Genomic DNA, 115,343 nt, shown 5'->3' with positions numbered 1-115,343 from the left:
AGAACGTATGCAACCGACTGGGGGTGCCTGCGTCAAGTGACCGAGGAGTGGCATGGCGTGCGCCGATCCGCCGGATGCCGCGCCTCGTCGCCGGGCGTGGACAGGGGCGGTGGCGTCAGTGCGCCACCGCCCCTGTCCGTCCGCCGAGCCGGTACCGGGTCAGACCCCGCCGCCGAGCCCCGCGTCGATCTTCTTGATGTCCACGACGGTGGCGGCGCTCTTCTTCGTCCGCCGGGCCCGGCCCTCCAGCCAGCTCGCGAAGCTGGTGAGCGCGAAGTTGAGCAGGATGTAGATCAGCGAGATCACCGCGAACGCGGCGATGGTGTTGGCCCCGTAGTTGGCGGTGATCGCCCGGTACTGGGAGAGCAGTTCCGGGAGGGCGAGCATCGCCCCGCCCAGGGCGGTGTCCTTCACGATGACCACCAGCTGGCTGACCAGCGCGGGCAGCATCGCCGTCACGGCCTGCGGCAGCAGGACGAAGGCCATGATCTGGCCCTTGCGCATACCGATCGCCTTCGCGGCGTCGCTCTGCCCGTTGGGGAGCGAGAGGATGCCGGCCCGCACGATCTCGGCGATCACCGAGGCGTTGTACAGGACCAGGCCGGTGACCACCGCGTACAGCGGCCGGATGTCCGACGAGATCGCGGTCATCGGCACGTACAGCGCGTGGGCGAAGAGCATCAGCAGCAGGACCGGGATGGCGCGGAAGAACTCGACCACGGTTCCGACGGGTACCCGTATCCACGCGTGGTCGGAGAGCCGGCCGATGCCGAGCGCGGCGCCGAGCGGCAGCGCGATCGCCACGGAGAGGGCCGCCGCCTTGGCGGTCTCCCAGAGCCCCGGCAGCAGGAAGGTGGTCCACACCTTGGAGTCCGTGACGAACGGGCTCCACTTCTTGGCATCCAGCTGGTCCTTGTCGGCCATGGTGCCGAGCACCCACCACGCGACCGCGCCGAGCACCGCGACGAACACGGCCGTGTAGAGCAGATTGCGCTGCTTGGCCCTGGGGCCGGGGGCGTCGTACAGAACGGACGTCATCGCTTCACCGCCATGCGCTTGGCCACCCAGCCGAGCAGCAGACCCATCGGCAGCGTCAGCACGATGAAGCCGAAGGCGAAGACCGAGAAGACGGCGTAGACCGCGTCGGCCTCGTTCTCGATCATTTCCTTCATCAGCAGCGATGCCTCCGCCACCCCGATCGCCGAGGCGACTGTGGTGTTCTTGGTCAGGGCGATCAGCACATTCGCCAGCGGGGCGACGACCGCGCGGAACGCCTGGGGGAGGACTATCAGGGTCAGCACCTGGAAGAAGCTGAGCCCCAGGGCCCGGGCCGCCTCGGCCTGGCCGACGGGCACGGTGTTGATACCGGAGCGGAGCGCCTCACAGACGAAGGTGCCGGTGTAGGCGGTGAGGCCGAGGACGGCCATCCGGAAGCCGATGTCGTCGAAGGTCTCGGCGCCGAACTTGACGCCCAGCGTGTGGGCGAGCCCCAGCGAACACGCGACGATGAACACCGTCAGCGGGGTGTTGCGGACCACATTGACGTAGCCGCCGGCGAAGGCCCGCATCACCGGGACGGGACCGACCCGCATACCGGCCAGCAGGGTTCCCCAGAGCAGGGAACCGATGGCCGAGTAGACGGCCAGCTTGGCCGTCATCCAGAACGCGTCGAGCAGGTCGTACTGCCCGGAATCGAGAAAGTCGAACACGTTGACCCGCGATCTCTCCTGGTTGGATCGTGGCACGTGCCACCGGCCGTGGCCGGTGGCACGTCACCGCTGGCCTCAGCTGGTCTCGCTGATCGGCGGGGCGGGCTCGTACTTGTAGCCCGCGGGGCCGAAGTGGGCCTTGGCGTACTTCTCCCAGGAGCCGTCCTTCTGCATCTTCTCAAGGGCCTTGTTGATCTTGCCCTGGAGTTCCGTGTCGCCCTTCTTGAGGCCGATGCCGTAGGGCTCGTCGGTCAGCTTCAGACCGATCAGCTTGAACTTGCCCTGGTGCTCCTTCTGCGCGGCGTAGCCGGCGAGGACGGAGTCATCGGTGGTCAGGGCGTCGATGGACTTGTTCTCCAGGCCCGTCAGGCACTCCGAGTAGCCGCCGACCTGCTGGAGGTCCGCGTCGGGCGCCAGCTTCTCCTTGACGTTCTGCGCCGGGGTGGAGCCGGTGACCGAACACAGCTTCTTGCTGTTGAGGTCCTTCGCCTCCTTGATCGAGTCGTCGTCGGTGCGCACCATCAGGTCCTGGTGGGCCATGAAGTACGGTCCGGCGAAGGAGACCTCGGCCTTGCGCTTCTCGTTGATCGTGTAGCTGCCGGAGATGAACTTGACATCGCCGTTGCGGATCATGGTCTCGCGCTGGCCGCTGGGGGCCTGCTTCCAGACGATCTTCTCGGGCCCGTACCCCAGCTCCTTGGCGATGTAGCGGGCGACATCGACGTCGAAGCCGGTGTACTTGCCGTCCGTGGTCTTCAGGCCGATGCCGGGCTGGTCGAACTTGATGCCGATGGTGATCTTGTCCCCATCGCCGCCCGAGCCGCTGTCACCGCCGCAGGCGGTGAGCGTCAGGGAGAGGGTCAGACCCGTGGCCACGGCCACCGATGCCTTGCGGAGCTTCATGGTGAACATCCCTTGCGTCGTGGTTCGTCGGTCGGCGTCAGTGGTGCAGGATCTTCGACAGGAAGTCCTTGGCCCGGTCACTGCGCGGATTGCTGAAGAACTCCTCGGGCTCGGCCTCTTCGACGATCCTGCCGTCGGCCATGAAGACCACCCGGTTGGCGGCGGAGCGGGCGAAGCCCATCTCATGCGTGACGACGACCATGGTCATTCCGTCCCGCGCCAGTTGCTGCATGACTTCGAGCACCTCGTTGATCATCTCCGGGTCGAGCGCCGATGTGGGCTCGTCGAAGAGGATCACCTTGGGGTCCATCGCCAACGCCCGTGCGATCGCGACGCGTTGCTGCTGCCCGCCGGAGAGCTGCGCCGGGTACTTGTCGCTCTGGGAGCCGACGCCGACCCGGTCGAGGAGCCGGCGTGCCTTCTCCTCGGCGGCCCGCTTCTCCGTGCGGCGGACCTTGACCTGGCCCAGCATCACGTTCTCCAGCACGGTTTTGTGCGCGAAGAGGTTGAAGGACTGGAAGACCATGCCGACATCGGCGCGGAGCCTGGCGAGCTCCCGGCCCTCCTGGGGCAGTGGCTTCCCGTCGATCGAGATCGCGCCGGAGTCGATTGTCTCCAGCCGGTTGATGGTGCGGCACAGGGTGGATTTCCCGGACCCGGAGGGTCCGATGACAACCACGACCTCGCCCCGGGCGATCGTGAGATCGATGTCCTGGAGCACATGCAGCGCGCCGAAGTGCTTGTTCACGCCGTTCAGCACGACCAGGTCGCCCGATACCGGGACAACGTCCCCTGGGGACTTGGTCTTTGCTACTCCGCTCATCGGCTTATCGCTCCGTCCTCCTCGGTTGGGAGGACATTAGTGACGCGGTGCGATCAGCGTCATTACATCTGAGCGGAAATTGAGCATAACGATATGGCTTCGGGTGGACACTATGGGTGAAGGAGGTGACGCGCGGCGTACCGGGTGGATAACGGAAACCGGCTGTCAGGGGAATGTCCCTTGACTCCCCGGCGGGGAATCGGCCTTGATTCCGTGGTGGGTGGTGACGCCGGCCACACCGCACACCGGCACCCGGAAGGGCGGGACGCACCGCACACTGGACCGTGGGCCGGACGCGTCCGCACCGGCGCCCACCGATGAACCGACCGATCACGCCGACCGATGACACCGACCGGTGACACCGACCGATCACGCCACCGAGGGGGGCCATGAGGCTGCTGCTTGTCGAGGACGACAACCATGTCGCCGCCGCGCTCTCCGCGGTGCTCGCCCGGCACGGTTTCGACGTGGTCCACGCCCGCAACGGCGAGGAGGCGCTGCACGCCGTGCTGCCCGCCTCCCACCCGGGCAAGCCGGCCTTCGGCGTGATCCTGCTGGACCTGGGCCTGCCCGATCAGGACGGCTACCAGGTCTGCGGCAAGCTCCGGAAGCTCACCTCCACCCCGGTGATCATGGTGACCGCGCGCTCCGATGTGCGCTCCCGGATTCACGGGCTCAACCTCGGCGCCGACGACTATGTCGTCAAGCCGTACGACACCGGGGAGCTGCTGGCCCGCATCCACGCCGTCAGCCGGCGCACCGTGAGCGGGGACGAACCCGCCGCGCCGGTGGCCGAGGACGGACTGCGGCTCGGCCCGGTCACCATCGAGCTGCCCACCCGCAGGGTCAGCGTCGACGGTACGGAGGTGCAGCTGACCCGCAAGGAGTTCGATCTGCTGGCGCTGCTCGCCCAGCGGCCGGGGGTCGTCTTCCGCCGGGAGCAGATCATCAGCGAGGTCTGGCGCACCAACTGGGAGGGGACCGGACGCACCCTTGAGGTGCATGTGGCCTCCCTGCGCTCCAAGCTCCATCTGCCGGCCCTGATCGAGACCGTCCGAGGCGTCGGCTACCGCCTCGTCGTGCCGGCGGTCTGACCTGTCCCGTGCGCACCCGACTCCTTCCCCTGCTGATCGTCCTCATGGCGGGCGTGCTGCTCGCGCTCGGCTTCCCGCTCGCCGTGAGCACCGCCGCCGCCCAGCAGCAGCGGGTCGTCGTGGACCGCATCGACGACACCGTGCGGTTCGCCGCCCTCGCGCAGTTCGTCACCGAGACGGACCGCAGGGGAGAGCGCCGCTCGACCCTCCAGGGGCAGCTCAACCGCTACAACACCACCTACGGCATCAACGCGGGTGTCTTCGACCGCGACGGCGGCACCATGGCCAGCGCCCCGGAGAACTGGCGCGTCCCGAAGACCGGCGAGGGCTTCAAGGCGTTCAACGAGGCACTGTCGGGACGGCGCAGCCAGGACCCGCCCCAGGTGTGGCCCTGGCAGACCGACGGCCGTCTGGTCGTCGCCTCGCCGGTGGTACGGGACGGGGACGTGGTCGCCGTCGTCTTCACCGATTCCCCCACCGGCCAACTGCGGGCACGCATCCTCCGCGGCTGGCTGCTGATCGCCGCGGGCGAGGCGGCGGCGATGCTGCTCGCCGTGGGCGCCGCCTTCCGCCTCACGGGCTGGGTGCTGCGGCCCGTGCGCATCCTGGACGCCGCCACCCACGACATCGCCACCGGACAGCTCAACTCCCGGGTCGCGGCGGCCGGCGGACCACCGGAGCTGCGCCGGCTGGCCCGCTCCTTCAACGAGATGGCCGACCATGTCGAGGAGGTGCTGGAACAGCAGCGCGCCTTTGTCGCCGACGCCTCCCACCAGCTCCGCAACCCCCTGGCCGCGCTCCTGCTCCGCATCGAACTGCTCGCACTCGAACTGCCCGAGGGCAATGAGGAGATCGCCTCGGTCCGCACCGAGGGCAAACGCCTGGCCCAGGTCCTGGACGATCTCCTCGACCTGGCGCTCGCGGAGCACACCTCGGCGGCCCTCCGGCTCACGGACATCGGCGCACTCGCCGCCGAGCGGGTCGCCTCCTGGCGTCCGGTCGCCGACGACAAGGGCGTCCGCCTCACGGAGCACCGTGCGGCGGTCACGGCCTGGGCCGATCCCATCGCGCTCTCCAGCGCCCTGGACGCGGTGATCGACAACGCCCTGAAGTTCACCCCGCGCGGAGCGGAGGTCGCCCTCTCGGTGGCCTCGCGGGGCACCGAATGCACGATCACCGTCGTGGACGGCGGCCCCGGCCTCACCGATGAGGAGCTCTCCCGCATCGGCGACCGCTTCTGGCGCAGCGGGCGCCACCAGAACATCAAGGGCTCCGGCCTGGGTCTCTCCATCTCCCGCGCCCTCCTCTCGGCCGGTGGCGGCCGGATCTCCTACGCCCATCACGAGCCGCGCGGCCTCCGGGTGACCGTCACCCTGCCCCGTACGGCTCCCTGAGAAAGGCAGACCCGGGGAGGCCGGAGCCCCGGGGAGCGGCCCCCCGTGAGCGCGGGCCCGCTCCTAGGGCTTCACCGAGGCGTAGTAGCGGCGTGCTCCCTCGTGCAGTGCCAGCGGGTCCGTGTAGACCGCGGTGCGCAGATCCACCAGCTGGGCGGGGTGGACCGTCTTGCCGATGCGGTCCCTGCTCTCGATCACCGTGCGGGTGAAGCCCTCGACCATCGCCGTGTCCATCCGGTCGGTGGTCACCAGCAGGTTCGGCACCGCCATCGTGGTCACCGGCAGCCCGCTCTGCGCCTCGACATAGGCGTCCGGCGGCATCACCGCCAGGCGGTAGTGGCTCGTCGCCGAGCCGCTGGTGGCATGCACCTTGTCGATCAGGTCCGCCTCCAGCGGCACCAGCTGTATCGGCAGCCGCTCGGAGAGCTTCTGTATCGCGCCGGTCGGCAGCCCGCCCGACCAGAAGAAGGCGTCCAGCTCGCCCCGTGCCAGCAGGTCCGGCACCTTGTCTATCCCGGCGGGCACCGCTTCCATGTCCTTGGCGGGGTCGATGCCGGCGGCCGTGAGCAGCCGGTTGGCGACCAGCTGCACCCCCGACCCCTCCGGCCCGATCCCCACCGACGAACCCCTCAGGTCCCCGATCTCCTTCACCGGCGAACCCTTGCGCACCACCAGCTGCACATAGTCGTCGTACAGCCGGGCGCAGCCGCGGAGCCGGTCCGCGCCCGGGCTGCCGTCCTGCCGGTACTTGGCGACGGCGTCGGCGGTGGCGACGGTGAAGTCCGCCTCGCCGGCCGCGACCCTCGCCAGGTTCTGCTGCGATCCCTCACTCGTCCTGAGGTCTATGTCCACCGCCGGCATGTCCCGGGCGAGGGCCTCCTTGAGCAGCACGCCGTACCGCTGGTAGACGCCGTTCTGGAGGCCGGTGCTGAAGGTGACGGAGCCGCTGGGGCCGGGGTCGCCCATGGGCAGCAGCCACCAGAGCAGCAGCCCGAGCAGCGTCAGCCCGGCCGCCGACACCTGAAGGGCGCGACGGCGGCTGGATCGGGACATGGCCTGGAACATGTTTGCGATCCTGCCAGGTCGTCTCCCGCCGTGGCCAGGATCTGTCCAGGGGACGCCAGAAGCGGGGGAGCGCCGTTCCGGGGCAGAGCTGTCCCCGGCACCGCCTACCCTTGTCACATGACCAGCAGTGACCGGAGCCAGGCAGTGGACGTTCAGCGCAGTTACGAGATCCGCACCTACGGGTGCCAGATGAACGTCCATGATTCCGAACGCCTGTCCGGACTGCTGGAGGGCGCGGGCTATGTCCGGGCCCCCAAGGACGCCGACGGTGACGCCGATGTCGTCGTCTTCAACACCTGCGCCGTCCGGGAGAACGCGGACAACAAGCTCTACGGCAACCTGGGCCGGCTCGCCCCCATGAAGACCAGGCGCCCCGGCATGCAGATCGCCGTCGGCGGCTGTCTCGCCCAGAAGGACCGCGACACCATCGTCACCCGGGCCCCCTGGGTCGATGTCGTCTTCGGCACCCACAACATCGGCAAGCTGCCCGTCCTGCTGGAGCGCGCCCGCGTCCAGGAGGAGGCCCAGGTCGAGATCGCCGAGTCCCTGGAGGCCTTCCCCTCCACGCTGCCGACCCGCCGCGAGTCCGCCTACGCCGCCTGGGTCTCCATCTCGGTCGGCTGCAACAACACCTGCACCTTCTGCATCGTGCCCGCGCTGCGCGGCAAGGAGAAGGACCGCCGTCCCGGCGACATCCTGGCGGAGATCGAGGCCCTGGTCGCCGAGGGTGTCTCCGAGATCACCCTCCTCGGCCAGAACGTCAACGCCTACGGCTCCGACATCGGCGACCGCGAGGCCTTCAGCAAGCTGCTGCGCGCCTGCGGGGCCGTCGAGGGGCTCGAACGCGTCCGCTTCACCTCGCCGCACCCCCGCGACTTCACCGACGACGTGATCGCGGCGATGGCGGAGACCCCCAATGTGATGCCGCAGCTCCACATGCCCCTCCAGTCCGGCTCGGACGCCGTGCTCAGGGCGATGCGCCGCTCGTACCGCCAGGAGCGTTTCCTCGGCATCATCGAGAAGGTGCGCGCCGCGATCCCGCACGCCGCCATCTCCACCGACATCATCGTGGGCTTCCCCGGCGAGACCGAGGAGGACTTCGAGCAGACCCTGCACACGGTCCGCGAGGCGCGCTTCGCCAACGCCTTCACCTTCCAGTACTCCAAGCGGCCCGGCACCCCCGCCGCGACCATGGACGGCCAGATCCCCAAGGAGGTCGTCCAGGCCCGCTACGAGCGCCTGGTGGCCCTCCAGGAGGAGATCTCCTGGGACGAGAACAAGAAGCAGGTCGGCCGGACCCTGGAGGTCATGGTCGCCGAGGGGGAGGGCCGCAAGGACGGCGCCACCCACCGCCTCTCGGGCCGCGCCCCCGACAACCGGCTGGTCCACTTCACCAAGCCGGACCAGGAGGTGCGCCCCGGTGACGTGGTGACCGTCGAGATCACCTACGCGGCGCCGCACCATCTGCTCGCCGAGGGACAGGTCTCCGCCGTGCGCCGCACCCGCGCCGGGGACGCCTGGCAGAAGCGCCAGGACGCCCCGGCCGCCCAGCCCGCCGGTGTGATGCTGGGCCTGCCGCGGATCGGCGTCCCCGAGCCCCTGCCGGCGGCCGCCGCCCCGGCCTGCGGCCTGGGCTGACGCGTCCGGCCCGACGGCTGACGGGCCTCCTCCGCGCCGCGCGGCGGCCACTGGCACCGCTCCCAGGGGCGCGGGCCCGCTCCCGTCCCGTCGGACGCGCCCCCCGGCGCGATACCCCCTCCGCGCCGCGCCCCGAACCCCCGGCCGGCGCGGGGTCCACGGGGCCGGCGGCTCCGGCCGGGCCGGGCCCTCCCGATACGGACTAGGCTGCCGATCATGCTTGTCGCCGCCGCCGTCTGCCCCTGTCCTCCGCTGCTCGTGCCCGAGGTCGCCGCAGGCGCCGCGCCCGAACTGGACGCGGCACGGGCCGCGTGCGCCGACGCCGTGGGCGTGCTCGCCGCCGCCCGCCCCGATCTGCTGTTCGTGGTCGGCCCCGCCGCCGACCCGGACCGGGGCACCCATCACGCGGGGGCGACGGGCTCCTTCCGGGGCTTCGGCGTGGACGTCGCGGTACGTCTCGGAACCGGCCGGCCCCAGGAGCGCGAGCTGCCGCCCTCCCTGGCCGTCGCCGCCTGGCTGCTGGGCCGGGCGCACTGGGCGCCCCCCGTCGAGGGGCTGGCGGTCGCCGAGGACATGGAACCGGCGCGGGCACTCGCGGCCGGGCGCCTGGCCGGGGCCCGGGCCGACCGGGTCGCCCTGCTGGCGATGGGGGACGGCAGCGCCTGCCGCACCCTGAAGGCCCCCGGCTACCTCGACGAGCGGGCCGAGGCCTTCGACGCGCTGGCGACCAGGGCGCTGGGGGACGCCGACACCGGGGCCCTGGCGGCGCTGGACGCCCCGCTGGCGTACGAACTCAAGGCGGCGGGCCGCTCCACCTGGCAGGTGCTCGCCGGTGCCGCCGAGGGCGCGGGACTCGCCGGGCGGCTCCTCTACGAGGACGCGCCCTACGGGGTCGGCTACTCCGTCGCCGCCTGGTCCTGAAGGCCCGCGCCGGACCGGCCCGCGCCGGACCGGCCCGCGCCGGACCGGCCCGCGCGACGGCGGACGGCCGCGGAGCATGCGCTCCGCGGCCGTCCGCCGTGACCGTGCCGAACCGCCTCAGGAAGCCGGAGGCGGCGGCGGAGTGGTACCGCCGTCGTTCTTGTGCGCGATGCGGTCCAGTGCCTCCTTGGCCTTGCCGGTGCCGGACTCGATCTTGTCGCTGTACTTGCCCTTGGTCCGGGCGTCGACCGCGTGAGCGGCCTTGTCGAGGCCCTGCTCGATCTTGCCCCCGTGCTGCTGCGCCAGGTCGGTGACCTTGTCCTTGGCCGGGGCGAGCTTGGCCTTCAGGTTGTCCAAGAAGCCCATGGGGCACCTTTCCTCGTGGGACTACTGACGGGCGCCCTCGCCGGCCTCGCGGTCCGCCGCCTCCCCGGCCGACTGCTGCCGGGGAATCTCCACGCCCTCGGTCGCCGCGGCTTCCGCCCCCTCGGCCCGCTCGGCCTCGGGTGCCTCGGCCGCCGGGGACTTCGCCCGCGCGTCCTCGGACGCCTCGGTCCTGCTTGCGCTCCCGGCCCCGGGCTCCACCGCCACACTGTCGGCGGTCTTCTCCTGTGCCGGGACGTCCTTGGCACCCGTGGCTTCCTTGGACCTACGAAGGAACCGTGCAAAAACGCCCATATTTACTCCATAGCTTACTCGTGGGAGGGATGTTCCGCGCCGCCCGGAGCGCTTTGCCGCGGTATCGCCGGGGGCACCGGTCGGGAAACCGGCGTTCGGAACCTCGCAACAGGCAACGACCCCCCAGCCGTGCCGTCACTTCGCTCGTTCGGGGAGATCCCCCGGGGTTTGCGAGACTGGGGCGGTGAGAAGTGCAGCTCCCGCCCCGCGGGTCATCGCCGTCGTCGGCCCCACGGCGGCCGGAAAGTCCGATCTCGGCGTCTTCCTCGCCCGGCAACTGGGTGGTGAGGTCGTCAACGCCGACTCCATGCAGCTCTACCGGGGGATGGACATCGGCACCGCCAAGCTGACGCCGGGCGAGCGCGGCGGGATTCCCCACCACCTGCTCGACATCTGGAACGTCACCGAGGCAGCGAGCGTCGCCGAGTACCAGCGGCTCGCCCGGGCGGAGATCGACCGGCTGCTCGCCGAGGGCCGGACACCGGTCCTCGTGGGCGGCTCCGGGCTCTATGTGCGCGGTGCCATCGACGCCCTGGAGTTCCCCGGCACCGACCCCGCGATCCGCGCCCGGCTGGAGGAGGAGCTCACCGAACGGGGCCCCGGAGTCCTGCACGCCCGGCTCGCCGCCGCCGATCCCGAGGCCGGCCGGGCGATCCTCCCGGGCAACGGGCGCCGCATCGTCCGCGCCCTCGAGGTGATCGAGATCACCGGGAAGCCCTTCACGGCCAATCTCCCCGGCCACGACAGCGTCTACGACACCGTCCAGATCGGCGTCGATGTCGGCCGTCCCGAGCTGGACGAGCGCATCGCGCTCCGGGTGGACCGGATGTGGGAGGCCGGTTTCGTCGAGGAGGTCCGCGCTCTGGAGGCGCGGGGGTTGCGCGAGGGGCTCACGGCGTCACGCGCCCTCGGCTACCAGCAGATCCTCAGGGCGCTGGCGGGCGAGTGCACCGACCAGGAGGCTCGCGAGGAGACCGTGCGCGCCACCAAACGCTTCGCGCGCCGCCAGGATTCATGGTTCAGAAAAGACCCGCGGGTGCATTGGCTCAGTGGAGCCGTCGCCGACCGCGGGGAACTTCCCGGACAGGCGCTGGCGTTGATCGAACGAGCGGTTACAGCCTGATCACGTGATGGCATCGGGACGCCCTGCCCGTCATACAGGGGCCCCCGGCCGTGCCATCATCGAGCATCGATCGACTGTGAAGTCCGAGTTGGGAGGGCGCGTGGCGATGGAGGCCGGCCCTCACGACACAGACCAGCAGTATCGCGGCACGGCGCGCGGCGCCCCCGGTCTGAGTCCCGACGGACCCGACGACGAGGGGCTCATCGCCGACGAGGTCGAGGTGGAGCTGCGCCCGCCGCGCAGACTGCGCATCTGGCAGCTCGCCCCCATCGTGATGCTCGGCGCGCTCGGCTCCCTGATGTTCGGCTTCCCCCTCGCCTTCGGCACGGGCGGCGGTGCGGTGGTCGCGATGCTCGGACTGCTGATCAGCTGCTGTGCGGCGGGCTGGGGTGTGATGGCCGCCCGCCGGGTGGGCCACACCTGGCCGGGGCTGCCGGCCCGCGGCTCCGGCGAGCGGCCGGACTGGCGGGTCATGGCGCTGTACGTCGGAGTGGCCGCGCTGCTGGTGGCGCTCGCCGTCTGGCGCGTCGCCCGCCTCCGCTGAGCCGCCCGCCGCCGTCACCCGGGCGGCCTCCTCGCCCCCTGAGCGCGCCGGCCGCACCCGAATCGTCCGGGGCCCCGGCGCATCCGGACCACCAGGGGTCCGGGCAGGCGCACCCGCACCGCCACGACATTCCCCGCGCACCCGGGCCACCCGGGCCCCCGCGCACCCGGGCCACCCGGGCCCCCGCGCACCCGGGCCACCCGGCCACCACCCGGGCCCCCGCGCACCCGGGCTGCCCCGGGCCCTGGCCCCCGGGCCATCACCCGGGCCCCGCCCCGAGCCCCCGGCGTACGCGAAACGCCCGCGGTTCCGTGCGTACGGCTCAACCCCGCCCCCATAGAGCTTCGCTCGAATGGGTGATCCGTTTCACGCTCGGCGAGAGGCGGACTGCTCCACGTGGTGGGCTCGGTAGCATCAAGCACCGGCCCGGAGGGCACCCCTGCTCTTCCCACCGCCGGTCGAATGCCGCCCGGAGGTGCCCCCCATGAGTGCAGAGGCCGTCAACCCTGGCGCCCACAGCCGCAGGCGCGGCCGTCCCCGAATCGACCTCCGAAGGCTGGGCCGCGCGGCCCTCCTCGGACCCGCGGGCCGGGACCGTCTGCCCGACGCGATCGGACATGTGGCGGAAGCCCACCGGGCGCACCATCCCGACGCCGATCTCGCCATCCTGCACCAGGCGTACGTCCTCGCGGAGTCGTCCCACCGGGGACAGTTCCGCAAGAGCGGCGAGCCGTACATCACCCATCCTCTCGCCGTCACCCTGATCCTCGCCGAACTGGGCGCCGAGACCACCACCCTGACGGCCTCCCTGCTCCACGACACCGTCGAGGACACCGAGGTGACCCTCGACCAGGTGACGGCCGAGTTCGGCGCCGAGGTCGCCTATCTGGTGGACGGGGTCACCAAACTGGAGAAGGTCGACTACGGGGCCGCCGCCGAACCCGAGACCTTCCGCAAGATGCTCGTCGCCACCGGCAACGACGTCCGGGTGATGTCGATCAAGCTCGCCGACCGGCTGCACAACATGCGCACCCTGGGGGTGATGCGGCCCGAGAAGCAGGTCCGTATCGCCAAGGTCACCCACGAGGTCCTCATCCCGCTCGCCGAGCGGCTCGGCGTCCAGGCGCTCAAGACCGAACTGGAGGACCTCGTCTTCGCGATCCTCCACCCCGAGGAGTACGACCGCACCCGTGAGCTGATCGCGGCGAACGCCTCCGCCGGCGCCGCGCTCGACACCATGGCCGAGGGCTTCCGGGCCGTGCTCCGCGACGCGGGCATCACCGCCGAAGTCCTGATCAGGCCGCGCCACTTCGTCTCCGTCCACCGGGTCCGCGCCAAACGCGGCGAGATGCGCGGCACCGACTTCGGGCGGCTGCTCGTCCTCGTCGCCGAGGACGCCGACTGCTACGCCGTCCTCGGCGAGCTGCACACCTGCTTCACGCCGGTGATCTCCGAGTTCAAGGACTTCATCGCCGCCCCCAAGTTCAACCTCTACCAGTCGCTGCACACCGCCGTCGCGGGCCCCGGGGGAGCCGTCGCCGAAGTCCTCATCCGCACCCAGCAGATGCACAAGGTGGCCGAGGCCGGGGTGATCGCCCTCGGCAACCCGTACGTACCCGTGGAAGGCGCCGAGCCGGCGGACGGCGAGCGCGCCGACCCCACCCGTCCCGGCTGGCTCTCCCGGCTCCTGGAGTGGCAGCAGTCCACACCGGACTCCGATGCCTTCTGGACATCGCTGCGGGCCGATCTCGCACAGGACCGGGAGATCACCGTCTTCCGCGCCGACGGCGGCACCCTGGGCCTGCCGGCGGGCGCGAGCTGCGTCGACGCGGCGTACGCCCAGTACGGCGAACGGGCCCACGCCTGCATCGGAGCCCATGTCAACGGGCGCCTGGCGACGCTGAGCACGGTGCTGAGCGACGGCGACACCGTCCAGCTCCTGCTCGCGCGCGACGCCGACGACGCACCCGACGCGCCCCACGCACCCGCCGCACCCGCCGAACCCGGAGCGGAGACCGCGCCCGGCGCGCACAGGACACCGGGGGCGCGGGACGCCCAGCGGCCCCCCGGCCCCCAGGACGCGGTCTCCGGTCCCGCGCCCGGCTGGCTCGACCACGCCCGCACCCCCGCCGCGCGCATCGCCATCACCGCCTGGCTCCAGGCCCACCCCGAGGAGACCCGGCCCGCCGCGACCGCGCCCCGCAGACCCGCGCCCGCGCCGCCCGACGCCGGCCTCCCCACCGCCGCCTGCGCCGTCGCCGGCCTGCCCGACGCGACCGTACGGCTCGCCGGATGCTGTACGCCGGTGCCGCCGGACGCGGTCACCGGCTTCGCCGTACGCGGCGGTGTGGTCACCGTCCACCGCGAGCAGTGCCCGGCCGTCTCCCGGATGAAAGCCCGGGAGCGGGCCCCCGTGGTGGTGCGCTGGGACGACGCGGCGGGCTGCCGGGTCACCCTCGTCGCCGAGTCCTTCGGCCGTCCCCGGCTGCTCGCCGACCTCACCGAGGTCATCGCGATCAAGGGCGCGGCCATTGTCTCGGCGACCGTGGAGCCCCCCAGCGAGCAGCGCGTACGCCACACCTACACCCTGCAACTCCCCGACGCGGCCGGGCTGCCCGCCCTGATGCGCGCCATGCGCGATGTGCCGGGGGTGTACGACGTGAGCCGCACCCAGCATCCGGCCGCCACCGGCTGATCTCGTTCGGGTGGTGCGACGCGCGCCGCCGCCACCGGCGCGGCGCGCACTGGTAGCGGTAGGGCATGCTGCCCGATTCCCCGCCCACCGGCACCCGGCGATCCCCGGCCGGGGCCACCCGGCGCCGGCTGCGCGCCGCGCTGCTGGCCGCCGCGTCCGCCACTCTGATCGCCGCCGCCCTGCCGCCGCCCGCCCCCGAGCCGCTCGGCATCGGGGACCCGCTCTTCCCGTACCTCGGCAACCCCGGATACGACGTGGTCGCCTACGACATCGCGTTCACCTACGGGGGCAGCAACACCACCCCGTTGCAGGCCGTCACCGCGATCGAGGCCCGCGCCACCGAACGGCTGGAGCGCATCAATCTCGACTTCAGCCACGGCACGGTCGGCGCCGTGCGGGTGAACGGCCTCCCCGCCGGGTTCGAGACCGTGGAGGAGGACCTCGTCGTCGAGCCCTTCCTGCCACTGGAGGCCGGCTCCCGGGTCAGGATCACCGTCGAGCACACCAGCGACCCGCGCGGCACCGGGGGCGGCTGGATCACCACCGGCGACGGACTCGCCATGGCGAACCAGGCCGACGCGGCCCACCGCGTCTTCCCCTCCAACGACCACCCGGCGGACAAGGCGTACTTCACCTTCCGGGTCACCGCCCCCAGCGAGCTGACGGCCGTCGCGAACGGCGTACGGATCGGCACCCGGCAGCAGGACTCCACCACCACCTGGACCTACCGCACCCGCCACCCCATGGCCACCGAACTCGCCCAGGTCTCCATCGGCACCTCCGCCGTCCCCACCCGCGAGGGCCCCGGCGGACTGCCCGTGCGCGATGTCGTCCCGGCGAAGGACGCCGCCCGGCTGGAGCCGTGGCTCAGGAAGACCCCGGACCAGCTCCGGTGGATGGAGGGCAAGGTCGGCCCCTATCCCTTCGAGAACTACGGGGTGCTGATCGCCGACGCCGCGACCGGCTACGAACTGGAGACGCAGACCCTCTCCCTCTTCGAGCGCCGCATCTTCACCAACAGCGCGTTCCCCGAGTGGTACGTCGACTCGATCATGGTCCATGAGCTGGCCCATCAGTGGTTCGGCAACAGCGTCTCCCCGCGCACCTGGTCCGATCTGTGGCTGAACGAGGGGCACGCCACCTGGTACGAGGCCCTGTACGCGGAGGAGAAGTCCGGGCACCTCATGGAGACCCGGCTGCGCGAGGCGTACCGCCGCTCCGACCAGTGGCGCGTCGACGGCGGCCCGCCGGCCGCGCCGAAGCCGCCGCGGCCCGGACAGAAGATCAGCCTCTTCCGGCCGGTGGTGTACGACGGCAGCGCACTGGTCCTGTACGCCCTCCGGCAGACGATCGGGACCGAGGCGTTCGAGCGCCTGGAGCGGGCCTGGGTCGCCGATCACCGGGACGGGACGGCGACCACCGCGGACTTCACCGCGCTCGCCGCCAGGATCGCCGAGCGCGACCTCACGGACTTCTTCGACGCGTGGCTGTACGGGACGCGCACACCGCCGATGCCCGGGCACCCGGAGTGGAGGAGCGCGGCGCCGGTCGAGCCCGAGCCGCAGAAGACCCCGGCGGCCGGGGAGCCCGCGGAGGAATCCCCGGCGGAGGCCGGAGCCGGGAAGGAGCCAGCCGCCGTCGGCGCGTCCCCCGCGGAGGCTGCCGCGGGGGACGCGCCGGCTCCCGGAGCGGACTCCGCCACGGAGACAGCGGCCCGCCGCCCGCCCAGGGTCCCGGCCGGCTGACACCCGGCGCGCCCGGGAAACCGGGGTGACGGCCCCACGGGCTCCGTGGGACCATCGAACGTGTCGGCGACGCCACCGGGGCCGGTTTTTCCCAGCCGTGTCGGCGCGGGAATCATCCGGGCTCGTCACGCGTTGTGACTGACGCGGGCCGCACCGGATTCCTCCGGCACGGCCAGGACTGTCCCATCGACGTAAGGACCCAATGACCTCCTCTTCTTCCCCTTCCCAGGACGAGCAGAGCTTCGACGAGCAGCGCACGCAGAGCTCCGCGGACAGCCGCGCCGAGAGCCTCCGGGCCGATGCCCTGATGGAAGAGGACGTCGCCTGGAGCCACGAGATCGACGGAGACCGGGACGGCCAGCAGCTCGACCGGGCCGAGCGGGCCGCGCTGCGGCGGGTCGCCGGCCTCTCCACCGAGCTCGAGGACGTCACCGAAGTCGAGTACCGGCAGCTGCGCCTGGAGCGTGTGGTGCTGGTCGGCGTATGGACCTCGGGGACCGCGCAGGACGCGGAGAACAGCCTCGCCGAGCTCGCCGCACTGGCCGAGACCGCGGGCGCCATGGTGCTCGACGGCGTGATCCAGCGCCGTGACAAGCCCGACCCGGCCACCTACATCGGTTCCGGCAAGGCCCAGGAGCTGCGGGACATCGTCCTCGAATCCGGCGCGGACACCGTCGTCTGCGACGGTGAGCTGAGCCCCGGCCAGCTGATCCACCTGGAGGATGTCGTCAAGGTCAAGGTGGTCGACCGGACCGCCCTGATCCTCGACATCTTCGCCCAGCACGCCAAGTCCCGGGAGGGCAAGGCGCAGGTCGCCCTGGCCCAGATGCAGTACATGCTGCCCCGGCTGCGCGGCTGGGGCCAGTCGCTCTCCCGTCAGATGGGTGGCGGCGGCGGTGGCGGCATGGCCACCCGCGGTCCCGGTGAGACCAAGATCGAGACGGACCGCCGGCGCATCCGCGAGAAGATGGCGAAGATGCGCCGGGAGATCGCGGAGATGAAGACCGGCCGGGAGATCAAGCGGCAGGAGCGGCGGCGCCACAAGGTGCCCTCGGTCGCCATCGCGGGCTACACCAACGCCGGGAAGTCCTCTCTGCTCAACCGCCTCACCGGCGCCGGAGTCCTGGTGGAGAACGCGCTGTTCGCCACCCTGGACCCCACGGTCCGCAGGGCCGAGACCCCGGGCGGCCGCCTCTACACCCTGGCCGACACCGTCGGATTCGTCCGGCACCTTCCGCACCACCTGGTGGAGGCCTTCCGCTCCACCATGGAGGAGGTCGGGGACGCCGATCTGATCCTGCACGTGGTGGACGGATCGCACCCGGCGCCCGAGGAGCAACTGGCCGCCGTGCGCGAGGTCATCCGTGATGTCGGCGCGGTCGACGTGCCCGAGGTCGTGGTGATCAACAAGGCGGACGCGGCCGATCCGCTGGTCCTCCAGCGGCTGCTGCGCATCGAGCGGCACGCCATCGCCGTGTCGGCGCGGACCGGCGAGGGCGTCGCCGAACTGCTCGCCCTCATCGACGCGGAACTGCCCAGGCCCGAGGTCGAGATCGAAGCCCTCGTGCCGTACACCCAGGGCGGTCTGGTCTCCCGGGTGCACGCCGACGGCGAGGTGCTCTCCGAGGAGCACACCTCCGAGGGCACGCTTCTCAAGGCTCGGGTCCATGAGGAACTGGCGGCGGTGCTCGCGCCGTACGTCCCGGTCCCGAACTGACCCGGTGGCCGGAGCCGCTGACCCGGCGTCCGGCCCCGCACAGTGAGAACAGCGGCGGTGGCCGCTCCCCGTGAGGGGAGCGGCCACCGCCGCTGTCGTGCGCGGGCGCGGCGGCTCTCCGGGCCGAAGTGGTCCGGAGAGCTACTGCCCCGCGTGCTTGCCGCTGACCGCCTCGTAGACCGCTTCAGCCTCGGCGCCGAGCCGGGGTCCGGCCAGCCAGCCCGCCGCCACCGGGCCGATCGAGGTGTTGGAGACCAGCGCGCGGCGGCCGTCGCTGCCCTCGGCCACCCAGCCGCCTCCCGAGGAACCACCGGTCATGGTGCAGCCGATGCGGTACATCGTGGGCTCGTCCGCCTTCACCGACAGCCGCCCCGGCCGGTCCGGGCACTGGAACATCCGCTCGCCGTCGAAGGGCGCCGCCGCCGGGTAGCCGGTCGCCGTGATCTCCTGGATGTCCGCCACGGACGGAGCGTCGAACTCCACCGGAAGCGCCGAGCCGACCGTCTCCTCCAGCGAGGTGCCGCTGCCCTTCTCCGGGGTCACATGGATCACCGCGAAGTCGAAGGGCGCGCCCTTGCCACCGGACTTGGCACCGCGGTCGATCCACTGCTCGGAGGTCTTCACCCAGTCCGCCCACCAGACACCGTGCGGAGCCACCTCGTCCTTCGAGACGCTCTCCAGTTCGGCGCTCGGCCTCGCGCTGTCGTTGTACGACGGCACGAAGGCGATGTTCCGGTACCAGCCGCCCTGCTTGCCGGCATGGACACAGTGCCCGGCCGTCCACACCATGTTGGACCTGCCGGGGTTCGCCGGGTCCTGCACCACCGTCGCCGAACAGACCATCGATCCCTCGGGCCCGTCGAAGAAGACCTTGCCGGCCTCCGGGGCGCTCGTGCGGTACGGGGCGCTGACGGACCGCGCCTCGACGGGCGCCGGCACCGGGTCGGTGACGCCCTCGTCCCCGGAGATGTTCCGGTCGACCGGCTGGGCCGGGGGAGTCTCCGCCTCGCGCATCCGGTCCGGGTCCCACAGATCCTCGATGATCGGATTGACATAGTCCTGGGCCTCGCGGAGCCACTTGTCCTTGTCCCAGTCCCGCCACTCGCCATTGCGCCACTTGTCCAGGTCGATCCCGTGTTCCCTGAGCCGGTTCTTGAGCTCCTCCAGGTCCTCCGGGATGTTGATCCTGTCCTTGATGCCCGCGTCGCCCCCGTCGGCGGAGGCGTTCGGCTTGTCGCCCGTGCCGCCGTCGGTCGAACCGCAGCCGGTGGCGGTCAGCGCGAGTACGGCGGCGAAGGATGCCGCCACAAGGGCCGGGCGCATGGGTCGCATGTCGTGTTCCCCCTGGAACTTCGGATTTTCTCTGCTCGTGACCGCGAGGATGACGGAGCCGGGCCGTACCCGGAACCGCCGCGAACCCTACAAGGCGGCGCCGCCGCCCGAACGCGGCCCCCTGCCGGCCGTCGCCGAAGGGGACGGAACCCGCCGGGCCCCGGTTCCGCCGGGGCAAGGATCTTCGGGCAGCCCGTGATCCGAGGCTCATGGCGTCGTTGGTACACACGGGGACCAGGAGGGAGCACGGGAGGTGAGCCGCCCGCGGTTCGGCCCCGCCGGGCGGCCGGGACCGCACTCCCCGCCCGATACGAGCCGCGCCGAAGGCGGCGCGACCTGACCGCTGGAGGACCGACAGCCGTGGCCGTGACCCCATCCGCTTCCGCGTCGTCGGCCCTGCACGAGGGCATCCTGCGCCGGCAGTCACTGCGCGAGTCATCGGCCCGCACCTACGCCCGCTCCCTGCCCATCGTCCCGGTCAGAGCCCGCGGACTGACCATCGAGGGCGCGGACGGCCGTCGCTATCTCGACTGTCTCTCCGGCGCGGGCACCCTGGCCCTCGGCCACAACCACCCGGTGGTCCTCGAAGCCATCAGGAAGGTCATCGACTCCGGGGCGCCCCTGCACGTCCTCGATCTCGCCACCCCGGTCAAGGACGCCTTCACGACCGAGCTGTACGCCACGCTGCCCCCCGCCCTCGCCGACGACGCGCGCATCCAGTTCTGCGGCCCCGCCGGCACCGACGCCGTCGAGGCGGCGCTCACCCTGGTCCGCACGGCGACCGGCCGGAGCGGCCTGCTCGCGTTCACCGGGGCGTACCACGGCATGACGGCCGGAGCCCTCGACACCTCCGGTGGAGCCACCGAGACCCGGGTCACCAGGCTGCCCTTCCCGCAGAGCTACCGCTGCCCCTTCGGGGTCGGCGGAGAGCGCGGCGAGGAACTGGGCGCCCGGTGGATCGAGAGCCTGCTCGACGACCCCAGGAGCGGAGTGCCCGACCCGGCGGCGATGCTCCTCGAACCCGTGCAGGGGGAGGGCGGGGTGCTTCCCGCTCCCGATCCCTGGATGCGCAGCATGCGGAGGATCACCGCGGACCGCTCCATCCCTCTGATCGCCGACGAGATCCAGACCGGCGTCGGGCGCACCGGCGCCTTCTGGGCCGTGGAGCACAGCGGGATCGTGCCCGATGTCATGGTCCTCTCCAAGGCCATCGGCGGTTCCCTCCCTCTCGCGGTGATCGTCTACCGTTCCGGACTCGACATCTGGCAGCCCGGAGCCCATGCCGGCACCTTCCGCGGCAACCAGCTGGCCATGGCCGCCGGGGCGGCCACCCTCGCCCATGTGCGGGAGAACCGGCTCGCCGACCGTGCCGGGACTCTCGGGGCCCGGATGCTGAGCAGCCTCCGGGACCTGGCCTCCGCCCACCCCTGCGTGGGGGATGTCCGGGGCCGGGGCCTGATGATCGGCGTCGAACTCGTCTCACCGGACCCGGACCGGGGCACGGACCCGGACCCGGCCCCTGGCACGGGCACCATCGCCGGCCGGGCGGCACCTCCCGCACCCGCGCTCGCCGCCGCCGTCCAGCGGGAGTGCCTGAGCCGAGGGCTCATCATCGAACTCGGGGGCCGCCACCGTGCCGTCGTACGTCTCCTGCCGCCGCTCACCCTCACCGACGAACAGGCCACGGCCGTCCTCGACCGCTTCGCCGACGCACTGGCGGCCGCGGAGCGCACCACCCGCCCGGGAGACCCCCGCAGCCGGTCCCACTGAACCGGCCCCAGCCAAGGAACCCCTCTCCGTGAACGCCAGCCCCGCACCCGAAGAGCCCGAAACCGTGGCACAGGACCCCCCGCCCGCCCCGGCGGTCCCCCGCCGGCGCGGCGGAATCGAGGATCACCACGCACCGGGCCCGGAGGCCCGGCACCCGGCCGCCGACCACCTCGACGACCCGGACCCCCACCGCGCCGCGGACCGGGCCACCGCCGAGAACCTGCTGCGCTGCTGGGTGCGGGAGAACGGCGTCCCGCGCCCGGACGGACCCGTGCTGCGCATCCCCCTCCACTCCGACGGCAGTGTGCTCCTCGCCCCCGTCCGCTACTGGTCGCCCACCGGATGGCACCGCTTCGCCCGGCCCGCCCTGGAGGAGAGCGCCGAGCCCCGCCGGGCGACCCCCGTCGACGCCGTCGCCCTCGCGGCCCTCCTCGCCCGGGAAGCGGGCCGAGCCGAGGCCCCCGACCTGGTGAACCGTGTCGCCGACTCCGTCAGCCGGACCGCCCTCTTCCTCACCGAGCGCCGGGCCCACCCCGCCCCCGCGTCCGGCGCTGACTCCTTCCTCGCCGCCGAACAGTCCCTGGTCCTCGGGCACCCGCTGCACCCCACACCCAAGAGCCGTGAAGGGCTCTCCGAGACCGAGACCCGGCTCTACTCACCCGAACTGCACGGCTCCTTCCCTCTGCACTGGATGGCCGTCGACCGGTCCGTCCTCGCCACCGACTCCGCCTGGACCGAACAGAACCGGCCACTGCCCGCCGAACGGCTCACCGCCCGTCTCTGCCCCGGCCTCCCCCTCCCCGACCACACCGTCGCCCTGCCCCTGCACCCCTGGCAGGCGGACGAACTCCGCCGCCGCCCCGCCGTCACCGACCTCCTCGGCGCCGGTCTCCTCCACGACCTCGGACCCCACGGCGAAGCCTGGCTCCCCACCTCCTCGGTCCGCACGGTGTACCGTCCCGGTGCCCCGGTCATGCTCAAGTTCTCCCTCGGACTCCACATCACCAACTCCCGCCGGGAGAACCTCCGCAAGGAACTCCACCGGGGTGTCGAGGTGCACCGGCTGCTGCGCTCCGGGCTCGCGCAGGAGTGGCACGCCGCCCATCCCCGCTTCGACATCGTCCGCGACCCCGCCTGGATCGCCGTCGACACCAGCCCCGCCGACACCATCCGCGGCCGGCCGGTCCCCGGACTCGATGTCGTCCTGCGCCACAACCCCTTCACCTCGGCCGACGACACCGTCTGTGTCGCGGGACTCGCCGCGCTCCGTCCCTGGCCCCGTGTGCCAGGGATGCGCTCACGGCTCGCCGCTCTGCTGACCCGGCTCACCGCCCGCACCGGCCGCCCGGCCGGTGCCGTGGCCACCGAGTGGTTCCGGCGCTACCTCGACCAGGTGATCCTCCCGGTGCTCTGGCTCGACGCCACCGCCGGGATCGCCCTCGAAGCGCACCAGCAGAACACCATGGTCGTCCTCGACTCGGAGGGCTGGCCCGCCGGAGGCCGGTACCGCGACAACCAGGGCTACTACTTCCGTGAGTCGCGCCGTGCGGAACTCGAACGCCGCCTCCCCGGTATCGGCTCCCACAGCGACACCTTCGTCCCCGACTCCGTCACCGATGAACGCTTCATCTACTACCTCGCCGTCAACAATGTCCTCGGGCTGATCGGTGCCCTCGGCTCACAGCACCTCGCGGATGAGGAGGCCCTCCTCGCGGCCTTCCGGCACTTCCTCGCCTCGGCCGCCGCTCTCGGCTCTTCCCTGCCCGCCCACCTCCTGGAGACGCCCACTCTCCGTGCCAAGGCCAATCTGCTCACCCGGGTCCACGGCCTCGACGAACTCGTCGGCCGCGTCGAGACCCAGTCCGTCTATGTCACGATCCCCAACCCCCTCCACTCCTGACCCCTTTTCCCGGCCGGCCGCCCCGCCACGTACCCCGGAGCCCGCCGCCCCCGGACGTGCCACCCCGACCCGACTGCGAGAGGAGCGCCCCTGTGCCTCCCACCGACGCGAGCTCCGGCGCCGCCGGACCAGGCCCCCGGCTCGCCGGGGCCGCCGGGGACCCGGCGGCCGAAGGAATCGATGACACCCTGGAGCTACGGCTCCCGGAGGAACTCCTCGCACTCTTCCGCACGGCGGAACACGACGACCGCACTCCCGGCCCCGATGCCGCCCCTCTGCTGGACAACCCCGGCACCTGGGGGCCGATCACCACATCCGAAGGGGTCTTCCAGCTCGTACCCGCTCGCGTCGACCGGGATCTGGCGCTGATCAGCCACTGGATGAACGACCCGGCCGTGGCCCCTTTCTGGGAGCTGTCGGGCCCCGAGGCGGTTGCCGAGGCACATCTGAGCGGTCTCCTCGGCGGCGACGGCCGCAGTGTTCCCTGTCTCGGCGTGCTCGATTCCGTCCCCATGAGCTACTTCGAGATCTACCGCGCCGATCTCGATCCCCTGGCGCGCCACTACCCCGCCCGCCCCCATGACACCGGCGTCCACGTCCTGATCGGCACGGTCGCCGACCGGGGCCGCGGAATCGGCTCCACCCTGCTCAGAGCCGTCGCCGATCTCGTGCTCGACCACCGGCCGCGGTGCTCCCGCGTGATCGCGGAGCCCGATCTGCGCAACACCCCCTCCGTCTCCGCCTTTCTCAGCGGAGGCTTCCGCTTCTCCTCGGAGACCGAGCTTCCCGGCAAGCGGGCCGCTCTGATGGTCCGCGACCGGGCCCTGCGGAACCTGCTGTGACCCGAGCCGCACTCTCTTCACGTACGGCGCCCGGGATTCGTTCCGGCGTGAGGGCCGCTCGGCCAGGGTTCCCCCGATCGGGTGAAGACGCCGGGGACGGGGCAGGCCGCGCCACCGCTCCGAGCTGATTCTGGCGGGATCGGATCGCAATGTCAGTGGCGAGCCGTAGGGTGGTCGGCCTATGACGAAGCCATCCCTCCCCGAACTCCTCCATGCCGCCGTCACCGCTGTCGGCGGCACGGAAAGGCCTGGTCAGATCGCCATGGCCGAAGCTGTCGCCTCGGCTGTCGACGACGGCTCGCACCTGCTGGTCCAGGCCGGCACCGGCACCGGAAAGTCCCTCGGCTATCTGGTGCCGTCGGTGGCGCACGGCGAGAGGGTCGTCATCGCCACGGCGACACTCGCGCTCCAGCGCCAGCTGGTCGAGCGCGATCTGCCCCGCACGGTCGACGCGCTGCACCCGCTGCTGCGCCGCCGCCCGGAGTTCGCGATGCTCAAGGGACGGTCCAACTACCTCTGTCTCCACCGGCTGCACGAAGGGGTGCCGCAGGAAGAGGAGGAGGGGCTCTTCGACCCCTTCGAGTCCGCCACACCGACCAGCAAGCTCGGCAAGGACCTGCTGCGCATGCGGGACTGGGCGGACGAGACGGAGACCGGCGACCGCGACGCGCTGACGCCGGGCGTCTCCGACCGTGCCTGGTCCCAGGTTTCCGTCTCCTCCCGGGAGTGCCTGGGGGCGTCGAAGTGCGCCTACGGCGCGGAGTGCTTCGCCGAGAGTGCCAGAGAGCGGGCCAAGCTCTCCGATGTGGTCGTCACCAACCACGCCCTGCTCGCCATCGACGCCATCGAGGGCGCCCCGGTCCTTCCGCCGCACGAGGTCCTGGTCATCGACGAGGCCCATGAGCTGGTCTCCCGGGTCACCGGAGCGGCCACGGGCGAGCTCACACCGGGCCAGGTCAACCGCGCTGTGCGCCGCGCCGCCCGGCTGATCAACGAGAAGGCGGCGGACTCCCTCCAGACGGCATCGGAGACCTTCGAGCGGCTGATGGAGCTGGCCCTCCCGGGTCGGCTGGAGGAGATCCCCGAAGATCTCGGCTACGCCCTGATGGCGCTGCGTGACGCGACGCGCACGGTGATCTCGGCCCTCGGTTCCACCTGTGACAAGTCGGTCCAGGACGAGGACGCCGTCCGGAAGCAGGCCCTGGCCTCGGTGGAGAGCATCCACGACGTGGCCGAGCGCATCACCCAGGGCTCGGAGTACGACGTGGTCTGGTACGAGCGCCACGACCGGTTCGGAGCCTCGCTGCGGGTCGCGCCGATGAATGTCTCGGGGCTGCTGCGCGAGAAGCTGTTCACCGAGCGCTCGGTGGTGCTGACCTCGGCGACCCTCAAGCTCGGCGGCGATTTCAATGGTGTGGGGGCTTCGCTGGGGCTGTCCCCCGAAGGGACCGCGGGGGACGATGTCCCGCAGTGGAAGGGCCTCGACGTGGGCTCGCCCTTCGACTATCCGAAGCAGGGCATTCTCTATGTCGCCCGCCATCTGGCGACGCCGGGCCGCGAGGGCTCCCGGGGCGACATGATGGATGAGCTGGCGGAACTGGTGGAGGCGGCCGGCGGGCGCACGCTCGGGCTGTTCTCGTCGATGCGGGCCGCCCAGGCCGCGGCCGAGGAGCTGCGGGGCCGGCTCGGCCATCGCATTCTCCTCCAGGGCGAGGAGACGCTCGGGGAGCTGATCAAATCCTTCGCCGCGGACCCCGAGACCTGTCTTTTCGGCACGCTCTCGCTGTGGCAGGGGGTGGATGTGCCGGGGCCCAGCTGCCAGCTGGTGGTCATGGACCGCATTCCGTTCCCCCGGCCGGACGATCCTCTGATGAGCGCTCGGCAGAAGGCGGTGGAGGAGAACGGCGGCAATGGCTTCATGGCGGTGGCCGCGACCCATGCCGCCCTGCTGATGGCCCAGGGCGCGGGCCGGCTGGTCCGCGCCACCGGAGACCGGGGAGTGGTCGCGGTTCTCGATCCCCGGCTGGCGAACGCGCGGTACGGCAGCTTTCTGCGGGCGTCGCTGCCGGACTTCTGGTACACCACGGACCGGAACCAGGTGCGGCGCTCGCTGGCGGCCATCGACGGCGCCGCGAAGGCCGCGGGCGCCTAGGGAGTTTCTTTCGGATCGGGCCGGATCGGTGCTCGGGGTCCGGTGCCGTGGATCGCGAGGCGGAGGAGGGAGCCCACGCGGAGCGTCGGCGACTGACGACAACGCGGCGGGGCGCGGTGCCGGGGCTCGCGAGCCCGGCACGATCCGAAAGAGACGACCTAGACGGGGCGGGGCTCTGGAGGACATGGCAGGGCCCCGGAACCGGCGCAGTGGGTCCCGGGGCCCGGTCAGGGGCGGCGGATGCTTCACACCCGCCGCAATACCGCCACCACCTTGCCGAGGATGGTCGCCTCGTCACCGGGGATCGGCTGGTAGGCGGCATTGTGCGGGAGGAGCCACACATGACCGTTCTCCCGCTTGAAGCGCTTGACCGTGGCTTCGCCGTCCAGCATGGCGGCGACGATGTCGCCGTTCTCCGCGACGGGCTGACGGCGCACGGTCACCCAGTCGCCATCGCAGATGGCGGCCTCGATCATGGAGTCGCCGACGACCTTCAGGACGAACAGTTCGCCGTCACCGACGAGCTGGCGGGGGAGGGGGAAGACATCCTCCACCGATTCCTCGGCGAGGATCGGACCACCGGCGGCGATTCGGCCGACGAGCGGTACATAGGAGGCGGCGGGCTTTCCGCTGGTGTCGGTGGGCTGGGCGCTGGGCTGGTCGGAGCCCCGCACCTCATAGGCGCGGGGGCGGTGGGGGTCACGGCGCAGGAAGCCCTTGCGCTCCAGGGCCATCAGCTGGTGGGCGACGGACGAGGTGCTGGAGAGGCCGACGGCCTGGCCGATCTCCCGCATCGACGGGGGGTAGCCCCTGCGCTGCACGGAGTCGCGGATCACCTCGATGACACGCCGCTGCCGATCGGTGAGTCCGGAGCTGTCCGCCCTGATTCCTGGAGGTCGGCCGGGAAGTGAGCGCGCGGCCCTGGAGGGGTCGGCCCCTTCAGGGCTCGTGGCTGCGTCGGTCATGGCATGCATCGGCTCGAATCGGTTCTGGGAGCGGTCCTGGGCAGTGATGGCGGCACTGTCAGCGGTGGTGGTCACGTCGGCCCCTCTCGAATGGTCTCCCTAGCTGGACAACGGTAGTTGGTTTCGAAAGGTTGCGCCAAACACACGTTCGAGTGAAAAATTGCGGATTGACTTACGCGTACTGGTGATTCGGTGTATGCGTGAGTGCTTCCGGCGATCGCCCATGTGACCGGTCAATCACCCGGAACTCCGCCGGCCAATCACCCGGAACGTACCGACCGGTAATGCGCGCGGGGTGACCGCGCGGCGATTCCGTCGATAACGGTAGCCCTCCGCCCCGATTCGGAACGGCCGGGGGTGCGCCAGTCTCGCATCGCGGGGACCGGAATCCTGGAAGCCGGACCCGGAATGCCGGATGCCGCGCCCTTCCCGTACGCTCGTGGCCGACCCCGGACGCCCCCGCGCGCCGTCCGGCCGCGCCCTCGCGCCGCCGCCCCGCGCCGGCCCGGCCCCGTGGTGTCACCACCCGTGAGCCCTCTGCGATCGTCGCTCGTCATGCGACACGCGCCAGGGGGGTGAAACGCGGCCCAACCCCAGATGTAGTGGTTGGATTGTGCGTGTCGCCCAGAAGTTGTGGTCCCTGGTCTCTCAAGGTCATGGGCATCGCCTATGCTGGGGACTGCTTCGAAGGGCTTCGACGAGCCCGTCGAGGTGATTCAGTCGTGCCGAGAAGGAGGGTTGGGATACATGCACTGCCCCTTCTGCAGGCACCCCGACAGCCGGGTCGTCGACAGCCGTACCACCGACGACGGGACGTCGATCCGGCGCCGTCGCCAGTGCCCCGACTGCTCCCGCCGTTTCACCACGGTGGAGACCGCTTCCTTGATGGTCATCAAGCGCAGTGGTGTGACCGAGCCCTTCAGCCGCACCAAGGTCATTTCCGGGGTGCGCAAAGCGTGCCAGGGGCGGCCGGTGACCGAGGACGCACTCGCTCAGCTCGGCCAGCGGGTCGAGGAGGCGGTGCGTGCCACCGGGAGTGCCGAGCTGACCACGCACGATGTGGGGCTGGCCATACTCGGCCCGCTGCAGGAGCTCGACCTCGTCGCCTACCTGCGCTTCGCGTCCGTCTACCGGGCGTTCAATTCCCTTGAGGACTTCGAGGCGGCCATCGCGGAACTCCGCGAGCAACGGTCGCCCGCAGAGAACAACGGGACCGGAGGGACCCCCGTGGTCCCCGTTCCCAGCGCCGCCGCAGGCTGAGAGACGCCGAGCGGAGCGGCTCGGCCCCACGCGACCGGACGACCGGTCGCCGGCGGGGCGGAAATCAGGATCTGCCGTGGGCGCCGACGCGCGCCCACGACACCACACCAGCACAGTGCTCCGGGAAGAACTCGGCACTTCACGATGTTTTTGCCCGTATATGGGAGGCGGCATGACAGAGACGACGAGCGGCCCGGCACGAGGGTCCCGCGCCAAGGGGACCAAGGCCACCAAGGGTCTGCGTATCGAGCGCATCCACACCACTCCCGGCGTGCATCCGTACGACGAGGTGGTCTGGGAGCGCCGTGACGTCGTCATGACCAATTGGCGCGACGGCTCGGTCAACTTCGAGCAGCGTGGCGTCGAGTTCCCCGACTTCTGGTCGGTGAACGCGGTCAACATCGTCACCAGCAAGTACTTCCGCGGGGCTGTCGGCACTCCCCAGCGCGAGACCGGTCTGCGGCAGCTGATCGACCGGATCGTGAAGACGTACCGGAAGGCCGGCGAGGACCACAAGTACTTCACCTCGCCCGCCGACGCCGAGATCTTCGAGCACGAGCTGGCGTACGCCCTCCTGCACCAGATCTTCAGCTTCAACTCGCCGGTCTGGTTCAACGTCGGCACCCCCCAGCCGCAGCAGGTCTCCGCCTGCTTCATCCTGGCCGTCGACGACTCCATGGAGTCGATCCTCGACTGGTACAAGGAAGAGGGGATGATCTTCAAGGGCGGCTCCGGCGCCGGCCTGAACCTCTCCCGCATCCGTTCCTCCAAGGAACTGCTCTCCTCCGGCGGCAACGCCTCCGGTCCGGTCTCCTTCATGCGCGGAGCCGACGCCTCCGCCGGAACCATCAAGTCCGGCGGTGCCACCCGGCGCGCGGCCAAGATGGTCATCCTCGATGTCGATCACCCCGACATCGAGAGCTTCATCGAGACCAAGGTGAAGGAGGAGGAGAAGATCCGCGCTCTGCGCGACGCGGGCTTCGACATGGATCTGGGCGGCGACGACATCACGTCCGTCCAGTACCAGAACGCCAACAACTCGGTCCGGGTGAACGACGAGTTCATGAAGGCCGTCGAGGCGGGCTCCTCCTTCGGGCTGCGGGCCCGGATGACCGGCGAGGTCATCGAAGAGGTCGACGCCAAGTCGCTCTTCCGCAAGATGGCCGAGGCGGCGTGGGCCTGTGCCGACCCGGGCATCCAGTACGACGACACCATCAACCACTGGCACACCTGCCCGGAGTCCGGCCGGATCAACGGCTCGAACCCGTGCAGCGAGTACATGCACCTGGACAACACGTCCTGCAACCTCGCCTCGCTGAACCTGATGAAGTTCCTCAAGGACGACGGCGAGGGCAACCAGTCCTTCGAGGCCGAGCGCTTCGCCAAGGTCGTCGAACTGGTCATCACGGCGATGGACATCTCCATCTGCTTCGCCGACTTCCCCACCCAGAAGATCGGTGAGAACACCCGGGCGTTCCGTCAGCTGGGCATCGGCTACGCCAACCTCGGCGCCCTGCTGATGGCGACCGGCCACGCCTACGACAGCGACGGCGGCCGCGCCCTCGCCGGGGCCATCACCTCCCTGATGACGGGTACGTCCTACCGGCGCTCCGCCGAGCTGGCCTCGGTCGTCGGCCCGTACGACGGTTACGCCCGCAACGCGGCCCCCCACAACCGCGTCATGCAGCAGCACGCCGACGCCAACACCAAGGCCGTCCGCGTGGACGACCTGGACACCTCGATCTGGGCCGCCGCCACGGAGGCCTGGCAGGACGTGATCCGGCTCGGCGAGAAGAACGGATTCCGCAACGCCCAGGCGTCCGTCATCGCGCCCACCGGCACCATCGGTCTCGCGATGTCCTGCGACACCACCGGCCTGGAGCCCGACCTCGCCCTGGTCAAGTTCAAGAAGCTGGTCGGCGGCGGCTCGATGCAGATCGTCAACGGCACGGTCCCGCAGGCGCTGCGCCGCCTCGGCTACCAGCCCGAGCAGATCGAGGCGATCGTCGCCCACATCGCCGAGAACGGCAACGTGGTCGACGCTCCCGCGCTGAGGACCGAGCACTACGAGATCTTCGACTGCGCCATGGGCGAGCGGTCCATCTCCGCGATGGGTCACGTCCGGATGATGGCGGCGATCCAGCCCTGGATCTCCGGCGCTCTCTCCAAGACGGTCAACATGCCGGAGACGGCGACCGTCGAAGAGGTCGAGGAGATCTACTTCGAGGCGTGGAAGATGGGCGTCAAGGCGCTCGCGATCTACCGTGACAACTGCAAGGTCGGCCAGCCCCTCTCCGCGAAGACCAAGGAGAAGGAGAAGGCCGAGATCACCGAGAAGACCGAGGACACCATCCGTGCCGCGGTCGAGAAGGTGGTCGAGTACCGCCCGGTCCGCAAGCGCCTGCCCAAGGGGCGTCCCGGCATCACCACCTCTTTCACGGTGGGCGGCGCCGAGGGTTATATGACCGCGAATTCCTACCCGGACGACGGTCTGGGCGAGGTCTTCCTGAAGATGTCCAAGCAGGGCTCGACCCTCGCGGGCATGATGGACGCCTTCTCGATCGCGGTCTCGGTCGGTCTGCAGTACGGCGTTCCCCTGGAGACCTATGTCTCCAAGTTCACCAATATGCGTTTCGAGCCGGCCGGTATGACGGACGACCCGGATGTGCGGATGGCGCAGTCGATCGTGGACTACATCTTCCGCCGCCTGGCGCTGGACTTCCTGCCCTTCGAGACCCGCTCGGCCCTCGGCATCCACTCGGCCGAGGAGCGTCAGCGCCACCTGGACACCGGTTCCTACGAGCAGTCCATCGACGACGAGATGGACGTCGAGGGTCTGGCCCAGTCGGCCCCGCTCCGGCAGGAGCCGACCCCGGTCGCCACCCCGCAGGCCGCGGTCGCGGCGCCCGCCCAGGCCCACACCTCGGCGGAGCTGGTGGAGATGCAGCTCGGCATCAGCGCCGACGCGCCGCTCTGCTTCTCCTGCGGTACGAAGATGCAGCGGGCGGGTTCCTGCTACATCTGCGAGGGCTGCGGGTCGACCAGCGGTTGCAGCTGATCACCGGCCGCCGGTGACGGCGGTGTCGTGAACGGGGAGGGCGCCGGCCTGTGGCCGGCGCCCTCCGCCGTGCCCGGCTACTCCTCGACGGCACCGCCCCCGGAGCGCAGATGTTCGCGGAAGGTCAGGGCGGGGTTCTCGCGGCGGTTCGCGAGATAGTCGGCGAACCGGAACTGCTCGCGGAGGCCGGTGCCCGCACGGAGCCGCTCGGCCTGGCGGCGCTCGCCGGCACGGATCTCCTCCGCGAGGGAGAACAGCTCTCCGGCGCGGTCGGCGGGGATGAAGACCACGCCGTCGTCGTCGCCGAGGACCAGATCGTCACGGCTGACGACCCACTCGCCGACCGTGGCCGACTCCAGCGCGTCCGGGATGCGGTCGCCGGGGCTCAGCGGGCCGGTGGGGATCGCGCCCAGACTGAAGACCGGCAGGCCGATCGCCCGGATGTCGGCCGTGTCGCGATGGAGCCCCCAGACGACGACTCCGGCCAGCCCCGCCGCCGCGGCCTCCAGCACCATGAGGTCGCCCACGCACGCCTCGTCCGAGCGGCCGTGGTTGTCGGCCACCAGGACATCGCCCGGCGCGGCGCTCTCGAAAGCCTCCAGGAAAATGTCCACGCTGCCGGAGTGACGTGCCGGGAGGGCCCGGCCCGCCAGCCGGCTTCCCGGTGTCACCGGACACAGCGGGGCGGGCGCGCAGCGCACCGGGACCTCCGCCCGGACGCAGGCGTCCGCGAGGTGCGCCGTGGTCAGTGGTGCGAACCGCTTCACGAGCTCGTGGTGATCCATGAGATCCTCTCTGCCCCGCCCGTCCGCCCCTGACGCGGCCACCGCTCAGGCGCCGCCCATCACGGAGACGAAAGCCTGGGGATCGGTGTCGAAGCCGCGGAGGGTCTGCCGGTACTCCCAGACGCCCGTCCCGTTCCGGACGAACTCCGCGACGACCGCGGCCGTGGACTCCGCGACGGCGGCGAAATCGCTCCGCCACAGCTCGGTGTGGCCCTCGGTGACCTGGACCAGGGTCTTGGCGACCTCGCCGAACACGCGCCGGCCGTTGCCCTGCTGGATGGCGACGCCCACCACCACCCGTCCGTGGACCGGTGCGAGCCGGTCCAGCTCCAGTGTCATGACCTCGTCGGAGCCGAACCCCTGGCCGGTCTTGCTGTCCCTGGTCAGGCTGATCGTGCCATCGGGCGACCGGCTGTCGAAGTGCACGATGTACGCGGGATCGCCCGTCGGGCCGGAGCCCGGATAGGTCGCGGCGACGATGTCGAGATCGTGGGCGGGGGCTCCCATGGGACTCGGGTCCCACCGGAGGCTCACCTCGACCTTGCTGACGCCCTTGCTCAGGCTGCTCACCAGATTCCCCTCCCCGTAACCGACAGGAACGCTCCGTACCCCGACCGTATCGGCTGGATGTGTGTCACGGCGAGTAGTTGGCTGCTCTGCGCCGTTTCCGGCGGTGGGGATTCCGGAACCGGCCGCGCACCGGCCCCGCGGGGATGGGGCCGGGGCGGCCTTCCGGAGGGTGACCCGGGCCTTGGAGCGGGCCGTACGATGGCGCGGTGCTGGTCAAGTGGATTCGCTGCACCGTGGTGGACCGTCGTCGGTTCGAGCGGGGACAGCGGAAGTGGGCGGGGCTGCCGGGGGAGCCGGGATTCCGGGGGCAGGGCGGCGGGTGGAGCAGGAGCCGGCCCGAGGTCGCCCATGTCTTCGCGTTCTGGGAGAGCCGGGCGTTCTACGACTCGTTCATGGCGCGCTCGCATGATCGTCTGGCGGCGGGTCAGTCGGGGGCGTACCGGGACATGCAGGTCAAGCTGTTCGATCACCGCTTCGATGTGAAGACCGGCTTCGAGCCGCGGTTCACCGGCGCCGATGTGGTGCGGGTGGCGCACTGCAGGGTCCACGAGGACCGCGTCGAGCACTATGCGCTGATGCAGGAGAAGGTGTGGAACCCGGCGATGGCCGGGTCGCCGGGGATGGTGCGCGGGCTGTTCGGCGAGGCCCCGGGGAACGAGTTCCTGGTGATGTCGATGTGGCAGTCCGAGGCGGAGCACGGCAAGTACCGCAGGGAGCGGGTCGAGCGGCTGCTGCTGCGCACCCGCACCGAGGCGGATGTGGCGGCGCTCGCGGGGGACGTGGTGCGGCTCGAACCGGCGTGGACGGTCTGAGAGGGCGACGCGGTGGCCGTCGCGGACGGCCGGGGCGGGTGCGCCGCCCCGGTGTGGCCCGCGTCACGGGCGGATACGCCGGATGGACTCGGCCCGACCTCCCGGGCGCGTCCCCGCCGATCTAGGGTCGTGGCATGGCAAGACCGCGACGTATCGTCCTCGTCCGGCACGGCGAGTCGGAAGGGAACACCGATGACACGGTGTACGAACGCGAGCCCGACCACGCGCTGCGGCTGACCGGCACCGGGCTGGTCCAGGCGCGGGCCACCGGGGTCCGCTTGCGCGAGCTGTTCGGGCAGGAGCCGGTCAGCGCCTATGTCTCGCCCTATCGGCGTACCCACGAGACCTTCCGCGCCTTCGCCCTCGATCCCGCTTCCGTGCGGGTGCGGGAGGAGCCCAGGCTGCGCGAGCAGGACTGGGGAAACTGGCAGGACACCGAGGACGTACGGCTTCAGAAGGCGTACCGGGACGCCTATGGGCACTTCTTCTACCGCTTCGCCCAGGGGGAGTCGGGGGCGGATGTCTATGACCGGGTCGGAGCGTTTCTGGAGAGTCTGTACCGCAGTTTCGACGCACCCGATCATCCGCCGAATGTGCTGCTGGTGACTCATGGGCTGACGATGCGGCTGTTCTGCATGCGGTGGTTCCACTGGACGGTCGCCGAGTTCGAGTCGCTCTCCAATCCGGGCAACGGCGAGACGCGGGTGCTGGAGCTCGGCGCGGACGGCCGCTACACGCTTGACCGGCCGTTCGAGCGCTGGCGCGCCCCTGAGCCGTACGGCATCACCGGATAGAGTGGCAGGAAGATGACCGCTGACTCCCGTGACAACCGGCGCTTCGCACGCGCCCTGGACAGCCTGCGCGGACTGTCCGTGGGGGACGCTCTGGGCTCCCAGTTCTTCGTCCCCGTGAACCTTCCTCTCCTCAAGCGGCGCGAGCTGCCATCCGGTGTCTGGCAGTGGACCGACGACACCGAGATGGCCTGCTCGGTGCTGGCCGTCCTCGCGGACCACGGCCGGGTGGACCAGGACGCGCTGGCCCTCTCCTTCGCGCATCACCACGACTTCGACCGCGGATACGGCCCCGCCGTCAACCGTATGCTCCGGCTGATCCGGGAGGGCGGCGACTGGCGTGAACTCGCCGCGGGTCTTTTCAACGGCCAGGGGTCGTGGGGTAATGGATCTGCCATGCGGATCGCCCCGCTCGGCGCGTGGTACGCGGAGGACCCGGAGCAGGCCATCCACCAGGCCGAGATCTCCTCGTACACCACACACCAGCACCGCGAGGCCGTCGTCGGTGCCATGGCGGTGGCCGCCGCCGCCGCGCTGGCCGCCGCGCCGGCCGGGCCTCCGGAGCCCGCGGAGCTGCTCGACGGGGTGATCGCGCTGGTCCCGCGCAGCGCGGTGGGCGCCGGTCTGCGCAGGGCGCGGGACATGCTCGACTACGACGATGCCTCGACCGTCGCGGCCGTCCTCGGCAGCGGCCGGCGGACGAGCGCCCATGACACCGTGCCGTTCGCCCTCTGGTCCGCCGCCCGTTCCCTGAGCGATTTCGAGCGGGCGTTCTGGACGACCGCGCAGGTCGGCGGAGATGTGGACACCACCTGTGCCATCGCCTGCGGTGTGGTCGCCGCGGGCGGGGCGGGGCGGCCTCCCGCCGACTGGCTGGAGCGCACCGAGGCACTGCCGGAGTGGACACCGAGGCAGTCGCGCGGGCGGGTGTAGGGCTCGACTGGCCGGCACCTTCCCGGGCGCGGGTACGGCGGGAGCGGATGTATCGGACCGGAGGGTTCGATTCCGTTCCGGTGTGCCGTGACGGCGGGTCCCTTCCTTCGATGGTTCACCTGTGCGATGTGTTGTCGCTATCCGCCCTCCAGGTGAGTCCCGTTCAACGGACCCCTCTGGAGCTCTCGCCCCTTGCGCGGCAGGGGAGTTGGGGTTCCATTCCACTCCGTCCGGGGCCGGTCCCGGCGGGTGAGGCATGGTCTGTCGAGTGTGTGCGGGTGTAAATTTTCAGGAAAGGTGTCCGGTGCCGCGACCGGGCGTGGTCAAGATGCGGAGATCCGGTGTGAAGAGTGAGGGGAATCCGGTTGTCACCGGTGGGGTCAGGCGGCGTACGCTTGCTGGCGCCATGCCGTATGAACCCCCCACCCACACAGTCGAGCGCTCGATCCGGGCCACCACCGGTGCCAAGATCATCGCCGGTGTCGACGAGGTCGGACGAGGTGCCTGGGCCGGACCCGTCACGGTGTGTGCCGCGATCACCGGACTGCGCAGACCGCCCGTCGGCCTCACCGACTCCAAGCTGCTCAGCCCCAAGCGCCGGCAGACGCTCGTCGTCGAACTGGAGAAGTGGGTCACGGCGTACGCCCTCGGTCATGCCTCGCCCGAGGAGATCGACACACACGGAATGACCGCCGCGCTGCGGCTCGCCGCCTGTCGCGCGCTCGACGGCCTGCCCGTGCGGCCGGAGGCCGTCATCCTCGACGGCAAGCATGACTATCTCGGGGCGCCCTGGGCCGTTCGCACGGTCATCAAGGGGGACCAGTCCTGTATCGCGGTCGCCGCCGCCTCGGTGATCGCCAAAGTGCGCCGGGACGCGATGATGGCCGAACTTCCGGGGGAGTACGAGGACTTCGCCTTCGCCGCCAACGCGGGCTACCCCTCGCCCGTGCACCAGGCCGCCCTGGCGGAACGGGGCCCCACGCCCTACCACCGGCTCTCCTGGGCCTATCTCGATGCCCTGCCCCGGTGGCAGCATCTCAAGAAGGTCCGTCTCCCCGCCCCGTCGGCGGAACTGGAGAACGGGGGCCAGCTCGGCTTCGATTTCTGAACCCGCCCTGCCCCTGGAGCAGTCGCACTCAGGTGCGCACCCGCCTATGCCATTCGAACCGGCATTTGATAGACATCCATCCATGCCTCTCATACCCGAGGAGCCTCAGATTCACGAGAGCGCCCAGGGTCCCCGCGTCACTCCGGCCACCGGCCGTACCGCGCCGACCCCACGCCCCGTACCCGGTCCGCGTTCCCTGGCCGCGCCGCGCCCCGGACGGCCGGTTCCCGGCCCGGTCCGGCCCGCGCCGCCGGCGCAGCGTACGCATCCTTCCGCGGGTCAGCCGCAGGCTTCCCCCGCGCAGGACCCCGCCCGGCCGCAGATCCAGCTCATCCCCGCTCCCGAGAGCGGCGTGCTCGACGCCGCCGACGAGGCGGTGGATCTGCTGCTCGACTCCGGTCGCGCGCCGGGCGACGTCCTGGTGCTCACCACCGGCGAGCAGCACCCGTGGGCGGCCCACGAGCTGTCCTTCGGCGAAGCCGCCTACTGGGCCCAGCACGACGCCCGTGACGACGTCTTCTACGCGGACGCCGCGGCGGCGGACCGGGCCTCGGCCCGGCCCGTCGTGATCGTCGCGCTGAGCGGCGGCACCGACGACGACGCCCGGGTCCTGCCCGCGGCGCTGTCGAAGGCGGGCGCGCTGCTGATCGTGTGCGGTGACCCCCAGCGGGCCAACACCGTGCTCGGCGCGGGCGTCTGAGCCGTACCCCCTTCGGGGTCGCACGGTGACGGGCCATGGCCCCAGGTGATCCGGCTGTCCGCTCGACGGGCAGCCGGACCATGGGCACAGCGGGCATTCCGCCCTGCCCCGAACCCGGGAGCGGGGTCGTCCGGTCCACTGTGGCGAGGGCGGTCCGGCCGAGGGGCGGAGGCCCGGGGAGGACGGCCGGCCGGAGCGGGGAGAGCGGTCTCCCCCGGGAGCCCCGGCGGGCCCGGTGCGGTCAGCGCGCGGCGGTACGGCGCAGGGCCTCGGGCGCCCCGCTGGCCGTGCGCAGCTCCAGCGGCTCGGCCGCGGCGGATGCCTCGGCCAGATCGCCGGGGTCCGAGGTCAGATTGGGCCGGCGGCCACCCCGCCCCTCGCCCAGCACCTGCCAACCACCCTGCGTCAGGGTGATGTACGCCCCGCACCGCAGACCGTGCAGGGTGCAGGCGTCCCGCAGGCCCCACATCCACGCGCCGTCCTCCGCCGTCCACCGTTCATCGCCCTCGCGGCAGTAGAGCAGGACGGCGGTGCGCACCGGGGTGCGTCGGCGCAGATCGTGCGGGATCACCCGGCGCAGATGCGCCAGGAGCGCGTTGCGGAACTCCCAGCCGTCCGCGAGTGCGGAGCGCCGGGTGAACGAGGCGCTCGCCGCGAGGCGTTCCTCCGGGTCGAGCACGGCGACGACCGCCGTGGTGGGAGTCGGCCGGTGCCGCGAGTGCAGCCCGCTGACCACCTCGCGCGGGTTGCGCAGCAGCGGGATGCCCGCGGACATCCACTCGGCGGGTTCGAGCATCCTGGCGAGGTGATTGGCGGCGTGCGCCGAGGTGTTCATCGAGGTGGCTGCGGACGAAGCGAATCCGAAGGTCACAGTCCTCCCTTCGCATACGCGCCCACAGTGCGGGCAGGGTCGGGTGAGGGCGCGCCGCGAACAGCCCTTCCGGACCGCGAACGGGCCGTGCGGGGAGCACTCCAATTCTCGCTGTCCTGTCGGCATGCGGCAACGAGCAATTTGACCTCAGCGGTGGAATCGGTGGGTATGACGCGGATATCCCTTCCCGCCGGCGCTCCCCGCGACCTCGTCAGTGCCTCCCCGCCCTCATGCCTGGACCGCGAGGACCAGCGGGAACACCCCCTGGGCACCCGCCCTGCGGAGCAACCGGGCCGTGACCGCCAGGGTCCAGCCACTGTCCGAAAGGTCGTCCACCAGCAGAACCGGACCTCCGGCCGCCGTCACGGCCTCCGCCAGCGCGGGCGGAACGGTCAGGGACTCGTACAGCGCGCGCACCCGCTGAGCGCTGTTGGTCCGTGAGATCCGGGCCTCCCGGGCCTCGGGGGTGTACTCCACCGAACCCAGCAGAGGCATCCGGCCCACCTCGGCGATCCTGGCGCCCAGCGACCCGACCAGCACCGGCCTGCTCCGGGAGGCGACGGTGACGACACCGACCGGGCGGGCGGGTGCGTCCGGTGCGCCACTGGCCCAGCCGCCGGGCCCCCTCGCCCAGTCGGCGAGCACGGTCACCACCGCGTCCACCACGTCGTCGGGGACGGGGATGTCGGGTGACTGCGGGGCCAGCATGGGCCGCAGCCGGTTGCCCCAGCCGATGTCGGAGAGCCGGCCGAGCGCCCGGCCCGTGAACGCCTGGTCCGACTCCGGGAGCCGGCCCTTGAGACCGACCCCGACCGCAGCCAGCCCCGTCGGCCACATCTTGCGCGGCTCGACCTCCACGCCCGGCCTGCTCAGCTCCCCGCGCGCGGCGTCCAGCGCCGTGTCGGAGACCTGGTCGCTGAACCGGCTCCCCGCGCAGTTGTCGCAGCGCCCGCAGGGAGCCGCCTCCTCGTCGTCGAGCTGGCGCCGGAGGAACTCCATCCGGCAGGCGGTCGAGCGTGCGTACTCCCGCATCGCCTGCTGCTCGGCCTCCCGCTGGCGGGCCACCCAGGCGTAGCGCTCGGAGTCGTACGACCAGGGACGGCCGGTGGAGGTCCAGCCGCCCTTCACGCGGTGCACCGCGCCGTCCACGTCCAGCACCTTGAGCATGGTCTCCAGGCGGGTGCGCCGCAGCTCCACCAGCGGTTCCAGCGCGGGCAGCGAGAGCGGGCGGTCCGCCCGGGCCAGCACATCGAGGGTGCGCCGCACCATCTCCTCGGGAGGGAAGGCCACCGAGGCGAAGTACTGCCAGATGGCCTCGTCCTCCCGGCCGGGGAGGAGCAGCACCTCCGCGTGCGCCACACCGCGGCCGGCCCGGCCCACCTGCTGGTAGTAGGCGATGGGGGACGAGGGGGAGCCGAGGTGGACGACGAACCCGAGGTCGGGCTTGTCGAAGCCCATGCCCAGCGCGGAGGTGGCGACCAGGGCCTTCACCCGGTTGGCGAGGAGGTCCTCCTCGGCCTGCTGGCGGTCGGCGTTCTCCGTGCGGCCGGTGTAGGAGGCGACGGTGTGGCCGCGCTGCCGCAGATGGGCGGTGACCTCCTCGGCCGCGGCGACCGTGAGGGTGTAGATGATTCCGGAGCCGGGCAGTTCGCCGAGGTGGTCGGCCAGCCAGGCGAGCCGGGTGGCGGCGTCGGGCAGCTGGAGCACTCCGAGGCTCAGGCTCTCGCGGTCGAGCGGACCGCGCAGCACCAGCGCGTCGGTCCCGGCACCGGTGCCCAGCTGTTCGGCGACATCGGCGGTCACCCGGGCGTTGGCCGTCGCGGTGGTCGCCAGCACGGGGACATCGGCGGGCAGCTCCGCCAGCATGGTGCGCAGCCTGCGGTAGTCGGGGCGGAAATCATGGCCCCAGTCGGAGATGCAGTGCGCCTCGTCGACCACGAGCAGACCGGTGGCGGCGGCCAGCCGGGGCAGCACCTGGTCGCGGAAGTCCGGGTTGTTCAGCCGCTCGGGGCTGACGAGCAGCACATCCACCTCGCCCGCGGCGACCTCGGCCTGGACCGTGTCCCACTCGTCGGTGTTGGAGGAATTGATGGTGCGCGCCCGGATGCCGGCGCGGGCCGCTGCCTCCACCTGGTTGCGCATCAGGGCCAGGAGCGGGGAGACGATCACGGTCGGGCCGCTGCCGCTCCGGCGCAGCAGCGAGGTGGCGACGAAGTAGACGGCGGACTTGCCCCAGCCGGTCCGCTGAACGACCAGCGCCCTGCGCTTGTCGGCGACGAGCGCCTCGATCGCCCGCCACTGGTCCTCCCGCAGCCGGGCGGTGCCGCCGCTGTCGGAGACGAGGCGGGCGAGCACGGCATCCGCCGCCGCCCTGAGAGCCGTGCGGTCCATGGAGTCCGCGAGGTCGTTGGTCATGCCCCCATGCAACCCGATGCCACCGACAACACGCGAACGGGACCCCGGGCCTGTGGACAACCTCACCGGGCCGAGCGCCCCGGCGGCCGGCCCGCCGGGGAGTTATCCACAGGGGGTCGCGGAGTCGGACGGACCGCGAGACCGTCGGGCCATGAGCAAGCACCAGGAACCCACCGGACGCACCGACGAACCCCAGATCACCCTGCGCGGCCCCGCCGAGCTGGCCGACGCCCTGCCGTACATGCTGGGCTACCACCCCACGGACTCCGTGGTGCTGGTCGCCCTGCACGGCAGCCGCGGCCGCTTCGGCGGGCGGGTGAGACTCGGCATTCCGCACTCACCGAAGGAGTGGCCTTCCGTGGCCGGACAGCTCGCGGAGTGTCTGATCGAGGGCAGCGAGCGGCGCGGCAAGCGCCCCGACGGCATGGTGCTCTTTCTCTGCCAGGACCCCGGCGAGGGGGAGAGCGGCCCGGCGGTCATGGAGCGGCTGAGGCCGCTGGCGCAGGGGCTGCGCACCGCGTGCGGCGCGCACGACGTGCCGGTCTACGAAGCGCTCTGCATTTCCGGCGGCCGCTTCTGGTCCTACTGCTGCCCCGATGAGCGCTGCTGCCCGCCGGAGGGGAACGCCATGGCCGTCCCCGGCACCTCGGTGATGGCCGCTGCCGCCGCCTACGCGGGCATCCAGGTGCGCGGATCGCTCCGCGAGCTGGAGGCCGGGCTCGAACCTCCGGCGACCCCGGCCGCGGCGGAGCAGCGCAGGGCGCTGGACCGGGCGGCCTTCGCGCTGGTGCCGAGGATTCTCGAAGGGGCGGGGCGGCGGGGGGTGGCGGAGGAGACGATCGCCCTGGCCCGGGCCGCGCTGGAGCGGTTCGCCGGGGCGCCCCGGCGCGCGGGCCGGGCGGAGACGGACCGGGCGGACGACCTTCTGATCACCCATGACGAGGCGGCCACGCTGATCATCGGCCTCCAGGACCGGGAAACACGGGACCGGGCCGCCGAGTGGATGGAGGGGCCGGAGGCCGAGCCCGCGCTCCGGCTCTGGCGGGTGCTCTGCCGCCGCTGCGTCGCCCCCTACGCCGAACACGCCGCCGCCCCGCTGACCCTCGCGGGGTGGGTGTCCTGGTCCACGGGCGACGAGCCGGCGGCGCGGGTCGCGCTGGGGCTCGCCCTGAACAGGGACCCGGAGTACGTCTTCGCCCGCCTTCTGCACCAGGCGTGCAACGAGGACCTGGACCCGGAGACCCTCCGGGACTGCCTCCGGGAGGAGCGGGGCAGGAGGGAGGCCGCCGCCGGCGGCACGGCATCCCCGGAGCCCTCCGGCTCCCACTCCCCGCCCCGCCGCGACTCCACCGCCGTCCGGCGCTCCGGCACCCGTGCGCGGGCGACCCGGCCCGCCGCCGGGAGGCCTCGCCGCGCCGCCGCGCCCCGGACCGGGCGGGCGGCCGGCATCCGCGCCCGCCGCGGCGGACCGGAGGAGAGGCGGGACGACCGCTGAGGGACGCCCTCCGCCACCCGGGAGGAGAGCGCCCCGGCCGGCCCCGGGGCCCTGGGGAGAGCCGGGCGAACCGTTGGATGCCGGAGCGCGGGGCCTGTGCGCGGACGGGCGCGCCGGGCGGCGGCGGGCAGGTGGCCGTTCCGCCGGTTCCGGAGCCCGGACGGGCCCGTCGTGGGCAGCCCCCGCGAGGAGCGGAAGGCCCGGCCCGGTGGCGGCGAAAGGAGTGTTTATCGTCAGGCAGACGACTATGATCACGGCATGTCTCCCTACGACCCGTCGGCCTTTCCCCCCTTCGCTGTCACCGTCGACCTGGTCGTGCTCACCGTGCGGCGCCACGCGCTCTGCGCACTGGTCGTCCGCCGCGGTGAGCCGCCGTTCCAGGGCCGGTGGGCGCTGCCCGGCGGCTTTGTGAGGGATGACGAGGACCTCGCGACCGCCGCTGCCCGGGAGCTGGCCGAGGAGACGGGTCTGTCGGCCCACGACCCGGTGTCCCCCGCGCCGGGGAACGGCGCACACCTCGAACAGCTCGCCACCTACGGCGATCCGCGCCGGGACCCGCGGATGAGGGTCGTCAGCGTCGCCCATCTGGTGCTCGCCCCCGATCTGCCCGCACCCCGCGCGGGCGGTGACGCGAACGGCGCCCGGTGGGCCTCCGTGGCGGATCTGCTCGGCCGGGAGAGCGGATTCGTCCACGAGGACGAGGACGCGACCCCGCTGGCCTTCGACCACGCCCTGATCCTCGCGGACGGGGTGGAGCGCGCCCGGTCGAAGATCGAGTACTCCTCCCTGGCCACCGCCTTCTGTCCGTCGGAGTTCACGGTCGGCGAGCTGCGGCGGGTGTACGAGGCGGTGTGGGGCGTGGCCCTGGACCCGCGCAACTTCCACCGCAAGGTGACCGGCACCCCCGGATTCCTGGTGCCGTCGGGCGGGACCACCACACGCCAGGGCGGCCGTCCCGCCCAGCTCTTCCGGGCGGGCGGCGCCACCGTCCTCAACCCTCCGATGCTGCGGCCCGAGGTCTGACACTCACGCATCCACATGCGCCAAAAGTCGTAAATGTCAGGTTATCTTGCTGCGGTATCCGCCCTGCCGCCGAGCGGTCCGCGCGCCGCCCTTCAGCGAGAGAATCGATGCTCCAGGCCATCGGACTGACCAGCAGCCGGCGGCGGGACCGCCCGCCCGCCGTCCAGGACCTGACCCTGGAGGCCGCGCCCGGCCGGGTCACCGCCCTGCTCGGCCCTCCCGGCTCCGGCAAGTCCACGGCGCTGCGGCTCATGCTGGGGCTGGAGCCCGGCCGCGGGGTGACCTACTTCCGGGGCAGCCCGCTCCACCGCGTCGCCCACCCCGCCCGCGAGGTGGGCGCGCTCCTGGGGGATGTGCCCGGCCACCCCGCCCGGACCGCCCGGGGGCAGCTCCGGATGGTCTGCGCCGCCATCGGGGTGCCCGCCGCCCGCGCCGACGAGGTGCTCGAAGCCGTCGGGCTCACGGGCTTCGCCGGTCACCGCCTCGACGCGCTCTCCGCCGGCGCGGACCGCCGGCTCGCCGTCGCCTGCGCCCTGCTGGGCGATCCGCAGACGCTCATCCTCGACCAGCCGGCCGAGGGCCTCCCGCCCCAGGAGCACCCCTGGTGGCACGGGCTGCTGCGGACCCACGCCGACCGCGGCGGAACGGTGCTGTGCACCAGCGGCGACCCCAGGGAGGCGGCCCGGTTCGCCGACCGGGTCGTGACCGTCGCCGCCGGCCTGGTCGTCGCCGACCAGGAGTGCGCCGACTTCTCCCGCACCCGGCTGCGCCCCCGTGTCACCGTCCGCACCCCGCACGCCGCCCGCCTCGCCGAGCTGGTGCGCCGGGAGGCGCGGGCCTCCCGGCGTTCGGTGGAGGCGGTCGCCGAGGCCGGGGGCGGCCTCCTCTCCGTGTACGGGAGCACCTGCGCGGAGGTGGGTGAGACCGCCTTCCGGCACGGGGTGCTCGTGCATCTGCTGACCGAGGAGACCGGCCCCGCCCCGGGGGCCCCGAGCCCTCCGGGGCGCGGTCCGGGCGCCCGACCCCCGGGCCTCTCCGCGACCCCTCCGGGCGCCCCGGCCCCGGAACCCGGGCCGTCCGCGCCACCCGCGCCCGCCCCTGCCGCACCGCCCGCCGCGGGACCCGGACCACCCGCGCCCGCCGCACCACCCGCCCTCGCGGTACCGCCCGGACCACCCGCGCCCGCCGCACCACCCGCCCTCGCCGCACCGCCCGCACCACCCCCGCCCGTCGCGGGACCCGCCCGTGCCGCCGGGCCGTTCCGTGCCGCCGCCCCCGTCCGGCCGCTGCGGTACGAGCTGCTGCGCATCCTCGGAGTGCGCACGGCCGCTCTCGTCGTGGCCGCGGCCGTCCTCGTCTCCCTCGCGCTCTGCGTGCTGCTCGCCCGCTCCGGCACCACCCCCCTGCCCCTCGCGCTCGCCGCCTGGCCCGACGCGCTGCCGCTGCCGCCCGCCGCCCTCGCCGCCGGGGTGATCGGGGCGCTCTCCTTCGGCGAGGAGTTCCGCCACCCCGCGCTCGTGACCGCCCGCGGCACCGTGCCCCGCCGTCTCGGGCTGCTGCTCGCCAAGCTCGCGGTGACCGCCGCCGCCGCGCTGCTGACGGCGCTGCTCGTGGCGGCGGCCGACGCCCAGGCGCTCCGGATCGTCTACGGGGCGGTGGACACCGGCGGCCCCGGGGCGGCGGGTCTTCCGGAGGGCCGGACCGCCCTGCTGGCCGCCTGGTGCGCCCTCGCGGTGGGCTGCGCCTGGGCCGGGCTCCTCGCGGCCGGGGTCTTCCGCGTCACGGCCGCCGGGGTGGCCGCCGTCCTCGCCGTGCCGGTCGTGGTGACCCCGCTGGTCCGGGAGGCGCTGACCGTCCCCTCGGCGCGCTCCGTCGCCGGGTTCCCCGGCAGGCTGCGGGAACTCACCGGGCTGCGGCTCCCGCGCGAGGCCGACGACTGGCTGCTGACGGGCGTACAGACGTTCGCCCAACCCGTGGGGGTGGCGCTCATGTTGTCGCTGTCTGTTCTGATCTGCGCGTACATGTTCGCGGACCTTCGTCGCGGGACACCTTGGTGATCATGAACGACCATGGATCGGTCATCTGCCCACAACTCCCTTGAGTGCGCCCGTTTCTTTCCGATAAGGCGTCAATTGTGGGGGAAGCGCCGATCACCCTTTCGTGTGCTTTTCACCAAAGACCTCAAGGGGTGCGGAGGGCGGGCCGACAAAGGATGCGTGAGTACCCTTGCGCACACCATGATGACCGCCGCCCGTCCCGCCGACTCCGGCCTGGCCGGCCCGGGCGAACTCGACCGATACCCCTACGCGGAGTCCCCCGGAACCGATCGCGTCGGACCGCCCGCGTGGGACAGCTCCGATGTGGAGCTCGGACGGGTCGGCCGCCGCACGGCAGGCAGCCGGGGCCGCGGACTGCACGGCCAACTCGTTCAGCAACTCGGCCAGATGATCGTCTCGGGCGATCTGGGCGCCGACCGCCCGCTCGTCCCCGAGGAGATCGGCCAGCGCTTCGAGGTCTCCCGCACCGTCGTGCGCGAGTCGCTGCGCGTCCTTGAGGCGAAGGGGCTGGTCAGCGCCCGCCCCAATGTCGGCACCCGGGTCCGTCCGGTCAGTGACTGGAATCTGCTCGACCCCGACATCATCGAGTGGCGGGCGTTCGGGCCGCAGCGCGACGACCAGCGCCGTGAGCTCTGCGAGCTGCGCTGGACCATCGAGCCCCTCGCGGCCCGGCTCGCCGCCGGCCACGGGCGCGAGGAGGTGCAGCAGCGGCTCGGTGACATGGTCGAGATCATGGGCCACGCCCTCACCCAGGGCGACGGAATCACCTTCTCCCGCGCCGATGCCGAGTTCCACACCCTGCTCATCCAGCTCGCCGGCAACCGGATGCTGGAGCACCTCTCCGGGATCGTCTCCTCGGCTCTCCAGGTCTCCGGCGGCCCGGTCACCGGCTGCGACCGCCCCACGGAGGTCTCCCTCTCCCATCACGCGCGGATCGTCGACGCCCTCGCGGCCGCCGACGCGCACGCCGCCGAATCCGCGATGCGGCAGCTGCTCACCGTGCACCCGGAGGTGGAGCGCGTCGTACCGGCGCCCCGCGAGCACTGACCCGCTGGTCAGGCGGCCAGGAGTACGGAGGCGTACACACCGAGTGTCGCCGGACGCCCCACAGGGTCCGGCGGCACGATTGCGTGCTGTATGTACCTTCTGGCCGTTTAGTCGTGCATGGGGTGTGACTCGGGCCACGCGGAATGGGCGTAACACTCCGCGAAACAGGGCGATGACCTAAGAGGTGACAGCCGAGGAGGGAATACAGCAGCCGTTCGTGGCGCTGTTCTGTTCCAGCTGAGGTTCCGCCCGCGCCACCGGCACATCCGTAGCCCGGTGGTCGTCGGCTCCGGCCCGATCATGGGCGGGGCCGGAAGCCGTATCCATCGTTCCGAGAGGTTGTTCGTGTCGGCCAGCACATCCCGTACCCTCCCGCCGGAGATCGCCGAGTCCGAGTCTGTGATGGCGCTCATCGAGCGGGGAAAGGCTGATGGGCAGATCGCCGGCGATGACGTGCGTCGCGCCTTCGAGGCCGACCAGATTCCGTCAACCCAGTGGAAGAACGTTCTGCGCAGCCTCAACCAGATCCTCGAGGAAGAGGGTGTGACGCTGATGGTCAGTGCCGCGGAGTCGCCCAAGCGCACCCGCAAGAGCGTGGCGGCGAAGAGCCCGGCGAAGCGCACCGCCACCAGGACCGTCGCGGCGAAGACCACGACGACGAAGACGGTCGCGGCCACCGCGGCGACCGCCGACTCCGTCGACGCCCAGGCCGGCGACGAGGGCGCGGCGACGCCCGCCAAGAAGGCCGCGGCCAAGAAGACCACGGCCAGGAAGACGGCGGTCAAGAAGACCGCCGCCAAGAAGACCGTGGCGAAGAAGTCCGCGTCCAAGAAGGACCTGGACGAGCCGGGCGACGGCGAGGAGCTGCTCGACGAGGTCCAGCCCGGCGCCAAGGGCGAAGAGGAAGAGGCCGAGGGCGAGAACAAGGGCTTCGTCCTCTCCGACGAGGACGAGGACGACGCTCCCGCGCAGCAGGTCGCGGTCGCCGGAGCCACCGCCGACCCGGTCAAGGACTATCTGAAGCAGATCGGCAAGGTCCCCCTCCTCAACGCCGAGCAGGAGGTCGAGCTGGCCAAGCGCATCGAGGCCGGTCTCTTCGCCGAGGACAAGCTCGCGAACTCCGACAAGCTGGCGCCGAAGCTCAAGCGCGAGCTGGAGATCATCGCCGAGGACGGCCGCCGCGCCAAGAACCACCTGCTGGAGGCCAACCTCCGGCTCGTCGTCTCCCTGGCCAAGCGCTACACCGGCCGCGGCATGCTCTTCCTGGACCTGATCCAGGAGGGCAACCTCGGTCTGATCCGCGCCGTCGAGAAGTTCGACTACACCAAGGGCTACAAGTTCTCCACGTACGCCACCTGGTGGATTCGTCAGGCGATCACCCGCGCCATGGCCGACCAGGCCCGCACCATCCGTATCCCGGTGCACATGGTCGAGGTCATCAACAAGCTCGCGCGCGTGCAGCGCCAGATGCTCCAGGACCTGGGCCGCGAGCCCACCCCGGAGGAGCTGGCCAAGGAACTCGACATGACCCCGGAGAAGGTCATCGAGGTCCAGAAGTACGGCCGTGAGCCGATCTCCCTCCACACCCCCCTCGGTGAGGACGGCGACAGCGAGTTCGGTGACCTGATCGAGGACTCCGAGGCCGTGGTCCCGGCCGACGCGGTCAGCTTCACCCTCCTCCAGGAGCAGCTCCACTCGGTGCTCGACACCCTGTCCGAGCGCGAGGCGGGCGTGGTCTCCATGCGCTTCGGTCTCACCGACGGCCAGCCCAAGACCCTGGACGAGATCGGCAAGGTCTACGGGGTGACGCGTGAGCGCATCCGTCAGATCGAGTCCAAGACGATGTCCAAGCTGCGCCACCCCTCGCGCTCGCAGGTGCTGCGCGACTACCTGGACTAGACCGGACTGGACCGGACTGGACCGGACTGGACCGGACTGGACCGGACTGGACCGGACTGGACCGGCCGCCCCGACCGGGCGGCCACCGTGCCCCACAGGCCGTTCGGAGGCCCGTCTCCCGCCGGGAGCCGGGCCTCCGCCGTGTCCGGGGTGCGGATGACGGCTCCCTGACTGACCCTGGGTGTGCTGTTATTCACACAGAGTCACCGATGTGCGGAGTTCCCGAGCCGCGGAGTCAGGAGAGCCCATGCGCCGCCCCCTCGTCCGAGCCCTGACCGGGGTACTGGCCCTGGCCCCTGTGGGGGCCGTGCTGCCGCTGGCCGCCTCCGCTCCCGCCGCCGCGGACAGTGTCGTCATCGGCGGTTACGCGGCCCGGGCCGCCGACAGCCCCTGGGTGGTCGCGCTCTCCAGCCGTGACCGGTTCGGGGGAACGCGCGGGGGCCAGTTCTGCGGCGGGGTGGTGGTGGCGCCGACCAAGGTGATGACCGCCGCGCACTGTCTGGGCCGCGCCGTGCTGGGCGGGGAGGTCGGCGACGTCCCCGATCTGAAGGTGATCAGCGGGCGCACCGAACTGGCGAGTGCGGAGGGCAGGGAGACGGCGGTCACCGGCAGCTGGGTCGCGCCGGAGTACGACGCGTCCACCAACGACTCCGATCTCGCGGTGCTCACCCTGGCCGAGGCGCTGCCCGCCTCACGGGTGATCCCGGTGGCCGGAGCGGGTGATCCGGCGTACGAGCCGGGGACCAGTGCCACGGTCTACGGCTGGGGTGACACCACCGGACAGGGCGACTACGCGAGGTCACTGCGGGCGGCGCCGGTGAGCGTGCTGTCCGACAGGAGCTGTGAACGGGCCTATCCGGGAGGGCTGCGCGGGCGGTACACGGCCGCCACGATGCTCTGCGCCGGTGACGCCCGGGGTGGCCACGACGCCTGTCAGGGGGACAGTGGAGGCCCCCTGGTCGCCGGGGGCCGGCTGATCGGCCTGGTGTCGTGGGGCAGCGGCTGCGGGCGGGCGGACAGCCCGGGGGTCTACACCCGGATCGCCGCGATCCCCGCGCCCCTGTCCTAGGGAGTTTCCGAGAGGCGACCCGGGCGGGGCGGCGGTGCGCCGGCGGGGCGCCGGGCCGGGGAACGCGGGTGTCCGCGTGCCGGGGCGGGCGGGTGCGCTGCGATGCCGCTCCAGAAGGGCTCCAGGCCCGCTGCGGCCCCCGGCGGGCGGTGTCCCGACATCCGTGGCCGCACGTCGCCCCGGAGGGCTCCAGCGGCGCTCCAGTGGCACGCGGGTGCCGGTCGGCTCCGGAGGGTCGCTCGCGGGACGGGCGTGGATACGAGAGCGGGCGGTCGCCCCTGACTGATCAGGGGCGACCGCCCGTCAGCCGGTCCGGGACCGGCCTTAGCTCGTCGTGGATGTGAGGTGTCAGTGATCCTCTTGACCGGCACCGGCCGGAACGGCCGTGAGCCGGTCGGTCTCATCCTGTATTTCCGCGGCGATCTTCTTGAGTTCCGGCTCGAACTTGCGTCCGTGGTGGGCGCAGAAGAGCAGTTCACCGCCGCTGGTCAGGACGACGCGCAGATACGCCTGGGCGCCGCACCGGTCGCAGCGGTCAGCGGCCGTCAGGGGGCTCGCGGGGGTCAGAACAGTAGTCACGTCGCCTCTTCTCTAGCTCGACGAGCTGTCGTACCAGGGTCAACATCCAACCAGTCCCAAAACGTTCCCGCTCGGGACTTTTCCCTGAAAACTTCTTGCCGGGGGCGGCTGGCTGCTGCCGGGTGGCGGCGAATGGGCCGTATTGCTGTGCTCTACGGGTTTCGCGTTGCTTGTCTCTTTTGATCCTCCCGGCTGGCTTGCCGGTGTTGTTGAGGACGTGCCCGGAGCCTAAATGGTTCATGCCTCGAAGGGAACGTGATGTTCGTGTCACTCCATCGAGGGATCGAACAGGTATACGAGACTGGACTAGCATAAGGAATCATGAGGGTGGCGTTACATCGGCTCTACCAGGCCTCGGTACGCTCTGACCGGCGACCGACGCCGTGCCCTCACTCCACGGGGCCAGATGTGAAATTCAGCGAGGAGCGAACCGCGTGACCGCCGAAACGTCCGTGCCGTCCACAGCGCTGCTGACCGCAGAGCGTGACGGCTCCAACTACACCGCGCGGCACCTGCTCGTCCTTGAAGGTCTCGAAGCGGTCCGCAAGCGCCCGGGTATGTACATCGGGTCCACCGACAGCCGCGGTCTGATGCACTGCCTCTGGGAGATCATCGACAACTCCGTCGACGAGGCCCTCGGCGGCTACTGCGATCACATCGAGGTCATCCTCCACGACGACGGCTCCGTCGAGGTCCGCGACAACGGCCGGGGCATCCCGGTCGACGTGGAGCCCAAGACCGGGCTCTCCGGGGTGGAGGTCGTCCTCACCAAGCTGCACGCCGGCGGCAAGTTCGGCGGCGGCTCCTACGCCGCCTCCGGCGGTCTGCACGGCGTCGGCGCCTCCGTGGTCAACGCCCTCTCCGCCCGGCTCGACGTCGAGGTGGACCGCAACAGCGCCACCCACTCGATCAGCTTCCGCCGGGGCGTCCCCGGCATGTTCACCGAGCCGGGCCCCGACGCGCCCTTCGACCCGGCCAACGGGCTGCTGAAGGGCAAGCGGGTCCCCAGGAACCGCACCGGCACCCGCGTGAGGTACTGGGCCGACCGCCAGATCTTCCTCAAGGAGGCCAAGCTCTCCCTGGAGACGCTGCACCAGCGCGCCCGCCAGACCGCCTTCCTCGTCCCCGGTCTGACCATCGTGGTGCGCGACGAGCGCGATCTGGAGGGTGAGGGCAAGAGCCAGGAGATCTTCCGCTTCGACGGCGGGATCAGCGAGTTCTGCGAGTACCTCGCCCAGGACCGGGCCGTCTGCGACGTGCTGCGCCTGACCGGCACGGGCACCTTCAAGGAGACTGTCCCCGTCCTCGACGACCGGGGCCACATGACCCCGACCGAGGTCACCCGGGAGCTGGGCGTCGACATCGCGCTGCGCTGGGGCACCGGCTACGACAGCCGGATCAGGTCGTTCGTGAACATCATCGCCACCCCGAAGGGCGGCACCCATGTCACCGGCTTCGAACGCGCGGTGACCCGGACGATGAACGAGGCGCTCCGCTCCGCGAAGCTGCTGCGCGTCGCCGAGGACGACATCGTCAAGGACGACGCCCTGGAGGGCCTCACCGCCGTGGTGACGGTCCGGCTGGCCGAGCCGCAGTTCGAGGGCCAGACCAAGGAGGTCCTGGGCACTTCGGCGGCCAACAGGATCGTCGCCAATGTCGTCGCCAAGGAGCTGAAGGCGTTTCTGACGTCGACCAAGCGCGACGCCAAGGCCCAGGCCCGGGCCGTGATGGAGAAGGCCGTCGCCGCGGCGCGCACCCGGATCGCGGCCCGTCAGCACAAGGAGGCGCAGCGCCGCAAGACGGCCCTGGAGTCCTCCTCGCTGCCCGCGAAGCTGGCCGACTGCCGCAGCGACGACGTGGAGCGCAGCGAGCTGTTCATCGTCGAGGGGGACTCCGCCCTCGGTACCGCCAAGCTCGCCCGGAACAGCGAGTTCCAGGCGCTGCTGCCGATCCGGGGCAAGATCCTCAACGTTCAGAAGTCCTCCGTCTCGGACATGCTGAAGAACGCCGAGTGCGGTGCGATCATCCAGGTCATAGGGGCCGGCTCGGGCCGGACCTTCGACATCGACGCCGCGCGCTACGGCAAGATCGTCCTGCTGGTCGACGCCGATGTCGACGGCGCCCACATCCGCTGTCTGCTGCTGACGCTCTTCCAGCGCTACATGCGCCCGATGGTCGAGGCGGGCCGGGTCTTCGCCGCCGTGCCGCCGCTGCACCGGATCGAGCTGGTCCAGCCCAGGAAGGGCCAGGACAAGTACGTCTACACCTACTCCGACAACGAACTGCGCCAGACCCTGCTGGAGTACCAGCGCAAGAACATCCGCTACAAGGACTCCATCCAGCGCTACAAGGGCCTCGGAGAGATGGACGCCGACCAGCTGGCCGAGACCACGATGGACCCGCGCCACCGCACCCTGCGCCGGATCAACATCGGCGACCTGGAGTCCGCCGAGGGCGTCTTCGATCTGCTGATGGGCAATGAGGTGGCGCCCCGCAAGGAGTTCATCACCAGCTCCGCCGCCACCCTGGACCGCTCCCGCATCGACGCCTGAGCACCTGGTGCCCGGCTCCCGGGGCCCGGACGGCAGAGCCCCCGCACCCGGTCACGGGCGCCGGGGCTCCGCCGTCCGGGGGCCGGCTAGCCGCTCGCCGACCAGAGGTAGCGGTGCTCCGGGCGCCCTGTCTCGCCGTATTTGAGACTGAGCCGCACCCGGCCCGTGCGCTCCAGCAGCTTCAGATACCGCTGAGCGGTCTGGCGGCTCACACCCGAGCGGTCCGCGATCTCCTGGGTCGAGAGCGCACCCTCGGCCGCCAGCAGCACCTGACGCACCACCTCGGCGGTGGTGGGGGAGTGGCCCTTGGGCAGATCGGGGGCGATCGAGCCGGCCGACAGGGCGCCGAAGATCCGGTCCACCTCGGCCTGTTCCGCCTCGCCGCCGCTGCCGAGGGTGCGGCGGAGCCCCGCGTACGCCTCCAGTTTGGCGCGCAGCCCCGCGAAGTTGAACGGTTTCACCAGGTACTGGAGCGCCCCGTGGCGCATGGCGGCCTGGACCGTCGCCACATCGCGGGCCGCCGTCACCATGATCACATCGGTGTGGTGGCCGAGCCGGCGGAGCTCCCGGACGACCGCGAGACCGTTGCCGTCCGGCAGATAGTGGTCCATGAGCACCAGGTCCACCGGGCAGTCGGCGATCCGGGCCAGCGCCTCGGCGGCCGAGTGGGCCTTGGCCGCGACCCGGAAGCCCGGCACCTTGGCGACATAGGCCGCGTTGATCCCCGCCACCCTGAGGTCGTCGTCCACGACCAGGACATCGATCGGCTCGCCGTCCGCTCCGCCGCCGGGCTCCCGCGCGCCGCCCCGCACCGGTCCCCGGCTCGGTCCGTCGGTCATGGCGCCTCCCCGGCTGCGGCGGGCTCGGGATCGGTGAGCTCGTTCAGCGCCTCGGGCAGGACGACGATGAACTCCGCCCCGCCGCCGTCCGCCTCGCGCACCCGGGCGCTGCCGCCCTGCCGTTCCGCGAGCCGGCGCACCAGCGCGAGCCCGAGGCCCCGCTTGCCGTGGGCGGGCAGCTCCTTGGTGGACCAGCCCTCGGTGAAGATCAGTTCGCGCTGCTCGGCCGGGACCCCGGGGCCGCTGTCCGCGACCCGGAGCACGGCGGTCCGGCCCTGGGAGTACATCTCCACCTCGATCAGCGGATCGGGGGAGCCGGCCGCGGCGTCCATGGCGTTGTCGACGAGATTGCCGACGACCGTGACCAGACCGCGCGGATCGACCAGCCGGTCGGGCAGCAGGGTGTCCGGGGCGATGCGCAGCGGGACGCCGCGTTCGGCCGCCACGGTCGCCTTGCCCACCAGCAGCGAGGCCAGCAGTGGGTCGTGCACCTTCTCGGTGACCTGCTCGGCGGTGGCCCGGTGCACCCCCACCACCTCGGTCACGAAGTCCACGGCCTCGTCGTGCATCTCCAGCTCCAGCAGACCGAGCAGGGTGTGCAGCCGGTTGGCGTGCTCATGGTCCTGGGCGCGCAGGGCGTCGATCAGACCGTGGGTGGAGTCGAGTTCGCGGCCCAGCTGCTCCACCTCGGTGCGGTCGCGCAGGGTGGCGACGGCACCGCCCTCGTCGGTGGGCATCCGGTTGGCTATCAGGACGCGGTGTCCGCGTACGGTCACGAGATCCTCGCCGCTGACCCGTCCGGTGAGCACATCGGTGGTGCGGCCCTCGCCCAGTACCTGGTCGAGGGGGAGCCCCCGGCTGTTGGTCTCCAGTCCCAGCAGCCGCTGGGCCTCGTCGTTCATCAGCCGGATACGGCCCGAGGCGTCCAGTGCCACGACGCCCTCACGGATGCCGTGCAGCATGGCCTCCCGCTCCGCGAGCAGTGCGGAGATATCGGAGAAGGCCAGGTCGTGGGTCTGCCGCTGGAGCCTGCGGGAGATCAGATAGGCGGCGAGCGCACCGGCGGCGAGCGCTCCGCCCGCGTACAGCAGCAGGCCGGGTATCGCCGAGAAGAGCCGGTCGCGCACGCTGTCGTACTCGATGCCGACGGAGACCGCCCCGACGATCAGACCGCTCTCGTCGCGCAGGGGGACCTTGCCCCGGGCCGAGCGGCCGAGGGTGCCGTTGTCGATCTCCATCACGGCGCGGCCCGCGAGGGCGGGGCTGGGGTCGGTGGAGACCACCCGGCCGATCTGCTCGGGTGAGGTGTGCGACCAGCGCACTCCGCCCATGTCCATGATCACGACATATTCGGCGTCGGTCGCCCGGCGTATCCGCTCGGCCTCGGACTGGATGGGCCCGTCGGCCGTCGGGCCGGTGCTGACCAGCTTGCCGGCGATCTCCGTGGACGCGGCGGTCTGGGCGATGGCGAGCGCCCGGCGCATGGCCTGGTCGTCGAGCTGGGCGCTGAGCGGCGCGAGGAAGAAGCCGGTGGCCAGCACGGTGACGCCGGTGGCGATGGCGAGCTGCATCAGCAGGACCTGCGAGAAGACCCGCTGCGGCCAGCCGAACCGACGGCGTCTGGGCGGGGCGGACGGTTCGGGTCTCATGTCTAGGAACGGTAGACGGAGCGCGGGGCTTTCCGAAATCTGCGGAGGGGGGAGCCTGCCGGCGGGCGGGGCGGGGGTGGGTTCGCGGGGCGGTCGGCCTGGGGGTGGGGTGCGTCCCGGCAGGGGTGCGTCCCGGCTCGGGTGCGTCCTGGCCGGGGTGCCTCCGGGCTCGGGTGCGCCCCGGCTGGGGTGCTTCCCGACCGGGTCCGGTTCGGCCGGGTTGTGGTTCGGCCCGGTCCGGCCCGGCTGTCCCGTGCCGTTGTGCCGGTCGGGGGGCCGGCGGCCCGGGGAGCGCGGGCGCGCCCATGGCTCCGCCGGTGTGCCCGCGGGCCGCTGAACCGTTCCCCCGGTCCGGCCCGGCCCTGGCTCCCCGGCCCGGCCCTGGCTCCCCGGCCCGGCCCTGGCTTCCGGGCCCGGCCCTGGCTTCCGGGCCCGCCACTTGGTCCCGGTCCTTGGTCACCAGGTCCCTGGCCCCCTGGCTCCGGAGCCCGTCGCTTGGTCCGGGTCCTTGCCCCCGGGTCCTTGGCCCCCTGGCCCATCGCTTGCCCTTGGCCCCCGGGTCCGGTGGCCGGTCCGGGCGGTGGGTCCGAAGGCGGTGAGGGCAGTGATCGTGGTCCCCGGCCCCTTGCCCCCGGCACTTGGCCGGCCGGCCGGGTCCGGCACCGGCGCGGGGCTGTGATCGTGGTTCCCGGTCCCCGTCAGGGCCGGGGTGGTGCCGGGGGTGGCAGAGGGAGGGGCGGGCGGGGGCCGGTGTAGTGGCCGCTCGGGCGCAGTCGCAGGGCGCCCTCCTCGTACTCCTCCAGCGCATGGGCGATCCACCCCGCCGTGCGGGCGACCGCGAAGACCGTCTCCCCCGCCTCGGGACGCATCCCCGACGCCACCGACAGCACGGCCAGCGCCAGATCGACATTGGCCCACTGCTCCGTCCGGCGCGCCGCCACCGCCTCGATCGCGTGGGCCGCCTCCAGGGCCTCCCGCGCGGCCGGAACCCCGGCCAGCGCGCCGAAGAGGGCCTCGGCCCGGGGGTCGCGGCCGGGGTAGAGATGGTGCCCGAGCCCCGGCACCCGGCGGCCGGAACGCAGCTGGTCCGCGACCACGGGGCCCGCGGCACCCCGTTCCAGCACCTCGGTCAGGGTCCTGTGCGCCAGCCCGCTGGCGGCCCCGTGCAGCGGCCCGTCGAGCGCGCCCAGGCCCGCGGAGACCGCGGCGTACGGATGGGCCCGGGTCGACGCCGCCACCCGTACGGCCAGCGTCGACGCGGCCAGATCGTGGTCGATGAGCAGCGCGAGCGCCATGTCCAGGGCCCGCAGGGACGCCTCGTCGGGCTCCCGGGCGGTCAGCCGGGTCCACAGGCGGGCGGCGATGAGCCGCTCCGCGCCGGCCCCACCCGCCCCGGCCCGGGCGCCCCCGGCCTCCGGTCCTCCTCCGGCGGCCGGCGGCAGCGCGTCGACCAGCGTCGGGATCATGATCCGGGCGCTGCCGAGCACCGCGTCCCGGCCGAGGTCGAAACGGACCGGGTCCATGACCGCCGCGGCGATCACCGCCGCCCGCAGCCGGTCCGCCGACCCGCTGCCCGGGGGCAGCGCCCCGACCGCGCGCCGCGCCGCCGCGAGGGTCTCCGGCGGCGCGGTGAACCGGGTCCCGGTGCGCAGGGTGCCGGTCCAGAGCCAGTCCGCGATCTCCTCGTAGTGGTGGTGCCGGGCCAGCTCACCGGCGTCGACCCCGCGGAACCAGCACCGTCCCCCGTCGATGAGGGTGATGCCGGTACGGATCTGCTGGAGGCCGCCCCCGCCCGGCGCGGGCTCCCTGCGGCTCCTGCGGGCGAGCGCCCCGACCTCCGCCGCGTCGAAGGTGCTGCCGCGCCCGCCCGGATCGCGGCGGCTGGTGAGCTGGCCCCGGCTGACGTACGCGTACAGCGTCGCGGGCTTCACTCCCAGCCGCTCGGCCGCCTCCCGGGTGGTCAGCCGCTCCCCGGCCGCCGCACCGTCGCCCGCACTGCTCTGATCCGCCATGAGGTCACCGTACACACTCCATCCATATATTGATTCAATCAATATTGACACTCGTTGAGTCAAGAGTGGAGAGTCGAATCAATCGTGACCGAGGAGACCTCCATGCACTCCACCACCGCATCCGCATCCGCATCCGTCGCCGTGCCGCGCGGGCTCGCGGGCGTCGTCGTCACCGACACCGCGCTCGGCGACGTCCGGGGCCGCGAGGGCTTCTACCACTACCGCCAGTACTCGGCCGCCGAGCTGGCCCGGAGCCGGGGCTTCGAGGACATCTGGCATCTGATGTTCCACGGACATCTGCCGGACGCCGCCGAGCGCGCCGCCTTCCTCGCGCGCACCGCCTCCCTGCGCCGGCTCCCCGACGAGGTGCGCGCGGCGCTGCCCGCCATCGCCCGGGCGAGCGCCCCCTCCGGCCCGCTCGCCGGGCTGCGCACCGCGCTCTCCCTGCTCGGCGCCGCTGCGGGCCTGCGGCCGGTGTACGACCTCGCCCCCGAGGAGCGCCGCGCCGACGCGCTCGCCGCCTGTGCCGCCGTACCGACGCTGCTCACCGCGCTGCACCGGCTGGGCGAGGGGCTGGAGCCCGTCGAGCCGCGCGCGGACCTCCCGTACGCCGCCAACTACCTCTACATGCTCACCGGCACCGAACCGGACCCCGTGCGGGCGCGCGCGGTCGAGCAGTACCTCAACTCCACCGTCGACCACGGCTTCAACGCCTCCACCTTCACCGGGCGGGTGATCGCCTCCACCGGGGCCGATGTGGTGGCGGCGCTGACCGGTGCCATCGGCGCGCTCTCCGGGCCGCTGCACGGCGGCGCGCCCAGCCGCGCCCTGGACACCCTCGACGCGATCGGGACCCCCGGCCGCAGCCGGTCCTGGATCAGGGAGCGGGTCCTGGCGGGCGACCGGATCATGGGCTTCGGCCACCCCGTGTACCGCACCGAGGACCCGCGCTCACGGATGCTGCGGACCATCGCGGAGGAGTTCGGCGGCCCCCTGGTGGAGCTGGCCGTCCAGGTGGAGCGGGACGTGGTCGACCTCCTCGCCGAGCTGAAGCCGGGGCGGGAGCTGCACACCAACGTGGAGTTCTACGCCGGAGTGGTCATGGAGCTGTGCGGGCTGCCGCGCCAGATGTTCACCCCGACCTTCTGTGCGGCCCGGGTGATCGGCTGGAGCGCCAATATCCTGGAGCAGTCGGCGGACTCGAAGATCATCCGCCCGGCGGCCCGCTACACGGGCCCGCCCCCGCCGCAGCCCGTGCCCGCAGTCTGAGAGAGGCCCCAGGTGAGTCCCGTCCCCCCGCCGAGCAGGCAGATCCCCGTCATCGTCCTCGCGGGCTTCCTCGGATCGGGCAAGACCACCTTGCTCAACCATCTGCTCCGGGCGAGCCGGGGCACCCGGATCGGCGCGATCGTCAATGACTTCGGCTCCATCGAGATCGACGCCATGACCGTGGCCGGCCAGCTCGGCGACTCCACCGTCTCCCTCGGGAACGGCTGTCTGTGCTGTGCTGTCGACGCCGGCGAACTCGATGTCTTCCTGGAGAAGCTCGCCCGGCCCGCCGCCCGCCTCGATGTGATCGTGATCGAGGCGAGCGGCCTCGCCGAACCGCAGGAACTCGTCCGGATGGTCCTCGCCAGCGAGAACGAGCGGATCGTGTACGGAGGACTGGTCGAGGTCGTCGACGCGGCCGAGTTCGAGGCCACGCGCGAGCGCCACCCCGAGATCGACCGGCATCTCGCCGTCGCCGACCTCGTCGTCCTCAACAAGACGGACCGGGTGGACGCCGCCGCGCTCGCCCGGCTGCGCGGACTGCTCGGCCCGGGGGCCGCGGTGGTCGACGCGGTGTACGGGAGGGTCGATCCGGAGCTGCTCCTCGACCGCCGGCCGAGCGCGGAGCGCGTGGGCCAGCTCGCCTTCGAGGACCTGCTGGAGGAGGAGGGGCCGGAGGGGGCCGCCGGGGGCGGCGCGGGGCACGCGGGGCATCTGCACACCGCGTACGAGAGCGTGGCGTTCACCACCCCCGATCCCCTGCACCCCCGGCGGCTGCTGGACTTCCTCGACACCCGTCCCGAGGGGCTCTACCGGATCAAGGGGTTCGTCGACTTCGGCGCCGCCGACCCGGACCACCGCTACGCCGTCCACGCCGTCGGCCGGTTCCTGCGCTTCTACCCCGAGCCCTGGCCCGCCGGCGCCGAGCGCCTCACCCAGCTCGTGCTGATCGGCTCGGGCGTCGACGGCCCCGCCCTGCTGGCGGAACTCGGCTCCGCCCGCGCGGACGGACCGCGTGACGCCCCCGACGAGCGCAGCATGTGGGGCGTCCTGCGGTATGTGCCCCGGCCGTCCGGGGCGTCCGACGAGGTGCCGGTGCCGGAGGAGGTCCCGCTGTACGAGGAGGTGCCGGCGCGGCGGGACGGCTGAGCCCCTCCGCGCCGCGCGCCGCAGACCGCCGGACCCGGGCCCAGGCACGGACCCGGGCCCAGGCACGGACCCGGGCACGGGCACGGACCCGGGCCCGCACACCGCTAGGTCGCCGGCCCCGCCAGCACCGCCACCACCGAATCGGGCGGGGTGCCCGAGCCGTCGCGGCGCGGGTCCGGCTCCGGCAGCCCCGCCGGGGTGCCGTTCTGCTGGGAGGCTCTCGCCGGGGCCGGTCCCGCCCAGGCCAGCAGCAGATGGTCCTCGCCCTTGAGGAAGCGCTGACACCGCACTCCGCCCGTCGCCCGGCCCTTGCGCGGATACTGGTCGAACGGGGTGAGCTTCACCGAGGTGGCCGAGTCGTCCAGCGCGCCGGTCGAGCCGGCGGCCGTGAACACCACCGCGTCCGCGGCCGGGTCCACCGCCGTGAACGAGAGCACCCGGGCGCCGTCCGCCAGCTTGATGCCGGCCATGCCGCCCGCCGCCCGGCCCTGCGGCCGGACCTGCGCGGCCGGATAGCGCAGCAACTGCGCGTCGGACGAGATGAAGACGAGATCCTCCTCGCCGGTGCGCAACTCGGCCCCGCCGACGATCCGGTCGCCGTCCTTGAGGGTGATGACCTCCAGCTCCTCCTTGTTCGCCGGATAGTCGGGCACCACGCGCTTGACGACGCCCTGGAGGGTGCCGAGCGCCAGCCCCGGCGACGACTCCTCCAGCGTGGTGAGACAGACCACCGTCTCGTCCGGCTCCAGGGAGAGGAACTCCGACATCGGCGCCCCGCCCGAGAGGGTGGGCGCGGCGGCGGTCTGCGGCAGCTGCGGCAGATCGATCACCGCGAGCCGCAGCAGCCGGCCGGCCGAGGTCACCGCGCCCACATCGGCGCGCGCGGTCGCCAGGACCGCCGAGACGATCAGATCGTGCTTGGCGCGCTTGGCCCCCGGCTCCGGCAGCGGCTCGCCCGTGGCCGTGCGCGCCAGCAGCCCGGTGGAGGAGAGCAGCACCCGGCACGGGTCGTCGGCGACCTCCAGGGCCACCGCGGCGACCGGGGCGGCCCCCGACTCCAGCAGGACCGTGCGCCGCTCGGTGGTGAACTTCTTGGCCACCGCCGCCAGCTCGCCCGAGACCAGCTTGCGCAGCTCACCGTCCGACTCCAGGATGCGGGTCAGCGCCTCGATCTCGCCGGTCAGCCGGTCGCGCTCGCTCTCCAGCTCGATCCGGTCGAACTTGGTGAGCCGCCGCAGCGGGGTGTCCAGGATGTACTGGGTCTGGATGTCGCTGAGGGAGAAGCGCTCGATCAGCCGCTCCTTCGCCTGCGCCGAGTTCTCGCTGGAGCGGATGACGCGGATCACCTCGTCGATGTCCACCAGCGCGACGAGCAGACCCTCCACCAGGTGCAGCCGGTCCCGGCGCTTGGTGCGGCGGAACTCGCTGCGCCGGCGCACCACGGTGAAGCGGTGGTCGAGATAGACCTCCAGCAGCTCCTTGAGGCCCAGGGTCAGCGGCTGGCCGTCGACCAGCGCCACATTGTTGATGCCGAAGGACTCCTCCATCGGCGTCAGCTTGTAGAGCTGCTCCAGCACGGCCTCCGGCACGAAGCCGTTCTTGATCTCGATCACCAGCCGCAGCCCGTGGGAGCGGTCGGTGAGGTCCTTGACATCGGCGATGCCCTGGAGCTTCTTCGAGCCGACCAGGTCCTTGATCTTCGCGATCACCTTCTCCGGCCCCACCGAGAACGGCAGTTCGGTGACGACCAGGCCCTTGCGGCGCGGGGTGACGTCCTCGACCGTGGCCGTGGCGCGGATCTTGAAGGTGCCCCGGCCCGACGCGTAGGCGTCCTTGATGCCGGCCAGGCCCACGATCCGGCCGCCGGTCGGCAGGTCGGGCCCCGGGATGAAGCGCATCAGCGCCTCCAGGTCGGCGCCCGGGTACCGGATCAGATGGCGGGCGGCGGCGATGACCTCGCCCAGATTGTGCGGCGGCATATTGGTCGCCATGCCGACCGCGATCCCGGACGATCCGTTGACCAGCAGATTCGGATACGCCGCCGGAAGGGCGACGGGCTCCCGCTCCTGGCCGTCGTAGTTCGGCGCGAAGTCGACCGTGTCCTCGTCGATGGACTCCGTCATCAGCGAGGTGGCGTCCGCCATCCGGCACTCGGTGTACCGCATGGCGGCGGGCGGGTCGTCATTGCCCAGGGAGCCGAAGTTCCCGTGGCCGTCGACCAGGGGGACGCGCATGGAGAAGGGCTGGGCCATCCGCACCAGCGCGTCGTAGATCGACGCGTCGCCGTGGGGGTGGAGCTTGCCCATGACCTCGCCCACGACCCGGGCGCACTTCACATAGCCGCGGTCGGGGCGCAGGCCCATCTCGTTCATCTGGTAGACGATGCGGCGCTGGACCGGCTTCATGCCGTCCCTGGCGTCGGGCAGGGCACGGGAGTAGATCACCGAGTAGGCGTACTCAAGGAAGGAGCCCTGCATCTCGTCGACGACGTCGATGTCGAGAATGCGCTCCTCGAAATCTTCGGGCGGCGGGGTTTTCGTGCTGCGGCGGGCCATCGCGGCTGCTGCTCCTTCACGTACCGGATCGGGAACTGACGCCGACCATTGTGGACCGTCCCGCTGACAACGCCCGACACGACCCGGGGTCGCGGGCCTCCACCGCGCGCCCCGGAGCGGGTCCGGCACCGGCCGGGGGAGCGGCCCGGCACCCTCGGGGAAGCGTCCGGAGACCGGAACGAGACCAAACGAGACCAAAGGAGAGCACCGGTGCGCCGGGAACTTCGCCAGGTGTCAGCCCGCTTGCATACAGTGGCAGTGCTGGGAAAACAACACCCACAGCATCGCGATCGAAGGGACGTACATGCCCATGGGTCACACGGCCACAGCGCAGGCCGGTTCGGGCGGCCTGACAGCGACGGAGCACCGGCTGGCCAATGGCCTGCGCGTGGTGCTCTCCGAGGACCATCTGACGCCGGTCGCCGCGGTCTGCCTCTGGTACGACGTGGGCTCGCGTCACGAGGTCAAGGGCCGTACCGGACTCGCCCACCTCTTCGAGCACCTGATGTTCCAGGGTTCCAAGCAGGTCCACGGCAACGGCCACTTCGAGCTGGTGCAGGGCGCCGGTGGTTCGCTCAACGGCACCACCAGCTTCGAGCGCACCAATTATTTCGAGACCATGCCCACCCACCAGCTGGAGCTGGCGCTCTGGCTGGAGGCCGACCGGATGGGCTCCCTCCTCGCCGCGCTCGACGACGAGTCGATGGAGAACCAGCGCGACGTCGTCAAGAACGAGCGCCGTCAGCGCTACGACAACGTCCCGTACGGCACCGCCTTCGAGAAGCTGACCGCCCTCTCCTACCCCGAGGGCCATCCTTACCACCACACCCCCATCGGCTCCATGGCCGATCTGGACGCGGCGACCCTCGACGACGCCCGCGCCTTCTTCCGTACGTACTACGCGCCGAACAACGCCGTGCTCTCCGTTGTCGGGGACATCGACCCGGAGCGGACCCTCGCCTGGATCGAGAAGTACTTCGGTTCGATCCCCTCCCACGACGGCAAGCAGCCCCCGCGCGACGGCTCCCTCCCGGAGAACATCGGCGAGCAGCTGCGCGAGGTCGTGGAGGAGGACGTCCCGGCGCGGGCGCTGATGGCCGCCTACCGGCTCCCGCACGACGGCACCCGCGAGTGCGACGCCGTCGATCTGGCGCTCACGGTGCTCGGCGGCGGCGAGTCCTCCCGGCTGCACAACCGGCTGGTCCGCAGGGACCGCACCGCCGTCGCGGCCGGCTTCGGGCTGCTGCGGCTCGCCGGGGCCCCCTCGCTGGGCTGGCTGGACGTGAAGACCTCCGGCGGCGTCGAGGTCCCGCAGATCGAGACCGCCGTCGACGAGGAGCTGGCCCGGTTCGCCGATGAGGGCCCGACCCCCGAGGAGATGGAGCGCGCCCAGGCCCAGCTGGAGCGCGAGTGGCTGGACCGCCTCTCCACCGTCGCGGGCCGCGCCGACGAACTCTGCCGGTACGCGGTGCTCTTCGGGGACCCGCAGCTGGCGCTGACCGCCGTCGACCGGGTCCTCGACATCACCGCCGACGAGGTGCGCGCGGTCGCCGCGGCCCGGCTGCGCCCCGACAACCGGGCGGTGCTGGTGTACGAGCCGGTGGCCGCCGACGCCGATGCCGACGACCCGTCCGACACGACCGAGCAGAGCGACGACGAAGAAGGGGCGCGCCAGTGACCGACGCCGCCGAGCCGCTGACCACCATGGAGTTCCACCCGCAGCCGCAGGCCGGGGAGGCCAGGCCCTGGGCGTTCCCCGCCCCCGACCGCGGCACCCTGGACAACGGCCTGACCGTGCTGCGCTGTCACCGCCCCGGACAGCAGGTCGTGGCGGTCGAGGTCTCCCTCGACGCGCCGCTCGACGCCGAGCCCGAGGGCCTCGACGGCATTGCCACGATCATGGCGCGGGCGCTCTCGGAGGGCACCGACAAGCGCTCCGCCGAGGAGTTCGCCGCCGAGCTGGAGCGGTGCGGCGCCACGCTCGACGCACACGCCGACCACCCCGGTGTCCGGGTCTCGCTGGAGGTCCCGGTCTCCCGGCTGCCCAAGGCGCTCGGGCTGGTGGCCGAGGCCCTGCGGGCCCCCGCGTTCCTCGACACCGAGATCGAGCGGCTGGTGCGCAACCGGCTGGACGAGATCCCGCACGAGACGGCCAACCCGGGCCGCCGGGCCGCCAAGGAGCTGTACCGGCAGCTCTTCCCGGAGTCCCTGCGGATGTCCCGTCCGCGCCAGGGCACCGAGGAGACCGTCGCCCGGATCGACGCGGCGGCCGTGCGCGCCTTCTACGAGGCGCATGTCCGCCCCGCCACCGCCACCGCGGTGATCGTCGGCGATCTCGCCGAGGTCGATGTCGACGCCGTGCTCGCCGAGACCCTCGGCGAGTGGACGGGCGACACCGCGGACCTGCGCCCCGTGCCGGCGGTCACCGCCGACGACACCGGCCGGGTGGTCGTCGTGGACCGCCCCGGCGCGGTCCAGACCCAGGTGCTGATCGGACGGGTCGGCGCGGACCGCCACGACCGGGTCTGGCCCGCCCAGGTGCTCGGCACCTACTGCCTCGGCGGCACGCTGACCTCCCGGCTCGACCGGGTGCTCCGCGAGGAGAAGGGCTACACCTACGGTGTGCGCGCCTTCGGCCAGGTGCTGCGCTCCGCCCCGGACGGCTCGGGCGTCTCCCTGCTCGCCATCAGCGGCTCGGTGGACACCCCCAACACCGGCCCGGCCCTCGACGATCTGTGGAAGGTGCTGCGGACCCTGGCGGCCGGCGGGCTCACCGACGCCGAGCGGGATGTGGCGGTGCAGAACCTGGTGGGCGTCGCCCCGCTGAAGTACGAGATGGCCGCCTCCGTCGCGGGCACGCTGGCCGACCAGGTCGAGCAGCACCTCCCCGACGACTACCAGGCCCAGCTCTACGTCCGGCTGGCCGAGACCGGCACGGTGGAGGCGACGGTCGCGGTGGTCAACGCCTTCCCGCAGGACCGGCTGGTCACGGTCCTGGTGGGGGACGCCGCGCAGATCGCGGAGCCCGTCAAGGCCCTCGGTATCGGTGAAGTGACCGTCGTCACCGGCTGATCGGGACGGATGAGGGAACCCCGGCGGCCACGGGTGCCGGGGTTCCCTCATCTGGCTGCCATATGTCCCTTTTGATCGTTTGTCATGGGGAAGATGCCTTTCTGGGCTGTGGCATGTGCAACAAAAGCAGCTCTTTGTTTGGCGGAGGGAAGATCCCGCGCTTAGCGTCGGTCCGGCTGTTCGCCCGCACGACGCCGCACCCGTGGCACGGGCAGCCATCGCCGAATCCCCCAGGGCGCGAGTCCGGGGAACCGGGGACCCACCGTCCCAGGGGTGAATCGAGCGCCTTCGCCGCCATGCGGAGGGGCCCGTAGGAGACCTTCCTGCTCCGAACCCGTCAGCTAACCCGGTAGGCGAGAAGGAAGGAAAGGACCAGCCTCTCCATGGCGTTGACCCGCCCCACCGGGAAACACCGTGCGCCTGGCCGGATGACGCGCAGAAGCGCGAGCATCGCCGGTGTCGCCACCCTCGCCACCACCGGAGTCTGCGGAACCCTCGCCGCCCCGGCCCACGCCGCCGGATCGGGCGCGCCGTCCCTGGAGGACACCGGATCGCTGATGATCATCAGCGCCGACGCCGACGCGGACTCCCTCGCCGACGAGGTCGCCGACCAGGCGGCCACCCAGAAGTCCGCGGCCGTCGCCCGGGTCCAGGCCGCCGAGGAGGCCCAGCGCAGGGCCGACGAGCGGGCCCGTGAGGCCCGTGCGGCCGAGGAGCGCGCCGCCCGTGAGGCAGAGCGCCGCCGGCTCAACACCTTCCAGTCCCCCGTCGCCGGTTCCCATGTCTCCACCGGCTACCGCGCCGGCGGCTCCCTCTGGTCCTCCGGCAGCCACTCCGGCATCGACTTCCACGCCCCCCACGGCACCCCCGTGATGTCGGTCGGCATGGGCACGGTCGTGGAGGCGGGCTGGGGCGGCGCCTATGGCAACAACGTCGTCATCAGGATGAACGACGGCTCCTACACCCAGTACGGCCATCTGGCGTCCATCGGTGTCACGGCGGGCCAGAGCGTCGTGGCGGGCCAGCAGATCGGCCTCGCGGGCTCCACGGGCAACTCCACCGGGCCCCACCTCCACTTCGAGGCCAGAGGCGGCGCCGACTACGGCTCCGACATCGACCCGGTCGCCTATCTGCGCGCCCACGGAGTCTCCCTCTGACACCACCGCGCCGGGCCCGGCGGCGTCCCGTCGGACGCCCGGCGCCCCCGGAGCGCGGCCGGCCCGCACCGTCATCCCACCGAAGGCCCCGGCGGCAGCGCGCCGGGGCCTTCGGCGTGCCGCCGCCCGGTCCGGGGCTGCGGCCGGGTGGCGGCCGGGGTGGCGGCCGGAAGGAATCCCCGGCCGTCGAGAGGCCATCGGAAAACGGGGGCCGCTGCAATAGAGTCGCCGAACAGACGTCAGACCGGCTGCGTTCCACGCGGAGTGAGCGGATGAAGGCGGAGGTTCGGTGATGCGCGTTCCCGCGCACTCGGTAGGCACGGCGCTCCGCGACGACATCGTCTCCGGGGTGTTCCCGCGCGGCGGCCGGCTCGCGGAGGAGCAGCTCGCCCGCCGCTACGGAGTCTCCCGCATCCCGGTGCGCGAGGCCCTGCGCACCCTGGAGTCCGAGGGCTTTGTCGTCATCCGCAGACACGCCGGTGCCCAGGTCGCCGAGCCCACCGAGCAGGAGGCCGCCGATCTGCTGGAGGTCAGGGCGCTGCTGGAGCCGCTGGGCGCGGCCCGCGCCGCCCGGCGGCGCACCGAGGCACACCTCAAGGTGCTGCGCGGCCTGGTCCGCCTCGGCCAGGAGCGGGCCCGCCGGGGGCAGAGCCAGGACCTGCGGGCCCTCGCCGGCTGGTTCCACGAGACCCTGGCCGGGGCCTCCGGGAGCCCGGGGCTGATCGCGCTGCTCACCCAGCTCCGGCACAAGATCGCCTGGATGTACGCGGTGCAGCCGCCGGCCGAGCCCGCGGCGTCCTGGGCCGAGTACGGGGCGATCGTGGACGCGGTGGCGCGCGGGGACGCGGAGCGGGCGCGGGCGCTCACCGCGCTGCACGCCGAGCGCACCGCCGGGGCGCACCGGCTGCGGAGCGCGGAACCGGCTCGCCCGGCGCACCGATCCGTGACGACGGCGCGCGTCCGGAACTAGGGACTGAGTGGGGCTGGGTCCGGTGCCGTGCGGCGCGAGGCGGAGGATGGGGTCACTGCGGGGCGGGCAGGGGTGACGGACGACACCGCGGCGAGGTGCGGTGCCGGGGCGCGCGAGCCCAGCGAGATCCACACGACATACCCCGGCGGAGGGGTGCGACGGCCCGTCACGGCTCTCCGGCGGGCCGCTCAGGGAACGCCGTGCCCGGTGCTCCCGGATTCGGCGGGCGGGGTGCCCTCCCGGCGCCCGGCTGTGCGACGGTGCGGTGGTGTGCCCGGATTCCGTGCCGTGCGGGCCGGACTCCTGCCGGGTGGTCATCCGGACATGCGGTCCCGGGGCCCGGTGTCCGGTGTTCAGTGCCCGGTGTTCGTCCGGGTGTACGGCTCGGAAGCCGGCCGCGTCGGCCGAGACGGTCGTGGGCCGCGCATCCGGCAAGGCGCGGGGCCGGGAACGGCGATGGCCGGGGAGTCCCCGTCGGGGGTTCCCCGGCCACACTGCCCGCGCTATCGGGTCAGACCGTCTCCGGAAGCTCTTCCAGCCCCTCGGCCACCAGCTTGGCCAGCCGGTCCAGGGCGGCTTCCGCGCCCTCCGCGTCGGACGCGAGCACGATCTCCTCGCCGCCCTGGGCGCCCAGGCCCAGCACCGCGAGCATGGAGGCGGCGTTGACCGCGTTGCCGTCGGCCTTGGCGATCGTGACCGGGACGCCGGAAGCCGATGCGGCCCGGACGAAGATGGAGGCGGGTCGGGCGTGAAGGCCCTCGGCCCAGCCGACATGGACGCGGCGCTCAGCCATGGTGTTGCCCTTCAATGAAATCGGTTGTCTAGACCAGTGTGCCATGGTATGAAGATCGACTGCCGCAGGTCCCGGAACGGCGGGCCACCCGGCCCCGGCACCCGGTCCCGACGGCCCTCCCCGCCCCCGTGAACCCCCGCCCGGCGGGAGCGCGCCGTACGCTTTCGGCATGCACACGCGGCCGGAGCAGACCTACCCCGATCACTGGGAAGCGGACGTGGTGCTGCGCGACGGGGGCACCGCGCGCATCCGCCCCATCACCACCGAGGACGCCGAGCGGCTGGTCAGCTTCTACGAGCAGGTCTCGGACGAGTCCAAGTACTACCGCTTCTTCGCGCCCTACCCCCAGCTCTCCGCCAAGGATGTCCACCGGTTCACCCATCACGACTACGTGGACCGGGTGGGGCTCGCGGTCACGGTGGGCGGCGAGTTCATCGCGACCGTCCGCTACGACCGGATCGACGCGCGGGGGCGTCCGGCGAGCGCCCCCGCCGACCGGGCCGAGGTCGCCTTTCTCGTCCAGGACGCCCATCAGGGGCGGGGGGTGGCCTCCGCCCTCCTCGAACACATCGCCGCGGTCGCCCGCGAGCGCGGCATCCGGCGGTTCGCGGCCGAGGTGCTCCCCGCGAACACCAAGATGATCAAGGTGTTCCGGGACGCCGGATTCACCCAGAAGCGCAGCTTCGAGGACGGCTCCGTCCATCTCACCCTCGATCTCGAACCCACCGCGAAGTCCCTCGCCGTGCAGCGCGCCCGGGAGCAGCGGGCCGAGGCCCGCTCCGTGCAGCGGCTGCTCGCCCCCGCGTCGGTCGCGGTGATCGGGACCGGCCGGGAGCCGGGCGGCCTGGGCCGGACCGTGCTGCGCAATCTGCTCGCCGCCGGATACACCGGCCGGGTCCGCGCCGTGAACCTCGCCTTCCCCGCCACCACGCGGGAGGTGGACGGAGTGCCCGCCTTCCGGTCCGTCGCCGACGCCGTGGCCGACGCGGGGGAACCCGTGGACCTCGCGGTCGTCGCGGTTCCGGCGGAGCGGGTGCCCGAGGTGGTCGCCGACTGCGGCGAACACGGGGTGCGCGGGCTCGTGGTGCTCTCCGCCGGCTACGCGGAGAGCGGGGTCGAGGGCCGGGCGCGCCAGCGGGACCTGGTCCGCCAGGCCCGCTCGTACGGGATGCGGATCATCGGCCCGAACTCGTTCGGGATCATCAGCACGGCCGAGTCCGTACGGCTCAACGCCTCGCTCTCGCCGCAGGCGCCGGAGCGGGGACGGATCGGGCTCTTCACCCAGTCCGGGGCGATCGGTATCGCGCTGCTGTCGGGGCTGCACCGCCGCGGGGCGGGGCTGTCCACCTTCATCTCGTCCGGGAACCGGGCGGACGTCTCCGGCAACGACTTCCTCCAGTACTGGTACGAGGACCCGGACACCGATGTCGTCCTGCTCTACCTGGAGTCGATCGGCAACCCGCGCAAGTTCACCCGGCTCGCGCGGCGGACGGCGGCCGTCAAGCCGGTCGTGGTGGTCAAGGGCGCCCGGCACAGCGGCAGCGAGCCGCCCGGGCACGCGGTGGTGGTGACCAGGATTCCGGACGCGGCCGTCGGCGCGCTGCTGCGCCAGGCGGGGGTGATCCGGGTCGACACGGTCACCGAGCTGATCGACGCGGGCCTGCTGCTCGCGGGCCAGCCGCTGCCCGCGGGCCCCCGGGTGGCGATCCTCGGCAACTCCGAGTCGCTCGGGCTGCTGACGTACGACGCCTGCCTCGCGGAGGGGCTGCGGCCGATGCCGCCGCTCGATCTGACCACGGAGGCGACGCCGGCCGACTTCCGGGCCGCGCTCACCCGGGCGCTGGCGGACGAGGGGTGCGACGCCGTGGTGGTGACGGCGATCCCCTGGGTCGGAGAGAACGGCGAGCCGGAGTCGGGCGACGGCGAGGTGCTGGCCGCCGCCCTGCGCGAGGCGGCGGCCTCGGCCCCGGCGAAGCCCGTGGCGGTGGTCCATGTCGAGCTGGGCGGCCTCTCGGCCGCCCTCGCCGCGGTCCGCCCCCCGGCGAGGCCCGCCCCGGACCCCGGCCTTCCGGCTCCGGGCCTTGGCCTTCAGGCTTCGGGCCCCGGCCTTCCGGCTCCGGGGCTTGGCCATCCGGTTTCGGACCCCGGCCCTCCGGCCCCGGACCCCGGCCTTCCGGCTCCGGACTCCGGCCTTCCGGCTCCGGGCCTTGGCCATCCGGTTTCGGACTCCGGCCTTCCCGCCCCGGACCCCGGCCTTCCCGCCCCGGCGGACCCGCTCCGGGACCGGACGGCCCCGGCGACCCCGGACTCCGCGCCGGCGACCGGCCCGGCCGCGCCCGCCGACCCGCCCGCCGACGCGTCCGGAGGCCCGGCCGCGAGCGCTGGCCCGAGCACCGGCTCCGGCCCGGCCACCGGCTCCGGCCCGGCCACCGGCTCCGGCCAGGGCCCCGGCCCCGGCACAGCCGCCGGCCACGGCCCCGGCACAGCCGCGGACACAGCCATGGGCACCGCCCCCCGCGCCCCCGGCAGCGCCCGCATCCCCGCGTACCCCGCCGCCGAGCGGGCCGTCCGGGCGCTGTCGCAGGCGGTGGCGTACGCCCAGTGGCGGCGCGGCGCCGCCGAGCCCGGGACCGTGCCCGCCTACGACGACATCGACGAGAGCGGCGCCGCACGCCAGATTGAACGGCTGCTCCACACGGGCGGCACCGGCACCCTCCCGCCCACCGACGCCCACGAGCTGCTCGCGCGGTACGGCATCGATCTGCTCCCCGCCCTCCCCGCCCCCGGCCCCGACGACGCGGCCCGGGCCGCGCGGGTGCTCGGCTACCCGGTCGCCCTCAAGACCACCGCGCCGCATCTGCGCCACCGCCCCGACCTCGGCGGCGTACGGCTCGACCTCGCCGACGAGGACCGGCTCCGCCGGGCCTACCACGAGCTGACCCATGCCCTCGGCAAGCCCGAGGAGCTGCGCCCCGTCGTCCAGTCCATGGCCCCCCGGGGCGTCGACACCGTCGTCCGGGCCGTCATCGACCCGGCCGTCGGCGCTGTTCTCTCCTTCGGGCTGGCCGGAGCCGCCTCCGAGCTGCTCGGCGACACCTCCCACCGGCTGGTGCCCGCCACCGACCGGGATGTCGCCGAACTCATCCGATCCATCCGGACGGCACCCCTCCTCTTCGGCTGGCGGGGCTCCGCCCCCGTCGACACCCCGGCGCTCGAAGAGCTGCTGCTGCGGGTATCACGGCTGGTCGACGACCATCCGGAGGTGGTGGGAATCAGTCTTGAACCCGTCGTCGTGGCGCAGCACGGCCTCTCCGTCCTCGGTGCGTCGGTCCGGCTCGCGCCCTCCGCGACCTTCACTGACCTGGGGCCGCGCCGTCTGCCCAGCTACTGAGCGGACTGAGCGCTCGGTGCCGCTCCGGCCCCGTAGGATGGACCGCATGGCGAAGACCGGTACGACGACCCAGGGGCTGCGCGCGGCGATCGAGCGCAGCGGCTACTACCCGGCTCTCGTGGCAGAGGCGGTGGAGGCCGCTGTCGGCGGGGAGCAGATCGCGTCGTACCTGGTCCACCAGGAGACCACGTTCGACGCCAATGAAGTGCGCCGCCACGTCACCGTGCTCGTTCTCACCGCCAACCGTTTCATCGTCAGCCACACCGACGAGCAGACGGCCGACTCCAGCTCGCCCACGCCGTACGCGACCACCTCCACCGAGTCCGTGAAGCTCGACCGGATCTCGTCCGTGGTCGTCAGCCGGGTCGTGGCCAACCCGGAGTCGTACACCCCCGGTACGCTGCCCCGCGAGGTCGTCCTCACCATCGGCTGGGGCGCCGTCTCCCGGCTCGACCTGGAGCCCGCCGCCTGCGGCGACCCCAACTGCGAGGCCGACCACGGCTACACGGGCAACTCCACCGCCGACGACCTCAGCCTCCGCGTCAGCGAGGCCGGCGACGGCCCGGACACGGTCCGTCAGACCCTCGTCTTCGCCCAGGCGATCTCCGAGGCGACCGCGGCCACCGGTATCGCCCGCTGATGGTCCAGCCCGCGACGGCCGCCCTCTGGCCCGACGACCCCGAACCGCTCGCGCTCGCCGGCGCCCCCGTCCCCGCGTACGGCGCCGGATCGCTCGCCGATCTGCTGCCGACCCTCGCGGCCGGACAGGGCGTACCGGGGTTCAGCCCGCTCATACCGGAGCTGGGCCCGGCCGACCGCAACTGCGTCTTCCTGATCGACGGCCTCGGCTGGGAGCAGATCCGCAGCCATCCGGACGAGGCGCCCTTCCTCACCTCGCTGCTGCCCACCTCGCGCGGCGGCACCGGGACCCCGATCACCGCCGGCTTCCCCTCCACCACCGCCACCTCGCTCGCCTCCGTCGGCACCGGGCTCCCCCCGGGCGCCCACGGACTGGCCGGCTACAGCGCGCGCAACCCCGCCACCGGTGAGCTGATGAACCAGCTCCGGTGGAAGCCGTACACCGACCCGGGCGCCTGGCAGCCGTATCCGACCGTCTTCCGGCGCGCCCACGAGGCCGGGGTGCACACCGCGCAGGTCTCGTCCCCGGTCTTCGAACAGACCCCGCTCACCAAGGTCGCCCTCAGCGGAGGCACCTTCCACGGCCGGCTCTCCGGCGAGGACCGGATGGACCTCGCCGCCGCCCAGCTCGCCGCCGGTGACCGCTCCCTGGTCTACACGTACTACAGCGAGGTCGACGGCAAGGGCCACCGCTTCGGCATCGACTCCGACGCCTGGCGCGGCCAGCTGATGTACGTCGACCGGCTGGCGCAGCGCCTCGCCGAGCAGCTGCCGCCGCGCGCCGCGCTCTATGTCACCGCCGACCACGGAATGATCGATATCCCCTTCGACGAGGAGTCGCGCATCGACTTCGACGAGGACTGGGAGCTGGGCGCCGGGGTCGCCCTCCTCGGCGGCGAGGGCCGGGCGCGCCATGTGTACGCGGTCCCGGGCGCCGAGGCCGATGTGCTCACCGTCTGGCGCGAGGTGCTGGGCGACAGATTCTGGGTCGCGAGCCGTGCCGAGGCCGTCGAGGCCGGCTGGTTCGGGCCGTCGGTCGACGAGCGGGTGCTCGGCCGGATCGGCGATGTGGTCGCCGCCGCCTGCGCGGATGTGGCGATCACCGCCTCCGTCGCCGAGCCGCACGAGTCGGCGATCGTCGGCATGCACGGCTCGATGACCCCGGTGGAGCAGCTGGTGCCGCTGCTCGAAGTGCGCTCGTAGCGCCCGTCGCGCTCGCACCGTCGCGCCCCTTGATCTGACAACGCCCCGATACAACGATGCCCCGACCCGACGACGCCCCGACACAACGACGCCTCCGCCCTCACGGCGCCCCCGAACCGAAAGGCCCCGACCTCCCATGCCCGAGCTGGTTTTCTTCTCCGGAACGATGGACTGCGGGAAGAGCACTCTGGCACTCCAGATCGGTCACAACCGGTCGGCCCGGGGCCTCCAGGGCGTGATCTTCACCCGGGACGACCGGGCGGGGGAGGGGAAGCTCTCCTCCCGGCTCGGCCTGGTCACGGAGGCCGTGGAAGCCGCCCCGGGCATGGATCTGTACGGCTATCTGGTGGACCAGATGTCCAGGGGCGGCAGGGTCGACTATGTGATCGTGGACGAGGCCCAGTTCCTCGCCCCGGCCCAGATCGACCAGCTCGGCCGCGTCGTGGACGACCTGGACCTGGATGTCTTCGCCTTCGGCATCACCACCGACTTCCGCACCAAGCTGTTCCCCGGCTCGCAGCGGCTGATCGAGCTGGCGGACCGGATAGAGACCCTCCAGGTCGAGGCGATGTGCTGGTGCGGCGCGCGCGCCACCCACAACGCCCGCACGGTGGGCGGGGAGATGGTGGTGGAGGGCGAGCAGGTCGTCGTGGGCGATGTGAACCGCCCGGTGGAGGAGATCGGTTACGAGGTGCTCTGCCGGCGCCATCACCGGCGGCGGATGACCAGCGCGGCGGTACGGGCGGGCGCGCTGTCGCCCGATGTCCTGCCGGTCACCCCGGCCTGAGCCGGCCCGGCCCCGGCCGGGAGGCGTCCGCCCCTCCGCCGCCGGGCGGCTGATCTTTGCGTCACCTTTCTCCGCAGGTCCGGACAAGTCCGCGGGGAGCGATGGACGGCGTGATCGAACTGGGCTAGAGGTGGGGATGTTCCGCTCGACCCGCTCGACCAGAGGGCCTTGATGAGACATCTCCCGGGGACGCCGCGAAGACGGAAGTCCCTGTCCCGCGAACCGGTTTCCCGCACCCCCGCCCCGGCCTCCTCTTCCCGCGGGCCCGGGGCCCGGCGGGCGCTGCGCCTGCTGGCCCTGCTGCTGACCACCGGAGCGCTGACCGCCGGGACCCTGACAGCGGGCACCGGGAGCGCCGCCGCGCGGCCCGCCGCCGCACCGGCACCCGCAGTCCCCGCCCCCGCCGGACCGCCCACCGAGGGCCGTTTCACCATCCAGAGCGTGGGCGGCGGCTACCAGATATCGGGCAGCGAACTCCTCCTCCGCACCAGCCGTCCCAAGGGGGACGAGGACAACCAGCAGTGGTACTTCGAGGCGTCCGGCGCCGGTACCCACAAGATCAGGAATCCCACCCGGGACGACCGCTGCGCGGCCCGGGACTCCAACGCCGAGGGCGCGGCCCGGCTCGCCTTCCGCGACTGCGCCGCGACCGCGACCGACTGGCAGATCCAGCGCGTGGCGGGGGAGCGGTACCGCATCCTCGTGCCCGGCGGCGCGGAGATCCTGCGCAGCGCCCACGAGGGCGGTGAGGTCACCTTCGACACCACGGTGCCGGCGAAGCCCACCGTCGCCGAGGACGTCGCCTTCGCCAAGCCGCACCAGCCCGGCCTGCAAGGGGCGCGGGACGCCTGGGACTCGTACCGCCACACGCTCTGGTACATCACCCCGGTCGACCCCGCGCGCGGCGCCATGCCCGCCGATCCGACCTTCGACCAGCGGACCCATCTCACCACGCACAACGCCTTCTACAACCAGGACGACGCCAACGGCGCCGCGCCCTTCCCGGCCCAGCCCAACTCCATCGCCACCCAGCTGCGCAACGGGGTGCGGGGGCTGATGCTCGACGCCTACCAGTTCAACGGCAGGGTCCGGATGTGCCACGGCGCGTGTCTGCCGACCTCGCAGCCGATGTCCGATGTCGTCGTCGACATCGCCAACTTCCTCAGAGCCGAGGAGTACCGGAACGAGATCGTCACGGTCTTCGTCGAGGACTACACGGAGCCGGGTGAGCTGGCGGCCGAGGTCGGGGACGACCTGGGCGCCGCCGGAGTCCTCAACGGCCTGGTGTTCGAGCCGAACAGCGCCCTGTGGAATGTGCGGTCGCAGGGCTGGCCCAAGGTCTCCCGGATGGTCGCCGAGAACAAGCGGCTCGTCCTGTTCTCCTCCAAGGACGACAAGGAGTCGCTCGGGTTCATGAACCAGTCCGACTGGACCGCGGAGAACTACTGGTCCATGGGCGCCGGAATCGGCAACTCGGACTGGAGCTGCTACTCCCGCTGGGGCGATGTCCCGCTCGCCAAGGAGGAGGGAAAGTTCCGGCGGCTGTTCGTCATGAACCACTTCCGGGACGCCGCCGGGGACATCACCTCCGGCGGGGACAACCAGAAGGCGCTCAACCGCGCCCAGCGGTTCTGCTCCACCGCGGCCCGGAAGAAGCCCAACTTCCTCGCGATCGACCGCTACCAGACCGGGAATCCGATGAGCGCCGTCGACGCGCTCAACGAGTACACGTACCACGGTGACACCCCCGGCTACGGCGGCACCCGAGCGGAGCAGGGCGACGACTGGTCGGTGCCGAGGCTCACCGTCATGCCGCTCGGCGACTCGATCACCGAGGGCGCGGGCAGCTCGACCCGTTCCAGCTACCGCGCCGCGCTCTGGCCCCGGCTCACCGGCCGGACCACCGCGCTGGACTTCGTCGGCTCGCAGCGGCACGGCCAGCTCCCCGACACCGACCACGAGGGCCACTCCGGCTGGCTGATCGACGGTCTCTCCGCCAACATCGACGGCTGGCTGGCCGCCGCCCGGCCCAATGTCGTCCTGCTGCACATCGGCACCAACGACATGGACCGCAACCACCAGGTCGCGACCGCGCCGGCCCGGCTCGCCGGGCTGATCGACCAGATCGTCGCCGCCTCTCCGGCCACCACGGTCCTCGTGGCGTCCCTGGTGCCGTCCACCTCCCCTGCCGTGCAGGCCCGGGTCACCGCGTACAACGCCCAGATCCCGGGGATCGTCGCGGAGCGGCGGGCCGTGGGGCACAAGGTGGAGCATGTCGACATGTCCGCCGTCACCACGGCCGATCTGCGGGACCGGCTCCACCCGAACGACGCCGGTTACGTGAAGATGGCGGACGCCTTCTTCGGCGGCGTCTCCCGGGTCGCGCGCGACGGCTGGATCAGCGAGCAGGTCGATGTGCGGCCCGCCGTGCCCCGCACGGGTCTGGGCGACTACCAGGTCGACCTGAACGCCGACCGCCGCGCCGACTATCTGGTGGTCGAGGCGAGCGGCGCCGTGCGCGCCTGGCTGAACAAGGGCGGCGACGGGCGCGGCGGCTGGACCGCGGCGGGTCAGGTCGCCTCCGGCGTGGGCGCCCCCGGCGCTTCGGTGCGGTTCGCCGATCTGAACGGCGACGGATACGCCGACTATCTGGTCGTCGACGCCAATGGGGCGGTGCGGGCCTGGCTGAACAAGGGCGGCACCGGCATCGCCGGCTGGACCGCGGCGGGTCAGGTCGCCTCCGGTACGGGGGCCTCCGCCGACCAGGTGCGGTTCGCCGACCTCAACGCCGACGGATACGCCGACTACGTCACGGTCGACACCCGGGGCGCGGTCCAGGCGTGGCTCAACAACGGCGGCACCGGCACCACCGGCTGGACGGAGGCCGGTCAGATCGCCTCCGGTGTGGGAGTGCCCGCCGACCAGGTGCGGTTCGCCGACGCCAACGCCGACGGGTACGCCGACTATCTGGCGGTCGACACGAACGGCGCGGTGCGGGCCTGGATCAACAAGGGCGGCACCGGCCTCACGGGCTGGACCGCCACCGGACAGATCGCCTCCGGGGCGAACGCCCCCGGCTCATCGGTGCGCTTCGCCGACCTCGACGCCGACCGCCGCGCCGACTACCTGGTCGTGGAACCGACCGGCGCGATCCGCGCCTGGCTCAACAACGGGGGCGACGGCACGGGCGTGGGCGGCGGCTGGACCCCGGCCGGAACCGTGGCGCCCGCCACCGGTGTCACCGGCTCCCAGGTCCGGTTCGCCGATGTCGACGCCGACCGCCGGGACGACTACCTGGTGGTGGCCGCCGATGGCTCGGTGCGCGCGTGGCTGAACAACGGGACCGGTGGCTGGACCCCGGCGGGCCAGATCACCGGTGGTGTCGGCGCACCCGGCGACCAGGTGCGGTTCGCCGACCTGAACGCGGACGGCCGCGCCGACTATCTGGTGGTCGAACCCACCGGCGTCACCCGCGCCTGGCTCCACAACGGCGGCGACGGCCACGGCGGCTGGACCCCGCTGGGCATCTACGCCTCCGGTACGGGCGCGCCCGCCGACCAGGTGCGGTTCGCCGACACCAACGCCGACGGCCGGGCCGACTATCTGGTGGTGGCGGCCGACGGTTCGGTGCGCGTCTGGCTGAACAACGGAGGGGACGGCAACGGGGGCTGGGGCACCGGCACCGCCTTCGCCTCCGGTACGGGCGCGGCCGGCGACCAGGTGCGGCTGTCGGACGTCAACGCCGACGGCCGGGCCGACTATCTGGCCGTGGCCGCCAATGGGGCGGTGCGGGCCTGGCTGAACAAGGGCGGCAACGGCAACGGGGGCTGGACGCCGCAGGGCGCCTACGCCCCGAGCGCCGGCGCCCCCGGCTCCCAGGTCCTCTTCGCCGAGGTCAACGGAGACGGCCGGGCCGACTATCTGGTGGTGGCGGCGGACGGTTCGGTGCGCGTCCGGCTGAACAACGGGGGTGAACTCACCGGGGGCTGGGCGAGCCTCGGCACCATCGCCTCCGGCGCCGGAGCCCCCGCGAACCAGGTCCGTATCTGACCCCGGGCACGGGCACGGGCTCGGGCCCGGTCACCCCGGGCACAGGCTCGGGCCCGGTCACCTGGGACTCGGGCTCCGGCCTGGTCACCCCGGGCACAGGCTCGGGCCCGGTCACCCCGGGCTGAGGAACCGCGAAGGTCCACAGGATCGACTCCTGTGGACCTTCGCTTCCGTCTCTCCCCGGGGGCCTCAGAGGCGGGGCTGGAGGAGGGCGAAGACCGCGCCCTCCGGGTCCGCCACCGTCGCGGTCCGCCCGAACGGCCCGTCCCCGGGCGGGGTCCGCACCTTCCCGCCCAGCTCCGACACCCGGTGCGCGGCCCGGTCGGCGTCGTCGACCTGGAAGTACGTCAGCCAGGCGGTCCCCGGTTCGTGCGCGGGCCCCCGGCCGACCCCGCGCAGGGTGGCCACCGGGCGGCCCTCCAGCCGGAGCGTCACCACGTCGGGGCCCGAGGGGTCGGCCTCCTCGCCGTCGTAGCCGAAGACCGTCTCGTAGAACTTGGCCACGGCGGAGGTGCCGGCCGTGATCAGTTCGTAGCGCGCGGGTGCGCCGGGGACGCCGTGGACGGCGGTGCCCGCGTGGGCGCGGGGCTGCCAGAGCCCGAACACCCCGCCCGCCGGGTCGGACACCATCGCCATCCGGCCCGCGTCGGCCGCGTCCAGCGGGCCCACGCCCACGGTGCCGCCGCAGCAGCGGATGGTCTCAGCGGTGGTGTCCGCGCTCTCCGTCGCCAGATAGGGGGTCCAGGCGATGGGCAGCTTCCGGCCGGCCGGCAACTGCCCGAGCCCGGCGACCTCCTCGCCGTCGAGCAGGGCGCGCACATAGGGGCCGAGCTGCTGGGGCCCGGGGTGGAACTCCCAGCCGAACAGCTCGCCGTAGAACGACTGGGTCACGTCAAGGCCGTGCACCATCAAGCTCACCCAGCAGGGTGTGCCGGGCGGGTGCCGAGTCGCCTCGGTCATCGTCACTCTCTCCTCGGACCATCGTGGTGGCCGTGCGGGGGGACGGGGCGCGCGTGCCGTCGGGTGGAGAGGCCGTGCGCGCCCCGTGTGAATGCTTCCATGCGCCCGGCGTTCCACGCGCCCCGGCCGCGCCGTAATTGGCGGGTTCCCGCTGGACGATGCCCAATTCGGTGGGGCGATTCCGGTTCGGCGCCGGGGTGTACCCCGGTCGGTGGGCTGTCCGGCGCCGGTTCGATGCCGGCCCGCCGGGCCGGCCGGTGGTGCGCGAGGATGCCTTTATGAACGCCATTGAACCGATCATCTCCGGGGCCCGGCTCGCCGAGGAGCTGACCGCGTCCCGCCCACCGGTCCTCCTCGACGTCCGCTACCGGCTCGGCGGGCCGCACGGCAGGCCCGCGTACGACTCCGGACACATCCCGGGGGCCGTCTTCGTCGACCTGGACGCGGAATTGGCGGGTCCGCCCGGGGACGGCGGCCGTCATCCGCTCCCCGACCCGGAGGCGTTCGGCGCGGTGATGCGCCGCGCCGGTGTCTCCCGCGACTCGTCCGTGGTCGTCTACGACGACTCCCAGGGGTGGGCGGCGGCCCGCGCCTGGTGGCTGCTCCGGTGGACCGGGCACCGGGACGTACGGGTCCTGGACGGCGGTCTCGCGGCGTGGGCCGGGCCTCTGGAGACCGTCGTCCCCGACCCCGCCGAGGGCGATTTCCGGCCCGAGCCGGGTGCGCTGCCGCTGCTCACCGCCGACGGCGCGGCGGAGCTGGCCCGTTCGGGGCTGCTTCTGGACGCGCGGGCGGGGGAGCGGTACCGGGGCGAGGTGGAGCCGATCGACGCGGTGGCCGGGCACATCCCGGGCGCGGTCTCGGCCCCCACCGGGGAGAACCTGGACGAGGAGGGGCGCTTTCTGCCCGCGCGGCGGCTGGCCGAGCGGTTCGCGGCGCTGGGGGCCGGGGGCGGCGGGGAGGTCGGGGTCTACTGCGGCTCCGGGGTGTCGGCGGCCCAGCAGGCCGTGGCGCTGGAGCTGGCGGGGTTCACCCCGGTGCTGTACGCGGGCTCCTGGTCGGAGTGGTCCCGCGACCCCGCCCGCCCGGTGGCCACGGGCCCGTCACGCGGCTGACCCGCCGGGAGCCCGGGAGGGCGCCCGGGGCGGCCGGATGGGCGCGGCTGCCCGGGGCCGTGCGCGGCGTCCGCTCGGGCCCGTCGGGGTGAGGTCGGTCTCGGCCCGGTGGCGTGCCCGGTTCCGGCCCGCCTGTCCTCCCGGTCCACGGTTCCGGCCAACTGCTCCCGCGCCGTCCGGGCCGACGGGTCCGGGGTCGCCCGGTCCGGGGCCAGGGCCGCCGGGGTCGTGCGCGGCGTCCGCTCGGGCCCGTACGGGTGAAGGGCCCGGGTCGTGCGCGGGGCGGGCGGGGGCGGCGCACCCGGCCCGGCGCTTGCCCCGCGCGTCCCGACACGGCCCCCCGAGTGACCCTGCTGCCTGGTGGATCAATTAGGTTAGCCTTCCCTTATTATCAATGGGCTTCCCGGGGAGTGGACCGTGGCCAAACCGCTGAGCTATTCGGCACTGCATGTCACCCGCGTCGAGCGGATCACCCCGCACATGGTCCGGGTGACCTTCGGCGGCGAGGATCTCGCCGGGTTCACCTCGGTCAGCCCCGACCAGCAGGTGAAGCTCTTCTTCTCCCGGCGCCCCGACCGCGCCCCGGTCATCCCGCCGATGCCCGCCGACGGCGATGTGGGCCACTGGTACCAGGACTACCTCGCGATGCCCGAGCCCGAGCGCCCCTGGATGCGCGCCTACAGCATCCGCGCGCACCACCCGGAGCGCCAGGAGATCGATATCGACTTCGTGCTCCACGGCGACGACACCCACCCCGGCGGGCCCGCCTCCGGCTGGGCGGCCGGTGCCGCCCCCGGCGATGTCGTGGGCATGCTCGGCCCCGGGACCAGCCACTTCTGCACCCCCGGCCGCCGCGACTGGACCCTCCTCGCGGGCGACGAGACCGCCCTCCCCGCCATCGGCGCGCTGATCGAGGCGCTGGAGCCGGGGGAGCGGGCGATCGCCTATGTCGAGGTCGCCGGTCCGGAGGAGGAGCAGGAGTTCCGTACCGCCGGCGATGTCACCCTGCACTGGCTGCACCGCGACGGCGCCCACGCCGGGCGGACCCGGCTCCTCGCCGAGGCCGTCCGGGCCGCCGAGTTCCCCGAGGGCGAGGTGTTCGCCTGGCTGGCCGGGGAGGCCTCGGCGGTCCGCACGCTCCGCCGCCATCTGGTCGGGGAGCGGGGAATCGACAAGCGCTCCATCGCCTTCAGCGGATACTGGCGCTTCAGGCTCACCCAGGACGACGCGCCGACCGACGACGATGTCGCCGACCGGGCCGACGCGCTCGCCCCGAACTGACCAGCGTCCGAACGGCGTTTCACCACGACAGCGAAGGCGAGGCGGACCATGCCGGTGGCACGGCTGAACGGGATCAATCTGTCGTACGAGGTGCGGGGCAGCGGTGACCTCGTCGTCCTGGTGATGGGCACCGGCAGCCCGGGCCGGGTCTGGAGTCTGCACCAGGTCCCCGCCCTCCTCGCGGCCGGCTACCGGGTCGCCACCTTCGACAACCGGGGCATACCGCCGACGGACGAGTGCGCGGAGGGCATGACCATCGGCGATCTGGTCGCCGACACCGCCGCGCTGATCACCCACCTCGGCGCCCCCGCCCGGGTCGTGGGCACCTCCCTCGGCGCCCGGGTGGTCCAGGAACTCGCGCTGGCCCGCCCCGATCTGATCACCCACGCGGTGGCGATGGCCGCCCACGCGCGCATGGACACCACCGGGCTGCTGATGAACGACGGCGAGAAGGCGCTGCACGACGAGAAGACCGTGCTGCCCCCGGCGTACCACGCGGCGGCCTACGCGCTGCGCAACCTCTCCCCGGCCACCCTGCGCGACCCGCAGCGCGCCCAGGACTGGCTGGAACTCTTCGAGATGTCCGGGTCGGCGATCGGCCCCGGGACCCGGGCCCAGCTCGAACTCTCCGGCCCCGGCGACCGCCGCGCCGCCTACGCCGCCATCACCGTGCCGACCCTGGTCATCGGTTTCGCCGACGACACCACGATCCCGGCCCACCTCAGCCGCGAGGTCGCCGACGCCATCCCCGGCGCGCGGTACGAGGAGATCCCGGACACCGGCCACCTCGGCTATCTGGAGCGACCCGAGGTGGTCAACCGGGTCGTCCTCGACTTCCTCGCCGGTTGAGCGGGCCCGCACGGGGCACCTGCGGGGAACCCGCCGGTAACCTCCAGCGGTGATCCGGCGGGCATCCGGCCGGCGCGACAGGACGGCGCCGGCCGCGTCCCGCAGGATGGGGAAGCGAGAGGGAGGCGCCGATGACCACGGACCGAGCCACCGGTGGAACCCCGGGCGACCAGCCCGGCGACACCCGGGGCGTGCCCACGGGCCGGACCCCCGGCGCCGCCCCCGGCGAGACCCCGGACAGCGCACCCCCGCCCCCGGACAGCACGACCCCGGGGGCCCCGGCCCCGCCCCCGGACAGCACGACCCCGGACCCGTCGGCCCCGGCGACCCCGGCGGCCCCCGTGGCCGACGGGCCGCCCCTCACCTGCCTGGTGACCGGCGCCACCGGCTACATCGGCGGCCGGCTGGTCCCCGAACTGCTCGCGGCCGGCCACCGGGTCCGCGCCCTCGCCCGCACCCCGGCGAAGCTCCGCGACCACCCCTGGGCGAAGGATGTGGAGATCGTCCGGGGCGATGTCCTGGACCCGGCGTCGCTCCGTGAGGCGATGCGCGGCGTCGATGTCGCCTACTACCTCGTCCACGCGCTCGGCACCGGCTCGCGCTTCGAGGAGACCGACCGCGAGGCCGCGCGGAACTTCGCCGAACAGGCCGCCGACGCGGGCGTCGGCCGGATCGTCTACCTCGGCGGGCTCACCCCCGAAGGCGTCCCGTCCCACCGGCTCTCCCCGCATCTGCGCTCCCGCGCGGAGGTCGGCCGCGTCTTCCTCGACGCCCCCGTCCCCGCCACGGTGCTGCGCGCCGCCGTGATCATCGGCTCGGGATCGGCCTCCTTCGAGATGCTCCGCTATCTGACCGAGCGCCTCCCGGTGATGGTGACACCCAGTTGGGTACGGACCCGGATTCAGCCGATCGGCGTAAGGGATGTGCTGCGCTATCTCGGCGGCTCGGCCCGGATGCCCCGGGAGGTGAACCGCGCCTTCGACATCGGCGGCCCGGATGTCATCACCTATCTCGACATGATGCGCGGCTACGCGGCCGTGGCCGGGCTGCCCCGGCGGCTGATCGTCCCCGTCCCCGTGCTCACCCCCCGCCTCTCCAGCCACTGGGTGGGCCTGGTCACCCCCGTACCGCACTCCATCGCCCGGCCGCTGACCGAGTCCCTGCGGTACGAGGTCGTCTGCCGCGAACACGACATCGCGCGGTACGTCCCCGACCTGCCGGGCCGCCCGCTCTCCTTCCGCACCGCCCTGACCCTGGCCCTCCAGCGGGTCCAGGACGCCCATGTCACCACCCGCTGGTCCTCCGCCTCCCTGCCGGGAGCGCCGAGCGACCCCCTGCCCACCGACCCCGACTGGGCGGGCGGCAGCCTCTACACCGACCGCAGGGAGCTGACGGTCGATGCCTCGCCGGCCGCGCTGTGGCGGGTGATCGAGGGCATCGGCGGGGACAACGGCTGGTACTCCTTCCCGCTGGCCTGGGCGGTACGGGGGTGGCTCGACCGGTTCGTGGGCGGAGTGGGCCTGCGGCGCGGCCGGCGCGACGCGCAGCGGCTGAGGGTCGGTGACTCGCTGGACTTCTGGCGGGTGGAGGAGATCGAACCCGGCCGGCTGCTGCGCCTGCGGGCGGAGATGCGGCTGCCGGGGCTCGCCTGGCTGGAGATGCGCGCGGTGGGCGACGGACAGGGGCGCACCCGGTACCGTCAGCGGGCGCTGTTCCACCCGAGGGGGTTGCTGGGGCACGCGTACTGGTGGAGCGTGTCGCCGTTCCACACCGTCGTCTTCGGCGGGATGGCCCGCAATATCGCGCGGGCGGCGGAGCAGACGCCCCCGGCTCCGGAGCGGGCACCCGGTGCGGTGTCCTCCGCGTCGGCGGAACAGCCCTGAGGGACCTGAGGGAGGGGGCGGCGCGGCGCCGGCACGGCGACGGCACGGCCACGGCGCGGGGCCCGGACCTCTCGGCCGCTCCCGCTGTCGCTGTCGCTCAGACGGCCCCGAGCGGGACCCGTACCCTGATGCGCTTCCCGACCGGCTCCCGCCGGACCTCGAAGCTCTCGCACAGCGCGAGCACGATCTCCAGACCGTGCCGGCCCACCCGGTCCGGCCGGGGGCTGCCCGCGACCGGAAGCTCGGGGTTGGCGTCCCAGACGGTGATCTCCACCGACCGGCCGCCACCGGAGCGACCGGACCCACCGGCCCCGCCCGACTCACCAGCCCCGCCGGCCCCGCCGCTCCGGACACCGGTCACCTCAAGATCCAGCAGACAGGGCCCGGGAGCGTACTTGCAGGCATTGGTCACCAGCTCGCTGACGATGAGCTGGGCCGCCCCGACCGCCTCGGCCGACACCGGAACGGCGAGAGTCTCCCGTACCCGGGTCAGAAAGTCCGCCGTGAAGAAGCGCGCCGAGGCAATGCCCTCCGGCGCCCCGTCGAAGCACACACCGGCCCACGGGACGGCCTCCGGGGACAGCACGTCACCGCGGTAAATCAGTCCGATCTGTTCCATTGGCTCTCGCACCCCGTTGCCTTCCCAGCTTTGCGGCGAGGTTCGCCTACCCCGGGGCACCGTCTTCACTCCTGCCGGCTCCCGCCACCGGACGCGGCGGGACAGACGGGCGGGGGGCTCCATTCTTCCACCCTCCCTCCCGCCCCGTCCCGCCCCCCGGGGCCGGCCGGCCGCTCCTCTACCCCGGCACCAGCGACGACACCAGCTCCGGCGCGGCCAGCAGCCGGACCTCGCCCGCGTCCAGCCCCGCCGGGTGGAGGGCGAACACCTCCGCGCCGGAGCGCAGGGGCAGATCGCCCCGCAGCAGATACGCCAGCTCCGCCCCCGCCAGATCCGGGGCGGGCTCCCCGGACGCCCCCGGGGCCCCGGACGTGTCGGTGTCCGGGGTGCCGATACGGGCGGCGAAGGCGGCCACACCCTCCTCGCCGCGCCGCCGGTAGACGTTCAGCGACCCGTCGAAGTGCCGGACCACCACCGTCCGCGCGCGGGCCGCCGCCCGCCAGACCGCCAGCTCCCCCAGGCCCACCCGGGCACCTGAGGTGAACAGCTCGGTGAGACCCCGGCCGAGGACCGCCAGGGTGTCCGCGTGCCGCTCCACCGAGTGGTGGGTGCCCGTCACCCCCTGGGCGACATCCAGCCAGCGCATGGTCCGGTCCACCACATCGATCACCATCGGCACCCCCGTCCTCGCGGGCCCGGTCAGATCGAAGCGCTGCTCCACCTGGCGCGGATCGAACACCGGACCCCGGCCGCCCGGCTCGTCGCGGACCATCAGCCCGGCGAACCCCTCGGCCAGCTCCGCGAAGGGGACGCTGTTGTACGAGAAGACCGAGGCGACCACGTACCGCACCCCCTCCTCCGCCAGCCGGTCCAGATCGAGATCGAGGAACTCGCTCGACCCGTGCGGCGGCTGCGCGCTGGTGAAGTCGCCGGAGTGCACGGCCGCGTCGTCCCGGTACCGCAGCCGGGTGTAGTCGCAGGTGCCGGTGTGCCGCCACTCCGCGGAGTAGAGGGCCACCGAGAGGTCCAGATCGGTGCGGCCCGAGGTCTCGCTCTCCATCCAGTGCAGAAAGAGCCGTACGCTCCGCCCGGCCGGCACGGGCAGCTCACTGCCGCGCGGCAGGGTCACCAGGGCGCGGGCGGCGGTCCGTTCGGCGAACGGCGCGATCACCCCGTCGAGAGCCGCGTCGATCACCGCCGTCCCCGCCGGCGGCAGCGCGGCCGAGCGGCGCAGCACCTCCCCGGTGAGCACGGCGACCGCACGGTCGACCACCCCACCCGGCAGCGGTCCGCGCTCATCGGCGACGATGTGCGCCCGCGCGTTGCCTCCCTTGGGGAAGAACACGCGGTCGCGGCCGGGCCGCGCGCGGGTACGGATTCCCCCCAGCGCCGACAGCAGCACGGCCGGTGCCACCCGGGGCACGGCGTCGGCCAGAGCGTCGAGCACCGGCCCGGCCTCCGCGTCGCCGGCGAGCCGCAGAAGGTGGTCGAGGCGGCGCGGCAGCTCACCCGGGCGCTGTGCGAGCAGGGCGAGCGCGCCGGGGACGTCCCCCTCCGCGAGCGCCGTCTCCACCCGCGACGACCAGCGCCGCACGGTCACCCGCGAACCGTCCGCGACGGCTCCCGGCACCTTTCGGGCAGCGGCGCTCAGCCGCTCCGCGAGAGCGTCGCCGGCCGGCCGGAACTCGCGCAGCGCCGCCACCGCGAGCGCCGCGCGCGGATAGCGGCGGGCGTACTCGAAGGGGTGCAGCAGCTCCGCCGCGCGCTTCCACACCCGCGCGTGGCGGTGCATGTCCTCGGCTGCCCGGGCCGGGTCGAGCCCGTCGAGCACCGCCAGCAGCGCGCGCCGCAGCGGACGCGGTACGGCGGTGAACCGGTCCACGATGAGCAGCCCGGCGTCCCCGCCGGAGCGCACGACGAGCAGCCGCAGCACATCGGTGGCGGTGTCGGCGAGCCGGGCCAGCGCCGGGAGAGTCCACTCGTACGCCGCCGAATCCGCCAGCAGCCAGGCCAGGACCCGGGCCTTGGTCTCACGGCCCGGCACGGTCTCCGGCAGCCACGACAGATCGGTGCGCTCCCGGGTGCCGAGGAAGGTCTCCAGATCGTCCGAGTCCTGCGGGCTCAGCGCGCCCGCCCGGGCGAGGAGCGCCCGCAGCTCGCGTCCGGCGTCGGCGTCCCGCGCCGTGTGGTCCCCGCCGTGCGCGAGCACCCGCAGCCGGTCCGGCAGGGCCCGCCCGCGGCCCGCCCGGGGCCGGGCGTCCGCGGCGCGCAGGAAGGGTTCGTCCGGGTCGATGTGCCGGCGGCACACCGGGCAGGCGGAGAAGTCGGTGCCGTCGAAGCAGTCACGGCAGACCAGATGGGCGCACGGCGCGACCGCGTGCACCGTCCCCTCGCCGCAGCACAGCACACACGGCTGCTCCGGCGACTGGAGCAGCACCGTCAGCACACGGTCGACATGGAAGCCGAGCGTGTCCGCCGGAACGCTGTCGGGGAAGTCCCGGAACAGCGGGGTGTGGTCGCGGTCCGCGCCGAGGGCCTCGTCGACCTCCGCCAGCAGCGCGCGCCCCGCCGCCGCCAACTCCCGCGCGCCGAGCGCCACCAGAGCCCGGCGGAGGGCGTCGGACATCAGATATCCGCGCTCGACCAGATCGGCCTCCAGCAGGGTGACACCCCCGTGCCCGTCCAGCGACGACCGGGCGCCGGCCCCCGAGGCCCCTGGCCCGGAGCCGTCCCCGGCCGCCGGATAGACGGCGCCCCGGCGCGCCAGCAGCGCGGCGGCGAGTGAACGGCGGCCCCGGTCGGTGCCCAGTGATACGGCCGTGGTCGGCAAGGCCCTTCCCCCCTCCGGCGGAACCCGCCGGGTCACATCGGCCGGCGGCTCGGTGCGCCACCGGGATCAGCGAACGTACCAAGGCCCCGGAAAGCGCCGCATCCGCTTTCCGCCGGGGCCCGCGCATGCGAAAAGCCCCGCGTGACCACGCGGGGCTCGTTGCACGGAACAGGGACGGAAAGTCAGCGCGCTGAGTTCTTTTGCAGAGAAAGGAGAGAAGGAAGCACGGTGTGGAGCCGTCCCGAACCGGGACATTAGCAGGACCGGCCGCCCCCGCCCACCCCATTTCGCCGGGCGGCGGCGGCCCGCCACCACCCCGCGCCCTCAAGTACCGTCGCCCCATGAGCGCCAAGCCACGAGCCGGAGCAGGACAGGGAGCACCGGGCGATGTCTGGTTCCGCCCGGCGAAGAAGCCCCGGACGAAACCCCAGCTGTCCCAGGAGAAGATCGTCACCGCCGCGGTGGCCCTGCTGGACGCCGAGGGCGTCGCCCAGCTCAGCATGCGCAACCTCGCCGAGCGCCTGGAGGCCCACGCCACCAGCCTCTACTGGCATGTGGCGACCAAGGACGATGTCGTCGACCTCGCCCTGGACGCCGTCTTCGCCGAGGTCCGCCTCCCCGCCGGGCACTCCCCGTCCTGGCGCGAGGACCTCGTCACCTTCATGACCGAACTCCGCCGCGTCCTCCTCCTCCACCCCTGGGCGGCCCCCCTCACCAACAGCCGCCCCCTGGCAGGCCCCCACGCCCTGGCCCGCTCCGAATTCGCCTACGCCTCCCTGGTCACCGCCGGCTTCCACGGAGCCGCCCTCTCCGCCGCCGCCTCCGTCATCACCACCTACGTCACCGGCACCACCTCCTCCGAATCCGTCTGGCACCGCCACGACGAACCCACCACCCGCTCCGCCGTCCACGACCACCTCCACGACCACCGCGCCGACTACCCCACCCTCGCGGGCCACTTCCCGGTCTTCGGCGGCGACTGGGACGCCCACTTCACCCGCGGCATGAACCTCCTGCTGGACGGACTGGCGGCGAACCGGCCGGGGGAGTGACCCCTCAGGCCGCCCCCGCGCCGTCCGCCGTGTCGTCCCCCGCGCCGTCCGCCGTGCCCCCGATGGTGCTCCGAGCCGGGGCGGCGGAGGGCCGGTCGGGGTGGGTCCAGAGGGTGCGGTGGGTGAGGAGGGGGAGGACGCCCTCGCCGAACCAGTAGGCCTCCTCCAGGTGCGGGTAGCCGGAGAGGATGAACTCGTCGATGCCCAGCCGGTAGTACTCGGTGATCAGGTCGGCGACCTCGGCGTGGCTGCCGACGAGTGCGGTGCCCGCTCCGCCGCGCACCAGGCCGACGCCCGCCCACAGGCCGGGGGAGATCTCCAGGTCCGCGGTGGAGCCGCCGTGCAGGGCGAGCATCCGGCGCTGGCCCTCGGACTCGCTGCGGGCCAGGCCCTGCTGGACGGCCCGGACCGTGGCCGGGTCGAAGCCGTCCAGGAGGTGCTGGGCCTGGGCCCACGCCTGTTCGGAGGTGTCGCGGGTGATGACGTGCAGCCGGATGCCGAAGCGGACGGTACGGCCCCGGGCGGCGGCCAGACCGCGTATCCAGGCGATCTTCCCGGCGACGGCCGCCGGTGGCTCTCCCCAGGTCAGATAGACATCGCTGTGCCGGGCGGCGACCTCCCCGGCGGCGGCGGACGAGCCGCCGAAGTAGATCTCGGGCACCGGGGACGGGAGGCGCTTCAGCCGTGCGCCCGCCACCCTCAGATGCGTACCGTCGAGATCCACGGTCCGGCCCGCCCACAGTCCCCGCACCACCCGCAGGAACTCCTCGGTTCTGGCGTAACGGGCGTCCTTGTCGAGGAAGTCGCCGTACGCGCGCTGCTCCTTGCTCTCGCCGCCGGTGACGACATTGAGCAGCAGCCGCCCGGAGGTGTGCCATTGGAAGGTCGCGGCCATCTGGGCCGCCAGCGTCGGGGAGACGAATCCCGGACGGAAGGCGACCAGGAAGCGGAGCCGTTCGGTCTGGGCGGCGACCATCGCCGTGGTGAGCCAGGCGTCCTCGCACCAGGCCCCGGTGGGCGTGAGGGCCCCGGCGAAGCCCAGTTGCTCGGCGGCGCGGGCGATCTGGGTGAGATAGCCGAGGGTCGCGGGGCGGTCCCCGCCGGTGGCGCCCGCGGGGGTGCCGTGGCCGCCGCTCACGATCTGGCGGCTGTCGCCGTGGGTGGGCAGGAACCAGTGGAAGGTCAGGGACATCGGGGCTCCCGGGCCGGAGGGGCTGAGGTGCGGAGGACAGACGGGTGGCGGGTTCAGCCGGTCGCCGCGAGCAGCGGGCCCCCTCCCAGTGCCGTGGAGAACCCGTCGACGACCCGGCCGAGCGGCTCCGCCGCCAGCGGGTCCAGGGTGATGCCCCCGCCGGCCCGGGCGGTGATGTGCCGGTCCAGTACGAACCAGCCCTGGACGACATGCGCGGCCCCCATCGACGACAGCACCGGCCGCAGCGCGTAGTCGACCGCCAGCGTGTGTGCCGGGGAGCCGCCGGTCGCCAGCGGCAGCACGGCCTTCCCGGCCAGCGCGTGCTGGGGGAGCAGATCGAGCAGCGCCTTGAGCAGCCCCGAGTAGGCGGCCTTGTAGACGGGGGTGCCGATGACGACCCCGTCGGCCCGCGCGAGGAGCCGCGCCGTCCGGACGATCGCCGGGTGCCCCGGATCGGCGCCGAACAGCGCGTCCGGCGGCAGGGAGCGGACCTCCAGCGGGACGACCGTGTGCCCCCGGTCGGCGAGCCCGGAGTCGAGATGGCGCAGCAGCAGGGTCGTACGGGAGACGGCGGAGGGACTTCCGGAGACGGACAGGACGGTGGCCATGGGTCCTCCATTCGGGATGCGGCCGGATGCCCGGCCGGTGGGCCCCGCCCGCGGCCGGCGGGGCCCACCGAGAGGTGCACGGTCAGGAGTACCGGGTGGGTTCGGGGAGTTCGCCGGTCGCGGTACGTGCCGGCCGGCCTCGCGGCGCTGGTGCGCCGCGCGCCCGGTGGCGCGCACCTGACCGGGCGCGTGGTCGTGGCCGCTGTGCCCGGCCGCCCCGGTCGCGGCCGCGCCCCCCGTGGGCGCGCCACTCGTTGCCGCCGGCGACCGGGCCACCGCTGACGCGGGGGACCGGTGGGGGTGGAGGGGCATGGGACTCCCGTCGCGCGGGGTGGGTGCGGCGGCCGGGGACAGGCCCGGCGGGCCGGTGGAAGGGGAAAGGGGAAAGGGGAAAGAAAAGGGGAAAGAAGGGGAGGAGGGAACGGGGACATGGGGAAGGGGAAGCTGGTGGGGCGGGAGCTGCCTCGGGCGGCGTACGGTCAGATGGCGCGTGGCCGGACGGCGTACGGACAGAAGGCGCCGGCGATCCGGCCGAGGTCGATGTGCCGCCTCCGCGTCAAGCCCTCGCTCGCGTTCATGGGACCACCTTCGGCCTTCTGCGGGCGTTGCCGCGGCGGTTCACCGGCGCGCCCGTGTGCGCACCCCCGTCCTGCCCCAGCAGGGTAGCCACTACCCGTGGTGCCGGTCGAGAGGGCCCTCATGAAGGGGCGAGCGCCCGAGTCACCCGCCCGCCGGTCCGGCCGGAGCCGGCGGGGGCGGGCCCTGGGGCGGTGGTGGGATCGTCGCCGGGTCGGGGGCCGTTCCGGGCCAGACCAGCAGTACGGGACAGGGCGCGTGGTCGACCACGAAACGGGTGGCCGGTCCGAGGCTGCGCGGCCCCAGCCGGGCGCGGTCGCCGTCGCGGGCCACGATCAGCAGCCCGGCGCCCTCGGCGGCGGCCACCACCTCCCGCTCGGCCCGCCCGCTCCGCTCCACCCGGACACAGGGGCGGCCCACCCGCTCGGCGGCGCCGGTCAGCAGCGAGTCGGCGGCCTCGGCCGCCAGCCGCGCCACCTCGGTACCGGGGTCGCGGCCGGACCGCGAGCGGCCGAGCAGTCCGGCGTACGCGCCCTCGGCGGCGTCCACCGCCTCCGGGCCGGTGACATGCAGCAGCACGATCTCCGCGTCGGGCGGTGCGTGGACCCGGGCCGCGTCGGCGCAGGCGTGCCAGGTGGCCTCCACGATCCAGACGACAACGGTCACATCAGCCTCCGATGACGGCCAGGGAGACCCACAGTGCCACGACGGAGAGCACCAGCGCCGCAGGCACGGTGAGCAGCCCGAGCCGGGTGAACTCGCCCAGCCGGACCTCGCCGTCGTGGGCGTGCACGACGCGCCGCCACAGCAGCGTCGCCAGCGACCCCGCGTAGGTGAGGTTGGGGCCGATGTTCACCCCGATCAGCACCGCCAGCACCGGGCCGGCCCCGCCGTGGGCGGTCAGCGGGAGCAGTACCAGCACCGCGGGGAGGTTGTTGATCAGATTGGCCAGTACGGCGGCGAGCGCGGCGATCCCCAGCAGCGCGAGCAGCCCGGCGCCCTCGGGGACGAGATGCCGCAGCGCCCCGCCGAGCCCGTTGTCGACCACGGCCCGGACCACGATTCCGAGCGCGAGCACGAAGGCCAGGAAGGGGAGCGAGGCGGCCCGTACCAGGGCCGCCGGTGTAGTGCGGCGGCGGATCAGCGCGCGGACGGCGAGTACCGCGGCCCCGGCCGCCGCGGCCCACGCCGGGCCGATGCCGACTGCCGAGGCGAGGACGAACCCCGCCAGGGTGCAGCCGACCGTGACCAGCGCGAACACCGGGACCTCGGGCTTCTCGCCGGCCCGGCCGTCCGTCTCCCGACCGTCCGTGCGCGGTCGTTCGCCGGTCTCCTGTTCGCCCGTCTCCTGTTCGCCCGCGTCCAGGTCGGTCGCGAAGAAGCGGCGGAAGACCGCGTACTCGATCCCGATCGCCACCAGCCAGGGCAGCGTCATCAGCGCGGCGAAGCGGGTGAAGCTCAGCCCGCTCGCCGTGAACGCCAGGAGGTTGGTCAGATTCGACACCGGCAGCAGCAGCGAGGCCGTGTTCGACAGATGGGTGCACGCGTAGACATGCGGCCGGGGCCTGGCTCCCAGCCGGGCCGCGGTGGCGAACACCACGGGGGTGAGCAGCACGACCGTGGCGTCCAGGCTCAGTACCGCCGTGACCAGGGAGGCCACCAGGAACACCTGGCCCAGCAGCGCCCGCGGCCGGCGCCGTGCGGCCCGCGCCAGCCAGGCCCCGCAGGCCCGGAACAGCCCCTCGTCGTCGCAGAGCTGAGCCAGCACCAGGACGGCCGCGAGAAACCCGACCACCGGAGCGAGCAGCGCGGCCTCCGCGCCGGCGTCCTCCAGCGGGATCGCCCCGGCGGCCACGACGACCACGGCGGCGGGCACGGCGACCACGGCCTCGGGCCATCCCCACGGCCGTACGACCGCGCAGGCCAGCACGGCGGCGAGCAGTGCGACGGAGAGGATCTCCGCGGATACGGTGCTCAGGGCGCCGCTCCCTTCGGGAACCGCCCCACCCGGAGACAGCCCGCCGGGTCACCTGATACGGCCATCTCCTCGACTCCTCTCCGGGACGGGCGCCCGCCGCGCCCAACGGGACACCGTATCGGCCACCTGCCGGAGGTCACCGTCCCACCTCCCCCGGCTCACGCCCGCGCGACGCGACGGCGGATCGCCGGCGGGGCGATGGGGTGATCGGGCGGCGGGGTGATGGGGCGCCGTGTCGCCGTGTCGCCGTGTCGGCGGATTGATGGGGCGCCGGGGCGATGAGTCGGTGGGTCGGTGGGTCGGTGGGCGATCGCGAGCCGACGCGGGCAGGGGGCGGTGCCGCTCACCGGCGCGCCCTTCGCCGGGTTGACGGGGCGGCGGGGCGATGGTCGGTGGGCGATCCGCGAGCCGACGCGGCAGGGGGGTGGTCCGGCGAGGGCGGTGCCGCTCACCGGCGTGCCCTCGCCCGGTCGGCGGGGTGATGGGTCGGCGGGTCGGCGGGGCGCCGGGTTGATGGGCGATCGCGAGCCTACGCGGCAGGGGCGGTTGATCCGGCGGGGCGGTCCTGCTCACCGGCGCCCCCCGGCCCGGAGCGCCGGCCCCGGGCGATGCGTGCCCGGAGCGCCCGCCCCGGCGCCCGCCCCGGCGCCCGCCCGGGCGGTCCACCCCGGGCGGGCGGCCAACCCCAACCCCAACCCCGGCCAGCCACCGGCAATCCCCACCCCTTGGGCGTGGTCTGTCACGCAATCTAAGCCATAGGGATGATTTCTGGCTCAATGTCCCATCCGGGGAGGGTTCGGCTCCGAAACCTCAGTGGATATCGCCCGGACCCCGGGCGTACCACTCGTCCCAGGAGGATGGACATGCGCAAGTCCGCTGTCGCGGCCAGTGCCGCTCTGGCCGCAGTTCTCGCCGTCCCGTTGTTCGCCCACGCGGACTCCGGGCGGGCGCCCGAGCCCGTTCCCCTTCCCGCGCCCGTGGCCGGCTCCGCGCCCGCCGCGCTCACCGCCGTGGGCCTCACCGCCGAACAGCGGCTGGTCGGGTTCGGCGTGGACAAGCCGTCCGCGACCAGGTCCATCGGGCAGGTCACCGGGCTGTCCGGGGACACCGGGCTCGTCGGGATCGACTTCCGGGTCCAGGACCGGAAGCTGTACGGAGTGGGTGACGCGGGCGGGGTCTACACCCTGGACACCACCAACGCCAGGGCGGTCAAGGTGTCCCAGCTCACGATCGCGCTCTCGGGTCAGCGGTTCGGCGTCGACTTCAACCCCGCGGCCAACCGGCTGCGCGTGATCAGCGACACCGGCCAGAACCTGCGGCACAACATCGACGACAGCGGCGGCGCGCTGGGCACGGTGGCCGATGGAACGCTCACCCACGCGACGGTCCCGCCGGCCACGGCCCTGGGGGTGACCGCCGCCGCGTACACCAACAACGATCTCAGCGCCGCCACCGCGACGACCCTGTTCGACCTCGACACCCGGGGCGACCGGGTGGTCGTGCAGTCGCCCGCGAACAGCGGCAGCCTGGCCGCGACCGGCGGTCTGGGCGTCGACGCGGGCGAGAACGCCGGCTTCGATATCCACTTCTCGCCCGCCACGGGCACCAACCACGGTTACGCCACCCTGCACAGCGGCGGCGGCCACCGGCTGTACGAGGTGGATGTGCTGACCGGTGCCGTACGGGACCTGGGCGCGTTCCCCGCGCGCCGCCAGGTCACCGACATCGCCCTTCCGCTCGCCCGCGACTGACCCGGCCCGGAATCGGAAGCGGAATCGGACCGGAACCGACCCCGGTGCCAGTGCCGGACCGGTAACCGGAACCGGCGCCGTGTCCCGGGGCCCGGCGGAGCCCCGGGACACGGAGGAGGCCGGCCACCTCGCGGTGACCGGCCTCCGGCGCGCTCGCTCAAGCGATTCCCGGGCGTCCCGGCCCGTCGTGCCGCCGGCTACTTCGGCATCAGGACGGTGTCGACGATGTGGACCGTGGCGTTGGAGGTGGAGACATTGCCGCAGACCACCTTGGCGGTGTCGTTGACGGTGTAGGTGTCCCCGGAGGCGGCGGTGGTGAGGGTGGACTTCTGGAGGGTGTCGAAGGTGCCGCCCTTGAGCTGCGCGGGAGTGAGGTTCTCGCCCACCACGTGGTACGTCAGCACCTGCGTCAGCATCTCCTTGTCGGCGAGGACCTTGTCGAGGTCCGCCTTGGGGATCTTCGCGAAGGCGTCGTTGGTGGGGGCGAAGACGGTGATGCCCTCGGCCTTGTTGAGCGTGTCGGCGAGACCGGCCTTGGTCACGGCCGTGACCAGGGTGGAGAGCGCCGGGTTGTTGGAGGCGGCGGTCGCCACCGGGTCCTTGGCCATGCCGTCGAAGGAGCCCGAGCCCTCCTTCGGGATGGAGCCGCAGGCGGTGCCGAACGGCTTGTCCCCGGCCATGGCCGCGCCGTCCTCCGGGGCGGTGGGCTCCTGCTCCTGGGTGTCGTCCTTGCCGCTCTCGGCCTGGGCCGAGTCGGAGGAGGTGTCCTTCTCCGCGTCGGAACAGGCCGCCAGGGTGAAGGGGAGGACGGCCGCCGCGGTGACGGCGATGGCGGTGCGACGGAAGCGGAGGGTGTTCATTCGGGACTCCAGAGAAGAGATCGGGGGATACGACAGGAGCGGCCGGCCCCGGTCGGGTGACCGGGAAGGGGCCGCGGGGTGGTGCATCCGCGGTGCCCGGACGGCCGGAACCTGCTCACACCGGGGATTCGGAGCCACCGCCTCCCCGGATGGGTCGTTCACCCGACCGGGTTTTGGCGCCCCGGGCTTTGACGTCCGGTCCGTCTCTCCTCGGGTCGTCCACCCATCCGTTCCCCCACCGGCTCCGAAGCACAGACAGGGGCCCCGGCCCCGCAGGCCCGACCCCACTCGACCGAGCCCTCCCGAGCCCTCCGCCCCGTCGCCGGGCCGACCGAACCGAACAGGACCGCGCATGCCATGGAAGCGTCCGCCCGCCCCACCCCGTGGAGCCCACAGCGCAGGGGCGGCCCGGTGAGCCCGCTGCCCCGATTCGACGACCGGACACACTCCGCACCGGACCTCGGCACCCTGCTGACCCGGGTCGCCCACGGAGACCAGGACGCGTTCGCCACCCTGTACGACGCCGTCGCCGGAACGGTCTTCGGGCTCGTGCTCAAAGTCGTCCGGGACCGCGCCCAGTCCGAGGAGGTGGCGCAGGAGGTGATGGTCGAACTGTGGCGGCACGCCGCCCGCTACCGGCCCGAGCAGGGCAGCGTCATGGCGTGGGTGACCACCATGGCCCACCGCCGCGCCGTCGACCGGGTCCGGTCCGCCGAGGCGGCGACCGCCCGGGAGCACCAGGACGCGCTGCGCGCCCAGGGCCGCCCCTTCGACGAAGTGGCCGAACAGGTCGGCACCCGGCTGGAGAGCGAACAGGTGAGGCGCTGTATGAAGGGGCTGACCGAACTCCAGAACCAGGCGGTGACCCTCGCCTACTATCAGGGCCTCACCTACCGGGAGGTCGCCGAGACCCTCCAGGCCCCCCTGCCCACGATCAAGACCCGAATGCGCGATGGACTCATCCGGCTGCGCGACTGCATGGGGGTGACCACATGACCACCGACCACATGACCACGGACCATCTGCACCAGCTCACCGGCGCCTACGCCCTCGACGCCCTCGGCCCGTCCGAGCACGCCGCCTTCGTCCGCCATCTGGGGAACTGCCCCGACTGCACACGCGAGGTGGGCGAGTTCGCCGCCACCACGGCCCGGCTCGGCGCCGCCGTCGCCACCCCCGTACCCGCGCATCTGAAGACGGCGGTGCTGGCCCGCGTCGACACGGTGCGCCAGCTCCCGCCCAGGGTTCCCGCGCCCCGCCGCCCCGGCGGCCGGTCCCTCGCCGCCATCGGCCGCAGGACGGGCGCCCTGGTGCTGGCCGCCTGCCTCGCCGCCGTGGCGCTCGGCGGCTCCGCGCTCTGGCAGCACCAGCGGGCGCAGGACGCCGGCCGCCAGTCCGCCCAGGCCGAGCGCAGGCTCCAGGATCTCACCGCGGTCATCTCCGCCCCCGACGCCCGTACCGTCACCGGCTCCGCCGACAGCGGGGCCCGGGCGATCGTCATCGTCTCCCGCGCCCGCGACCGGGCCGTCCTCGTCGCCGCCGAACTCCCCCCGGCCGCCCCCGGCAGGACGTACCAGCTCTGGTACGCCGACGGCCCGGCCATGCGCTCCGCCGGACTCTTCCGCGAGGCGGGCGCCCACCTCCTCGACGGAAGCCCCGAGGCGGCCTCGGCGGTCGGGGTGACCGTGGAACCCGCCGGCGGATCGGAGCAGCCCACCAGCGCGCCCCTGATGCTCATGAAGCTCCCCGCCTGATCCCTCCCTGTCCGGACGGATGTCCTCCCGTCCCGGCACACCGGCAGCGGCCCGCGGCACCGGCGAACCCCGCCACCGCCGCGGGCCCGCTGTTTCCCCGGTCAGCAGTGATGGAATGATCCGATCCCCTTCGTGCGGGAGGGAAGCGGCAATACCGGCCGGATTCACCGGTGCCGTGCATTCGAGCCAGGGCCCGCCCGGTCGACAGGAACAACGTTCCCTCCACCGGGGCGCACATCCCCTTCCCCGTGCCCCACCGGCAACTTCAGGTTTTCTCGGCACCAGGAACACCGCTATCGACCATGGCCGGTTCCGGCATGGTCAGTCCACGGTCGCAACGCTATCTTTCCCCGCAGGTGATGCGGCGTCACACCAGCTGAGGCAGCGCCACACCACCGGACGGGGCCCTCTTCGACCCTTGGGGAGATCAGTCGGAGAAGAGTCCTCATGGAGTAGCTCAATGATCGGCCGGGGGGCGTTCTCCGCGAAAGAATGCGCGCGCGATACGCGGATATTCAACTCAGGGGCCGATCGGCCATCTCATCATTCTGTACGGCAGAAAGAGGACAACTCGTGTTTCCTGCTCGGAAAATCGCGATCACCGCTGTTGTGCTCACCCTCGGACTCACCGGGGTGACCGCGAGCGCGGCGGCCGGCCCCCAGTCGGCGGGGACCACCGCCGCGGCCACCCAGGCCGCCCCGCTCGCGGGCGTCTGGCACAACCAGCTGGGCTCGGTCATGAAGCTGAGGGTCACGGCGGACGGCACCCTGAGAGGGACGTACGAGTCCGCGGTGGGGAACGCGGAGAGCACCTACGTCCTGACCGGGCGCGTCGACACGGCCCCCGCGGGCGGCGCCGAGGGAACCACCCTGGGCTGGACGGTCTCCTGGCGCAACGGCTACCGCAACGCCCACTCGAACACCACCTGGAGCGGTCAGTTCTTCCAGGACGGCGACGACCGCATCAACACCCAGTGGCTCCTGACGCGCGACACCACCCCCGCGAACGAGTGGGAGTCCACCTGGATCGGCCATGACGAGTTCTCCCGGGGCCTGCCGTCGGCGGAGCTGCTGAAGAAGGCCCAGCGCTCCGGCGGCAAGGCCTCGACCCCGCCGGGCACCAACTGAGCCGACGGACCCGGCCCCGGCCCGGTTCCGACCCGGCCCCGGCACCCGGCCCCGGCCCGGGTGTTCCGGGCCGGGGCCCTCCTCGCGTCCACCCCGGGCCGGGGCCCGTAACCACCTGTGGACGCCGACAGTTGACCCGGTATGTCTGCACACAGTGCTGCGTCACCCGAGCCCGCCGGGAGCGGGGAACGGGAACCGTCGATGCTGCGGATCGCCTCGGCGTCGCTCGCCGGGACCGCCATCGAGTTCTACGACTTCTTCGTCTACGGGACGGCCGCGGCGCTCGTCCTGGGTCCGCTCTTCTTCCCCACCCTCTCCCCGCTCACCGGAACCCTCGCGGCCTTCGGCACCTTCGCCATCGGGTTCATCGCCCGCCCGCTCGGATCTCTGCTCTTCGGGCACATCGGCGACCGGTACGGCCGCCGTCCCGTGCTGGTCGCCTCGCTGCTGACCACCGGGTTCGCCACCACGGCCGTGGGCTGTCTGCCGGTGCACTCCACCATCGGCACGGCCGCGCCGGTCCTCCTGCTGCTGCTCCGGTTCCTCCAGGGCCTCGGGCTCGGCGGCGAGTGGGGCGGTGCGGTGCTGCTGACCGCCGAGCACGCCCCGGCCGGACGGCGAGCGCTGTGGGGCAGCTTTCCCCAGATGGGGCCGCCGCTGGGCTTCCTGCTCGCCAACGGCACGATGCTGACGCTCACCGCGGTGCTCTCCGATGCGCAGTTCCTCGCCTGGGGCTGGCGGGTGCCGTTCTGGATCGCCGGGGTGCTCACGGTGGGCGGTCTGCTGCTGCGCTCCTCGCTGGCCGAGACTCCGCACTTCCGTGAACTGGCGGAGTCCGGCAACCGGGCCGCCGCACCGGTCGCCGAGGTGCTGCGCGACCACTGGCGCCTGCTGCTGCTGACCGCGGGTGCCCTCTCGGTCGGATACGCCGTCTTCTACGCCGTGACCACCTGGTCCCTCGTCCACGGGACGGAACGCCTGGGCGTGGCCCCGACCACCATGCTGGTCCTGGTGATCGCCGCCGTGGCGGTCAAGGGGGTGCTGACACCGGCGGCGGCGCTCCTCGGCGACCGCTTCGGCCGCCGCCCGATGTGTCTGGTGGGCAGCGGTCTGGCGGCCCTGTGGATGTTTCCCTTCGTAGCGCTGCTGCACACGGGGGAGCCGCTGCTGATGTTCCTGGGCTCGGTCGTGGCGCTGATCGCGCTCGTCACGATGTTCTCGGTGATCGCCGCCTATCTGCCCGAGCTGTACGAGCCGAGGGTGCGGTGCACGGGAGCGGCGGTCGGCTACAACCTCGCCGGTGTTCTCGGCGGAGCGCTCACCCCCATCGTGGCGACCGCTCTCTCGGACGGCACCGGTCCGCCCTGGGGGGTGGCCGCCTGGCTCACCGGCGTGGCGCTTCTCAGTACGGCCTGCTTCGCCGCGCTCCCGGAGACCCGGCCCCGGCCGACCCGTGTCCCCGCGGCCGGGCACGCCGACGAGGAGCCCGCCCCGGCGTGACGCCGTGCCCCCGCCGCCGTCCGGATCACGACCGAGCCTCCTCGTGCGCCCTGGGGCCCCCGCCCCCGGCCGGCTCCACCAGGCCGGACGGAGGCAGGGACACCGGGACCGCGCCGGCGAACGCCCGGTCCAGCAGCTCGGCTATGTCCTGGTCCCCGCGCTCGGCCAGCCGTTCCAGCAGGGAGGCCGCGTCGTACCCGGGCGCCATGCCGATCCGCCGCCCGATCACCGCGACCGCTTCGGCCGGGGTCACGTCCGGTGTCCAGCCGGTGAGGCGGGCGGCGAACGCCTCCGGCCGGGTTTCGGGCTCCGGCGCGACCAGCCGCAGGGCGCTCAGCCGGCCGTCGGTCACATTGAAGAAGGCGTGATCGCCGGCCTCGGCGCCGATGCGTTCCAGCAGGGGACGGATGGAGCCCAGAAGCGGCTGCGTCCGCCACTGGAGCGTTGTCTCCCCGGCGTCGTGGGTGAAGGCGAGCGGTTCGCAGAGCGGGGACCCGCCCAGATGCGCCGCCCAGCCCGCCGGCACCGGCGTCCCCGATCCGCGCAGATGCTCGGCGTTGACCTCCAGGCGGTACCACCACCGTCCGTCGGTACCGACGAAACACCGCCGGGTGCCCGCGACATCGTTCCTCGGGACGTACGGAGCGTCCGAGCCGCTGTCGGTCTGCTCGGCGAGACACAGCCAGCCCCGTCTGCTGCGGGCGAAGCCCGGTGCGTTCACATTGGTGCGCACCGAGGCCGCCGACACATCGAACCGTGTGGTCAGGGTGGAGATGATGGTGTTGATCTCGGCCTCGCCGCCCGCTCTCTCGATCTCCCGGACGATCATCTCCCTGATGCCGAGGTACTCCTCGCCGCCCCAGCGGCGCAGCCCGTAGAGGTTCCGGCCGAGGCGGATGAACCGCTCGTCGATCCATATCTGACTGCGCACACTGCTGAAGGCGGTGCCGTCGGCCAGCTTCTCGTGGATCGCCTCCATCGGGAGGGGAGCGCCGTGCAGGGCCAGGACGGCGGCGGCCCGGTCGTTGACGGACCGGCCCCAGTGGACCAGTCGCCCCTCCATCACCCGGAACCGGCCGATCTCGGCGGCCCAGTCCCCCAGCACCTCGCCCCGGACACCGAACCGGGCCCCGAGCGCCACCGCCTCCTCCCAGCCGAGCGGGGTCTCCCCGCAGGCGGCGAGCAACTCCTCCCGCATCGCCGACCGCAGCTCGGCCGGATCGCCGCGGACGATCCATCCGCTGTCCACGGTCCGGTCGGGCAGCAGCCGGGCGACGACATCACCGAGCGGCACCCCGAGGGTGCCCACCAGGGCGGTGTGGTCGGGGTGCAGCGCGTGGGCCTCGCCCACCGTCGCCACGCTGCCGAGCCGTTCGGCCACCGCCGCCAGATGCCCGGCGAACGCCCGCCCCGCTCCGCCGCCGTCGGCGGAGCCCGCGAGCCACCGGTGGACGATCTGCGCAATGCCGCGCTCCTGCTGCCGGATGCGCTCCCGGCTGACCGAGAACCGCTCCCCGAGCGCGCCGAGTGTCTCCGGCCGGCCGGTGAAGATCCGCTGACCGGCGATCACCACCGTGCGCTCGTCCCAGGCCGCCGTGAGACCGTCGAAGGCGGCCAGCGGGGCCTCCATGAGCGCGGGTGTGACGGGCTCGGGAAGCCCGGAGACCTCGACGGCGGGCCGGGGGTCCGGCTCCGCCGGTTCGGCGGCCGGCTCGGGCCCCGGCTCCCGCTCTCCTTCCCGCTCCCGATCCCGCTCCTCCTCCGGAGCGCCGGAGCCGTCGTCCGCCCCGGCGATCGCCGGGGCCGCGCGGCGCGGCGCGGCGGACGGCCCCTGAAGGACGGCGAGCGCGGCACGCACCTCGGCCGGAGCGTCCTCGGGGAGCCACGCGGCGATCACGGCCACCGCCGCCGTCCACGGGTCACTCTCCGCCGCACTCTCCGCGACGCCCTCCCCGGTCCCCTCCGCGACGGTGCCGCGCCCGTGGAGCCGGTCCAGAACGCGCGCGAACAACCGGGCCAGCGCCTCGTCGCCGTCCCCGTCGGCGGCTCCGGACGGGCCCGTCGTTCCCCCGGCCACCTGGGCCACCGTGCGCCCGGGGCCCGTGACGCCGGGCCCGTCCAGCAGACGCAGCACGGGTATCACATCGCCCAGTTCGGCATGGGGCCACAGGGCCCGCAGCGACCGCGCCACCAGCCGGCTCAGCGCCTCGGCGCCGGTGACCCGCTCGACCTCCATGAGCGCGGTCGCGTGCCACCAGCCGAGCGGCAGGCGCCTGTCCTCCAGCAGCGCGGCGAGCCGGTGCGGGTCGGCGTACCGCACGGCCGGGAGGAGGTCGGCGAGGGACGTGGATGCGTGGGGCACGGCAGATGTCATGATCGGGCGACACTCCGGGGCTCGGGAGAGGGAACGTCCTCGACTGCGCTGTGGTGATGACGAAGGTATCCGCCACCACTGACAGTCACCGTCGGGCTGACGGAGCGGCGGTCGCGGCGGCCACTCGTGCGGGCAACGGCGGATGCCCGCACGGGAGTTCCCGGCGGGACCCCCGACTTCCCGTCGAGCCCTGACTTCCCGGCCGGGTCCCCGACTTCCTGGCCGGGTCCCGGACTTCCTGGCCGGGTCCCGGACTTCCCGTCGAGCCCCCGACTTCCCGGCCGGGTCCCTGACTTCCCGTCGAGCCCCCGACTTCCCGCCGGGCCCCGGGCTTCCCCGTACCCCCGGCCGCGTACCCCGGCCGGCCCCTACCGGGTCACGGGCCCGGCTTCCCCGTGCTTCGGTCGCGGGCCGTCACCGCCGGAGCGGGGGCGGCGGCGGGGCCGCCGAAGCCGCCCGCCGGGCGGGGTGTTCCGTCCGCCCGGCCGGGCCTGCCCGCCTCGCCGGCGAGACAGAGAAAGGCGGCGGACCGTTCGGTGAACAGGGCGGCGATCAGCGCCTGGAGCTCCGGGAACCGGCGGTGCGCCGTGCCGGCCCCGAGGCCGGCCTCCCGCGCGATCTGGTTCAGGGGGACCGGGGCCCCGCGCTCCGCGAACATACGCCCGGCCGTCTCCAGGAGCAGCCGACGGCTGCGTTCCGCGTCCGCCCGCGGCGGGCGGTGAGTCTCCTCCGTCATCGCCGCGCGCCCTCGGGCCCGGGCGCGATCCGATGGTGCCGCGCGGTGCCGGACCCGGGCCCCTCGCCGCCCGGGGTGGGCCCGCGCCGGGCGCGTACGGCCCGGGAGGTCCCGGGCCGCCGCCGTCGGAGGGCATCGGATCGGAGGGCATCGGATCGGAGGGCATCGGGCCGGAGGGCATCGGGCCGGAGGAAGCGGCGCCTCAGAGGGCATCGAGAACGAAGGACGCCAGGACCGTGGCCCCCGCCAGGATCAGCATCAGCCCCCGCCCCTTCCCTCCCGGGGCCGCCCGCACTACCTCCCCGGCCGCGGGCCGCCGCGTCTCCTCCACCGGAACGCCGGGCACCACAGCGCCGGGAGCGTCCAAGGGGGTCCCGGTCAGCTCCAGCAGCCGCAGGACGATCGCGGGAGGCCGGCCGGTGAGCGTGACGGGGACACCCACCCGCGCGGCCCGGTTCCGCGCGTTCTCCAGAAACGTCAGCCCGGCCGAGTCCAGGAGGGTGACCTCCGTGAGGTCGATCCGGATGTCGGCCGGACGGCAGGCGACGCACAGGGCGAGCGCGGCGGCCAGCTCGTCGCCGATGTCGTAGCCGACCTCCCCGCTCAGATGGACGACGGCACGATCGTCACGGGCCCCCGGGTCACCGGTGAACACCGTGCGGTGCGCGAAGGGGACTCCTCGCCACGGAGAGGGCTGGTCCCTGGGCGCACGGGATTCTCCTCCGCTCACGCGTCTCCTCCCGGCATCGGGGTCCGGAGACGGAGGCAGGGCCAGTCGCGCGGCAGCCCGGACGGGCTGGGGGTGAGTGCATCCATGCCGGGTACCTACTCGGGGCAAATCGGCTTCTCTTGGTTCGTGGGCAGGTCTGCCGGGGCGCGCCACAGGGGCGGAACAGGCGAATGGGCCGATCCCACGAGGTGTGCCTGCGCTGCGGAAGCACTGGGAAGACGCGTGCCCCGTCGGCCGGGCGGTAAACCATCCGCGTCCCGCGCCTATGCGCCACGAGCCCGGAGTGCCGACGCGTGGAGGAACTCCAGGGCGTCCAGGACGATGGTGCGGTCGTACCACGACAGCCAGTTCGCCACCTGCCGGCCGACATGGGCGAGGGCGTCGGTGCCGGCCTTGCTCAGCCCCTTGATGGGCCGGCTCATATGGGCGGAGACCATGCCGACGCACTCGCCGCCGTCGGTGGTGAGGGGAACACTGTGGCAGGCCCTGCTTCCCGCGGTCAGGATCACCCGTCTGGATTCCTCGGTGAACACCGGGTCGGTGGCGACATCGCGGACCGTGACCTGGTCGATGTCGCGTGCCGCCCTGCCGCACGAGGTCCCCGGCTCCGTCACGCCGACATGGTCGAAGAAGGAGACGAACTCGGCGCCCAGGCCGGTGTGCTTCGCGATGCGCAGACCGGTCCGGGAGCGGTCCATCAACTGCACATTGCCCATATCGGTGCCGGTGATCTCCAGACAGGTGGAGAGCGCGGTGCCCAGGACGGCGCCCCGGTCGGCCCGCGCCGCTCCGTCGAGCGACAGCAGCGTGAGGCCGGGGGGCGCGTGCCGGGCCCGCCCGGGAAACCAGAGCGGTGTGCCGTCGGCGGGGCGGGGTGCCTTGGTGACGGCGTCGGCGAGCGTGTGGAGTTTGACGTTGTGGTGCTGTGACGCCTGCCGCAGCAGGGTGAAGGCGCTCTCCGCGTCCGTCAGCCGGTAGCGCTCCCGCAGGATGCCCTGGGCGTGCGCGACCAGCGGGCGGTTGCGCGCCATGGCCCGCAGCTGACGCATTTCCTCGTGCAGCCGGGCGATCTCCTCATCCGCCGAGGCGCCCGAGCCACCCGCCGAGCCGCCCGAGCCGCTGTCCGCCATGGTGGTGCCGTCCATTCCGTCTTCCTCCGCTGCACTCTGTCGCGGCCGCGAGCCCGAGGGTCCGGGGGCAGCACACGACGCTCCGCGAGGTCTTCAACGGTGAGAGGCTCGCTCGGTGTTCCTCGCCCGGGCGGAAACAAGGAAAGGAAGGAAAGAGAAGGAAAGAGAAGGAAAAGGAAAGGAATGGACGGGAAGAGAGGGGAAAGACGGAGACGGGTGGTGTACGGAATCCGGCGGACCCGGGTCCGTAACCGCCTGCCGCCCGTTCCTCAGGCGCGCTGGGCCCGGTCGTGGACCTTCTTGGCCGTGGACCCCAGGATCTCCCCGTACATCTTGGTCGGGGCCAGGGAGTCGAGCGCGGCGTTCATCGAGACCAGGGTGCCCTTGCCGGTGGTGGTGTTGAAGTCGGCGAACCAGGGGCCGCCGCTGGCGCCGCCGCTCAGGCTGCACGGGATCATCTGCGTGCCGTGCTCCTTCTTCGCCTTTCCGGAGCAGCGCAGGAGTTCCTCACCCCGGTACGGACTGGTGGCGGAGTAGCCGAAGGCGGAGACGGCGCCGCCGACGGGGCGGTTGAAGGCGATGGCCTGGCCGCCCACGGCGTCGGTGAGCTTGCGGCCCTTCCTGTCGGCGTCGACGGTGAGGGCGGCCATGTCGTTCACGGAGTCCCTCTCCCAGCTCCGCGGGGTGGCGGCGCTGCGGACCGCGAAGACGCCGTGCGGCTGCTTGCCCTTGCTGTACCCGGGGACGAACACCATGTCCATATGGGTGTTGACGGGGGAGGAACCCCGGCGCACACAGTGCGCCGCGGTCATCACCACGGACTTGTTGGCGCTCTTCACGGCGGTGCCCGAGCACCAGGTGTCGTGGCCGTTGGCGTTGACGAAGAAGAGCCTTCCCACGGTCTTCAGCGAGGTGCCGCGCCAGGGCTTGGCATGGGGTCCGGTCGGACCGAGGTCCACCGACGTGCCGACGGCCTTGATCCGGGCCGGTGTCCAGTGGGCGAGGGCCGCCTTGCGCTCCTTGGCGGTGTACTTCAGAACGGAGACCGGGTCGGGTGCGGCGGCCCGGGCGGGTGCGGCGGCCACGACCGGGACGGCGAGCGCGAGGACCGTACCGGCCACGGCGAGTCCCGTGGCCCGGCCACGAAGACGCCGGAACGGGGAGGTCGGGATTTCGGTCATGGCGGGTGTCTCCTCGGCCGGCGCGGGCGGTGGACGGGGGCTGTCCGTCCGTACGCACTACAGGAGCGCCGAACCCGCCCGTCCGGTTGGCGCTGTCGACGTTCTGTGACACGCGTGTGCGGATACGCGAACACATGATCGCCGACCGGGGAAGCCACGGAGTCACGGAGCCACGGAGCCGCCGAACCGGCGCCCCCGCCCCCGCCCCCGGAGCGGCACACCCCGGTGACGGCCGGTGCCGGCCCCCGGTGACCGCCCGCCCATGCCCCCGCCGTACTCAGCCCCCGGCCCCCTCCCGCTTGCGGTAGGTACGGACATCGATCTCCGTGGAGCCGAAGATCGTCACGGCGTCGACCGCGACCAGGTCCCACGGCACCGTCGTGAACACCTCCCGCAGCTCCTCCTGCTCATCGAAGTAGTCCCGCCGGATCGCCACCACCGCCACACCGCCCGGCCGCAGCCATCTGTCCATGGTGCGCACCGAGCGGTGCCCCGCGTGGTTGCGGGTGAGGACGCCCGATGACATCACCCCGTCGAAGCTTCCCGCCGGGAAGAACCCGGTGTCCTCCTCCAGGTCGCAGCGGTGGTGCGCGCGGTAGACCCCCTTGCGGCGCGCGACCTCCAGCATCTCCGCGGACAGGTCCACCGCCTCGACATTGACCCGGCCGAGCCGGTGCAGCTCCTCACCGCACAGTCCCGTGCCCGCGCCCGCGTCGAGGACCCGGCTGTCCGGGTCGGGGAGCGCGCGGGCGAGCGCGCGGGCCGTCGCGACCGGTGAGACGCGATAGGCGTCCCCGAGATCGTCGTCGTAGGTGGCCGCCCACGCGTCGTACTTTCTCGCCAGGGTGTCGCGCTCCACCGGCTCGTAGATCCAGGAGAGCAGTTCATCGATGTCGCGTGCCACGTCAGGCCGCCTTCCGGCAGATGAAACAGGACCAGGCGACCTCGCCCGCGTCGACCGCGTCGATCATCGCCCGGTACGGAACCGTCAGCTCCGGCGCCAGCTCGGCCACCCGCCCCACCAGCAGTTCGTACGTACGCCTGAGGTGGCCGCTCAGATCGCGGCTGCTCTCGACGGCGAAGCCGGCATCGCCGAGGTGTGCGGCGTACCGCTCCGCGCTGAGCGCCGGCTCGAACAGCAGACGGTCGTAGACATGGCGCCGGGTCGCGGAGCCCACCGGTGTCCTCGGGGTGGTGAGGTCGTCGAAGGCGAAGACCCCTCCGTCCCGGAGCACCCGGTGCACCTCCGCGAGCGCGCGGGGGCGGTCGTGCACATGGTAGAGAGTGGCCTGGCTCCACGCGTGCGAGAACGACCCATCGGGGTACGGAACGCGCTCCGCGGACGCCTTCCGGAAGGTCACGCGTGCGGCCGGGTTCGCCTCCCGCAGACGCTGTGCGTTGGTGACACGGACCAGGCTGAGATCGATGCCGGTCACCCGGCATCCCGTGGTGCGGGCCAGCCAGACCGATGTGGTGCCGTTTCCGCATCCGATGTCGAGCACGGCGGAGTCCCCGTCGATCCCGCTTCTCGCGAGCAGCTCCCGATCCCAGTCGCGGAACGCGGCGGCGAGCCGTTCCGCGGTGTCCGCCCCGCCCGGCGGCCGTGCGCCGGCCAGGTCGGGGAAGTAGCCGTAGTGCAGTCCTCCCTCCGGGTCCCAGAACGATCGATAGAGATCGTCCTGGTGGTTGTAGTACCGCTCCGTGTCACGTTCGGTGAACAAGGGCGTCACCTCCGGTCGCGCAACGACGACATGGATCTGTCGATTTCGTCGGCCGGCGTGAACAGGGAAGCCCGGCAGCGCTGTTCTCCGTGGCCACCGTGGTCACCGTGTGCTCGGTGTGCTCGGTGTGCTCGGTGTTCTCCGTGGCCACCGTGGAGCGGAATCCGCTCCCGCCCCGTGTCGCGGGCCGGGCATCCGCCCCACCCGAAGGCCGCCGGGAAACGACCCGCCGAACACGCCCGCGACCACCGGGACCCGTATCGCGCTCACCGGAATCGCCCGCCGCGAAGCCTGCCATCAGACTCCGGCCACCGGCGGCGCGCGTCCAATACACGGGGGTAATGGCAGCCATCACCCCCCTTTATCGCACCGGGCCAGCGGCGGCGCACGGGGTCGTTCCGCGTCGCGCCTCCGTCCCGGCCGTCTCAGCGGTACGCGGCGAGTGCGCCCGTGCGGCGGACATCGAGCGTCACGCAGTGGAACCCGCCGCCGAGGGTCCTGGAGTGGGTGAGCTGTGCGGGGATCACCTCCACGCCGTGCCGCTCCAGCTCCCGGATGAGCGCCGGCTGCCGCTTGTCCACAATGGCCCTGCCGGGCGCGATCACCAGCAGATTCATCGCGATCCACACCGACGACCTCGGATGGTCGCCGACGAATCCGGTGTCCACCGGCTCCGGGCAGACCACCCGGTCCCAGCCGCGCAGGAATCCGGGCATATTGGCGTCGTTGACCCGTGACGGATTCACCAGCACGAGCCCGGGCCGCAGTGGCACGATCGTCGAGTCGACATGGGTGGACGAGTAGAGGCCCTCGCACGGGTGCACGGTGTACTGATCCCCGAGCGTCGACTGAAGCCAGCGCGCCCCGCGCATGTTGCCGCTGTCGGAGACGAGGTACAGCAGATCCGTACCGAACCTGAGCACGTTCGCCGCGTCGAAGGCCGGTTCCAGATCCCGCAGCCGCTCTCCCGGTGGCGCGCTCGGCTCGTACATGTCGTCGGTCAGCTGGGGCTTGGGCGCCGACAGCCAGCGGGCGCCGCTCTCGAAGTACTCCAGGAACAGGTCCTTGTAGGCGAATCCTTCCAGGAACCGGGAGCGGAGCACCATCGGCGTCTCGATGATGGAGGTGCCGACGGTGAGGAATCCGTCCCGGGGGCAGTAGTCGTAGAAGCCGTCCGTGCTCCAGTCCGGGGTGGAGACGGTGGACTTGTGGTCGCGTCCGCCCGGCCGCCGCACGGAGACCCCGAGGCCCGTGAGCAGCTCGGTCAGCTCGGTCAGCTCGGCCTCGGTCTCCTCCACCACCCGGGCGGGGAACGGGCCGGACGGGATCTGCCGCGGGTCGTCCATGTCCGGGTACTCCGTGGCGATAAGACTCCGATCCGCGATCGGCACCCGCGCACCTGCCATGGTCCCCACGACGATTTCCTCGAGCGGGTCCCATTCCGTGTGCACATCGACCAGGCTCATCGGTCTGTCCTCCCATGCCGGACGCCGCGAGTACGGCGTCAGTCAGTCGTTCGAACACCGGGTCAAACGATCGGGCAGTAGTGAAGCCGTCCACTGGGGGCGACAAGGCGGCCGACTCGAACAAGCCGGGGAATCCCCCCGTGACACCGGGGCCGGCATCGAGTGGCTCATGCGGAACCCGCGCCGGATGAGGCGGGCGGGTTCATCGCCGCGCCGCAGCGGGTAGTTGTCGTTGGGGTCAAGTATAACGGGAAACCGAGTTGGGCGAACAGTGCGCCTGGGTTCCCAACGTATGTCCCAGGGGGACTACTTGGGTGAATACAAGGGGTTTCGGGCCGTCGTGATCGTGCCGACAACCGTACCTATCACCAGAGTTGGCTTGACATTCCTTGGAAACATCCACAACAATCTCACATTCTCGTGTGAGGAGACTCATCGATGCCCATCGACCCGGTCTTTGCCACACGGTGGAGCTGTTACTCCTCAAGAATCGCGCGGAACGCAAGGCCGGAGCGCTTCTCGCCGGGATCACCCCGGATGACGCCTCCATGGGCGTCCACGGCGGCGCTGTCCGGCCGATGACGAGTCCGCTCCGAGGAGCGGTGAGCGGCGCGACCCGTGAGGTCGACGCGCAGACGCACGCAGAGGCAAGGGGACACTCAGGATGCTGATCACAGCGGTTGGCCGGGGATTCACCCATCGGACCTGCTCGGCGCGGGCGTCCGACAGCCGGCCGGGGTGTCCGTCGTCCAGATCGGCGGTCCCGGGCGCGGCAGTCTCCTGATGCCGCTGGGCAGCGCCCCGGCCGCTCCGGTGGCCGGGGCGGTGTCGTGAGGGTGCGCGCGGCTTCTCCCGGTGCGAGCCGCCGCCCCACGGCCGGACGCTCCGCGCGCCGGTGGACCTTACGATCGAACACGCGACGGCAGTGGTGACATTCGCCCCGTCGCATCACACCGTAATGACGCCCGCCATCCCGATGGGCGCATTCACGGTCCGCGGAGTCGGTGTCCGCTCCCTCCGGTGCGCGGACACCGAAGAAGCCGTCCCAACGGGTCCGAATGGCGAACCTGTTCAGTGGCCCGCGCCGGAGGTGATGACGTGTACGACACGACTGCCGAACGGTACGAGACTCAGCGCCCGCAGTGGAGCGAAGCTCCCGGCTACCCCCATCAAGGCGGAACACCATGACCATACGGGTACTTATCTGCGATGAACTGCCGGTTATCGGCGACGGCTTACGCACGTTACTCGACGCCGTTCCCGACATCGACGTGATCGACACGACCGACAACGGCATGGAGGCCATTGTCCTGGTCCGCACCACACGGCCCGATGTCGTCGTGACCGATCTGAACCTGCGGACCATTTCCGGTCTGGAGATGATCCGCAGACTCGGAAAAGAGGACGAGCCCCCCAACATCGTGGTGTTCACCGGATACGACGCGGACAAGACGGTCAGCGACGTGCTGCACTCCGGCGCGAGCTGTCTGCTGGGCAAGGACGCCAGCCCGCAGGAGCTGGTCACCGCGATCCGGGCGGCGGCGGCCGGGCGCACCCTGCTGGCGCCGGACATCGCGGAACGCCTGGTCACCTGGTTCCGCGAGCAGCCGGACACCCTGGAGTCCGAGCCGTGCCCGGAGGTGACCGAACTGACCCCGAGGGAGCGGGAGGTGACCCGGATGGTGGCGCGGGGCATGTCCACCGAGGAGGTGGCCCGCGAGCTGACCATCGGCGAGGCCACCGTGCGCACCCATCTCTACCGGGTACGCACCAAGCTCGGTGTCCGCGACCGCGCCCAGCTCGTCTCGCTGGCCTACCGGACGGGGCTCATCCAGTCCGCCGGGCGAGATCCGGGCGACGGGAGTCCGGGGCGGCCCGAGGACCTCCGGGCGGGGTGACGCCGGCGCGGCGCTCACCGGGGCCGGGCCGCCGGCACGACCGGCTGCTCCGCGCCGTCCGCGCCGTCCGCGCCGAGGGTGCGGCGGGCCAGGTCGAGACGGGCGGCACCGGCCAGCCGCCACAGCGCGGCGGGCTCGCCGTACCGCTGGGACTCGGCCGCCGCCAGCCGGAAGTAGCGGTGCAGGCCGAGTTCCGCCGTCATCGCCCGGACGCCGCAGCTCTGCATGCAGAGGCGCACCACCTCACGCGCGGTCTCGGCGGCCATCGCCAGTGCCACGACCGGGGCGGTACCGGCCGGATCGTCCCCGGCCGGGGGACGGCCGTCCCGGGCCTCGTCCCGGCCGTCCCGGACCTCGTCCCGGCCGTCCGGGGCCCCGGTCCGGTCGCGCCCGGTCCCGGGACGATCGTGTGGGGTGTCGTTCCGGTCATTCCCGGTCCCGAGATGGTCATCCCCGATCCCTGACCGGGCACGCCTGGCCCCGGCAAGGCCGCCCCCGGCCCCGGTCCGGTCGCCCCCGGCCCGGTCGTGCTCGGGACCGGGCCCGTCGAACCCGCTCCCCACCCCCGTCCCCGCCCGGTCATCAGCCCCGGTTCCGGACCGGTCGCCCCCCGCCCCGGCCCTGTCGTGCCGGAGGGCGCCGGACCCGGCCTCCCCGAAGCCTGGCACCCCGTGCCCCGTCCCCGAGTCCGCCAGCCACGCCCCCCGGTACACCACCGCCCGGGTCGCGCGCAGCGCCACCATGGCCCGCGCCAGCGGGAAGGCCACCGCGGGCAGATCGCGGAGCCTGGTGTCGAACTGCCGCCGGACACCCGCGTACCCCACGGCCACCCGGTGCGCGCCCTCGGCGATCCCCAGCAGATACGCGGCCTGCCGCAGCCGCCCCCGCGCCAGCGGGCCGCCGGGGGAGTCGTCCAGCTCCGCGACCACATCGGCCGCCGTGAAGGGCGTGGCGTCGAAGCGGACGACCGGCGGCCAGCACCCGGTCTCCACGCCGATGCCGGGCGCACCGCGCTCCACCGCGACGAGCACCGGACCGTCACCCGTCGCCGCGGCCACCAGCAGCGGCCCGGCGGGCTCCGGGTCGTCGACCGTGGCCGCGCCGGTCAGCTCCCATCCGCCGGCGCGCGGCTTCGCGACCACCCCGCCGCCGACCGGCAGCGCCTCCCACCCGGCCAGCGCCGCGCCGGCCGGCCGGCCCGCGTCGGCCGCCGTGGCGCCGGCCCGGTAGGAGTTCCCGCGCGCCGCGTGGCCGAGTTCCTCGCTGACGAGCACCCCGGCCGTCAGGCCGAGACCGAGGCCGCCGGCGGAGGCGGGACGCTCGAAGCCGCCCGCGCCCAGCCGGTCGAGCACCGCCCGCGTGGGGCCGCCGGCTCCATCGGTGACCGGCGGGCCGTGCACCCCCGGCCGCGGGGGGACGGCGGCGAGGGAGGTGCGCAACGCCCCGCGCAACTGGACGAGGAGGGGATCGGGGGTGGGGTCCATCTCAGCTCTCCTCCTGTCCGATGGAATGCCCGATGGAGTGTCCGTTGGAGTGCCCGATGGAGTCGAACGCGGCGGCCATGATCTGGAGCATCACCTCGGAGGTCCCCGCCGAGAGCGTGAGCCCCGGCGCCTCCCGGTGGGCGGAGTCCAGGGTCACGGCCGCCCCGGTGCGGTTCGCCCGCTGCTCCGGGCCCGGGATGCCGGAGGCCCACGCCGCGATGGACCCGGCGAGTTCGCTGCTGTGGTACTTGGCCACGGCCGCCGCGACCGGATCGACCCGGTCGGACGCGAGACCGGTGAGCACCTCCCAGGCGAGCGCGTGATCCGCCGTCAGCGCGCCGTCCCAGCGGCCGATCCGCTCCAGGTGCGCGTCGTGCGGCGAGCCCGGATCGCGCTCGATCAGCGCCTCCAGCGCGGCCTCCAGCCAGCGCTCCGCCCGCAGGTGGTAGTCGAGTCCGGTGCGCTCGATGGCCAGGGCCTCATTGAGCAGCGGCCACCCCTGGTCGCGCGGCCCGATGAGGTCGTCGCCCGACACCGGCACGGCGTCGAGATCGACCCGGTGGAAGTGCTCATCGCCGATGCCGTCCAGCGTCGTCACCGTCACGCCGGGGGAGCCCAGGTCGAGCAGGAACAGGCTGATGCCCTGGTACTTCCCGGCGCCCGGTGTCGTACGGGCGGCGCAGAGACCGAGGTCGACGAAGCGGGTCTTCAGGCTGAAGACCTTGGTGCCGGTGATCCGGTAGCCGTCGCCGTCCGGCTCGGCCGCGGTCCGCAGCGCGCCGAGATCCGATCCCGCGTCCGGCTCGGTGTAGAGCACCGAGGCGAAGCGCTCACCGCGCGCCAGCGCGGGCAGATGCCGGCGCTTCTGCGCTGTGCTGCCCGCCATCAGCAGGAACTGGCCCACGATCTGGATGGTGTTGACGTGCAGGGTGTCCGGAACCCGCGCGCGCACCAGCTCCTCGGCGACGATCGCGGCATCGGTGAGCGGGCGGCCCGCTCCGCCGAACTCGGGCGGCCAGTGCACGGCGAGCAGCCCCAGCCCGCCGAGCAGGCGGTACAGCGGCCGTACATCCGGCTCGAAGCCGTCCGCGCCGGTGGCCTCCACCACCGCGGCGCGCACCTCGGGGGAGCGCAGCGCCCGCCGTGCGTCCGCCCGGAACCGTTGCTGCTCCTCGGTGAATCCGAACCGCATATGCGCCTCCTCAGGGGGCGAGCGTCTCTTCGATCGCGGCGACGACCCGGCTCAGCGCCGGTTCCGTGAACAGGGTGTAGTGGTCACCGGGCAGGTCGCCGGCGTGGAAGGGCCCGGTGCACACCGCCCGCCACTCCTTCTCCACGGCGGCGGCGCGCGGCGAGGTGGCCAGCAGGGTGACCGGCCCGCCGTAGGGGCCCGGCGGGCGGTACGACTGGAGCGCCAGCGCGCAGGACCGGAAGACGGCGTAGCGGCCGGCCAGCTCCTCGTCGGTCAGCTCCGGATCGACCTCCAGCGACCTCAGCGCCTCCCGGACACCGGCCGCGCCGGCGGCCGGCCCGTCCAGCACTCCGCGTACCGCCGGCCCGTCCAGTACTCCGCGTACCGACGGCCCGTCCCGGCCCGCCAGCCGGGCGACGTCGTGCACGAACCGCCGCCGCACCGTCGGCTCGTCGAGCGGTGAGGGGTCCTCGTCCCAGGAGGCGTCCAGCAGCACCACCGGCGGCCGTGCCCCGGTGTCCCGCTCCAGCTGCCTGGCGACCTCGAAGGCGAGTACGCCACCGTAGGACCAGCCGGCCAGAGCGTACGGCTCGGCGGAACCGGCCGCCGTCAGCGCCCGGGCGATCCGGGCGGCCGTGGCCGTCACACCCTCCCGCGGGGACACGGCGGCATCCCGGGGATCGGCGGCGAAACCGGCCACACCGATGCCCTCGCGCACCGCCCTGACCAGGGGTACGTAGCAGAACAGCGCACCGCCCGAAGGGTGCAGCAGGATCACCCGCGGCGGGCTCGGCCCTCGCATCGGCACCGGGACCCGGCCGCCGTCCTCCGCGCCGTCCTCCCCGCCGGACAGACGCTCCAGCGAGCCGAGCGGATCGTCGCCGCCGGGCCGCGCGGCGCGGGCCGCGTCGATGACGGTGGCCAGATGCGCGACGGTGGGGGAGACGAAGAAGTCGCCGAGCGCGATCTCCACCCCGAACCTGCGGTTGATCGCCGACAGCAACTGGGCGGCCTGGAGGCTGTTGCCGCCCGCCCGGAAGAAGTCGTCGCGCACACCGAGCCGGACCCGGCGCAGCAGCGGGGCGAGCACATCGCCCAGCAGAATCCGCTCCGTCGCGGTACGGGGCTCGTCGGCGGGCCCGCCGCCCGCCGACGCGGGGTCCGGCGGGGGCAGTCTGCGCCAGTCGACCTTGCCGCCGCTGGTCAGCGGCAGTTCGCCGAGGGCGACGAAGTACGACGGGATCATGTACGACGGCAGCAGCTCGCCGAGACGCTCGCGCACCGACGGCAGCCCCTGCTCGCCGACCCCCGTCACCCAGGCGACGAGGTGCTTCTCCCCGGTCTCGTCGGTCCACGGCCGCACGGTGGCCTGACCGATTCCGGCGACCCCGGCCAGCGCCGACTCCACCTCGCCCAGTTCGATCCGCAGCCCGCGGATCTTGACCTGCTGGTCGAGCCGGCCGAGGAAGACCAGCCGCCCGTCCGGCAGCCGCTTCACCAGGTCCCCGGTCCGGTACAGCCGTCCGCCCGGCGCGGTGCCGAACGGGTCGGCGATGAACTTCTCCGCCGTCAGAGCGTCCCGGTCCAGATAGCCGCGGGCCAGCCCGGCACCGCCGATCACCAGCTCGCCCGGGACGCCGACCGGCACCCGGCGCAGATCGCGGTCGAGCACATGCGCGACATGGTTGGCCATGGGCCGGCCGATCGGGGGCGAGGTCTCCCAGGTGCCCGCGCACTCCTCGACGATCATCGTCACCGTGCACTCGGTCGGCCCGTAGCCGTTGAACAGCCGCCGGCCCGGGTTCCACCGGTTCACCAGCTCACCGCTGAACGCCTCGCCGCCGACGAACGCGATCCGCAGATCCGTGAACCTCTCCGGCGCCAGCAGCGGCATCACGGTCGGCGGCAGATCGATGACGGTGATGC

General features: G+C 72.8%; 88 protein-coding genes and 1 riboswitch (1 of these 89 only partly in view). Of the genes, 49 read left to right on the top strand and 39 right to left on the bottom strand.

Going from position 1 to position 115,343, the window contains the following annotated elements; translation table 11 throughout:
- Positions 1–159: 159 nt before the first annotated feature.
- The 4 genes from ABT122_RS01525 to ABT122_RS01510 form a co-directional block, all read right to left on the bottom strand.
- Positions 160–1,038 (bottom strand): amino acid ABC transporter permease, encoded by an 879-nt coding sequence (locus ABT122_RS01525; RefSeq protein ID WP_351543557.1) that lies wholly within the window; start codon positions 1,036–1,038, stop codon positions 160–162.
- Positions 1,035–1,709 (bottom strand): amino acid ABC transporter permease, encoded by a 675-nt coding sequence (locus ABT122_RS01520; protein ID WP_351543554.1) that lies wholly within the window; start codon positions 1,707–1,709, stop codon positions 1,035–1,037. Before ABT122_RS01520 ends, ABT122_RS01525 begins: the two co-directional genes overlap by 4 nt.
- A 75-nt stretch (positions 1,710–1,784) precedes the next feature.
- Entirely contained in the window at positions 1,785–2,612 is an 828-nt protein-coding gene (locus ABT122_RS01515) for a glutamate ABC transporter substrate-binding protein (RefSeq protein WP_351543552.1), read from the bottom strand.
- A gap of 37 nt (positions 2,613–2,649) precedes the next feature.
- The gene (locus ABT122_RS01510; protein WP_351543549.1) at positions 2,650–3,435 is read right to left on the bottom strand and encodes an amino acid ABC transporter ATP-binding protein; all 786 of its coding nucleotides are present in this window, start codon (positions 3,433–3,435) and stop codon (positions 2,650–2,652) included.
- A 389-nt stretch (positions 3,436–3,824) separates the two neighbouring features.
- On the opposite strand from ABT122_RS01510, the gene ABT122_RS01505 reads away from it, so the two are divergent.
- Positions 3,825–4,529 (top strand): response regulator transcription factor, encoded by a 705-nt coding sequence (locus tag ABT122_RS01505; protein WP_351543547.1) that lies wholly within the window; start codon positions 3,825–3,827, stop codon positions 4,527–4,529.
- Positions 4,530–4,537: 8 nt separating this feature from the next.
- Positions 4,538–5,923: a sensor histidine kinase gene (locus tag ABT122_RS01500; RefSeq protein ID WP_351543545.1), complete on the top strand. Its 1,386-nt coding sequence runs from the start codon at positions 4,538–4,540 to the stop codon at positions 5,921–5,923.
- A gap of 63 nt (positions 5,924–5,986) precedes the next feature.
- On the opposite strand, the gene ABT122_RS01495 is transcribed toward ABT122_RS01500, so the two are convergent.
- On the bottom strand, positions 5,987–6,988 hold the full coding sequence (locus ABT122_RS01495) for a TAXI family TRAP transporter solute-binding subunit (RefSeq protein ID WP_351543542.1): 1,002 nt from the start codon (positions 6,986–6,988) through the stop codon (positions 5,987–5,989).
- Positions 6,989–7,105: 117 nt separating this feature from the next.
- Here ABT122_RS01495 and miaB point away from each other — a divergent pair, with 117 nt between their 5' ends.
- Together miaB and ABT122_RS01485 are read left to right on the top strand one after the other, a co-directional pair.
- Positions 7,106–8,626, top strand: a complete 1,521-nt coding sequence (miaB, locus tag ABT122_RS01490; RefSeq protein ID WP_351543539.1) for a tRNA (N6-isopentenyl adenosine(37)-C2)-methylthiotransferase MiaB — start codon at positions 7,106–7,108, stop codon at positions 8,624–8,626.
- 216 nt (positions 8,627–8,842) lie between these two features.
- Entirely contained in the window at positions 8,843–9,547 is a 705-nt protein-coding gene (locus ABT122_RS01485; protein WP_351543536.1) for a class III extradiol ring-cleavage dioxygenase family protein, read from the top strand.
- 117 nt (positions 9,548–9,664) lie between these two features.
- On the opposite strand, the gene ABT122_RS01480 is transcribed toward ABT122_RS01485, so the two are convergent.
- Both ABT122_RS01480 and ABT122_RS01475 read right to left on the bottom strand, forming a co-directional pair.
- On the bottom strand, positions 9,665–9,913 hold the full coding sequence (locus ABT122_RS01480) for an antitoxin (protein ID WP_351543533.1): 249 nt from the start codon (positions 9,911–9,913) through the stop codon (positions 9,665–9,667).
- A gap of 21 nt (positions 9,914–9,934) precedes the next feature.
- Positions 9,935–10,225, bottom strand: coding sequence for a hypothetical protein (locus ABT122_RS01475; RefSeq protein WP_351543530.1), 291 nt, complete (start codon positions 10,223–10,225; stop codon positions 9,935–9,937).
- A gap of 184 nt (positions 10,226–10,409) precedes the next feature.
- Here ABT122_RS01475 and miaA point away from each other — a divergent pair, with 184 nt between their 5' ends.
- The 5 genes from miaA to hflX all read left to right on the top strand — a co-directional run bounded on the left by miaA (position 10,410) and on the right by hflX (position 18,049).
- On the top strand, positions 10,410–11,348 hold the full coding sequence (miaA, locus tag ABT122_RS01470; RefSeq protein WP_351543527.1) for a tRNA (adenosine(37)-N6)-dimethylallyltransferase MiaA: 939 nt from the start codon (positions 10,410–10,412) through the stop codon (positions 11,346–11,348).
- A gap of 106 nt (positions 11,349–11,454) precedes the next feature.
- Positions 11,455–11,892 carry a hypothetical protein gene (locus ABT122_RS01465; RefSeq protein ID WP_351543647.1) on the top strand — a complete coding sequence of 146 codons (438 nt, stop codon included), beginning with the start codon at positions 11,455–11,457 and terminating at the stop codon, positions 11,890–11,892.
- 484 nt (positions 11,893–12,376) lie between these two features.
- Positions 12,377–14,587, top strand: coding sequence for a RelA/SpoT family protein (locus ABT122_RS01460; RefSeq protein ID WP_351543524.1), 2,211 nt, complete (start codon positions 12,377–12,379; stop codon positions 14,585–14,587).
- A 65-nt stretch (positions 14,588–14,652) separates the two neighbouring features.
- A complete protein-coding gene (locus tag ABT122_RS01455; RefSeq protein WP_351543521.1) occupies positions 14,653–16,332 on the top strand; it encodes a M1 family metallopeptidase in 1,680 nt (559 codons plus the stop codon).
- A gap of 202 nt (positions 16,333–16,534) precedes the next feature.
- Positions 16,535–18,049: a GTPase HflX gene (gene hflX / locus ABT122_RS01450; RefSeq protein WP_351543518.1), complete on the top strand. Its 1,515-nt coding sequence runs from the start codon at positions 16,535–16,537 to the stop codon at positions 18,047–18,049.
- A gap of 141 nt (positions 18,050–18,190) precedes the next feature.
- Here hflX and ABT122_RS01445 read toward each other — a convergent pair whose 3' ends face one another.
- The gene (locus tag ABT122_RS01445) at positions 18,191–19,381 is read right to left on the bottom strand and encodes a trypsin-like serine peptidase (protein WP_351543516.1); all 1,191 of its coding nucleotides are present in this window, start codon (positions 19,379–19,381) and stop codon (positions 18,191–18,193) included.
- A gap of 360 nt (positions 19,382–19,741) precedes the next feature.
- Here ABT122_RS01445 and ABT122_RS01440 point away from each other — a divergent pair, with 360 nt between their 5' ends.
- The 4 genes from ABT122_RS01440 (at position 19,742) to ABT122_RS01425 (ending at position 26,045) form a co-directional block, all read left to right on the top strand.
- Positions 19,742–21,151, top strand: a complete 1,410-nt coding sequence (locus ABT122_RS01440) for a diaminobutyrate--2-oxoglutarate transaminase family protein (RefSeq protein WP_351543513.1) — start codon at positions 19,742–19,744, stop codon at positions 21,149–21,151.
- Positions 21,152–21,179: 28 nt separating this feature from the next.
- Positions 21,180–23,051: an IucA/IucC family protein gene (locus ABT122_RS01435; protein ID WP_502976075.1), complete on the top strand. Its 1,872-nt coding sequence runs from the start codon at positions 21,180–21,182 to the stop codon at positions 23,049–23,051.
- A gap of 92 nt (positions 23,052–23,143) precedes the next feature.
- On the top strand, positions 23,144–23,893 hold the full coding sequence (locus ABT122_RS01430; RefSeq protein WP_451068740.1) for a GNAT family N-acetyltransferase: 750 nt from the start codon (positions 23,144–23,146) through the stop codon (positions 23,891–23,893).
- Between the two features lie 181 nt (positions 23,894–24,074).
- Entirely contained in the window at positions 24,075–26,045 is a 1,971-nt protein-coding gene (locus ABT122_RS01425; RefSeq protein WP_351543510.1) for an ATP-dependent DNA helicase, read from the top strand.
- A gap of 245 nt (positions 26,046–26,290) precedes the next feature.
- Here ABT122_RS01425 and lexA read toward each other — a convergent pair whose 3' ends face one another.
- Positions 26,291–27,085, bottom strand: coding sequence for a transcriptional repressor LexA (gene lexA / locus ABT122_RS01420; RefSeq protein WP_351543507.1), 795 nt, complete (start codon positions 27,083–27,085; stop codon positions 26,291–26,293).
- 672 nt (positions 27,086–27,757) lie between these two features.
- Between lexA and nrdR the strand changes: the two genes are divergently transcribed.
- Positions 27,758–28,270 carry a transcriptional regulator NrdR gene (gene nrdR, locus ABT122_RS01415; RefSeq protein WP_351543504.1) on the top strand — a complete coding sequence of 171 codons (513 nt, stop codon included), beginning with the start codon at positions 27,758–27,760 and terminating at the stop codon, positions 28,268–28,270.
- A gap of 172 nt (positions 28,271–28,442) precedes the next feature.
- Positions 28,443–31,328 (top strand): vitamin B12-dependent ribonucleotide reductase, encoded by a 2,886-nt coding sequence (locus tag ABT122_RS01410; protein WP_351543501.1) that lies wholly within the window; start codon positions 28,443–28,445, stop codon positions 31,326–31,328.
- Between the two features lie 77 nt (positions 31,329–31,405).
- On the opposite strand, the gene ABT122_RS01405 is transcribed toward ABT122_RS01410, so the two are convergent.
- A complete protein-coding gene (locus ABT122_RS01405) occupies positions 31,406–32,113 on the bottom strand; it encodes an RraA family protein (RefSeq protein ID WP_351543498.1) in 708 nt (235 codons plus the stop codon).
- Positions 32,114–32,158: 45 nt separating this feature from the next.
- The gene (locus tag ABT122_RS01400; protein WP_351543495.1) at positions 32,159–32,683 is read right to left on the bottom strand and encodes a TerD family protein; all 525 of its coding nucleotides are present in this window, start codon (positions 32,681–32,683) and stop codon (positions 32,159–32,161) included.
- A 206-nt stretch (positions 32,684–32,889) separates the two neighbouring features.
- On the opposite strand from ABT122_RS01400, the gene ABT122_RS01395 reads away from it, so the two are divergent.
- The 5 genes from ABT122_RS01395 (at position 32,890) to ABT122_RS01375 (ending at position 37,027) form a co-directional block, all read left to right on the top strand.
- Positions 32,890–33,495 (top strand): YdbC family protein, encoded by a 606-nt coding sequence (locus ABT122_RS01395; RefSeq protein WP_351543492.1) that lies wholly within the window; start codon positions 32,890–32,892, stop codon positions 33,493–33,495.
- A 134-nt stretch (positions 33,496–33,629) separates the two neighbouring features.
- Positions 33,630–34,289: a histidine phosphatase family protein gene (locus ABT122_RS01390; RefSeq protein WP_351543489.1), complete on the top strand. Its 660-nt coding sequence runs from the start codon at positions 33,630–33,632 to the stop codon at positions 34,287–34,289.
- 12 nt (positions 34,290–34,301) lie between these two features.
- The gene (locus tag ABT122_RS01385) at positions 34,302–35,219 is read left to right on the top strand and encodes an ADP-ribosylglycohydrolase family protein (protein WP_351543486.1); all 918 of its coding nucleotides are present in this window, start codon (positions 34,302–34,304) and stop codon (positions 35,217–35,219) included.
- Positions 35,220–35,625: 406 nt separating this feature from the next.
- The gene (rnhB, locus tag ABT122_RS01380; protein WP_351543484.1) at positions 35,626–36,327 is read left to right on the top strand and encodes a ribonuclease HII; all 702 of its coding nucleotides are present in this window, start codon (positions 35,626–35,628) and stop codon (positions 36,325–36,327) included.
- Between the two features lie 82 nt (positions 36,328–36,409).
- Entirely contained in the window at positions 36,410–37,027 is a 618-nt protein-coding gene (locus ABT122_RS01375; protein ID WP_351543481.1) for a hypothetical protein, read from the top strand.
- A 241-nt stretch (positions 37,028–37,268) separates the two neighbouring features.
- On the opposite strand, the gene ABT122_RS01370 is transcribed toward ABT122_RS01375, so the two are convergent.
- Both ABT122_RS01370 and ABT122_RS01365 read right to left on the bottom strand, forming a co-directional pair.
- Complete coding sequence (locus ABT122_RS01370; protein ID WP_351543478.1) at positions 37,269–37,898, bottom strand: hypothetical protein; 630 nt, start codon at positions 37,896–37,898, stop codon at positions 37,269–37,271.
- A 228-nt stretch (positions 37,899–38,126) separates the two neighbouring features.
- Positions 38,127–40,313: a RecQ family ATP-dependent DNA helicase gene (locus tag ABT122_RS01365; protein ID WP_351543475.1), complete on the bottom strand. Its 2,187-nt coding sequence runs from the start codon at positions 40,311–40,313 to the stop codon at positions 38,127–38,129.
- 151 nt (positions 40,314–40,464) lie between these two features.
- On the opposite strand from ABT122_RS01365, the gene ABT122_RS01360 reads away from it, so the two are divergent.
- The 6 genes from ABT122_RS01360 (at position 40,465) to ABT122_RS01335 (ending at position 48,903) form a co-directional block, all read left to right on the top strand.
- Positions 40,465–41,808 carry a DUF4192 domain-containing protein gene (locus ABT122_RS01360; protein ID WP_351543472.1) on the top strand — a complete coding sequence of 448 codons (1,344 nt, stop codon included), beginning with the start codon at positions 40,465–40,467 and terminating at the stop codon, positions 41,806–41,808.
- 258 nt (positions 41,809–42,066) lie between these two features.
- Positions 42,067–42,831, top strand: coding sequence for an NUDIX hydrolase (locus ABT122_RS01355; protein ID WP_351543470.1), 765 nt, complete (start codon positions 42,067–42,069; stop codon positions 42,829–42,831).
- A gap of 107 nt (positions 42,832–42,938) precedes the next feature.
- Entirely contained in the window at positions 42,939–44,888 is a 1,950-nt protein-coding gene (locus ABT122_RS01350) for an ATP-binding cassette domain-containing protein (protein ID WP_351543468.1), read from the top strand.
- 159 nt (positions 44,889–45,047) lie between these two features.
- Positions 45,048–45,935, top strand: a complete 888-nt coding sequence (locus ABT122_RS01345) for a FadR/GntR family transcriptional regulator (RefSeq protein WP_351543465.1) — start codon at positions 45,048–45,050, stop codon at positions 45,933–45,935.
- A 345-nt stretch (positions 45,936–46,280) separates the two neighbouring features.
- The gene (locus ABT122_RS01340) at positions 46,281–47,834 is read left to right on the top strand and encodes an RNA polymerase sigma factor (protein WP_351543462.1); all 1,554 of its coding nucleotides are present in this window, start codon (positions 46,281–46,283) and stop codon (positions 47,832–47,834) included.
- 247 nt (positions 47,835–48,081) lie between these two features.
- A complete protein-coding gene (locus ABT122_RS01335) occupies positions 48,082–48,903 on the top strand; it encodes a S1 family serine peptidase (protein WP_351543459.1) in 822 nt (273 codons plus the stop codon).
- Between the two features lie 348 nt (positions 48,904–49,251).
- On the opposite strand, the gene ABT122_RS01330 is transcribed toward ABT122_RS01335, so the two are convergent.
- Positions 49,252–49,482 (bottom strand): DUF7455 domain-containing protein, encoded by a 231-nt coding sequence (locus tag ABT122_RS01330; protein ID WP_006346139.1) that lies wholly within the window; start codon positions 49,480–49,482, stop codon positions 49,252–49,254.
- Positions 49,483–49,916: 434 nt separating this feature from the next.
- Here ABT122_RS01330 and ABT122_RS01325 point away from each other — a divergent pair, with 434 nt between their 5' ends.
- On the top strand, positions 49,917–52,034 hold the full coding sequence (locus ABT122_RS01325; protein WP_351543456.1) for a DNA gyrase/topoisomerase IV subunit B: 2,118 nt from the start codon (positions 49,917–49,919) through the stop codon (positions 52,032–52,034).
- Positions 52,035–52,120: 86 nt separating this feature from the next.
- Here the strand turns inward: ABT122_RS01325 and ABT122_RS01320 are convergent, their stop codons facing one another.
- The 3 genes from ABT122_RS01320 to ABT122_RS01310 all read right to left on the bottom strand — a co-directional run bounded on the left by ABT122_RS01320 (position 52,121) and on the right by ABT122_RS01310 (position 56,534).
- Positions 52,121–52,873 (bottom strand): response regulator, encoded by a 753-nt coding sequence (locus ABT122_RS01320; protein WP_351543453.1) that lies wholly within the window; start codon positions 52,871–52,873, stop codon positions 52,121–52,123.
- Complete coding sequence (locus tag ABT122_RS01315) at positions 52,870–54,522, bottom strand: ATP-binding protein (RefSeq protein WP_351543450.1); 1,653 nt, start codon at positions 54,520–54,522, stop codon at positions 52,870–52,872. Before ABT122_RS01315 ends, ABT122_RS01320 begins: the two co-directional genes overlap by 4 nt.
- A gap of 698 nt (positions 54,523–55,220) precedes the next feature.
- A complete protein-coding gene (locus tag ABT122_RS01310) occupies positions 55,221–56,534 on the bottom strand; it encodes a citrate/2-methylcitrate synthase (protein WP_351543449.1) in 1,314 nt (437 codons plus the stop codon).
- Positions 56,535–56,636: 102 nt separating this feature from the next.
- Here ABT122_RS01310 and ABT122_RS01305 point away from each other — a divergent pair, with 102 nt between their 5' ends.
- Together ABT122_RS01305 and ABT122_RS01300 are read left to right on the top strand one after the other, a co-directional pair.
- Complete coding sequence (locus tag ABT122_RS01305) at positions 56,637–57,803, top strand: citrate synthase/methylcitrate synthase (RefSeq protein WP_351543447.1); 1,167 nt, start codon at positions 56,637–56,639, stop codon at positions 57,801–57,803.
- Between the two features lie 12 nt (positions 57,804–57,815).
- Positions 57,816–58,952, top strand: coding sequence for a CobW family GTP-binding protein (locus ABT122_RS01300; RefSeq protein WP_351543445.1), 1,137 nt, complete (start codon positions 57,816–57,818; stop codon positions 58,950–58,952).
- A gap of 104 nt (positions 58,953–59,056) precedes the next feature.
- On the opposite strand, the gene ABT122_RS01295 is transcribed toward ABT122_RS01300, so the two are convergent.
- Positions 59,057–61,507 (bottom strand): DNA gyrase/topoisomerase IV subunit A, encoded by a 2,451-nt coding sequence (locus ABT122_RS01295; RefSeq protein WP_351543442.1) that lies wholly within the window; start codon positions 61,505–61,507, stop codon positions 59,057–59,059.
- Between the two features lie 304 nt (positions 61,508–61,811).
- On the opposite strand from ABT122_RS01295, the gene ABT122_RS01290 reads away from it, so the two are divergent.
- From ABT122_RS01290 to ABT122_RS01275, 4 genes are all read left to right on the top strand, one after another.
- Entirely contained in the window at positions 61,812–63,185 is a 1,374-nt protein-coding gene (locus tag ABT122_RS01290; protein ID WP_351543439.1) for a M16 family metallopeptidase, read from the top strand.
- Positions 63,186–63,211: 26 nt separating this feature from the next.
- The gene (locus ABT122_RS01285; RefSeq protein WP_502976076.1) at positions 63,212–64,579 is read left to right on the top strand and encodes a M16 family metallopeptidase; all 1,368 of its coding nucleotides are present in this window, start codon (positions 63,212–63,214) and stop codon (positions 64,577–64,579) included.
- A gap of 209 nt (positions 64,580–64,788) precedes the next feature.
- Positions 64,789–64,949, top strand: a riboswitch (cyclic di-AMP (ydaO/yuaA leader).
- 13 nt (positions 64,950–64,962) lie between these two features.
- Positions 64,963–65,736: a M23 family metallopeptidase gene (locus tag ABT122_RS01280; RefSeq protein WP_351543435.1), complete on the top strand. Its 774-nt coding sequence runs from the start codon at positions 64,963–64,965 to the stop codon at positions 65,734–65,736.
- Between the two features lie 292 nt (positions 65,737–66,028).
- Positions 66,029–66,706, top strand: a complete 678-nt coding sequence (locus ABT122_RS01275) for a GntR family transcriptional regulator (RefSeq protein WP_351543432.1) — start codon at positions 66,029–66,031, stop codon at positions 66,704–66,706.
- 511 nt (positions 66,707–67,217) lie between these two features.
- Here the strand turns inward: ABT122_RS01275 and ABT122_RS01270 are convergent.
- Positions 67,218–67,499: an HPr family phosphocarrier protein gene (locus ABT122_RS01270; protein ID WP_351543429.1), complete on the bottom strand. Its 282-nt coding sequence runs from the start codon at positions 67,497–67,499 to the stop codon at positions 67,218–67,220.
- A 169-nt stretch (positions 67,500–67,668) separates the two neighbouring features.
- Here ABT122_RS01270 and ABT122_RS01265 point away from each other — a divergent pair, with 169 nt between their 5' ends.
- The 5 genes from ABT122_RS01265 (at position 67,669) to ABT122_RS01245 (ending at position 77,569) form a co-directional block, all read left to right on the top strand.
- Positions 67,669–70,890 (top strand): GNAT family N-acetyltransferase, encoded by a 3,222-nt coding sequence (locus ABT122_RS01265; RefSeq protein ID WP_351543426.1) that lies wholly within the window; start codon positions 67,669–67,671, stop codon positions 70,888–70,890.
- A 46-nt stretch (positions 70,891–70,936) separates the two neighbouring features.
- Positions 70,937–71,530 (top strand): DUF5998 family protein, encoded by a 594-nt coding sequence (locus tag ABT122_RS01260; protein ID WP_351543423.1) that lies wholly within the window; start codon positions 70,937–70,939, stop codon positions 71,528–71,530.
- A complete protein-coding gene (locus ABT122_RS01255; protein ID WP_351543420.1) occupies positions 71,530–72,732 on the top strand; it encodes an alkaline phosphatase family protein in 1,203 nt (400 codons plus the stop codon). The genes ABT122_RS01260 and ABT122_RS01255 overlap by 1 nt, the downstream gene beginning before the upstream one ends.
- Positions 72,733–72,868: 136 nt before the next feature.
- Positions 72,869–73,519 (top strand): thymidine kinase, encoded by a 651-nt coding sequence (locus tag ABT122_RS01250; RefSeq protein ID WP_351543418.1) that lies wholly within the window; start codon positions 72,869–72,871, stop codon positions 73,517–73,519.
- 171 nt (positions 73,520–73,690) lie between these two features.
- Positions 73,691–77,569: an FG-GAP-like repeat-containing protein gene (locus ABT122_RS01245; protein ID WP_351543416.1), complete on the top strand. Its 3,879-nt coding sequence runs from the start codon at positions 73,691–73,693 to the stop codon at positions 77,567–77,569.
- Between the two features lie 189 nt (positions 77,570–77,758).
- Here the strand turns inward: ABT122_RS01245 and ABT122_RS01240 are convergent, their stop codons facing one another.
- Positions 77,759–78,529 (bottom strand): VOC family protein, encoded by a 771-nt coding sequence (locus ABT122_RS01240; protein WP_351543413.1) that lies wholly within the window; start codon positions 78,527–78,529, stop codon positions 77,759–77,761.
- Positions 78,530–78,807: 278 nt separating this feature from the next.
- Here ABT122_RS01240 and ABT122_RS01235 point away from each other — a divergent pair, with 278 nt between their 5' ends.
- The 4 genes from ABT122_RS01235 (at position 78,808) to ABT122_RS01220 (ending at position 83,657) form a co-directional block, all read left to right on the top strand.
- Complete coding sequence (locus ABT122_RS01235) at positions 78,808–79,644, top strand: sulfurtransferase (protein ID WP_451068728.1); 837 nt, start codon at positions 78,808–78,810, stop codon at positions 79,642–79,644.
- A 417-nt stretch (positions 79,645–80,061) separates the two neighbouring features.
- Positions 80,062–80,925 (top strand): siderophore-interacting protein, encoded by an 864-nt coding sequence (locus ABT122_RS01230; RefSeq protein ID WP_351543410.1) that lies wholly within the window; start codon positions 80,062–80,064, stop codon positions 80,923–80,925.
- A 48-nt stretch (positions 80,926–80,973) separates the two neighbouring features.
- The gene (locus tag ABT122_RS01225; RefSeq protein WP_351543407.1) at positions 80,974–81,774 is read left to right on the top strand and encodes an alpha/beta fold hydrolase; all 801 of its coding nucleotides are present in this window, start codon (positions 80,974–80,976) and stop codon (positions 81,772–81,774) included.
- A gap of 131 nt (positions 81,775–81,905) precedes the next feature.
- Positions 81,906–83,657: an SDR family oxidoreductase gene (locus tag ABT122_RS01220; RefSeq protein ID WP_351543404.1), complete on the top strand. Its 1,752-nt coding sequence runs from the start codon at positions 81,906–81,908 to the stop codon at positions 83,655–83,657.
- Positions 83,658–83,754: 97 nt separating this feature from the next.
- Here ABT122_RS01220 and ABT122_RS01215 read toward each other — a convergent pair whose 3' ends face one another.
- Together ABT122_RS01215 and ABT122_RS01210 are read right to left on the bottom strand one after the other, a co-directional pair.
- Complete coding sequence (locus ABT122_RS01215; RefSeq protein ID WP_351543401.1) at positions 83,755–84,276, bottom strand: ATP-binding protein; 522 nt, start codon at positions 84,274–84,276, stop codon at positions 83,755–83,757.
- 178 nt (positions 84,277–84,454) lie between these two features.
- Complete coding sequence (locus ABT122_RS01210; RefSeq protein WP_351543398.1) at positions 84,455–87,106, bottom strand: MXAN_6230/SCO0854 family RING domain-containing protein; 2,652 nt, start codon at positions 87,104–87,106, stop codon at positions 84,455–84,457.
- A gap of 341 nt (positions 87,107–87,447) precedes the next feature.
- Here ABT122_RS01210 and ABT122_RS01205 point away from each other — a divergent pair, with 341 nt between their 5' ends.
- Positions 87,448–88,158, top strand: coding sequence for a TetR/AcrR family transcriptional regulator (locus ABT122_RS01205; RefSeq protein ID WP_351543396.1), 711 nt, complete (start codon positions 87,448–87,450; stop codon positions 88,156–88,158).
- A 4-nt stretch (positions 88,159–88,162) separates the two neighbouring features.
- Here ABT122_RS01205 and ABT122_RS01200 read toward each other — a convergent pair whose 3' ends face one another.
- The 5 genes from ABT122_RS01200 to ABT122_RS01180 form a co-directional block, all read right to left on the bottom strand.
- Positions 88,163–89,350: an LLM class flavin-dependent oxidoreductase gene (locus ABT122_RS01200; protein WP_351543393.1), complete on the bottom strand. Its 1,188-nt coding sequence runs from the start codon at positions 89,348–89,350 to the stop codon at positions 88,163–88,165.
- A 53-nt stretch (positions 89,351–89,403) separates the two neighbouring features.
- The gene (ssuE, locus tag ABT122_RS01195) at positions 89,404–89,958 is read right to left on the bottom strand and encodes an NADPH-dependent FMN reductase (RefSeq protein WP_351543390.1); all 555 of its coding nucleotides are present in this window, start codon (positions 89,956–89,958) and stop codon (positions 89,404–89,406) included.
- A 479-nt stretch (positions 89,959–90,437) separates the two neighbouring features.
- Entirely contained in the window at positions 90,438–90,536 is a 99-nt protein-coding gene (locus ABT122_RS01190) for a putative leader peptide (protein WP_351543387.1), read from the bottom strand.
- Between the two features lie 142 nt (positions 90,537–90,678).
- Positions 90,679–91,200: a universal stress protein gene (locus ABT122_RS01185; protein WP_351543384.1), complete on the bottom strand. Its 522-nt coding sequence runs from the start codon at positions 91,198–91,200 to the stop codon at positions 90,679–90,681.
- 1 nt (position 91,201) lies between these two features.
- On the bottom strand, positions 91,202–92,512 hold the full coding sequence (locus ABT122_RS01180; RefSeq protein WP_351543636.1) for an SLC13 family permease: 1,311 nt from the start codon (positions 92,510–92,512) through the stop codon (positions 91,202–91,204).
- A gap of 863 nt (positions 92,513–93,375) precedes the next feature.
- Between ABT122_RS01180 and ABT122_RS01175 the strand changes: the two genes are divergently transcribed.
- On the top strand, positions 93,376–94,263 hold the full coding sequence (locus ABT122_RS01175; RefSeq protein WP_451068724.1) for a DUF4394 domain-containing protein: 888 nt from the start codon (positions 93,376–93,378) through the stop codon (positions 94,261–94,263).
- 197 nt (positions 94,264–94,460) lie between these two features.
- On the opposite strand, the gene ABT122_RS01170 is transcribed toward ABT122_RS01175, so the two are convergent.
- Entirely contained in the window at positions 94,461–95,123 is a 663-nt protein-coding gene (locus tag ABT122_RS01170) for a fasciclin domain-containing protein (protein ID WP_351543378.1), read from the bottom strand.
- Positions 95,124–95,534: 411 nt separating this feature from the next.
- Between ABT122_RS01170 and sigK the strand changes: the two genes are divergently transcribed.
- The 4 genes from sigK to ABT122_RS01150 all read left to right on the top strand — a co-directional run bounded on the left by sigK (position 95,535) and on the right by ABT122_RS01150 (position 99,505).
- Positions 95,535–96,119, top strand: a complete 585-nt coding sequence (sigK, locus tag ABT122_RS01165; RefSeq protein ID WP_351543375.1) for an ECF RNA polymerase sigma factor SigK — start codon at positions 95,535–95,537, stop codon at positions 96,117–96,119.
- 11 nt (positions 96,120–96,130) lie between these two features.
- On the top strand, positions 96,131–96,877 hold the full coding sequence (locus tag ABT122_RS01160; protein ID WP_351543633.1) for an anti-sigma factor: 747 nt from the start codon (positions 96,131–96,133) through the stop codon (positions 96,875–96,877).
- 573 nt (positions 96,878–97,450) lie between these two features.
- Positions 97,451–98,005: an avidin/streptavidin family protein gene (locus tag ABT122_RS01155; RefSeq protein WP_351543372.1), complete on the top strand. Its 555-nt coding sequence runs from the start codon at positions 97,451–97,453 to the stop codon at positions 98,003–98,005.
- A gap of 201 nt (positions 98,006–98,206) precedes the next feature.
- Positions 98,207–99,505, top strand: a complete 1,299-nt coding sequence (locus tag ABT122_RS01150; protein WP_351543630.1) for an MFS transporter — start codon at positions 98,207–98,209, stop codon at positions 99,503–99,505.
- Between the two features lie 25 nt (positions 99,506–99,530).
- Here the strand turns inward: ABT122_RS01150 and ABT122_RS01145 are convergent, their stop codons facing one another.
- The 8 genes from ABT122_RS01145 to ABT122_RS01110 all read right to left on the bottom strand — a co-directional run bounded on the left by ABT122_RS01145 (position 99,531) and on the right by ABT122_RS01110 (position 108,843).
- Positions 99,531–101,867, bottom strand: a complete 2,337-nt coding sequence (locus tag ABT122_RS01145) for a hypothetical protein (RefSeq protein ID WP_351543369.1) — start codon at positions 101,865–101,867, stop codon at positions 99,531–99,533.
- A gap of 388 nt (positions 101,868–102,255) precedes the next feature.
- Positions 102,256–102,615 carry a TetR/AcrR family transcriptional regulator gene (locus tag ABT122_RS01140; protein ID WP_351543366.1) on the bottom strand — a complete coding sequence of 120 codons (360 nt, stop codon included), beginning with the start codon at positions 102,613–102,615 and terminating at the stop codon, positions 102,256–102,258.
- A 202-nt stretch (positions 102,616–102,817) separates the two neighbouring features.
- The gene (locus tag ABT122_RS01135) at positions 102,818–103,345 is read right to left on the bottom strand and encodes an STAS domain-containing protein (protein WP_351543363.1); all 528 of its coding nucleotides are present in this window, start codon (positions 103,343–103,345) and stop codon (positions 102,818–102,820) included.
- 263 nt (positions 103,346–103,608) lie between these two features.
- Positions 103,609–104,490, bottom strand: coding sequence for an ANTAR domain-containing protein (locus ABT122_RS01130; RefSeq protein WP_351543360.1), 882 nt, complete (start codon positions 104,488–104,490; stop codon positions 103,609–103,611).
- A 254-nt stretch (positions 104,491–104,744) separates the two neighbouring features.
- Complete coding sequence (locus ABT122_RS01125; protein ID WP_351543357.1) at positions 104,745–105,656, bottom strand: trypsin-like serine peptidase; 912 nt, start codon at positions 105,654–105,656, stop codon at positions 104,745–104,747.
- A 277-nt stretch (positions 105,657–105,933) separates the two neighbouring features.
- Positions 105,934–106,560, bottom strand: coding sequence for a class I SAM-dependent DNA methyltransferase (locus tag ABT122_RS01120; RefSeq protein ID WP_351543355.1), 627 nt, complete (start codon positions 106,558–106,560; stop codon positions 105,934–105,936).
- Between the two features lies 1 nt (position 106,561).
- On the bottom strand, positions 106,562–107,377 hold the full coding sequence (locus ABT122_RS01115) for a class I SAM-dependent methyltransferase (protein WP_351543352.1): 816 nt from the start codon (positions 107,375–107,377) through the stop codon (positions 106,562–106,564).
- Positions 107,378–107,802: 425 nt separating this feature from the next.
- Positions 107,803–108,843, bottom strand: coding sequence for an inosamine-phosphate amidinotransferase 1 (locus tag ABT122_RS01110; RefSeq protein ID WP_351543349.1), 1,041 nt, complete (start codon positions 108,841–108,843; stop codon positions 107,803–107,805).
- Between the two features lie 1,184 nt (positions 108,844–110,027).
- On the opposite strand from ABT122_RS01110, the gene ABT122_RS01105 reads away from it, so the two are divergent.
- Complete coding sequence (locus tag ABT122_RS01105) at positions 110,028–110,741, top strand: response regulator (RefSeq protein ID WP_351543346.1); 714 nt, start codon at positions 110,028–110,030, stop codon at positions 110,739–110,741.
- Positions 110,742–110,755: 14 nt separating this feature from the next.
- Here the strand turns inward: ABT122_RS01105 and ABT122_RS01100 are convergent, their stop codons facing one another.
- The 3 genes in view from ABT122_RS01100 to ABT122_RS01090 are tightly spaced (at most 10 nt apart) and all read right to left on the bottom strand, a layout consistent with a single transcriptional unit that may run on beyond the window.
- The gene (locus tag ABT122_RS01100) at positions 110,756–112,225 is read right to left on the bottom strand and encodes an acyl-CoA dehydrogenase family protein (RefSeq protein ID WP_351543343.1); all 1,470 of its coding nucleotides are present in this window, start codon (positions 112,223–112,225) and stop codon (positions 110,756–110,758) included.
- Between the two features lies 1 nt (position 112,226).
- Entirely contained in the window at positions 112,227–113,417 is a 1,191-nt protein-coding gene (locus ABT122_RS01095) for an acyl-CoA dehydrogenase family protein (RefSeq protein ID WP_351543340.1), read from the bottom strand.
- A 10-nt stretch (positions 113,418–113,427) separates the two neighbouring features.
- Positions 113,428–115,343 carry the 3' portion of a non-ribosomal peptide synthetase gene (locus tag ABT122_RS01090; RefSeq protein ID WP_351543337.1) on the bottom strand. 2,209 nt of this gene lie beyond the right edge of the window, so only the last 1,916 of its 4,125 coding nucleotides appear in the window; the start codon falls outside the window, past its right edge — the gene reads right to left on this strand; the stop codon is at positions 113,428–113,430.

Origin of the sequence: Streptomyces sp. NPDC001985 (assembly GCF_040296845.1) — a bacterium.
Lineage (GTDB): Bacteria > Actinomycetota > Actinomycetes > Streptomycetales > Streptomycetaceae > Streptomyces.
The sequence above is the reverse complement of the archived record's forward strand: the minus strand, read 5'-3'. Positions and strand labels throughout refer to the sequence as shown.

What these genes read in the sequence shown, in the direction of transcription:
- ABT122_RS01425 (WP_351543510.1), top strand. Translation starts at nt 24,075, where the DNA reads ATGACGAAGCCATCCCTCCCCGAACTCCTCCATGCCGCCGTCACCGCT.
- ABT122_RS01495 (WP_351543542.1), bottom strand. Translation starts at nt 6,988, where the DNA reads ATGTTCCAGGCCATGTCCCGATCCAGCCGCCGTCGCGCCCTTCAGGTG.
- ABT122_RS01235 (WP_451068728.1), top strand. Translation starts at nt 78,808, where the DNA reads ATGAACGCCATTGAACCGATCATCTCCGGGGCCCGGCTCGCCGAGGAG.
- ABT122_RS01105 (WP_351543346.1), top strand. Translation starts at nt 110,028, where the DNA reads ATGACCATACGGGTACTTATCTGCGATGAACTGCCGGTTATCGGCGAC.
- ABT122_RS01095 (WP_351543340.1), bottom strand. Translation starts at nt 113,417, where the DNA reads ATGCGGTTCGGATTCACCGAGGAGCAGCAACGGTTCCGGGCGGACGCA.
- ABT122_RS01275 (WP_351543432.1), top strand. Translation starts at nt 66,029, where the DNA reads ATGCGCGTTCCCGCGCACTCGGTAGGCACGGCGCTCCGCGACGACATC.
- ABT122_RS01350 (WP_351543468.1), top strand. Translation starts at nt 42,939, where the DNA reads ATGCTCCAGGCCATCGGACTGACCAGCAGCCGGCGGCGGGACCGCCCG.
- nrdR (WP_351543504.1), top strand. Translation starts at nt 27,758, where the DNA reads ATGCACTGCCCCTTCTGCAGGCACCCCGACAGCCGGGTCGTCGACAGC.
- ABT122_RS01410 (WP_351543501.1), top strand. Translation starts at nt 28,443, where the DNA reads ATGACAGAGACGACGAGCGGCCCGGCACGAGGGTCCCGCGCCAAGGGG.
- ABT122_RS01150 (WP_351543630.1), top strand. Translation starts at nt 98,207, where the DNA reads ATGCTGCGGATCGCCTCGGCGTCGCTCGCCGGGACCGCCATCGAGTTC.
- ABT122_RS01220 (WP_351543404.1), top strand. Translation starts at nt 81,906, where the DNA reads ATGACCACGGACCGAGCCACCGGTGGAACCCCGGGCGACCAGCCCGGC.
- ABT122_RS01260 (WP_351543423.1), top strand. Translation starts at nt 70,937, where the DNA reads ATGGCGAAGACCGGTACGACGACCCAGGGGCTGCGCGCGGCGATCGAG.
- ABT122_RS01485 (WP_351543536.1), top strand. Translation starts at nt 8,843, where the DNA reads ATGCTTGTCGCCGCCGCCGTCTGCCCCTGTCCTCCGCTGCTCGTGCCC.
- miaB (WP_351543539.1), top strand. Translation starts at nt 7,106, where the DNA reads ATGACCAGCAGTGACCGGAGCCAGGCAGTGGACGTTCAGCGCAGTTAC.
- ABT122_RS01290 (WP_351543439.1), top strand. Translation starts at nt 61,812, where the DNA reads ATGCCCATGGGTCACACGGCCACAGCGCAGGCCGGTTCGGGCGGCCTG.
- ABT122_RS01405 (WP_351543498.1), bottom strand. Translation starts at nt 32,113, where the DNA reads ATGGATCACCACGAGCTCGTGAAGCGGTTCGCACCACTGACCACGGCG.
- ABT122_RS01245 (WP_351543416.1), top strand. Translation starts at nt 73,691, where the DNA reads ATGAGACATCTCCCGGGGACGCCGCGAAGACGGAAGTCCCTGTCCCGC.
- ABT122_RS01390 (WP_351543489.1), top strand. Translation starts at nt 33,630, where the DNA reads ATGGCAAGACCGCGACGTATCGTCCTCGTCCGGCACGGCGAGTCGGAA.
- ABT122_RS01310 (WP_351543449.1), bottom strand. Translation starts at nt 56,534, where the DNA reads ATGGCGGATCAGAGCAGTGCGGGCGACGGTGCGGCGGCCGGGGAGCGG.
- ABT122_RS01515 (WP_351543552.1), bottom strand. Translation starts at nt 2,612, where the DNA reads ATGAAGCTCCGCAAGGCATCGGTGGCCGTGGCCACGGGTCTGACCCTC.
- ABT122_RS01335 (WP_351543459.1), top strand. Translation starts at nt 48,082, where the DNA reads ATGCGCCGCCCCCTCGTCCGAGCCCTGACCGGGGTACTGGCCCTGGCC.
- ABT122_RS01215 (WP_351543401.1), bottom strand. Translation starts at nt 84,276, where the DNA reads ATGGAACAGATCGGACTGATTTACCGCGGTGACGTGCTGTCCCCGGAG.
- ABT122_RS01480 (WP_351543533.1), bottom strand. Translation starts at nt 9,913, where the DNA reads ATGGGCTTCTTGGACAACCTGAAGGCCAAGCTCGCCCCGGCCAAGGAC.
- ABT122_RS01355 (WP_351543470.1), top strand. Translation starts at nt 42,067, where the DNA reads ATGTCTCCCTACGACCCGTCGGCCTTTCCCCCCTTCGCTGTCACCGTC.
- ABT122_RS01110 (WP_351543349.1), bottom strand. Translation starts at nt 108,843, where the DNA reads ATGAGCCTGGTCGATGTGCACACGGAATGGGACCCGCTCGAGGAAATC.
- ABT122_RS01205 (WP_351543396.1), top strand. Translation starts at nt 87,448, where the DNA reads ATGAGCGCCAAGCCACGAGCCGGAGCAGGACAGGGAGCACCGGGCGAT.
- ABT122_RS01175 (WP_451068724.1), top strand. Translation starts at nt 93,376, where the DNA reads ATGCGCAAGTCCGCTGTCGCGGCCAGTGCCGCTCTGGCCGCAGTTCTC.
- ABT122_RS01100 (WP_351543343.1), bottom strand. Translation starts at nt 112,225, where the DNA reads ATGGACCCCACCCCCGATCCCCTCCTCGTCCAGTTGCGCGGGGCGTTG.
- hflX (WP_351543518.1), top strand. Translation starts at nt 16,535, where the DNA reads ATGACCTCCTCTTCTTCCCCTTCCCAGGACGAGCAGAGCTTCGACGAG.
- ABT122_RS01225 (WP_351543407.1), top strand. Translation starts at nt 80,974, where the DNA reads ATGCCGGTGGCACGGCTGAACGGGATCAATCTGTCGTACGAGGTGCGG.
- ABT122_RS01200 (WP_351543393.1), bottom strand. Translation starts at nt 89,350, where the DNA reads ATGTCCCTGACCTTCCACTGGTTCCTGCCCACCCACGGCGACAGCCGC.
- ssuE (WP_351543390.1), bottom strand. Translation starts at nt 89,958, where the DNA reads ATGGCCACCGTCCTGTCCGTCTCCGGAAGTCCCTCCGCCGTCTCCCGT.
- ABT122_RS01250 (WP_351543418.1), top strand. Translation starts at nt 72,869, where the DNA reads ATGCCCGAGCTGGTTTTCTTCTCCGGAACGATGGACTGCGGGAAGAGC.
- ABT122_RS01125 (WP_351543357.1), bottom strand. Translation starts at nt 105,656, where the DNA reads ATGACCGAAATCCCGACCTCCCCGTTCCGGCGTCTTCGTGGCCGGGCC.
- ABT122_RS01365 (WP_351543475.1), bottom strand. Translation starts at nt 40,313, where the DNA reads ATGACCAACGACCTCGCGGACTCCATGGACCGCACGGCTCTCAGGGCG.
- ABT122_RS01170 (WP_351543378.1), bottom strand. Translation starts at nt 95,123, where the DNA reads ATGAACACCCTCCGCTTCCGTCGCACCGCCATCGCCGTCACCGCGGCG.
- ABT122_RS01240 (WP_351543413.1), bottom strand. Translation starts at nt 78,529, where the DNA reads ATGACCGAGGCGACTCGGCACCCGCCCGGCACACCCTGCTGGGTGAGC.
- ABT122_RS01455 (WP_351543521.1), top strand. Translation starts at nt 14,653, where the DNA reads ATGCTGCCCGATTCCCCGCCCACCGGCACCCGGCGATCCCCGGCCGGG.
- ABT122_RS01360 (WP_351543472.1), top strand. Translation starts at nt 40,465, where the DNA reads ATGAGCAAGCACCAGGAACCCACCGGACGCACCGACGAACCCCAGATC.
- rnhB (WP_351543484.1), top strand. Translation starts at nt 35,626, where the DNA reads ATGCCGTATGAACCCCCCACCCACACAGTCGAGCGCTCGATCCGGGCC.
- ABT122_RS01265 (WP_351543426.1), top strand. Translation starts at nt 67,669, where the DNA reads ATGCACACGCGGCCGGAGCAGACCTACCCCGATCACTGGGAAGCGGAC.
- ABT122_RS01475 (WP_351543530.1), bottom strand. Translation starts at nt 10,225, where the DNA reads ATGGGCGTTTTTGCACGGTTCCTTCGTAGGTCCAAGGAAGCCACGGGT.
- ABT122_RS01315 (WP_351543450.1), bottom strand. Translation starts at nt 54,522, where the DNA reads ATGAGACCCGAACCGTCCGCCCCGCCCAGACGCCGTCGGTTCGGCTGG.
- ABT122_RS01305 (WP_351543447.1), top strand. Translation starts at nt 56,637, where the DNA reads ATGCACTCCACCACCGCATCCGCATCCGCATCCGTCGCCGTGCCGCGC.
- ABT122_RS01130 (WP_351543360.1), bottom strand. Translation starts at nt 104,490, where the DNA reads ATGGACGGCACCACCATGGCGGACAGCGGCTCGGGCGGCTCGGCGGGT.
- ABT122_RS01295 (WP_351543442.1), bottom strand. Translation starts at nt 61,507, where the DNA reads ATGGCCCGCCGCAGCACGAAAACCCCGCCGCCCGAAGATTTCGAGGAG.
- ABT122_RS01465 (WP_351543647.1), top strand. Translation starts at nt 11,455, where the DNA reads ATGGAGGCCGGCCCTCACGACACAGACCAGCAGTATCGCGGCACGGCG.
- ABT122_RS01280 (WP_351543435.1), top strand. Translation starts at nt 64,963, where the DNA reads ATGGCGTTGACCCGCCCCACCGGGAAACACCGTGCGCCTGGCCGGATG.
- ABT122_RS01140 (WP_351543366.1), bottom strand. Translation starts at nt 102,615, where the DNA reads ATGACGGAGGAGACTCACCGCCCGCCGCGGGCGGACGCGGAACGCAGC.
- ABT122_RS01505 (WP_351543547.1), top strand. Translation starts at nt 3,825, where the DNA reads ATGAGGCTGCTGCTTGTCGAGGACGACAACCATGTCGCCGCCGCGCTC.
- ABT122_RS01525 (WP_351543557.1), bottom strand. Translation starts at nt 1,038, where the DNA reads ATGACGTCCGTTCTGTACGACGCCCCCGGCCCCAGGGCCAAGCAGCGC.
- ABT122_RS01320 (WP_351543453.1), bottom strand. Translation starts at nt 52,873, where the DNA reads ATGACCGACGGACCGAGCCGGGGACCGGTGCGGGGCGGCGCGCGGGAG.
- ABT122_RS01160 (WP_351543633.1), top strand. Translation starts at nt 96,131, where the DNA reads ATGACCACGGACCATCTGCACCAGCTCACCGGCGCCTACGCCCTCGAC.
- ABT122_RS01375 (WP_351543481.1), top strand. Translation starts at nt 36,410, where the DNA reads ATGCCTCTCATACCCGAGGAGCCTCAGATTCACGAGAGCGCCCAGGGT.
- ABT122_RS01460 (WP_351543524.1), top strand. Translation starts at nt 12,377, where the DNA reads ATGAGTGCAGAGGCCGTCAACCCTGGCGCCCACAGCCGCAGGCGCGGC.
- ABT122_RS01510 (WP_351543549.1), bottom strand. Translation starts at nt 3,435, where the DNA reads ATGAGCGGAGTAGCAAAGACCAAGTCCCCAGGGGACGTTGTCCCGGTA.
- ABT122_RS01385 (WP_351543486.1), top strand. Translation starts at nt 34,302, where the DNA reads ATGACCGCTGACTCCCGTGACAACCGGCGCTTCGCACGCGCCCTGGAC.
- ABT122_RS01255 (WP_351543420.1), top strand. Translation starts at nt 71,530, where the DNA reads ATGGTCCAGCCCGCGACGGCCGCCCTCTGGCCCGACGACCCCGAACCG.
- ABT122_RS01445 (WP_351543516.1), bottom strand. Translation starts at nt 19,381, where the DNA reads ATGCGACCCATGCGCCCGGCCCTTGTGGCGGCATCCTTCGCCGCCGTA.
- ABT122_RS01190 (WP_351543387.1), bottom strand. Translation starts at nt 90,536, where the DNA reads ATGAACGCGAGCGAGGGCTTGACGCGGAGGCGGCACATCGACCTCGGC.
- ABT122_RS01285 (WP_502976076.1), top strand. Translation starts at nt 63,212, where the DNA reads ATGGAGTTCCACCCGCAGCCGCAGGCCGGGGAGGCCAGGCCCTGGGCG.
- ABT122_RS01270 (WP_351543429.1), bottom strand. Translation starts at nt 67,499, where the DNA reads ATGGCTGAGCGCCGCGTCCATGTCGGCTGGGCCGAGGGCCTTCACGCC.